At 51.5% G+C, this 115343-nt stretch carries 110 protein-coding genes and 1 tRNA gene (1 of these 111 running past the window's edge); 64 read left to right on the forward strand and 47 right to left on the reverse strand.

Annotation, left to right across the window (positions count from 1 at the left end; genetic code table 11):
• The 4 genes from B152_RS25880 to B152_RS0121055 all read left to right on the forward strand — a co-directional run.
• Positions 1-254 (forward strand): transposase (locus B152_RS25880; protein ID WP_211212264.1); only part of this gene is annotated, 254 nt, incomplete at its 5' end.
• A 196-nt stretch (positions 255-450) separates the two neighbouring features.
• Positions 451-1665, forward strand: a complete 1215-nt coding sequence (locus B152_RS0121045; protein WP_033407203.1) for an aromatic ring-hydroxylating oxygenase subunit alpha — start codon at positions 451-453, stop codon at positions 1663-1665.
• A 136-nt stretch (positions 1666-1801) separates the two neighbouring features.
• Complete coding sequence (locus tag B152_RS24625; RefSeq protein ID WP_020594438.1) at positions 1802-2485, forward strand: TetR/AcrR family transcriptional regulator; 684 nt, start codon at positions 1802-1804, stop codon at positions 2483-2485.
• A gap of 158 nt (positions 2486-2643) precedes the next feature.
• Positions 2644-2719 (forward strand) — tRNA-Thr (locus tag B152_RS0121055).
• A 92-nt stretch (positions 2720-2811) separates the two neighbouring features.
• Here the strand turns inward: B152_RS0121055 and B152_RS0121060 are convergent.
• A complete protein-coding gene (locus tag B152_RS0121060) occupies positions 2812-3012 on the reverse strand; it encodes a hypothetical protein (protein ID WP_026261769.1) in 201 nt (66 codons plus the stop codon).
• A gap of 729 nt (positions 3013-3741) precedes the next feature.
• Between B152_RS0121060 and B152_RS0121070 the strand changes: the two genes are divergently transcribed.
• From B152_RS0121070 to B152_RS0121085, 3 genes are all read left to right on the forward strand, one after another.
• Positions 3742-4950, forward strand: coding sequence for a M24 family metallopeptidase (locus tag B152_RS0121070; protein ID WP_020594441.1), 1209 nt, complete (start codon positions 3742-3744; stop codon positions 4948-4950).
• A gap of 172 nt (positions 4951-5122) precedes the next feature.
• On the forward strand, positions 5123-6022 hold the full coding sequence (locus B152_RS24630; protein ID WP_020594442.1) for a LysR substrate-binding domain-containing protein: 900 nt from the start codon (positions 5123-5125) through the stop codon (positions 6020-6022).
• Between the two features lie 213 nt (positions 6023-6235).
• Positions 6236-8203 carry an acetoacetate--CoA ligase gene (locus tag B152_RS0121085; protein WP_033407206.1) on the forward strand — a complete coding sequence of 656 codons (1968 nt, stop codon included), beginning with the start codon at positions 6236-6238 and terminating at the stop codon, positions 8201-8203.
• A gap of 27 nt (positions 8204-8230) precedes the next feature.
• Here the strand turns inward: B152_RS0121085 and B152_RS0121090 are convergent, their stop codons facing one another.
• From B152_RS0121090 to B152_RS0121105, 4 genes are all read right to left on the reverse strand, one after another.
• Positions 8231-8773: a hypothetical protein gene (locus tag B152_RS0121090; RefSeq protein ID WP_026261771.1), complete on the reverse strand. Its 543-nt coding sequence runs from the start codon at positions 8771-8773 to the stop codon at positions 8231-8233.
• 137 nt (positions 8774-8910) lie between these two features.
• The gene (locus B152_RS0121095) at positions 8911-10824 is read right to left on the reverse strand and encodes a hybrid-cluster NAD(P)-dependent oxidoreductase (RefSeq protein WP_020594446.1); all 1914 of its coding nucleotides are present in this window, start codon (positions 10822-10824) and stop codon (positions 8911-8913) included.
• 122 nt (positions 10825-10946) lie between these two features.
• A complete protein-coding gene (locus B152_RS24635; RefSeq protein WP_020594447.1) occupies positions 10947-11615 on the reverse strand; it encodes an SOS response-associated peptidase in 669 nt (222 codons plus the stop codon).
• A 48-nt stretch (positions 11616-11663) separates the two neighbouring features.
• Positions 11664-12497, reverse strand: coding sequence for a dimethylarginine dimethylaminohydrolase family protein (locus B152_RS0121105; protein WP_020594448.1), 834 nt, complete (start codon positions 12495-12497; stop codon positions 11664-11666).
• 205 nt (positions 12498-12702) lie between these two features.
• On the opposite strand from B152_RS0121105, the gene B152_RS26150 reads away from it, so the two are divergent.
• The 3 genes from B152_RS26150 (at position 12703) to B152_RS0121120 (ending at position 14007) form a co-directional block, all read left to right on the forward strand.
• Complete coding sequence (locus tag B152_RS26150) at positions 12703-12840, forward strand: hypothetical protein (protein WP_169337447.1); 138 nt, start codon at positions 12703-12705, stop codon at positions 12838-12840.
• Positions 12833-13222: a hypothetical protein gene (locus B152_RS0121110; protein WP_169337448.1), complete on the forward strand. Its 390-nt coding sequence runs from the start codon at positions 12833-12835 to the stop codon at positions 13220-13222. Before B152_RS26150 ends, B152_RS0121110 begins: the two co-directional genes overlap by 8 nt.
• A 305-nt stretch (positions 13223-13527) precedes the next feature.
• On the forward strand, positions 13528-14007 hold the full coding sequence (locus tag B152_RS0121120; RefSeq protein ID WP_020594451.1) for a hypothetical protein: 480 nt from the start codon (positions 13528-13530) through the stop codon (positions 14005-14007).
• Between the two features lie 71 nt (positions 14008-14078).
• On the opposite strand, the gene B152_RS0121125 is transcribed toward B152_RS0121120, so the two are convergent.
• Entirely contained in the window at positions 14079-14414 is a 336-nt protein-coding gene (locus B152_RS0121125; RefSeq protein WP_020594452.1) for a PilZ domain-containing protein, read from the reverse strand.
• Between the two features lie 234 nt (positions 14415-14648).
• On the opposite strand from B152_RS0121125, the gene B152_RS0121135 reads away from it, so the two are divergent.
• Positions 14649-15287: a glutathione S-transferase family protein gene (locus B152_RS0121135; protein WP_020594453.1), complete on the forward strand. Its 639-nt coding sequence runs from the start codon at positions 14649-14651 to the stop codon at positions 15285-15287.
• A gap of 315 nt (positions 15288-15602) precedes the next feature.
• Positions 15603-17030 carry an MFS transporter gene (locus B152_RS24640; RefSeq protein WP_020594454.1) on the forward strand — a complete coding sequence of 476 codons (1428 nt, stop codon included), beginning with the start codon at positions 15603-15605 and terminating at the stop codon, positions 17028-17030.
• A gap of 21 nt (positions 17031-17051) precedes the next feature.
• Here the strand turns inward: B152_RS24640 and recQ are convergent, their stop codons facing one another.
• Positions 17052-18893: a DNA helicase RecQ gene (recQ, locus tag B152_RS0121145; protein ID WP_020594455.1), complete on the reverse strand. Its 1842-nt coding sequence runs from the start codon at positions 18891-18893 to the stop codon at positions 17052-17054.
• A gap of 170 nt (positions 18894-19063) precedes the next feature.
• Here recQ and B152_RS0121150 point away from each other — a divergent pair, with 170 nt between their 5' ends.
• The gene (locus B152_RS0121150) at positions 19064-19468 is read left to right on the forward strand and encodes an Hpt domain-containing protein (protein WP_020594456.1); all 405 of its coding nucleotides are present in this window, start codon (positions 19064-19066) and stop codon (positions 19466-19468) included.
• 81 nt (positions 19469-19549) lie between these two features.
• Here the strand turns inward: B152_RS0121150 and B152_RS0121155 are convergent, their stop codons facing one another.
• The 3 genes from B152_RS0121155 to B152_RS0121165 all read right to left on the reverse strand — a co-directional run bounded on the left by B152_RS0121155 (position 19550) and on the right by B152_RS0121165 (position 23683).
• Positions 19550-20266 (reverse strand): Bax inhibitor-1/YccA family protein, encoded by a 717-nt coding sequence (locus tag B152_RS0121155; RefSeq protein WP_020594457.1) that lies wholly within the window; start codon positions 20264-20266, stop codon positions 19550-19552.
• Positions 20267-20378: 112 nt separating this feature from the next.
• Positions 20379-22913: an ABC transporter permease gene (locus B152_RS0121160; RefSeq protein ID WP_020594458.1), complete on the reverse strand. Its 2535-nt coding sequence runs from the start codon at positions 22911-22913 to the stop codon at positions 20379-20381.
• The gene (locus B152_RS0121165) at positions 22913-23683 is read right to left on the reverse strand and encodes an ABC transporter ATP-binding protein (protein ID WP_020594459.1); all 771 of its coding nucleotides are present in this window, start codon (positions 23681-23683) and stop codon (positions 22913-22915) included. Before B152_RS0121165 ends, B152_RS0121160 begins: the two co-directional genes overlap by 1 nt.
• A gap of 171 nt (positions 23684-23854) precedes the next feature.
• On the opposite strand from B152_RS0121165, the gene B152_RS0121170 reads away from it, so the two are divergent.
• The 4 genes from B152_RS0121170 (at position 23855) to thpR (ending at position 27449) form a co-directional block, all read left to right on the forward strand.
• Positions 23855-24523: an arylesterase gene (locus tag B152_RS0121170; protein ID WP_020594460.1), complete on the forward strand. Its 669-nt coding sequence runs from the start codon at positions 23855-23857 to the stop codon at positions 24521-24523.
• The gene (locus tag B152_RS0121175; RefSeq protein ID WP_020594461.1) at positions 24523-25695 is read left to right on the forward strand and encodes an FIST signal transduction protein; all 1173 of its coding nucleotides are present in this window, start codon (positions 24523-24525) and stop codon (positions 25693-25695) included. Before B152_RS0121170 ends, B152_RS0121175 begins: the two co-directional genes overlap by 1 nt.
• A 28-nt stretch (positions 25696-25723) precedes the next feature.
• Positions 25724-26764 (forward strand): NADP(H)-dependent aldo-keto reductase, encoded by a 1041-nt coding sequence (locus tag B152_RS0121180; RefSeq protein WP_020594462.1) that lies wholly within the window; start codon positions 25724-25726, stop codon positions 26762-26764.
• Between the two features lie 121 nt (positions 26765-26885).
• A complete protein-coding gene (thpR, locus tag B152_RS24645) occupies positions 26886-27449 on the forward strand; it encodes an RNA 2',3'-cyclic phosphodiesterase (protein ID WP_020594463.1) in 564 nt (187 codons plus the stop codon).
• Here the strand turns inward: thpR and B152_RS24650 are convergent.
• Both B152_RS24650 and B152_RS0121205 read right to left on the reverse strand, forming a co-directional pair.
• Complete coding sequence (locus B152_RS24650) at positions 27367-28326, reverse strand: DMT family transporter (protein ID WP_020594464.1); 960 nt, start codon at positions 28324-28326, stop codon at positions 27367-27369. The genes thpR and B152_RS24650 overlap by 83 nt on opposite strands.
• Positions 28319-28801 (reverse strand): low molecular weight protein-tyrosine-phosphatase, encoded by a 483-nt coding sequence (locus B152_RS0121205; RefSeq protein ID WP_020594465.1) that lies wholly within the window; start codon positions 28799-28801, stop codon positions 28319-28321. Before B152_RS0121205 ends, B152_RS24650 begins: the two co-directional genes overlap by 8 nt.
• A gap of 339 nt (positions 28802-29140) precedes the next feature.
• Between B152_RS0121205 and B152_RS0121215 the strand changes: the two genes are divergently transcribed.
• From B152_RS0121215 to B152_RS0121250, 8 genes are all read left to right on the forward strand, one after another.
• A complete protein-coding gene (locus tag B152_RS0121215; protein ID WP_020594467.1) occupies positions 29141-30748 on the forward strand; it encodes an ABC transporter substrate-binding protein in 1608 nt (535 codons plus the stop codon).
• 6 nt (positions 30749-30754) lie between these two features.
• Positions 30755-31822 (forward strand): ABC transporter permease, encoded by a 1068-nt coding sequence (locus B152_RS0121220; protein ID WP_020594468.1) that lies wholly within the window; start codon positions 30755-30757, stop codon positions 31820-31822.
• Entirely contained in the window at positions 31819-32763 is a 945-nt protein-coding gene (locus B152_RS0121225) for an ABC transporter permease (RefSeq protein ID WP_020594469.1), read from the forward strand. The genes B152_RS0121220 and B152_RS0121225 overlap by 4 nt, the downstream gene beginning before the upstream one ends.
• The gene (locus B152_RS0121230; protein ID WP_020594470.1) at positions 32760-33620 is read left to right on the forward strand and encodes an ABC transporter ATP-binding protein; all 861 of its coding nucleotides are present in this window, start codon (positions 32760-32762) and stop codon (positions 33618-33620) included. The genes B152_RS0121225 and B152_RS0121230 overlap by 4 nt, the downstream gene beginning before the upstream one ends.
• Complete coding sequence (locus B152_RS0121235; protein WP_020594471.1) at positions 33607-34398, forward strand: ABC transporter ATP-binding protein; 792 nt, start codon at positions 33607-33609, stop codon at positions 34396-34398. The genes B152_RS0121230 and B152_RS0121235 overlap by 14 nt, the downstream gene beginning before the upstream one ends.
• A gap of 72 nt (positions 34399-34470) precedes the next feature.
• The gene (locus B152_RS0121240; protein WP_020594472.1) at positions 34471-35523 is read left to right on the forward strand and encodes a dipeptidase; all 1053 of its coding nucleotides are present in this window, start codon (positions 34471-34473) and stop codon (positions 35521-35523) included.
• A complete protein-coding gene (locus B152_RS0121245; RefSeq protein WP_020594473.1) occupies positions 35520-35909 on the forward strand; it encodes a VOC family protein in 390 nt (129 codons plus the stop codon). Before B152_RS0121240 ends, B152_RS0121245 begins: the two co-directional genes overlap by 4 nt.
• A gap of 134 nt (positions 35910-36043) precedes the next feature.
• Positions 36044-36631 carry a uracil-DNA glycosylase family protein gene (locus B152_RS0121250; RefSeq protein WP_020594474.1) on the forward strand — a complete coding sequence of 196 codons (588 nt, stop codon included), beginning with the start codon at positions 36044-36046 and terminating at the stop codon, positions 36629-36631.
• Positions 36632-36648: 17 nt separating this feature from the next.
• Here B152_RS0121250 and B152_RS0121255 read toward each other — a convergent pair whose 3' ends face one another.
• Complete coding sequence (locus B152_RS0121255; RefSeq protein ID WP_020594475.1) at positions 36649-37080, reverse strand: metallopeptidase family protein; 432 nt, start codon at positions 37078-37080, stop codon at positions 36649-36651.
• A gap of 195 nt (positions 37081-37275) precedes the next feature.
• Between B152_RS0121255 and B152_RS0121260 the strand changes: the two genes are divergently transcribed.
• The 3 genes from B152_RS0121260 to B152_RS0121270 all read left to right on the forward strand — a co-directional run bounded on the left by B152_RS0121260 (position 37276) and on the right by B152_RS0121270 (position 38884).
• A complete protein-coding gene (locus B152_RS0121260) occupies positions 37276-37560 on the forward strand; it encodes a 4a-hydroxytetrahydrobiopterin dehydratase (protein WP_245549980.1) in 285 nt (94 codons plus the stop codon).
• A gap of 76 nt (positions 37561-37636) precedes the next feature.
• The gene (locus tag B152_RS0121265; protein WP_020594477.1) at positions 37637-38029 is read left to right on the forward strand and encodes a YkvA family protein; all 393 of its coding nucleotides are present in this window, start codon (positions 37637-37639) and stop codon (positions 38027-38029) included.
• A gap of 111 nt (positions 38030-38140) precedes the next feature.
• Positions 38141-38884 carry a substrate-binding periplasmic protein gene (locus B152_RS0121270; protein ID WP_020594478.1) on the forward strand — a complete coding sequence of 248 codons (744 nt, stop codon included), beginning with the start codon at positions 38141-38143 and terminating at the stop codon, positions 38882-38884.
• A 5-nt stretch (positions 38885-38889) separates the two neighbouring features.
• Here B152_RS0121270 and B152_RS0121275 read toward each other — a convergent pair whose 3' ends face one another.
• Positions 38890-39831: a DMT family transporter gene (locus B152_RS0121275; RefSeq protein ID WP_020594479.1), complete on the reverse strand. Its 942-nt coding sequence runs from the start codon at positions 39829-39831 to the stop codon at positions 38890-38892.
• Between the two features lie 323 nt (positions 39832-40154).
• Here B152_RS0121275 and B152_RS0121280 point away from each other — a divergent pair, with 323 nt between their 5' ends.
• Positions 40155-40466, forward strand: a complete 312-nt coding sequence (locus B152_RS0121280) for a hypothetical protein (protein WP_020594480.1) — start codon at positions 40155-40157, stop codon at positions 40464-40466.
• A gap of 184 nt (positions 40467-40650) precedes the next feature.
• On the opposite strand, the gene B152_RS0121285 is transcribed toward B152_RS0121280, so the two are convergent.
• Genes B152_RS0121285 through B152_RS0121295 form a run of 3 tightly spaced genes read right to left on the reverse strand, consistent with a single transcriptional unit; the run spans position 40651 to position 44003 of the window.
• Positions 40651-41928: a class I SAM-dependent methyltransferase gene (locus B152_RS0121285; RefSeq protein WP_020594481.1), complete on the reverse strand. Its 1278-nt coding sequence runs from the start codon at positions 41926-41928 to the stop codon at positions 40651-40653.
• Positions 41925-42932 carry an NADPH:quinone oxidoreductase family protein gene (locus tag B152_RS0121290; RefSeq protein ID WP_020594482.1) on the reverse strand — a complete coding sequence of 336 codons (1008 nt, stop codon included), beginning with the start codon at positions 42930-42932 and terminating at the stop codon, positions 41925-41927. Before B152_RS0121290 ends, B152_RS0121285 begins: the two co-directional genes overlap by 4 nt.
• An 18-nt stretch (positions 42933-42950) precedes the next feature.
• Positions 42951-44003: an asparaginase gene (locus tag B152_RS0121295; protein ID WP_020594483.1), complete on the reverse strand. Its 1053-nt coding sequence runs from the start codon at positions 44001-44003 to the stop codon at positions 42951-42953.
• A gap of 151 nt (positions 44004-44154) precedes the next feature.
• On the opposite strand from B152_RS0121295, the gene B152_RS0121300 reads away from it, so the two are divergent.
• The 3 genes from B152_RS0121300 to rlmN all read left to right on the forward strand — a co-directional run bounded on the left by B152_RS0121300 (position 44155) and on the right by rlmN (position 46747).
• Positions 44155-44703, forward strand: a complete 549-nt coding sequence (locus tag B152_RS0121300; protein ID WP_211212265.1) for an RNA methyltransferase — start codon at positions 44155-44157, stop codon at positions 44701-44703.
• A gap of 194 nt (positions 44704-44897) precedes the next feature.
• The gene (locus B152_RS0121305) at positions 44898-45422 is read left to right on the forward strand and encodes an invasion associated locus B family protein (protein WP_020594485.1); all 525 of its coding nucleotides are present in this window, start codon (positions 44898-44900) and stop codon (positions 45420-45422) included.
• 164 nt (positions 45423-45586) lie between these two features.
• Positions 45587-46747 (forward strand): dual-specificity RNA methyltransferase RlmN, encoded by a 1161-nt coding sequence (gene rlmN / locus B152_RS0121310; protein ID WP_020594486.1) that lies wholly within the window; start codon positions 45587-45589, stop codon positions 46745-46747.
• 23 nt (positions 46748-46770) lie between these two features.
• On the opposite strand, the gene B152_RS0121315 is transcribed toward rlmN, so the two are convergent.
• Positions 46771-47571 (reverse strand): class I SAM-dependent methyltransferase, encoded by an 801-nt coding sequence (locus tag B152_RS0121315; RefSeq protein ID WP_020594487.1) that lies wholly within the window; start codon positions 47569-47571, stop codon positions 46771-46773.
• Between the two features lie 121 nt (positions 47572-47692).
• A complete protein-coding gene (locus B152_RS0121320) occupies positions 47693-48589 on the reverse strand; it encodes a LysR family transcriptional regulator ArgP (protein WP_020594488.1) in 897 nt (298 codons plus the stop codon).
• A gap of 290 nt (positions 48590-48879) precedes the next feature.
• Here B152_RS0121320 and B152_RS0121325 point away from each other — a divergent pair, with 290 nt between their 5' ends.
• The 4 genes from B152_RS0121325 (at position 48880) to B152_RS0121340 (ending at position 52061) form a co-directional block, all read left to right on the forward strand.
• Entirely contained in the window at positions 48880-49527 is a 648-nt protein-coding gene (locus tag B152_RS0121325) for a glutathione S-transferase family protein (protein ID WP_020594489.1), read from the forward strand.
• Between the two features lie 164 nt (positions 49528-49691).
• Positions 49692-50438: a hypothetical protein gene (locus tag B152_RS0121330; protein ID WP_020594490.1), complete on the forward strand. Its 747-nt coding sequence runs from the start codon at positions 49692-49694 to the stop codon at positions 50436-50438.
• A gap of 168 nt (positions 50439-50606) precedes the next feature.
• Positions 50607-51311, forward strand: a complete 705-nt coding sequence (locus tag B152_RS0121335) for a hypothetical protein (RefSeq protein ID WP_020594491.1) — start codon at positions 50607-50609, stop codon at positions 51309-51311.
• A 126-nt stretch (positions 51312-51437) separates the two neighbouring features.
• The gene (locus B152_RS0121340) at positions 51438-52061 is read left to right on the forward strand and encodes a LysE/ArgO family amino acid transporter (protein ID WP_020594492.1); all 624 of its coding nucleotides are present in this window, start codon (positions 51438-51440) and stop codon (positions 52059-52061) included.
• 33 nt (positions 52062-52094) lie between these two features.
• Here B152_RS0121340 and B152_RS0121345 read toward each other — a convergent pair whose 3' ends face one another.
• Positions 52095-54245, reverse strand: a complete 2151-nt coding sequence (locus B152_RS0121345; RefSeq protein WP_020594493.1) for a methyl-accepting chemotaxis protein — start codon at positions 54243-54245, stop codon at positions 52095-52097.
• Positions 54246-54613: 368 nt separating this feature from the next.
• Here B152_RS0121345 and B152_RS0121350 point away from each other — a divergent pair, with 368 nt between their 5' ends.
• Entirely contained in the window at positions 54614-55990 is a 1377-nt protein-coding gene (locus B152_RS0121350; RefSeq protein ID WP_020594494.1) for an MFS transporter, read from the forward strand.
• Between the two features lie 41 nt (positions 55991-56031).
• Here B152_RS0121350 and B152_RS0121355 read toward each other — a convergent pair whose 3' ends face one another.
• The gene (locus B152_RS0121355) at positions 56032-56934 is read right to left on the reverse strand and encodes a LysR family transcriptional regulator (protein ID WP_020594495.1); all 903 of its coding nucleotides are present in this window, start codon (positions 56932-56934) and stop codon (positions 56032-56034) included.
• Positions 56935-57084: 150 nt separating this feature from the next.
• On the opposite strand from B152_RS0121355, the gene B152_RS0121360 reads away from it, so the two are divergent.
• Positions 57085-57699 carry a glutathione S-transferase N-terminal domain-containing protein gene (locus B152_RS0121360; protein ID WP_020594496.1) on the forward strand — a complete coding sequence of 205 codons (615 nt, stop codon included), beginning with the start codon at positions 57085-57087 and terminating at the stop codon, positions 57697-57699.
• Positions 57700-57777: 78 nt separating this feature from the next.
• Complete coding sequence (locus B152_RS0121365) at positions 57778-59904, forward strand: 2Fe-2S iron-sulfur cluster-binding protein (protein WP_020594497.1); 2127 nt, start codon at positions 57778-57780, stop codon at positions 59902-59904.
• Between the two features lie 6 nt (positions 59905-59910).
• Here the strand turns inward: B152_RS0121365 and B152_RS0121370 are convergent, their stop codons facing one another.
• On the reverse strand, positions 59911-60807 hold the full coding sequence (locus B152_RS0121370; RefSeq protein WP_020594498.1) for a LysR family transcriptional regulator: 897 nt from the start codon (positions 60805-60807) through the stop codon (positions 59911-59913).
• Positions 60808-61087: 280 nt separating this feature from the next.
• Between B152_RS0121370 and B152_RS0121375 the strand changes: the two genes are divergently transcribed.
• The 3 genes from B152_RS0121375 (at position 61088) to B152_RS24655 (ending at position 63598) form a co-directional block, all read left to right on the forward strand.
• Positions 61088-62290 carry an argininosuccinate synthase gene (locus B152_RS0121375; RefSeq protein WP_020594499.1) on the forward strand — a complete coding sequence of 401 codons (1203 nt, stop codon included), beginning with the start codon at positions 61088-61090 and terminating at the stop codon, positions 62288-62290.
• Between the two features lie 98 nt (positions 62291-62388).
• Entirely contained in the window at positions 62389-63174 is a 786-nt protein-coding gene (gene tam, locus B152_RS0121380; RefSeq protein WP_020594500.1) for a trans-aconitate 2-methyltransferase, read from the forward strand.
• A 133-nt stretch (positions 63175-63307) separates the two neighbouring features.
• Complete coding sequence (locus tag B152_RS24655; protein WP_020594501.1) at positions 63308-63598, forward strand: DUF3253 domain-containing protein; 291 nt, start codon at positions 63308-63310, stop codon at positions 63596-63598.
• A gap of 107 nt (positions 63599-63705) precedes the next feature.
• Here the strand turns inward: B152_RS24655 and folD are convergent, their stop codons facing one another.
• From folD to B152_RS24660, 4 genes are all read right to left on the reverse strand, one after another.
• Positions 63706-64605: a bifunctional methylenetetrahydrofolate dehydrogenase/methenyltetrahydrofolate cyclohydrolase FolD gene (gene folD / locus B152_RS0121390; RefSeq protein ID WP_020594502.1), complete on the reverse strand. Its 900-nt coding sequence runs from the start codon at positions 64603-64605 to the stop codon at positions 63706-63708.
• 160 nt (positions 64606-64765) lie between these two features.
• Positions 64766-65401 carry a bifunctional nicotinamidase/pyrazinamidase gene (pncA, locus tag B152_RS0121400; protein WP_020594504.1) on the reverse strand — a complete coding sequence of 212 codons (636 nt, stop codon included), beginning with the start codon at positions 65399-65401 and terminating at the stop codon, positions 64766-64768.
• A 35-nt stretch (positions 65402-65436) separates the two neighbouring features.
• The gene (locus B152_RS0121405; RefSeq protein ID WP_020594505.1) at positions 65437-65736 is read right to left on the reverse strand and encodes a YggT family protein; all 300 of its coding nucleotides are present in this window, start codon (positions 65734-65736) and stop codon (positions 65437-65439) included.
• Positions 65737-65816: 80 nt separating this feature from the next.
• A complete protein-coding gene (locus B152_RS24660) occupies positions 65817-66590 on the reverse strand; it encodes an adenosylcobinamide amidohydrolase (RefSeq protein ID WP_083921975.1) in 774 nt (257 codons plus the stop codon).
• Between the two features lie 168 nt (positions 66591-66758).
• On the opposite strand from B152_RS24660, the gene B152_RS0121415 reads away from it, so the two are divergent.
• Complete coding sequence (locus B152_RS0121415) at positions 66759-68057, forward strand: SAM-dependent methyltransferase (RefSeq protein WP_020594507.1); 1299 nt, start codon at positions 66759-66761, stop codon at positions 68055-68057.
• 330 nt (positions 68058-68387) lie between these two features.
• Positions 68388-68915 (forward strand): hypothetical protein, encoded by a 528-nt coding sequence (locus tag B152_RS0121425; protein ID WP_020594508.1) that lies wholly within the window; start codon positions 68388-68390, stop codon positions 68913-68915.
• A 707-nt stretch (positions 68916-69622) separates the two neighbouring features.
• Here the strand turns inward: B152_RS0121425 and astB are convergent.
• From astB to B152_RS0121455, 5 genes are all read right to left on the reverse strand, one after another.
• Complete coding sequence (gene astB, locus B152_RS0121435) at positions 69623-70987, reverse strand: N-succinylarginine dihydrolase (RefSeq protein WP_020594510.1); 1365 nt, start codon at positions 70985-70987, stop codon at positions 69623-69625.
• Positions 70988-70991: 4 nt separating this feature from the next.
• The gene (gene astD / locus B152_RS0121440; RefSeq protein WP_020594511.1) at positions 70992-72476 is read right to left on the reverse strand and encodes a succinylglutamate-semialdehyde dehydrogenase; all 1485 of its coding nucleotides are present in this window, start codon (positions 72474-72476) and stop codon (positions 70992-70994) included.
• Positions 72473-73516 carry an arginine N-succinyltransferase gene (locus tag B152_RS0121445; RefSeq protein ID WP_020594512.1) on the reverse strand — a complete coding sequence of 348 codons (1044 nt, stop codon included), beginning with the start codon at positions 73514-73516 and terminating at the stop codon, positions 72473-72475. Before B152_RS0121445 ends, astD begins: the two co-directional genes overlap by 4 nt.
• A gap of 93 nt (positions 73517-73609) precedes the next feature.
• Positions 73610-74845: a hydrolase gene (locus tag B152_RS0121450; RefSeq protein ID WP_020594513.1), complete on the reverse strand. Its 1236-nt coding sequence runs from the start codon at positions 74843-74845 to the stop codon at positions 73610-73612.
• Between the two features lie 13 nt (positions 74846-74858).
• Positions 74859-76049 (reverse strand): aspartate aminotransferase family protein, encoded by a 1191-nt coding sequence (locus B152_RS0121455; RefSeq protein ID WP_020594514.1) that lies wholly within the window; start codon positions 76047-76049, stop codon positions 74859-74861.
• A 398-nt stretch (positions 76050-76447) separates the two neighbouring features.
• Here B152_RS0121455 and B152_RS0121460 point away from each other — a divergent pair, with 398 nt between their 5' ends.
• Positions 76448-76936, forward strand: a complete 489-nt coding sequence (locus B152_RS0121460; protein ID WP_033407233.1) for an Lrp/AsnC family transcriptional regulator — start codon at positions 76448-76450, stop codon at positions 76934-76936.
• Between the two features lie 15 nt (positions 76937-76951).
• On the opposite strand, the gene moeB is transcribed toward B152_RS0121460, so the two are convergent.
• The 7 genes from moeB to ubiE all read right to left on the reverse strand — a co-directional run bounded on the left by moeB (position 76952) and on the right by ubiE (position 83534).
• On the reverse strand, positions 76952-77746 hold the full coding sequence (moeB, locus tag B152_RS0121465; protein WP_020594516.1) for a molybdopterin-synthase adenylyltransferase MoeB: 795 nt from the start codon (positions 77744-77746) through the stop codon (positions 76952-76954).
• Positions 77747-77782: 36 nt separating this feature from the next.
• Positions 77783-78754: a cysteine synthase A gene (gene cysK, locus B152_RS0121470; RefSeq protein ID WP_020594517.1), complete on the reverse strand. Its 972-nt coding sequence runs from the start codon at positions 78752-78754 to the stop codon at positions 77783-77785.
• A 36-nt stretch (positions 78755-78790) separates the two neighbouring features.
• On the reverse strand, positions 78791-79249 hold the full coding sequence (locus B152_RS0121475; protein WP_020594518.1) for an RrF2 family transcriptional regulator: 459 nt from the start codon (positions 79247-79249) through the stop codon (positions 78791-78793).
• A gap of 5 nt (positions 79250-79254) precedes the next feature.
• Complete coding sequence (gene dut, locus B152_RS0121480; protein WP_020594519.1) at positions 79255-79719, reverse strand: dUTP diphosphatase; 465 nt, start codon at positions 79717-79719, stop codon at positions 79255-79257.
• 33 nt (positions 79720-79752) lie between these two features.
• Complete coding sequence (coaBC, locus tag B152_RS0121485; RefSeq protein WP_020594520.1) at positions 79753-80964, reverse strand: bifunctional phosphopantothenoylcysteine decarboxylase/phosphopantothenate--cysteine ligase CoaBC; 1212 nt, start codon at positions 80962-80964, stop codon at positions 79753-79755.
• A 108-nt stretch (positions 80965-81072) separates the two neighbouring features.
• Entirely contained in the window at positions 81073-82641 is a 1569-nt protein-coding gene (ubiB, locus tag B152_RS0121490; RefSeq protein WP_020594521.1) for a 2-polyprenylphenol 6-hydroxylase, read from the reverse strand.
• Between the two features lie 53 nt (positions 82642-82694).
• Entirely contained in the window at positions 82695-83534 is an 840-nt protein-coding gene (gene ubiE, locus B152_RS0121495; RefSeq protein WP_020594522.1) for a bifunctional demethylmenaquinone methyltransferase/2-methoxy-6-polyprenyl-1,4-benzoquinol methylase UbiE, read from the reverse strand.
• Between the two features lie 118 nt (positions 83535-83652).
• Between ubiE and mutM the strand changes: the two genes are divergently transcribed.
• The 9 genes from mutM (at position 83653) to B152_RS0121540 (ending at position 95526) form a co-directional block, all read left to right on the forward strand.
• Entirely contained in the window at positions 83653-84507 is an 855-nt protein-coding gene (gene mutM / locus B152_RS0121500; protein ID WP_020594523.1) for a bifunctional DNA-formamidopyrimidine glycosylase/DNA-(apurinic or apyrimidinic site) lyase, read from the forward strand.
• On the forward strand, positions 84507-84935 hold the full coding sequence (locus tag B152_RS24670) for a hypothetical protein (protein ID WP_020594524.1): 429 nt from the start codon (positions 84507-84509) through the stop codon (positions 84933-84935). Before mutM ends, B152_RS24670 begins: the two co-directional genes overlap by 1 nt.
• Before the next feature lie 49 nt (positions 84936-84984).
• Entirely contained in the window at positions 84985-85761 is a 777-nt protein-coding gene (locus tag B152_RS0121510) for an enoyl-CoA hydratase (protein ID WP_020594525.1), read from the forward strand.
• A gap of 145 nt (positions 85762-85906) precedes the next feature.
• Positions 85907-86170 (forward strand): 30S ribosomal protein S20, encoded by a 264-nt coding sequence (rpsT, locus tag B152_RS0121515; protein WP_020594526.1) that lies wholly within the window; start codon positions 85907-85909, stop codon positions 86168-86170.
• A 507-nt stretch (positions 86171-86677) separates the two neighbouring features.
• On the forward strand, positions 86678-88108 hold the full coding sequence (gene dnaA / locus B152_RS0121520; protein WP_020594527.1) for a chromosomal replication initiator protein DnaA: 1431 nt from the start codon (positions 86678-86680) through the stop codon (positions 88106-88108).
• A gap of 299 nt (positions 88109-88407) precedes the next feature.
• Positions 88408-89526, forward strand: a complete 1119-nt coding sequence (dnaN, locus tag B152_RS0121525) for a DNA polymerase III subunit beta (RefSeq protein ID WP_020594528.1) — start codon at positions 88408-88410, stop codon at positions 89524-89526.
• A 26-nt stretch (positions 89527-89552) separates the two neighbouring features.
• Positions 89553-90758 (forward strand): DNA replication/repair protein RecF, encoded by a 1206-nt coding sequence (gene recF / locus B152_RS0121530; RefSeq protein WP_020594529.1) that lies wholly within the window; start codon positions 89553-89555, stop codon positions 90756-90758.
• A 41-nt stretch (positions 90759-90799) separates the two neighbouring features.
• Positions 90800-93253 carry a DNA topoisomerase (ATP-hydrolyzing) subunit B gene (gyrB, locus tag B152_RS0121535; RefSeq protein WP_020594530.1) on the forward strand — a complete coding sequence of 818 codons (2454 nt, stop codon included), beginning with the start codon at positions 90800-90802 and terminating at the stop codon, positions 93251-93253.
• Positions 93254-93525: 272 nt separating this feature from the next.
• On the forward strand, positions 93526-95526 hold the full coding sequence (locus B152_RS0121540; RefSeq protein ID WP_157231211.1) for a transglycosylase domain-containing protein: 2001 nt from the start codon (positions 93526-93528) through the stop codon (positions 95524-95526).
• Here B152_RS0121540 and B152_RS0121545 read toward each other — a convergent pair.
• The gene (locus tag B152_RS0121545; RefSeq protein ID WP_020594532.1) at positions 95519-96793 is read right to left on the reverse strand and encodes a multidrug effflux MFS transporter; all 1275 of its coding nucleotides are present in this window, start codon (positions 96791-96793) and stop codon (positions 95519-95521) included. The two genes, B152_RS0121540 and B152_RS0121545, sit on opposite strands and share 8 nt — an antisense overlap.
• 301 nt (positions 96794-97094) lie before the next feature.
• Here B152_RS0121545 and B152_RS0121550 point away from each other — a divergent pair, with 301 nt between their 5' ends.
• On the forward strand, positions 97095-98615 hold the full coding sequence (locus tag B152_RS0121550) for an SEL1-like repeat protein (RefSeq protein WP_020594533.1): 1521 nt from the start codon (positions 97095-97097) through the stop codon (positions 98613-98615).
• A gap of 26 nt (positions 98616-98641) precedes the next feature.
• Here the strand turns inward: B152_RS0121550 and B152_RS0121555 are convergent, their stop codons facing one another.
• Positions 98642-99364: a M48 family metallopeptidase gene (locus tag B152_RS0121555; protein WP_020594534.1), complete on the reverse strand. Its 723-nt coding sequence runs from the start codon at positions 99362-99364 to the stop codon at positions 98642-98644.
• Between the two features lie 61 nt (positions 99365-99425).
• On the reverse strand, positions 99426-100043 hold the full coding sequence (locus B152_RS0121560) for an SCO family protein (RefSeq protein ID WP_020594535.1): 618 nt from the start codon (positions 100041-100043) through the stop codon (positions 99426-99428).
• Between the two features lie 337 nt (positions 100044-100380).
• On the opposite strand from B152_RS0121560, the gene B152_RS0121565 reads away from it, so the two are divergent.
• The 3 genes from B152_RS0121565 (at position 100381) to B152_RS24680 (ending at position 102235) form a co-directional block, all read left to right on the forward strand.
• Positions 100381-101076: an EI24 domain-containing protein gene (locus tag B152_RS0121565; RefSeq protein ID WP_020594536.1), complete on the forward strand. Its 696-nt coding sequence runs from the start codon at positions 100381-100383 to the stop codon at positions 101074-101076.
• Between the two features lie 97 nt (positions 101077-101173).
• On the forward strand, positions 101174-101614 hold the full coding sequence (locus B152_RS25700; RefSeq protein WP_157231212.1) for a hypothetical protein: 441 nt from the start codon (positions 101174-101176) through the stop codon (positions 101612-101614).
• A gap of 84 nt (positions 101615-101698) precedes the next feature.
• Positions 101699-102235, forward strand: coding sequence for a DUF2244 domain-containing protein (locus tag B152_RS24680; RefSeq protein WP_083921971.1), 537 nt, complete (start codon positions 101699-101701; stop codon positions 102233-102235).
• Positions 102236-102290: 55 nt separating this feature from the next.
• Here B152_RS24680 and B152_RS0121580 read toward each other — a convergent pair whose 3' ends face one another.
• Positions 102291-103637 (reverse strand): uracil-xanthine permease family protein, encoded by a 1347-nt coding sequence (locus B152_RS0121580; RefSeq protein WP_020594539.1) that lies wholly within the window; start codon positions 103635-103637, stop codon positions 102291-102293.
• A gap of 138 nt (positions 103638-103775) precedes the next feature.
• Here B152_RS0121580 and B152_RS0121585 point away from each other — a divergent pair, with 138 nt between their 5' ends.
• Positions 103776-104810 carry a cobalamin biosynthesis protein gene (locus B152_RS0121585; RefSeq protein ID WP_157231213.1) on the forward strand — a complete coding sequence of 345 codons (1035 nt, stop codon included), beginning with the start codon at positions 103776-103778 and terminating at the stop codon, positions 104808-104810.
• Positions 104811-104885: 75 nt separating this feature from the next.
• Here B152_RS0121585 and B152_RS0121590 read toward each other — a convergent pair whose 3' ends face one another.
• Positions 104886-105590, reverse strand: a complete 705-nt coding sequence (locus B152_RS0121590; protein ID WP_020594541.1) for a lipid-binding SYLF domain-containing protein — start codon at positions 105588-105590, stop codon at positions 104886-104888.
• Between the two features lie 195 nt (positions 105591-105785).
• Here B152_RS0121590 and B152_RS0121595 point away from each other — a divergent pair, with 195 nt between their 5' ends.
• Together B152_RS0121595 and B152_RS0121600 are read left to right on the forward strand one after the other, a co-directional pair.
• Complete coding sequence (locus tag B152_RS0121595; RefSeq protein ID WP_020594542.1) at positions 105786-107387, forward strand: GMC family oxidoreductase; 1602 nt, start codon at positions 105786-105788, stop codon at positions 107385-107387.
• 227 nt (positions 107388-107614) lie between these two features.
• Positions 107615-109186 carry an inorganic phosphate transporter gene (locus B152_RS0121600; protein ID WP_020594543.1) on the forward strand — a complete coding sequence of 524 codons (1572 nt, stop codon included), beginning with the start codon at positions 107615-107617 and terminating at the stop codon, positions 109184-109186.
• 51 nt (positions 109187-109237) lie between these two features.
• Here the strand turns inward: B152_RS0121600 and B152_RS24685 are convergent, their stop codons facing one another.
• Complete coding sequence (locus tag B152_RS24685; protein WP_020594544.1) at positions 109238-109897, reverse strand: histidine phosphatase family protein; 660 nt, start codon at positions 109895-109897, stop codon at positions 109238-109240.
• Positions 109898-109938: 41 nt separating this feature from the next.
• Positions 109939-110772 (reverse strand): adenosylcobinamide-GDP ribazoletransferase, encoded by an 834-nt coding sequence (locus B152_RS0121610; protein WP_020594545.1) that lies wholly within the window; start codon positions 110770-110772, stop codon positions 109939-109941.
• A gap of 209 nt (positions 110773-110981) precedes the next feature.
• On the opposite strand from B152_RS0121610, the gene cobT reads away from it, so the two are divergent.
• The gene (gene cobT, locus B152_RS0121615) at positions 110982-112013 is read left to right on the forward strand and encodes a nicotinate-nucleotide--dimethylbenzimidazole phosphoribosyltransferase (protein ID WP_020594546.1); all 1032 of its coding nucleotides are present in this window, start codon (positions 110982-110984) and stop codon (positions 112011-112013) included.
• A gap of 86 nt (positions 112014-112099) precedes the next feature.
• Here the strand turns inward: cobT and B152_RS0121620 are convergent, their stop codons facing one another.
• Both B152_RS0121620 and B152_RS0121625 read right to left on the reverse strand, forming a co-directional pair.
• Positions 112100-112957 carry an ABC transporter permease gene (locus B152_RS0121620; protein ID WP_020594547.1) on the reverse strand — a complete coding sequence of 286 codons (858 nt, stop codon included), beginning with the start codon at positions 112955-112957 and terminating at the stop codon, positions 112100-112102.
• A gap of 1 nt (position 112958) precedes the next feature.
• Entirely contained in the window at positions 112959-113747 is a 789-nt protein-coding gene (locus B152_RS0121625; protein ID WP_020594548.1) for an ABC transporter ATP-binding protein, read from the reverse strand.
• Between the two features lie 105 nt (positions 113748-113852).
• On the opposite strand from B152_RS0121625, the gene B152_RS0121630 reads away from it, so the two are divergent.
• Both B152_RS0121630 and B152_RS0121635 read left to right on the forward strand, forming a co-directional pair.
• Positions 113853-115190: an ActS/PrrB/RegB family redox-sensitive histidine kinase gene (locus tag B152_RS0121630; protein WP_020594549.1), complete on the forward strand. Its 1338-nt coding sequence runs from the start codon at positions 113853-113855 to the stop codon at positions 115188-115190.
• Between the two features lie 114 nt (positions 115191-115304).
• On the forward strand, positions 115305-115343 hold the 5' end (the start) of the coding sequence (locus tag B152_RS0121635; RefSeq protein WP_020594550.1) for an ActR/PrrA/RegA family redox response regulator transcription factor. The gene runs 516 nt beyond the window's last position; only the first 39 of its 555 coding nucleotides appear in the window; the start codon lies at positions 115305-115307; the stop codon falls past the right edge of the window.

Here is a 115343-nt window from a genome sequence, read left to right on the forward strand (position 1 = left end):
ATAATGCGCTGGACATCTCCGACTTTCACCACCGCCGGATCAACCATTCAAAGCTCTTTGCCGACAAGCAGAATCATATCAACGGGATCGAGAACTTTTGGAACCAAGCCAAGCGCCACATGCGCAAGTACAACGGCATCAAGCCGGACAATTTCTACTGGTTCTTGAAGGAGTGTGAATGGCGCTTCAACGGAGGCAACCATGCAGACCTCCTGAAGCAGCTAAAATCATGGTATAAACACGCGAAACACTAACCATTAGCTACTTCAGCCCCTAATTTTTTTTGGTTTCCTGTTGGGGAATGGTCCTGGGGTGTTGCTGTTGCTCATGAATCATTCTTTTGCTTGAGATCTCGATTTCCAGTGAAAACGGACAGATTTAGAGGTGACAAAGAGTCTTATTTGTATTAATTTATATAAACGCTCAAATAAAATAAAAGGTATGGAAAAAATGAACGCAATACCTGCTGGGAATTTAAAGTCAGAAGAGAGTATTCCTCTGGATTGGGACCGGGGTGGTTTGCCCGGCTGGACCTATCACAATGAGGAGCTTACAGAGCTTGAAAAGGAAGTCCTGTTCCGGCGACATTGGCAGGTGGCATGTCATGTGTCTGATATTCCTGAATCTGGGGATTATGTTACCTTTGATATGGTCGGTGAACGCGCTGTGCTGATGCGGGGGAAAGATGGTCAGATCCAGGCCTTTCATAATCTTTGCCGCCATCGCGGATCGCGTGTTCTTTGTGAATCAAAAGGCAATTGCAAACGGGCGATTGTCTGCCCGTTTCATGGCTGGAGCTATGGACTCGATGGGTCTCTGCTGGGGGCAACCTCGCCGGAAACTCTGCCAAAGCTTGATTCCATAGAACATGGATTAAAGCCGATCGAGTTTGAAATCTGGATGGGCTTTGTGTTTGTACGCTTCCTGCCCGGTGATCAGCCACCGGTTGCCGAGCTTTTGGCCAGGCATGCGGAAGAAATAGCGCACTATAAATCAGAAACCATGGTGCCGATTGAATCGAATTACTGGTCTCACGATATGGAGGTGAACTGGAAGTCGGTACGGGATGTGGATAATGAGGGGTATCATGTCAAGATAGCGCATCCGGAGCTGCAGGAACTTTATGGTGGCAACTATTCAGATGAACCCCTGATAAACGGGAGCTGTCGTTCCTATGCAGAGTTCACGGATACACCAGGCAAGATCTGGAGTGTCCAGAAGTACAAGAAAATATTACCAAAAGTGCCACACTTGCCGGAGAAAAGCCAACGGGCCTGGCTCTATATCGGTATCTATCCCAACATGGTCTTGTCGTTTTATCCCTGTACGGTTTCATTCTATCAGGAGTTTCCGATTACTGCGGGGAAAACACATCAGCGTGGCGCAATCTATCGTCATCAGGACGAAAGTAGGGATATGCGCCTGGCCCGGTATCTTTCTACCCGGATTGATAATGAAACGACGGATGAAGATACCCAGTTGATTGAATGGTCCTGTGAGGCGATGAACTCCAGCGCTTTTGATGGAATTGTGCTTTCGGATCTTGAATATAACGTCCGGGGCTATCACGATTGTTTCAGGAGAGACCTTCCGGTGATGAATCTGGAGCAGCCTCCTGCGCCCAATACGGTAAAGGCAATGAATGCACAGATGCGAGAGATTTAAGGCTTTAAGTGCCTTCGGCATTAGAAAAGCCCAAGGCGAGTTGAGATCGTTGTTTATGAAATCACTCGCTTTTTCTGCTGTAATGCTATACTTGCGAGAAGAGTTACGCTCGCTGTAGGGGATTGCACCAGAAGGTATGCAACAGGCACAGGAAAAAAAACGCCCGGGTCGCCCCAGGGGACGGCAAACCGAAAATACATCTCGACGTCGACGGCAGTTGATCGAAGCTGCCATCGATTCAATTGTCGAGCATGGGATGTCGGCGACAACACTGGCTACAGTGGCGAAGTCGGCGGGGCTGTCTCAGGGGGCAGCGGTCTTTTATTTTCAGACCAAAGAAAACCTTCTGGTTGAGACCTTGCGCTATCACTATCAGGAATATCAGGATCTTTGGCAGGAAGAGCTGGAAAAGGCTCCTGACGACCCGGTGGAGAAAATTACGGCTCTTGTATTGGCTGATCTCGATCCCAAGATCTGCAATCCCCGGAATCTGACACTCTGGAATTCCTTCTGGGGGGAAGTAACGGCCCGCCCCAGGTTTGCAAAGCTGTGCGACGATTTTGATCGGGAGCGCTACAGCATTATTCTCCGGCTTTGTGAAGATGCTGCCCCTCTGATCCGCGACCATGTCTGGAGCCCGGCCTCGGTGGCGGATACTCTCGATACGATGGTGGATGGCCTCTGGGTCAGGATGCATATTACACCCGATTTTCTTGATAATAAGGCGTCGAGCCTGTTAATGGTGCGTCTTCTGATCTCTATCTTTCCGACGAGATCAGAGCAGATCATGGCAAGACAAGAGAGCAAGAGTCCAGTGTGACTGTTTCGTCGTAACGTGGGGTGCAGAAGCAAAAAATCATGTTACGAAGTGGATCGTAAACCCGGAAGATTAAGATTTTCAGCGATATCTATTGTCTCAGGATCGCTTTTGTTCCCGGTACTGGTCATTGCTAAAAAGCTGTGATAACAATTTTATATGCTCCAATAGCTCAGTTGGTAGAGCACCTCATTCGTAATGAGGGGGTCAGCAGTTCAAGTCTGCTTTGGAGCACCATTCAAATCAATGACTTAGATTGTTTTTGTATTTTTCAAGCGATGGGTCAAAAGTTCGCTTTAAACCGGATGTCTTTGGCATAGGCTAGCGTTTTAATGCTGGGGGCGGAGATCCAGAGCGACAACCTCTCTTCTGGCGTCATCTTCTTCAGTGCCCGTCATGGCTGCTAACAGCATGGCAGCAGCAGTGACGCCTTCCTTGTGGGCAGTCAGAAGAGATTCGCTTCGGGAGAGGGCTTCTGTAACGGTTTCAAAATACGCCTCTTCAACCATTTCTTTTGACGCTAAATCCAAGATAAGCCTCTCGAAGATGTCATCATATATTTTTTTCACCCTAAATATCATTATCTCATAGAGACAGAAGTAATTTCAATTCCTGCGCTTGGCATAATTGCCTTGTTGTAAAAATGTCTTTTGATTTCAATCTGTTTTCCCGGATAAAAATTCAGCATGTACCTCATAGAAATGGCACATAATTATGTTGTCGGTACTCGGTTCAGGTGATGAATTAAAGGAATTTCAAAGCGTTAATCTAGAGACTCCGGGATCTGGATCCGGATCCGATAATACCGTACGGGAGTGGCTGGCAGGATTATATTTTTTATATAATTTTCAAGAGGATATATAAAATTTTAGATAAATTTTTCTCAATATTTATTTGTTGATTTGTCTCTGTGATTCGGCTTTTCTCATCGCTGATTGATAGAGGTACCAAAGCTCATGTCTTGAGCCTTTACCCTTTCTGGATAATTGCCGAAACGCTTGGGTTTTCACTCTTCCCTTGGAGTTGGGAGCTCATCGTAGCGAGGGTTGCCTTCCCCCGAGGGCGACCCTCGCATAATTTGGCGCATCCGCAATACAACGACATATAAGTATTTTAAATATTCTTATTGATATTATTGATTATATTTATGATTAGTCTGCTGTTAGTGGTGAGACGAAAGTTTTGCTAACAGAACATATCTGCTGATATCTGCCTAGAGTGGCCCGATGCGCAAAATGTTCAGAATCAGGAGTAAAATCATGGAACGTACTTTGCGCATTCGCAATGGGGAAAAAGTCCAGGGAACCTATTCTCGTCAGGAAATGGAACGCCGTAATGCGAGGCTTCGGGCTTTTATGGCTGAAAACAATATCGATGCAGTTATCCTGACGTCTTACCATAATATCAATTATTTCAATGATTTTGTTTATTGCTCTTTCGGACGTCCCTACGGGCTGATCGTGACCCAGAACAAGCATATCTCTGTGACAGCTAATATTGACGGGGCACAGCCCTGGCGCCGCAGTTTTGACGACAACGTTATCTATACCGACTGGCAAAAGGATAACTATTTTTTTGCCATTAAACAGGAGCTTGCAGGTCTGAAACTCACCCGGGTCGGTCTGGAATTTGACCATATCAACATTGATAACAAAACCAAGATGGCTGCTGCGCTGGGGGATCCGACATTTGTGGATGTTGGCGCCCCGACCATGCGGATGCGGATGATCAAATCGGCGGAAGAGATTGCAATTATCAAACATGGAGCAGCCACGGCCGATATCGGGGGAGCGGCCTGCGTTGAGGCAATTGCCGTGGGAGTGCCCGAGCACGAAGTCGCCTTGCATTCAACCCAGGCGATGGTACGGCACATTGCCAAGACATTCCCGCAGGGGGAGCTGATGGATAGCTGGACCTGGTTCCAGTCTGGAATTAACACGGATGGTGCCCACAATCCTGTTACCAGCAGAAGGATAGAGGAGGGGGATATCCTCAGCCTGAACTGTTTTCCGATGATTGCCGGTTATTATACCGCTCTGGAGCGGACGCTTTTTGCCGAACATGTGTCCGATGCGCACTTGCGGTATTGGGAGGTGAACGTAAAGGTCCATGAAGCAGGTTTGAAACTGATTAAGCCGGGTGTTCGCTGTTGCGATATTGCGCTGGAATTGAATGAAATATTCCGCGAGCACCAGATGCTGCAATTCCGGACTTTTGGTTATGGGCATTCCTTTGGTACCTTGAGCCATTATTATGGTCGGGAAGCGGGGCTGGAATTGCGCGAGGATGTCGAAACCGTACTTGAACCGGGGATGGTGGTTTCCATGGAGCCGATGATTATGGTTGCTGAAGGCAACCCGGGTGCTGGTGGATACCGGGAACACGATATTCTGGTTGTAGGGGACGAGGGAGCAGAAAATATTACCAGATTCCCCTATGGCCCGGAGCATAACATCATCAAGAAATAGAAACATTTGTTCGCAATAGGTTGAGATATTTAAAAACCCGGTACTTTTTAAAAAGCACCGGGTTTTTAAATGGGGTGCAGCTTGGGTTCTCTTGCCTGGCGCTATACAATTGGCAAAGAGTAGAGAGGTTCTTCTCTTGGGCTACAGAGGAAATAGTTGCTATGGTTTTCGAATGATTAACTTGCCAACAGATCTGCTGCGTACCTTCACCACTTTTATGGACCTTGGCGGAATAACAAGGGCTGCTGACGTACTGGGTCGTTCACAGCCAGCAATCAGTCTGCAGTTGAAGCGGCTCGAAGAATTGATTGATGTCCCCCTCTTTGTTCGCGCGGGGAAAAGGGTGCGGCTGACAGAAGATGGTGAAGCGCTTGGAGTATATGCCCGGCAGATTCTGGCCTTGAATGATGAGGCCGTTTCCAGGTTGCGCTCTCCCCGTGTTGGCGGCGTGGTGCGGGTCGGCCTGCCCAGTGATTTTGCTGTCTCAATTTTGCCAACAATCCTGGGCGGTTTCACCCGCGCTCATGATGGCATAACGCTGGAGGTAACATGTGGTATCAGCCGGGATCTTGTGCGGGGGATGGAAAAACAGGAATATGACGTTGTTATTGCCCTTTGCGGGGATAGCCCGCTAGTCTCGCTGGCCAAGACCTGGACTGACCGCCTTGCCTGGGTCAGTAACGGGGATAGCAATTTGCAGGCTGAAGAACCCCTGCCCCTGATTGTCTACCCGCAGGGGTGTCTCTATCGTCAGCGGACAATCGAAGCGTTGAACCGAGCAGGAAGAAACTGGCGGGTTGCCTATAGCAGCCCGAGCCAGTCTGGAATCGAGGCGGCAGTCAGGGCGGGGCTGGGTGTGACGGTTCTGTCAGAGAAAACAGTGCCTTCAAGTTTACTTCCGATAGCAGTCGAAAACGGGTTTCCGGGCCTCGCAGATGTTGAGGTCGGGTTGTTTTATCGCCAGCCGGATCTGAGTGAGGCGGGGCTGCGCCTGGTTAACTATATTACAGCTTCGATGGACAGTCTTCACAGCGACACCACAGTGTCTCTGCCTGATAACTCTGGCCTCTGACTCCTTTCGCAAAAGGATTGATCCTGGTCAGAAAATGACAAGCTTTTCTGATGATCGATCTGCATATTCTTGAACTGTCAGGTTCGGGGGAAAGAAAAAGCTGTTTGAAACCCTCGCGCTTGACGCTAAGGTGTGCGCTGCAACATAACTATAAAAACCAACCGGCTGAAGAAACCACCCAGCTAAAAAAACCAATCGGGAGCAAGGGCAATCATGACATCTGTGGCAAAACCCCAATGGCAACCTAGTGATGAGCGAATCAAGAATGCAATCGTCACGGATTTTATGTCCTGGTTGAAGAACGAGGGACAAGTATCTCTTGATGACTTTGGCGCTCTGCATCGCTGGTCAGTGGAGCAAATTGCAGAATTCTGGTCTTCTGCCTGGGATTATCTGGGTGTTATCGGTGCCAAGGGCGGACATACCTTTACCCGGGATGACAAGGATATCAAGGCAAGCCGGTGGTTTGGGGATGCCAGGGTGAACTTTGCCGAGAACCTCCTGCGTTACCGCGGAGCAGAAGAAGCACTGGTCTTCTGGAGCGAGAAGGGACGTCAACGGGTTTTAAGCAGGGATCTGCTCTATGCCGAAGTGTCCCGTTTGTCTCAGGCTTTAAGGGCGCAGGGAGTCAGACCTGGGGACAGGGTAGCAGGTTTGATGCCAAATATGCCCGAGGCAATTATTGCCATGCTGGCAACCTCGGCGATCGGTGCCGTCTGGTCTTCTGCGTCGCCAGATTTTGGGGCGCAGGGAATTCTGGATCGTTTCGGCCAAATTTCACCCAAGGTGCTGATTGCGCCGGACAGTTATGATTACAACCTCAAGAATCATGATGTCCTGGCCAAGGTACGCGATGTTGTTGACCAGGTTCCCTCAATTGAAAAGGTTGTGATTGTTTCCTGGGCCGGGAAAACGCTGGACTTGACGGGAATTGAACAAGCAAGCGACTACCGCGACTTTGTCGCTCCCTACAGCCCCGGAGAAATCGAGTTCAGTCGCCAGTCTTTTGATCATCCACTTTTTATCATGTTCTCGTCTGGTACGACCGGAGCACCTAAATGTATTGTGCACCGGGCTGGCGGGGCCTTGATGAAACAGCTGGTTGAACACCGGTTCCACGGAGATCTGAAAGAAGGAGACCGGCTGTTTTATTTCACGACCTGCGGCTGGATGATGTGGAACTGGTTTGCAGCAGGGCTTGCTTGCGGTGCGACGCTGGTCTGCTATGACGGTTCTCCCTTTGCCGGAAGCCCGACCATATTGTTCGATCTGGCAGAACAGGAAAAAGTTACGCATTTTGGCACATCTCCCAAATATCTTGATACTCTCAAAAAATCAGGCGAGAGCCCTATTCTGAAATACAGCCTACCGGCGTTGCGTACGATCTATTCGACAGGATCACCGCTGCTGCCGGAAGGGTTTGATTTTGTCTATAACCACGTCAAAAAAGATGTGCAGTTGGCGTCAATCGCCGGGGGGACAGATATTCTGGGTTGCTTCATGCTGGGGAACCCTATTGGCCCTGTTTACCGGGGTGAAATCCAGACTCCGGCACTGGGCTGTGCTGTTGCTGCTTTTGATGATACGGGCAAGCCGGTAGCAAAAGATCGGGGTGAGTTGGTCTGCACCGAACCTTTCCCGTCGATGCCCTTGTATTTTTGGAATGATGACGAGGGAACCAGATATCATAAGGCCTATTTTTCCCGCTTCGAGAATATCTGGACCCATGGTGACTTTCTGGAAGTTACCACAAATGGTGGACTGGTTATTCACGGGCGTTCTGATGCGACACTCAATCCTGGCGGGGTGCGGATTGGTACTGCAGAAATCTATCGCCAGGTTGAACGGCTTGAGGAAATTCGGGAAGCGATTGTTGTCGGGCAAAATTGGGACGGGGATGTTCGTGTTGTTCTTTTTGTTATCTTGCAGGCAGAAGTGGCTGGCTTGGACGAGGTGCTGATCAAGAAGATTAAAACAGCCATTCGGACCGGCTGTACCCCCCGCCACGTTCCAGCGAAGGTGGTCGCGGTGGCAGATATCCCGAGAACCCGGTCAGGAAAGATTACCGAACTGGCGGTCAGGGATATTATTAATGGCCGTGAAGTCGGAAACAAGGAAGCTTTGGCTAATCCGGAAGCGCTTGATCTTTATCGGAATGTTCCTGCTTTGCAGGAGGAGTGACAGGCAGATATCCTAATCTGGGGTGGCCTACTGTACGATGCCGTCCTTGTAGGGGACCATTTTATTTCGGTCGAAAGCAAGTTCAGCCACAATCAGGAGCTGGGTGATTTGTTCTGTTCCTGACTGGCGTAGGGGCAGGGCAAGACGAGCGTATTTTTGCACCGAGATCCAGGGGGTGTAGAAGGTGGAATACTCCGCACCTCTTTTATCAACGGCTGCGTTGTTCAGACTGAGGATAAGCTCATAAAAAGGACCAGAGAAAGACTGGTGCATGTAAGTACCGGTGCTGTCTTTGCCAATATTGTGCACGTGCTCTGTTCCCTGTAGCCGATAGAGATATCGGCGCGGGTTTTCTTCAACCTGAAACAACACAACCTGTGGCAAAGCAAAGGAAATGGAAAAGGGTAAGTTCATTTCTTCGCGCGTAGGAACCTGTTCAGGGTTATTTGCCCTAGCGGATGACCATACGTCAAAAACCCGGCGCAACAGCACTTCCCTGATCTGGGTGGTGTCAGTAACTGTCAGGCTTTTTAGCTGGTAGTCAATTAATGCGTGCCGATTGTTTTCCAAGGTAGTGCCAACCCTTACCCATTCCCACGGTTCAGCCTCTTCTTATTGCATCATACAATAGTATGCAAAATAGCCTAATAGGTAAAATCCCTTATATCTGGGCGGGAAGACTTGGGTTAACCCATCCTGGATGATCTTCAGATATCTATAGAGAGGTCTGATTTTGGAAAACTACAACAGGGCAGAAAAAATCCGTTATCTATTTCTTCCTTGCTCAGACCCATCGCATTTGGAGCCGTGATCGTACCATTAACCAGCTGTTGTTTACAGCTGCTGCATATGCCGCCTCGACAGCTGTAGGGGGCATCAATACCCGAAGCTTCGGCGACAGTTAAAACCGACTGATTTCCTCTAATTTCGGTGGTAATGCCGCTTTTGATGAAGTGGATTTTATAGCTTTCCTCTCTTGCGTCCTCAGGGGGAGCGAGCGGTGTAATGGTGAAGCTTTCCTGTTCATACTGGTGGTCGGGAAGACCAAGTTTGCTCAAGTTCTCCTGCGTTGCTTTCATAAAGGTATCAGGCCCACAGACAAAAACACTCCGTTCCAGTAGATCGGGGCAGATTTCCATCAGTTTGTCCCGGGTGAGTCGCCCCTCAAAAATCTTGCAGTTATGAGACCTGTCCGGTTTTTCCTGACTGGTGTTGAAGGAGAGTTTCAGGCCCGGCGTTTGCCGTGCAAGGAGTACAAGCTCCTGCCAGGCGACGAGGTCACAGTTTTTGCGGGCGGAGTGGTGAAAGTGGATGTCAAAATCCAGCGCGTTGTCGGTAATGAAGCGGAGCATCGAGAGCATCGGTGTGATGCCGGATCCACCCGAGAGCAGCAGAAGTTGACGCGGTTGGTTCTCCTTCAGGTGAAATTGCCCCGACGGGCCCTGTGCCTCAAGAATTGATCCCGTTGCAAGATGGTCATGCAACCAGTTTGATACCTTGCCGCCTGCAACGCGTTTGACGGTGATTGTCAGGCTGTCCGGCCGACTTGGACTGGAGGATATGGTGTAGCAGCGACTGACCATTTTGCCATCAATCGGCACAAACAGGGTTAAAAATTGCCCGGCCTTATAGTCAAAGCGCTGTTGAGGGTCGGCGATAAACTTGAAGGTTTTGATATCGTGCGTTTCCTGGATGATCTGGACGCAGCGCAGGAGGACCGGGGCCTTTTGAAAGTCCCGTGCGGCAGATGGTTTCATATGTTGGGTCAGGCGGCTTTTATTGGGGAGCCAGTTGTCGATGTAAACAGGACGGGTTTTGGTTTTGAGCACTTCGACCGGGTCGCCAATGCGCAGGGAACCAGCGTTGAGCGGGATCATATTTTCGCCGAAGAGAACATCCCGGCTGTTCTGGCGCTGGCGGTAACTTGTCAGGGTTCGCAGGGGTTCGAGGGTTTTGTCTGCAACATGAGCATGGGGATCAACTGTGGTGAAGACACAGCGGGCGCAGGCTTTCGGCAGCTCAAATTTTACATCACCAATGCGGATGAGAGACCAGCCATCCTCTGCAAAGGCTGGACTGCCGGAAACGGTGATGTTCGGCCGGAAGTTAGCCATGGAAACCGGGGCAGGAAGCCGATTGTTCAGATGAGCAAGAGAACTGTCCCCGATCAGCAGCAAGGGATAGCCATCGGCAAAGCTGACATCGCAATCAGGATGTTGCTTGATATATCTTTCACTTCGATCACCAAAATAGAGCAGACGCAAAGGTTCGCCCAGCACCTTGCTGATCCAGCTGTCGGCCTCTTCCCCGCAGATCTGGCCAATCAGTTCTGTACCCCAGACGGAAGTATCAAGATAGCTTTCGCTAAACCTGGAGGGATCGAGAATAAGATCCTTCATATCTTCCTGGGTCAGTCTGAGCGCTGTGTCATGATAATGGCTCCGGATTGAAGTGATCTTGGGGTGGGTCCGCCCTGTTACAAAGGTGCCATCCGGTTTTGTGATCAGGTAGCGCCGGTCTCCGATCAAGCCCGAAGTCATGAGATCTGCCTGTTGAAGGCCAAGACCCGCTGTGGACTTTACGGGATAGATAATGAGACTGCTGACAATTGCTGCTGACATGGGAAAACTCGAAGAAAAAGAAGGGGCGGGAGGGGAAGAATAACTCACAGAGATTAGTAAAACAGGGTTAATTTATATATGAGAGAGAAAATTCTAATTTACAGAGGATGAAGGGGGACATCCTAGAAAAGAACAGCCTGGACAGGTTCCGGGGCAAGACAGGCGGGGCCTTGGTTGCGCACGCTGTTCACATAAGGTGAAACAGCGGTTGCCTTCAAGCTGTTGATTGGGGGTGGTTTGAGTAAGCTGTGACCACCTTTGTAGAGCCAGTTGTCGTAATCTGCCCTTTGCAGAATTACCGGCATTCTGTGGTGGAGGTGGCAGATATCATGTCCGGCTTCGGTGGTCAGGATGGCACAAGATTGTACTTCGCTGCCATCTGCTCCAAGCCAGTCGTCCCAGATTCCGGCAAAAGCGAAGGGTGCATTGTCTGGACGAGAAATGTAATAGGGCTGTTTTCTCTCTTGTCCGTTTTGCCATTCATAAAAACCATTGGCGGGGATCAGACATCGGCGACCACGAAAGGGCCCCTTGAAAGCAGGCTTTTCGTTTACTGTTTCACTGCGGGCATTGTGGATGGGTTTGTTGATATCGGGTTCTTTGACCCAGTTGGGAATCAGACCCCAGCGGTGCAGCGTGAAGTGCTTGCGGCCGTTCCTGCCCAGCACGACCACAGCAACGGGTTGTGTTGGGCAGATGTTATAACGGTCTTCCAGATTTGGCCGTTCCGGAAAGCCCATCAGCTCGCTCAGATCAGCGATGGGGGTGGTCAGGGCAAAGCGTCCGCACATGAATCAGGGATTTTCCTGTTAGATATGATTTTGCCCAGACTATCAGTTTTACCCCGGATTGAAAGCTACGGGATTGAAGCGCAAAGACATGCAGGAAGGGCCACCATCAACCAGTGCAGCCTGTTGGGTCGGAATCTCGGCGACATTGTAGCCGGCATTCCGCAAAAGCATGGCTGTCTTTGGATGACCAGCAGATAACAAAACCGTATCATTGACACAAATGGCATTGGCAGCAGGTTCTTCGCCTCTGGGAACTTCGAGCACTGTCATGCCGGCAAAACAGGGAGAACCGGACAGGCGATAGGTTGCCAGCACTGCATTGGGACCGATCAGGCCGCAGTCGGTTTTGAAATGGAGAACTCCTTCAGGGGTGTTGATGGCGCGGGCTTCATAGCCCCATCGGGCAATTTTTTGCTTGAGTGTATCAAAACCAGCCTGATTGGTTCTGGCAGAAAGCCCAACAAGTACAGCGTCTTCTGTCACCAGAATATCACCACCATCAACATAGCCTTCATCCTCGCCGATGCGTTGGATGTCTTCGTAATAGGACAGGAGAACCTTGTGCATGACCTCGGCTTCACCCGTCCTGCTGGGGGCGCCGGGGCGGAGAATAACAGCACCTTCCGGAAAACAAAGGGCAGCATCTTCAACAAAAACGGAGTCAGGGAAATCTTCCAATGCCGGATAGACATCCACTGTGACACCAGCCTGTTCGAGGGCAGCAACATAGGCGTGGTGATCCAGCACAAACTGTTCATGGCTGGGCGCACCACGGTCGTCTGCACGAAGGCCGTTGATGACACTCCGGCTTGGTTCACGAGCGATGGCGCGGGTAAAACGGTGAGATAATCCGGTGCGGGACATGTGGACCTCGAAAAGCATAGAAAATGAACTGTTGTTCAATAAGCTAAACCGAAGGGTGTTTTTAGGCAATAGAAAAGCGCGCTGTGCGCAGGAAACGGGTAATAGTCGTTTGTAATGAAAAAGGCATAAGCTGAGAGATAGGTCCGTCATAGGGAGTCGTCTGAACTGTGGGTTTGCATAACTCTGCTGCTGCTTTATACCTAGCCTGGGGCAGGGACCATTGGTGACGGATCTTTCCTTAATAAATATTCCTGTGATTTCGGCTGTATCAGAGCCTGATGGCTCTTATGAACGCCCTGTTTTGAGACTTGCAAATGATTTTTGGCCTGTTTGGACGCAAAAAAGAAATTCATATGATTGATGACGGTCTGAGACGCTGCGGCGCTTTCAGCTCGTCTATTCCTGATGCCATCAAACTGACACTCTGGCGCTTGGCAAAAAATCGGGAGCTGTTACGGGAAGACAGTGAAGCCGTCCTGATCGACCTTGCGTCCTTCCTGACATATTGTTTCATGGGAGAGGAAGATTTTACTGCAGAAAATGGTGCCGAACTCTCGCAAAAAATGCACAAGCGCCTGGAAATGACCCAGGTTTTTGACGAGGGGATTGATGCCGAGATTGTTTTGCTTGCGCTCCATTCCGGGATTGCTCACGGGTCTACAGCAGGCAGGTTTTCGGCCGAAATTCCGGAGCGAGACATGGGAAAAGAGCAATCTGACTCAGTTTCGGATGACCAGAAATGATAACGCGTGCGGTATACTTTCTGGCCTGGATTTTTTTTATTCCCTTTATTCTCCTGCTCAACTTTGTTGAGGACAAAATAACCACTCGGACTCGTAAGAGACAGGGGGCAATTGCGATGGATAAATCATCTGGATCCGACAATCAGCAGAGCCCTGATCAGGCCCGGGTAAAAAAATAGTTTTTTTTACTGCTCTTAAAGTAAGGATTGCCTAAAATGGGCTATCTGACTCAGCGACAAGGAATGTGAGCTATTAGCGAGGGTTTTACAGAAGCGGAAAGGATCCGGTTCCACAATCTGCTTCAGGTGGCGGCTTTAAGCCCCTATGAAGGAGAGCGGGACAACGCACTTGCTGCTGCGCGACGGATCGCCGCCAAACATAACATGTCATTGGAGGAAGCTGCGGCTGGGGGAGCGGAACCTGAAGAGCCCAAGCAACCGCCAAAAGAACGTAAATCTTCTTATAGCATGTCTGCGACAGAACGGGTTTTTGCCAATTCCCTGCATCTGATGGATACGCACCTGCAGGCAGAGAAGGCCCGTTACGAAGCGGCGTTGCGCGCTGCCTATGACAGAGGCTTGGCCAAGGATAACGAAGCACCCAAAAGTCTTGCCAGCCCGGTAAAGGTGCGTAGCAAAAAACCAAGAGGCATGAGCCCGCGGGTCCACGCCTCCATGCTGTTGAGAGAAACCCAGCTTTCCTTGCGTGAAATTTCGGGAATTACCGGGCTGGATATTTACCAGATTACCGCAATGAAGCTGAAGCTGCGTAAACCAGCTGCATAACTTTCCAGAAGGCGACACTTTTTGGGGGCGGGAGCCTTGCAGGTAGAGGCTGGCCATCAGTTTATTGTGTGTTATCGTGAGGACACGACCGGATCAAGATGGTTGAGTTCGACATCATTGAACAAGGCACCCTGGCGATGATCGGGTGCCAGGTGGTTCTGGGCTTCTCCATCACGGAACTGGATACCTATTCCGTCCCAGGCGTGGCGGACGACAGTGCCGCTATAGCTACCCAGACTGCTGAGTTTCAGATCGACAACCGTTCCGATGGGGGGTCTGCAGAATGTTTCAAGAAACAGGCCATTTCCAGACAGATTATGAACAGAACAAGGGTGCCAGGAGCCGTCCAGCCCCAGCGAAGCCCAATCGCCTGCTGAATATCTTTTGTACTGCCTGTTTTCGATCATTGACTAAACTTGCACCCATTACACATGTCTGTGATTCTAAAGAAAAAGTCTTACCAATTCCTTTCAAATTTTAGGCAAATATCAGGGGATGACTTTTGTGGGTTCATGCTGGAGAAAATTAAAAAATATCACAAACAACCTGCAGTTTTGTTTCATAACTTTTTGACCTTGACCTCTGGCGCTGCTTGAGTTGAGTTGTCTGTGTTTGTTGAGGCTTCAAGAAGGATTATTGTTATGTACAGGCTGCATTATTATCCGGGGAACGCCAATCTTGCTCCTCACATGCTTATGGAAGAGATGGGCGTTGAGTATGAGCTGGTTTATGTGGACCGGAATGCTGGCGCGCATAAACAAGCGGCGTATTTGGCCCTGAATCCTTCCGGCAGAATTCCGGTTCTAGAAGATGGCGGGATGATTATTGCTGAAACAGCGGCGATCTGTTTGCATCTGGCTGATCGGCACATTGAGACACAAATGGTCCCGGATATTTCAACACCGGAACGCGCCAAGTTTTACCAATGGTTGATGTTTCTGACCAATACGATCCAGACAGAGTTTCTGGTCTATTATTATCCAGACCGTTATTCAACTGATCCGGAACATGCCACAGCGATTAAGGAGGCGGCCGAAGCCCGTCTGATCAGTTATTTCCACATCATTGAAGAGCAGCTCGCTAAAAAGGGACCTTTTATGATGGGACCTGCAATCTCACTTTTGGATTTTTACCTGCTCATGCTCTGTCGCTGGGGACGTTTCTTTACCCAAAAACTTGTGGATATGCCAAATCTGGGGCGGCATATCGGCAATATGGTGTTGCGACCTTCGGTTATCCGTGCTTTCGAGCTTGAAGGCATCGATGCGCCTTTTGCCTAAGTGATGAAGCGGCAAAGTTCAGATTGTTCCAGCTGTCGCGATGATCTGCTTTCGTTAACCCGAGCTTATCGTTCTGAGGATATAGTCCTGGGGACAGGTCAGGGAAGTGTTGACGTTTTTGGTTCGTGGGAGGATTTTCTTTGCAATGTGGGTACAGCCGGAAGTCGATTGTCTCGAATAGGGATTTAATACCTTTCTGATGCCAAACATGTCGCTTGTGAAGAAGTAATGTCGCCCGGAGTGCTTTTTATCTGCATCTCCGTTTTTTCGGGAAATCTGGCTCACCAGCAGAGGCCCCGGCAGTGAAAGGTAAAGATGATGTTTTCGGCTGTATCCAAATCCTGGGCATTATTTCTTGGGTTGGCTTTCCTGATGCTGGGCAATGGTTTGCAGAGCACGGTACTCAGTGTACGGGCCTCAATGGAAGGTTTTTCGACCGAAACCACCGGTTTTGTCATGGCCTGTTATTTTATTGGCTATTTTATGGGGTCGTTCGCCGCACCAAAGGCGCTGGAGACTGTCGGGCATGTTCGCGTCTTTGCTGCTCTGGCCTCCTTGTCCTCGACTTCAGCCCTTTTACACGCTGTCTTTATTGATCCCTATGTCTGGGGAGCAATGCGTTTTATTACCGGGTTTTGTTTTGCCGGGCTCTATATTGTTGCTGAAAGCTGGCTCAATCACAGCGCGACCAATGAGACGCGCGGGAAACTTCTATCGATCTACATGGTGGTTCTCTATGGTTTTCTTGCCTTGGGACAGCTGTTGATCAACGTGTCAGATCCGGGAAGTTTTGTGCCGTTTGTCTTGATGTCTGTCCTGGTTTCGCTGGCTCTATTGCCGACAACAATGACGGCTGTTCAGGCCCCGGTATTTGAATCTCCGACACCGGTGAGCCTGAAACGTCTGTACCAGATTTCCCCGCTTGGTTTTGCCTGTGCCTTTGGTGTCGGACTTGCTCAGGCCCAGATCTTTGGGATCGGGGCAATTTACGGGGGTAAACTGCAGATGACACCGCAGGATATCTCGTTTTTCATGGCGGCGATGTCTGTCGGGGGGATTGCGTTGCAGTGGCCCATTGGCAAGCTGTCAGATCGCTTTGATCGTCGACAGGTCCTGATTGTTGTCTCGGTCCTGGCTGCGATTGTCGGCTTGTCTCTTGTGCCGTTATCCGGTCCCCAGGCCAGCAGCCTGTTTTTGATCAGTGCCTTTATCTTTGGTGCCTTGTGCATGCCGCTTTACTCGCTAGCGATTGCCCATACCAATGATCACCTGGAAACCTCCGAGATTGTAGCTGCCACCAGCGGACTGATTGTTATCGGTGGTTTTGGCGCAATGATTGGTCCTCTGGTCAGTCCTTTGCTCATGGGGCGGTTTGGCCCGGATGCCTTTGTCTATTCACTCTCTTTCACCCTGCTGCTGATAGGCTTGTTTGGGATCTATCGTATGACCCGCAGAAGCTCTGTTCCGCTTGGCGATCAGGGTGATTATGTCGGCCTGCCAATGGAGGCTTCTTCCATGGTTGTTGCCATGACCCCTGAAGGGGAAGAGTGGTATGAAGAGGTGATTGCAGAAGCAGAAGCCGAAGCAACGACGGCAGCAAATCTGGCCGAAAGTATGGGCGTTGAAGTCGAGAGCCCGGATATGCTTGATGATGGTGCCGCGCTCTGGGCCCAAGAGGATGATGGAACAGAGGATGTTGATTCGGAAAATCCGGTTGAGAAAAAAACGGATCAAAGAATTTAATGAAAACAGGGTCTGAAATTTTCAGACCCTGTTTTCATTAATAACCTCAAGAAAGAGGCTTGCATAACGCTCAAGTTTGCGTTTTCCGACCCCGGCGATCTCAGCCATATCTTCCATGTCCTGGGGGCGGGCCATAACCATTTCAAGCAGGGTCTTGTCGTTGAAAATAACATAAGGGGGGACACCCTGATCCTTTGCCAGTTCCAGGCGGCGTGCACGTAGCGACTGAAACAGTGCTTCATCAGCGGGGTTATCAATGGTGGTGGCAGGTCCGAAGGATTTTTTATAATGTTCCCTGAGGCTTGCCCGGGTTTTCTTTTGCGGATCCCGGCGCAGCTGAACTGTTTGTTCGCCCCGAAGTACCGGGCGGCAATGAGGGCCAAGCAGGAAAGATCCATGACCTTCCATGTCGACCTTGAGCAGCCCCAGGGCTACCAACTGGCGAAAGATCGATCGCCATTCCTGTTTGCTATAATCTACGCCAATACCAAAAGTGCTGAGTTTGTCGTGCCCCAGCTTCTCGATCCGCTCGGTTTTGGCCCCCAGCAGGACATCAATCACATGGGCTGAACCAAAGACCTGACCTGTCCGGTAAACTGAAGAGAGTGCCTTTTGTGCAGCTTCAGTACCGTCAAAACTCTCCACCGGATCAAGACAGGTATCACAGTTACCGCAGGGCCCGTCAGGAGTATCACCAAAATATTCCAGTAGTACCTGACGTCGGCAGCGGGTCGTTTCGCAAAACCCGAGCAAGGCTTCAAGCTTGCGATTTTCAATCCGTTTTTGTGCTTCAGGAGCATCGGACTGGGCGGCCATCTGATAGAGCCGCGCCACATCGTTCATGCTGTAGATCATCCAGGCTTCTGCGGGCAGACCATCCCGTCCGCCACGTCCGGTTTCCTGATAATAGGCTTCAAGGCTTTTGGGCAGATCCAGATGGATGACAAAGCGTACGTCCGGTTTGTCTATGCCCATGCCAAAGGCGACAGTTGCAACCATAATGACCGCATCATCCTTGAGAAAGCGGTCCTGATTACCTGCCCGGATATCCTTGTGCAGCCCGGCATGGTAAGGCAGGGCGTTGAAACCTTTGCTGCAGAGGGTCTCGGCAATTTCCTCAACCTTGTTTCGCGACATGCAATAGACAATACCGGATTGTCCGGCATGTTCGCGTTCCAGAAGGTCCGTGAGCTGTTTTTTGGGGGCTGCCTTTAGACCAACCCGGTAACGGATGTTGGGGCGGTCAAAACCGGCGACAAAGGCACGGGCGTCACTTAAGCCGAGGCGTTGGGAAATGTCCTGTCGGGTTGGCCCATCAGCTGTGGCCGTCAAGGCAATGCGAGGAACCCAGGGGAAGCGCTGTTTTAAAAGGTTGAGTTGCAGATACTCAGGCCTGAAATCGTGGCCCCACTGTGAAACACAATGGGCCTCATCAATGGCAAAGAGCGAGAGTTCACATTGCTCAAGCAGATTCAGAAAACCCTCGGTCAACAGCTTTTCCGGGGCAACGTAAACAATGTCCAGCTCCCCCGAACGCATCGTCCGTTCAGTGGCGAGAATATCCGGATAGGATTGGGAAGAGTTTAGAGCAGCGGCCTTGACCCCCAGCTGTTGCAGAGCGGTTACCTGATCCTGCATCAGGGCAATCAGAGGAGAGACGACAACAGCAACCCCTGATCGGCAAAGAGCGGGGATTTGATAACAAAGTGACTTCCCGCCACCGGTTGGCATAAGAACAAGGGCATCCCCACCGTCAATTACATGACAGATGATTTCTTCCTGATCACCACGAAAGCTGTCATAGCCAAAAACCCGGCGCAGCGTTTCCCGATGAGGTGGTAGGGGAGTGGTAAGGGCATCCATATCTAGGCTTATAGACAAGTCTGCCGTAGTCGGTCAAAAGGCTTTGTTAAGAGAAATGCGCTATTGTGTGAAAATTGAAGAGGCGTTTTTAAAAGTTTGTTTTATTGCTTTTCTGGTTTGTGATTAGCAGTTAGCGTTTACAGAAGATTAGATCGACGGGACAGAGTAAGTTGAGTCAGAAGCCTCTTACAGAAGCAGAACTCAATGCCTTGTACAGAGAAGGTGTTGAGGCCGATCTTGATAGTCTGGGAGCGATACTCTCGCGCATCAAGGAAACAGAGGGTGACAGCGCGGCCGAGGCGTTCGATGAAGCGCGCGGAACACTTCATAATGTAAAGGGGCAGGGAACAAGTTTTGGTTTCCCGCTGATGACCCAGATTGGTGAGAGTTTCCATGCCCTGGTAAAATTTCAGGCGACACAGCCAGGGGTTAATCCTGATGTGGTTCAACTTTATGAAGCGCATCTGACAGCGATGAAAACGATTATAGCGAATGATATCCGGGGGGATGGTCCGGATTTGCTGCAAAAGGTTGCGGCTTCACTTGAGGAAAAAGTGAAACATACGATCTTCTGATACAGCTGAAGACCCCTTCATTGAGAGCATAAAAAAACCCGACTGATAACAGCCGGGTTTTTCTTGTACCCACTCTCTAAATCATTCGCGGTTGCCAAGAAGGCGCAGCAGCATGAGGAAGAGGTTGATGAAATCCAGATAGAGGGTCAGCGCCCCCATAATGGATTTTTTCTGTGCGACTTCCGAGCTGTCACTTTCCAGATACATCAGCTTGATTTTCTGGGTGTCGTAGGCGGTCAGCCCAGCAAAGATCAACACGCCAGCCACAGAAATTACAAACTCAAGGCCAGAAGAAGCCATGAATATGTTAACGATGCTGGCAATAATCAGACCAAACAAGCCAACGATCAGGAAGGCCCCCATCGCGGAAAGATCTTTTTTGGTGGTGTAGCCAATCAGGCTGAGACCAGCAAAGGAAGCGGCGGTGATGAAAAAGACTCTGGCGACTGATTCGCCCGTGTAGGCGATGAAGACAGTTGAGAGTGATATTCCCATCAGAACAGCAAAAACCCAGAACAGCATCTGGGCAGTTGAGGCCTGAAGTGCATGGATACGGGCGCTGAGAAAAAATACCATGCCCAAGGGAGCCAGCATTACCACCCACTGCAGAGGTGTACCGAAGATGGCCATGAGAAGTTCGGGGCTCTGTGATACACCAAAGGCAACAAACCCGGTAATCCCGAGGGCAATGGCCATATAGTTGTAGACACCGAGCATATAGGCGCGCAGGCCTTCATCAATATCCGCTGCTGAAGCCTGGCCATAACCTACACTACGATGTGCGGGACGGTCAATCATGAGAAACCTCGTTTCAAAAACCTGTTAAACTGCCCTTAATATTGGACGTCTTGCGAAAAGAATCAATAACAAAGCAATGATTTTTTTATCAAACGTCTGACTGGGGCATAATTTACTGGTTTCGCAAAAGTGATGCGGGACGCTGGCGCAGGGCGCTCCAGGTGCCAACGTAACCACAGAGCAAGGTTGCGCCGAGGGCAAGCAGAGGTGTCAGGATCATCACTTCACCGAGCAAGGCGAACTCCAGTCGCAGGATATAGACTGTAATCGCCCAGGAGGCGATGGAGCCGATGACAACAGCAACCGACGCCGAGATGATGCCCAGTAGTCCGAATTCGAGGAAAAAAGTCAGGGTAAGTGCCCGCCTGCTCGCCCCCAGAACCTTCAGCACGACAGCATCATAGACCCGGCGCTGGTGACCTGCTGCAACAGCCCCACCAAGAACCAGGGTGCCGGCGAGAAGGGCAACGGTGGCGATGACACTCAATGCCAGAGCAACATGGCCCAGCAGTTCGGTTGCGGCCTGCAAGGCTTCTTTGACCCGGATGGAAGAGACATTGGCAAAGCGGTCCGTGACGGCAATCTCAAGTGCGTCTTCTATCTCGGGCGCAGCCTTCACGGTGGCTATATGAGTTTGGGGCGCGCGGGAGATCAGACCAGGAGAGAAGACCATTACAAAGTTGATTTCTAGGCCGCCCCAGTCAATTTTGCGCAGATTGGCGATTTCCACCTCGACCGGGCGTCCCAGAAGGTTGATGGTCAGGCTGTCCCCGAGAGAAAGGTTGAGGCCTTTGGCAACCTGTTCATCGAGGGATACAAGCGGCTTGCCATTATAGTCTTCTGGCCACCAGTCTCCGGCGACAATCTTTGTGTTTTCGGGCATTTTTGCTGACCAGGTCAGGCCCCGGTCACTGCGGAAAACCCATTTGATTTCGCTCGGTATTTCGAGCTGGTCGGGAGAGACCCCCTTAACGGCTGTAATTCGCCCCCGCATCATCGGGACACGGCGCAGTTCGCTGATACCATCCGTTGCCAGTACCAGCGTTTCGAAGTCCTCGACCTGCTCCGGCTGGATATCAATAAAATAAAATCCGGGAGCTTCTTCGGGCAGGCTCTGGGTGACTGCCCGGCTGACATTCCCCTCGAGCAGGGCAACAATGACCAGCACGGTCAACCCCAGACCCATGGAGAGGATCACACTTGAGGTGGGGGCGCCCGGGCGATGCAGATTGGCAATGGCAGTCCGCAGGGCGGGGTGGCTCGCGCGGGGCAAAACACGGGTCAGTCTGGTGACTGTCCAGCCGACAAAGTGATAGATCGTAAAGGTGGCAATGGCGCCGGTAATGAAAAATCCGGCAATTTTGGGATTGCTGGAAAAGGCGACAGCGGTCAGAGCAAGCAGGATAGAGCTAAGGGTCAAGAGGACAAGCGCCCGGGGAGTAGGACTTCCGGTGATCGGTGAAGTCAGATCCCGGAACAGACGGGCAGGTGACGTTTTCCCAGCGCGGGAAAGGGACCAAAGTGAAAAGGTCAGGGCTGTCAAAAAACCGAAAGTCGCCGCGAGAAAAAGGGGTTTGGGGTAGAGGTCTGCTGCGATTTCCCAGCCAAGAATATCTCCGGCAAAAGAAGCGGCAAAATAAGGGGCAGCAGCCCCGGCAAGCAAACCTGCCAGAGTTCCTGCAAGGGTAAGAAAAAGGATCTGTGCGAGGTAAATCTGGAAAATCAGGCTTGATGATGCGCCGAGGCATTTGAGCGTGGCGATGACAGGGACCTTGCCATCCATAAAGCTTTTTACGGCATTGGCGACCCCAACGCCGCCTACCAGCAGCGTGGCGAGGCCGATAAGGGTCAGGTACATGCCCAGAATATCAATGAATTGACTGATTCTTGGCGCCGCTTTTTCCGAACTTCTGACCCGCCAACCGGCATCGGGGAAGCTGTCATCTAGCTGGTTTTGAAAGAGTTCAAGATCTGTGGCTAATGGCAGGGCCAGACGGTAGTCATAGCGAACCATGCTGCCCGGCTGTATCAGCCCGGTGCTTTCCAGACTGTCACCGGAAACCATGACTGTCGGGCCATAGGTAAAGGCGCGGGTTGAAAGATCTGGTTCCTTGATCAGGGAGCCACGAACTGTATAACGGGTATCGCCTACGACAATGGCATCGCCGACTTTCAAATCCAGCTTTCGCAAAAGATTCGGGGCCACAACAGCACCCCACTGACCGTTTGTCTGTGCCAGGGCATTCTGTAGGGAAGCTGCTGGTTCCAGTATGATGTCCCCGTAAAGCGGATAGACGTTATCAACGGCACGAAGCTCGATAAGGGTGCGCTTGCCAGCGGTTTGGTCCTGCCGTCCCATGGCCCGCATCTCCCGTACCAGAGAGACGGTTCCCCTGTCGGAAAGCCAGTTCATCTGTTCGGGGGTGGCTTGCTGATGTACCAGATTAAGCGCGATATCGCCCCCCAGCAGGTTGCGGCCATCATTGCGCAACCCCTGTTCTATCGAGGCAGAAATAGAGCCGACAGCAGCGATGGCACTGACACCGAGAAAAAGGCAGCCGAGGAAAATTCTGAAACCTTTGATCCCCCCGCGTAACTCACGCAGGGCAAAGGTCAGGGCAAGGGAAAGGGGAAAAGAACGGGACATCAGGAGCGACCTTTTGCGGTTGCTGAAACGGCCCTCGGACTCGCTTTAGATACCGGGGAAGGATTTTCCAGCTTCTGTGCACGGGAGTTTTGCTCGCTCAAGAGGCCATCTTTCAAAACAACAGTTCGATTGCAGCGTTCGGCCAGTTTGGGATCGTGGGTGATCAGGACCAGGGTGGTGCCATGATCTTTTTGCAGGCTGAACAGCAGGTCGATAATAATATCACCGGTGGCACTGTCGAGGTTCCCGGTCGGTTCGTCGGCAAGCAGGAGCTTGGGTTCGGCGGCAAAGGCACGGGCGAGGGCAACACGCTGTTGTTCTCCACCGGAAAGTTGCCCGGGAAAGTGATCAAGACGGTGTCCCAGACCAACGGCTTCAAGCCGGGCACGGGCACGGGCGAGGGCATCGGGTTTACGGGCAAATTCGAGAGATACAGCAACATTTTCCAGGGCGGTCATGGTGGGAATCAAATGGAAGTCCTGGAATACGATACCAATGCCGTCGCGTCGAAAGCGCGCCAGGGCATCCTCATCCATGGCACCAAGATCCCTGCCGTCAATGATCACCTGTCCTGACGTTGCCGCCTCGAGCCCGGCCATCAGCATCATCATTGAGGATTTTCCTGCCCCCGAGGGACCGACAACAGAGACGGTATCCCCAGCGTTAATTTCCAGGTCTATGCCTTTGAGAATATCAACCGATCCGGCTTGCGATTTAAGGGTGAGATGAAGGTCGGAAAGAGAAACAAGCGCGGAAGAAGTATTGGGCATGGAGCAGTATCTTTCCAAAACAGTGCGATAAAACCTTTGATTGGAAGGCTATATGGGGACAGGGAAGGGGAAATTCAATTGCTTCAGACTTGTTCCGGCCTCTGACAAACCCTATTTCTCAGTGTAGAGTTTCGTTTACAGTTCTTTCATTACTGTTGGTTGATCCTATTGATGATGCAAAAATTCTTCCGAATTTTCCCCCTGTTTTTCCTTCTGCCCTCAATTTTTCTGGCATCAATTCTGCTGACGGCAGGACCTCGTCCTGCAGAGGCGGATACACCTTTGAAATTGCTCGCTTACGGTGACAGTCTTACTCATGGGTATGGGCTTGAGGCTGGGGATACCTTTCCTGAACGTCTCCAGGCGGCACTGGATGCAGCCGGGCACAGCATTGAAGTCATTAATGGTGGTAACTCAGGTGATACCTCTGCCTCTGGTCTGGCTCGACTGGACTGGGCTTTGATGGACGAACCTGACCTGGTGATTTTAGAACTCGGCGCCAATGACGGGTTGCGCGGTCTTGAACCGGCCGAAACCAAAAAAAACCTCAGGACTATCCTTACAGGATTGCAACAGTTTGGGGCCCGTGTGCTGTTAACAGGAATGCAGGCACCACGAAATCTTGGTTCTGAATATGTCGAGGAGTTTGATCGTATCTATCCGGATCTGGCCAGGGAAACAGGGGTGGAGCTCTATCCCTTTTTTCTGGAGGGCGTTGCTCTGGAGCGGGATCTCAATCAGAAAGACGGTATTCATCCAAACAGGGCTGGTGTCGACAAGATTGTTGAAGCTATTCTACCTTATATTGAAAGTATGATCGCCGCAGAGAAAGGCAGTTGATGACGGTAACGCCCCCCCGGTTCAAAGCCGGTTTTTCCGAGACAGCCCAATGGTCCAGCGCCTGTAATGAAGTGCTTCTCGGCTTGGGGGATATACCTGCAGAAGCCAATCTGGGGTTCATTTATCTTTCCGATGATCATGCAGACGATTTTGGTAGTATCCTGACCTATCTCCGGGAAAAGACCGGAATTGAACATTGGTGCGGGACAGTTGGAATCGGCGTGGCGTCAATTGCGGGTGACAAGTTCGGGCGCGTTGATTCGCGCGAAATTTATGACCAGTCTGCTCTTGTGGCTCTGATCGGGGCTTTTCCATCGGACAGCTTTCAGGTGTTTGAAGCCGGACAGATCGAGATGGACGAAGGGGTCCGTCTGGTTGTCACAGGTGAAGGAGTTGAAAAATGGCTTACAGAGAATAAGCCTTATCTGGGAGTTGTGCATGCTGACCCCCGGGATTACAGCTTGCCTCTTCAGCTTTCTTCTCTTGCTGCCGGGCTTGAGACCTATCTGGTTGGCGGCTTGACTTCCTCGCGAACCGAAATGTTACAGGTGGCGGATCATGTGGCCGAGAGTGCTGTCTCCGGGGTACTATTCAATGCGAATGCCCCTGCCATAACCGGCCTGACACAAGGCTGCAGCCCGATTGGGGAGCAGCGTGCGGTTACTGCTTCTGAGGGGCGCAAGATAATTTCAATCGATAACAGGCCAGCCCTGGAAGTCCTCAAGGAGGATATTGGCGAGCTGCTTTCCCGTGATCTGAGCCGGATCGGCGGTTATATCTTTGTTGGCTTTCCGATTGAGGGAAATGATGCCGAAGACTACTTGGTACGGAACATACTGAGCATCGACACCGGGGATGGCTCTCTTGAAATTACAGAAGAAACACAGCCAGGCCAGCCGATTTTCTTTTGTCGTCGGGATAGTGAAACGGCGCGTAAAGATCTGAATCGGCTTCTGGATGATATGCGGGCGAGATTGCCAAGCTCGCCCAAGGCAGGATTGTATTTCTCCTGTCTGGGCCGGGGGCAGGCTTTATTTGGACCGAATTCGGAAGAACTCAATGTTATCCGTCAGGAATTTGGGGACATGCCGCTTGTTGGTTTTTATGCCAATGGGGAAATTTCTCACGACCGTCTTTATGGTTATACCGGTGTGCTGACATTGTTTTATTGATTTACGGGATATCCGGGAAAGTTTGATCATGGACTACAAAAAACTGGGTCGGACAGATCTGAAAGTAAGCGCCCTGTGTCTGGGAACCATGACCTGGGGAGAGCAAAACAGCCAAGCTGAAGCCTTTGAGCAGATGGATTATGCTGTGGATCAGGGAATCAATTTCTTTGATACGGCTGAAATTTACGCTGTGCCGCCCAAAGCAGAAACCTATGGTGCCACGGAAAAAATCATTGGTAACTGGTTCGCGGAAAGAAAAAACCGGGACCAGATTGTGCTGGCCTCCAAGGTTGCCGGTCCCAGTCCCGCCCAGACCTACATCCGGGGTGAAATCGCACGTTTTAATCGCAAACATATTACTGCTGCGCTTGAAAATTCCCTGAAGCGCTTGAAAACGGACTATATCGATCTTTACCAACTGCATTGGCCAGACCGGAATGTGAATATCTTTGGCCAGCTCGGTTTTGACCATCGGAATGAGGAAGTGATCACACAGCCGGAAGAAACCCTGGGTATTCTGGACGATCTGGTCAAAGCCGGAAAAATCCGGGAGGTCGGGATTTCGAATGAAACACCCTGGGGGGCGATGGAGTTTTTGAAGCTGGCGGGGGAGGGTAAAGGCCCTCGTATGGTTTCAATCCAGAATCCCTACAGTTTTCTCAATCGCAGTTTCGAAGTGGGTATGGCGGAAATCGCCATTCGCGAGGATCTCGGGCTTTTGGCCTATGCGCCGCTTGCAGCAGGCGTTTTGACCGGAAAATATCTTGGTGGCGCCCGCCCCGAAGGTGCCAGAATTTCCCTCTTTCCGGATAATAAACGCTATATGGGGGAGCGCGCTGAAGCAGCCGTTCAGGAGTATGTTTCTCTGGCTGAAAAATATCATCTTGATCCGGCGCAGATGGCACTTGCCTACGTCCGGACCCGTCCCTTTGTTACGGCACCTATTATCGGAGCCACAAAGATGGCGCAATTAAAGACGAATATTGCATCAGCAGAGATCACACTATCAGAAGAGGTTCTTTCTGAAATAGATACACTTGGACGCAGGCATACGATTCCCTGCCCCTAGCGATGTGCGAGTTTTGCAGAGTGGAAATTATCTTGCCAGTGAGCCCCATATTTGCGGACTATGGTGAGAGGCTCTTGTTCAGGTTTGAGTCTGGGGTGGTTTGTTAACAGGAGGCATCCTTATGCGCCTATTTTCGGCGATTGCGTTACCCGAAGAAGCCCGTTTGAGTTTGATGGGCTTATGTCATGGATTGCCAGGACAGCGCTGGGTCGCCCCCGAAAACTTTCACATAACCCTGAGATTTTTTGGCGAGGTCAACGGAGCAGTTGCCCGGGATCTCGACGACGTTTTCAGCCGGATCCACTTCAGACCTTTTGAGGTACGCCTGAACGGGGTCGGGGCCTTTGGCAAGGAAGGAAAACCACGGATGCTCTGGGCTGGTGTGGAGAAAACGCCAGAGATATCAGATCTTAAACGCAAGATCGAACATGCGGCCCAATCGGTCGGGGTGAATCTGGAGCGTGAAAAATTCACGCCCCATGTCACACTTTGCCGGTTTAAGTCTGCACCCGGCCCGGCCTTTGGAAACTATCTGCAGGCAAACAGCCTCTTTTCCCATCCCCCTTTTGTTGCGGAATGTTTTGGCCTCTATTCAAGCCATCTTACGCCGTCGGGTGCCTGCTATTCTCTGGAAGCCGACTATCCAGAACCGTTTTTCTCATGGACCGAGACTCTCGATATATGAGGTAGAGACCACTGGCGACGATGACTGCAGCACCAATCAGGACGTGGGCTTCAGGGATTTCGTTCCAGAAAAACCAGCCAAATAGCAGGCCCCACAGAAGAATCGTATATTCAAAGGGGGCGATGACCGCAGCAGGGGCAATACGATAGGCCTGACTGGTTAAAAAGTGTGCCGTTGTCGCAACAATCGCCATGACCAGAATCATCAGAAGGTCACTGTTATCAGGCCGGGTCCAGGCAAAAGCATCCCATGGCAGCAACAGGGCGACAAGGGCGAGAATGACCGTGGTCAGGGTGCCCCAAAAGGTGATCCCTGCCGAGGTGCTGTGATGACGAAGCTGTCGGGTGATAATCATCAGGACGGCATAGAAAAAAGCAGCAATCAATGGCAGGAATGCTGCCGGTTGGAAAGCATCGGTGCCGGGCTGGAAAATTACCAGAACCCCGCAGAAACCGGTAAAAACCACGCCCCAGCGATGGGGGCCTACTTTTTCGCCAAGAAAAATCACGGAGAGAATGGTAATGAAGAGGGGACCAACGAAGGTAATGGCAAAGGCTTCAGCTAAAGGCATCAGGGGCAAGGCGGCATAGAAGCTTCCTGCGGTGACGATGATAAGAGCCGATCGGGCCAGCAGTAACCAGGGGCGATCACAGCGCAAGGTTTGCCAACCACCGGATTTGATCACGAGAGCGACCGTCAGGGGCAGGCTGAAAGTGTTGCGGATCAGAATGATGCTGATCAGGCTATAGGAGGCGGTTAGCCACTTGGCAATGCCATCCATAACCGACATGCAGAAAACCATGACGATGGCCAGAATAATGCCAAGAAAAATTCTGTCTCCGCTGGTATTCACCGCGCTTGTTAACTGCTTACTCATGGAACTGCTTCCCGATATGAAGGAGGAGGGCATCGACACCCTGTTCGATAACGTCCAGCATGGCTTCGTAGTCTGAGGCTCCACCGTAATAGGGATCTGCAACGTTCTTGTCCCTAATCTCGCTGTAATCAAGAAAGAGAGCGAGCTTGTGCCGGAGGTTTGCCGGGCAGATCTGTTGCAGAATTGCCAGGTGCCCCTCGTCCATTGCCAGGACGAGATCAAATGCTTCAAAATCCTGAACTGTTACTTTGCGGGCGCGGAGATCTGCATAGTCGTAACCTCGGTTTTTCGCGAGTTTCAGGCCAGTTTCTGTGGGGGGATCACCAAGATGATAATTGTGTGTCCCTGCTGAATCGGTTTTAACTTTCCGGGCCAAGCCTCTTTCCCTCAAGCGATGTCGCAGGATGCCCTCCCCGGCAGGGGAGCGGCAGATATTCCCGGTGCAGACAAAGAGCACGGAGTAGTCTTTCATCATTTGTTCTCTTCATTCTGTAGAGCAGAAAAGGCCTCTGCAGGACATGCTCTGGTATTGAACAGCAGGTTTTGTCGATTCAGGGGGGCAACCAGAAGACGTGCGGCTTGATTGCACAGTGGAACAGAAGGATAAATCTGGCAAGCGCAGAAGGTTATTTGTTTAATCCGGAGGCAATGATTTGCAATGTCCTTTTGATTGCAGGACTTTTGGCTAAAGCCTTGAAAGTTGACAAAAGGTGCTGGAAACGCAACGCTATAGAGGCGACGCTAATACAACCACTGAGAAACAGGGTGAGATTTTCCGATCAAGGCGCCGCGTTCTAAACAGGGAGTCTATAAAGTGAAAATACAAAACTGGTTGAAAGGCCTGGTGCTCGCCACGGCCATTTCCGTCCCCGCTTTGTCTGTGCCGCCGAGCTTTGCAGCAACGCCGGACGATATTCTGGTTGTTGCCAATCGAATTGACGATATTATTTCGCTCGATCCACAGGAAATGTTTGAATTTGCCGGGACGGACTATGCGAATAACGTCTATGATTCACTGGTCAGCTTTGATCCGAAAGATCTGTCCAAAGGCTATGAGCCCAGCCTCGCTGAAAGCTGGACCATCAGTGAAGATGGCAAGACTTTTACTTTCACCATCCGCGAAGGGGTAACGTTCCACTCCGGTAATGAGTTGACCGCGCATGACGCAGAGTTCTCGCTCAGGCGTGCAGTGGGGCTGAACAAGACACCATCCTTTATCCTGACCCAGTTCGGTTTTACCCCGGAAAATATGGACAGCACCATTAAAGCGACGGATGACAGGACGCTGGTGGTTGTAACCGATAAAAAATATGCACCTTCTTTTGTCCTGAACTGTTTTACCAGCGCCATTTCCTACATTGTTGATTCAAAGGAAGTAAAGTCACATGAAAAAGATGGAGACTGGGGCAATGAATGGCTACGGACCAATTCTGCCGGTTCCGGTGCTTATTCACTTGTAAGCTGGAAGCCGAATGAGTCCTATACTTTGAACGCGAATGCCGACTATTGGCGGGCCAAACCTGCGATGAAACGCGTGATCGTACGCCATATTCAGGAATCAGCGACACAGCGGCTGCTGTTGGAAAAAGGCGATGTTGATGTTGCCCGGAATCTGTCACCAGAAGACGTTGCCGGGATTGCCGAGAATTCTGATCTGGCTGTGGATGAAGATCTGCGGGGCCGGATCATGTATATTTCCTTGAACCAGAAAGATCCGATCCTCTCGAAACCACAAGTCATTGAAGCTCTGAAATATCTGGTTGATTATAAAGGCATGGAAGGTGCTTTTTTGAAAGGCCAGTGGAAAGTTCACCAGGCTTTCTTGCCCTTGACCTATATGGGCGAGCTGAAAGATCAGCCTTTCAGCTTTGATGTTGATAAAGCAAAAGGACTCCTGACCGAAGCAGGATATCCGGATGGTTTCGATGTGGAAATCATTGTGCGTGATGCGCAAGAGCGGGTCGAGATTGCGCAGTCACTGCAAAACACCTTTGCCCAGGCAGGGATCAACGTTTCCCTTAGTCAGGGAACTGGGAAGCAGATCCTTGGCAAATACCGGGCCCGGGACTTCCAGATTTATCTTGGTGCCTGGGGGCCGGATTATCCAGATCCTCATACCAATGCCGATACCTTTGCCTCTAACCCTGACAATGCGGATGAAGCGCAGCATCTTGGTAAGCTGGCCTGGCGTAATGCCTGGGCTATTCCTGAGCTGACAGCCATGACCGAAGCGGCGGTTCAGGAAACGGATAACGCCAAGCGGGCCCAGATGTATGTGGATATCCAGAAGGAGCATCAGAAAGTCTCTCCTTTTGTCGAGATGTTCCAGAAGAACGAACAGACAGGCCGTCGGGCAAATGTCAGCGGCTTTGTTACTGGTTCTGCTGTGACAGCTGTCTATTACTGGACAGTGACCAAGTAGAGCAGCATGAGCAACGCCGCTGGTACAGCGACGCAGAAGCGGCGAGGAGCTTCCTCGCCGCTTCTAAAGCGTCTTCGCAGACTGACAACAGTCCTCTTTTCAATTATTGCGACACTTGTCGGGCTCTTGTTTATCACTTTCCTGATTGGTCGGGTGATGCCGATTGATCCAGTTCTCGCGATTGTTGGGGAGCGGGCTTCAAAAGAGGTTTACGACGCGGCTTATCTCTCGCTGGGACTGGACAAACCGCTTGTTGTTCAGTTCGGTGTTTTTCTGCAGCAGGTCTTTACGGGCGACTTCGGGATCTCAAGACTCACGGCTCGCCCGGTTTCTGATGATATTATCCGGGTTTTTCCAGCCACACTCGAGCTGGCCTCCGTTGCAACTGTTTTTGGGGTGCTTTTGGGCGTGCCAATGGGAGTAATCGCGGCAGTACATCAGGGGAAATGGCAGGATCAGCTGATTCGCCTTTTTGGTCTTTTTGGCTATTCCATGCCGATTTTCTGGCTTGGTTTGATGGGGCTGCTGATTTTTTACGGTATTCTGGGCTGGGTTGGCGGACCGGGTCGGCTAGATGTTTTCTATGATGACCTTGTGCCCGTGATTACCGGTATGATTCTGGTCGATAGCCTGATCGCCGGAGAAATTGATATTTTCTGGAATGCGGTATCGCATATCATTCTGCCAGCCTCGCTGCTGGGGTATTATTCCCTGGCCTATATCAGCCGGATGACCCGCTCTTTCATGCTGGAACAGCTCACTCAAGAGTATATCATCACGGCACGGGTCAAAGGCCTGTCCGAACATGCCGTGATCTGGCGGCATGCTTTGGGTAATGTGATGATTCCCCTGATTACTGTAATTGCGCTTTCCTATGCCAATCTGCTGGAAGGATCCGTCCTGACTGAAGTGATTTTTGCCTGGCCGGGGCTGGGGCAGTATCTGACCACAGCGTTACTTTCTGCAGATATGAATGCTGTGATGGGCGGGACTGTTGTCGTGGGGCTGATCTTTATCGGCCTGAATCTTTTCTCTGATTTCCTGTACAAGATTGTGGATCCGAGGGCCCGATGACTGAAAGTACTAATAACAGCCCTTCTGTCACTGATTCCTCCAATCTGAGAGCCTGGTTGACAACCGAAACCCCTCGATCAAGGTTCCAGGCAAAGATGACCCAGCTTTATAGCGGTTGGCAGAGCCTGCGTTCCAATCCCTTGGCTTTGGTTGGTTTTCTGATTCTGGTGATCCTGATACTGGTTGCTGTTTTTGCCCCCTTCCTCGCGACCCATGGCCCGAGTGAACAAAACCTGGCCATGCGACTGGCCCCTCCGGGAAGCGACGGGTATCTGCTGGGCAGTGACGAGTTTGGCCGGGATATCTGGAGCAGGATTATCTTTGGCTCCCGCATCACGCTGATGATCGTTGTCCTGGTTGCCTGTACCGCTCCGGTATTTGGATTGCTGGTCGGGACGGTTGCCGGGTACCTCGGGGGCTGGCCGGATATGGTTTTAATGCGCATTACTGATATCTTTCTGGCTTTTCCCAGACTGGTGCTCGCGCTTGCCTTTGTTGCGGCCCTGGGTGCCGGGATTGAGAATGCCATTCTCGCCATTTCCCTGACAGCCTGGCCCCCTTATGCCCGTATCGCCCGGGCGGAGACTCTGACAATTCGTAATGCAGACTATATCAGTGCGATTCAGTTACAGGGGGCGGGCAGTCTCAGGATTATCACCGGTCATATCTGGCCGATGTGTATGTCCTCGATTATCGTCCGTGTAACACTGGACATGGCTGGAATTATCCTGACAGCTGCCGGTCTTGGTTTTCTGGGACTTGGGGCGCAACCGCCGATGCCGGAATGGGGCGCAATGATTTCTGCAGGACGGAAATTTCTGCTGGATCACTGGTGGGTGGCGACCATGCCGGGCCTGGCAATCTTTATTGTCTCTCTCGGCTTTAATCTTCTGGGTGATGGTCTGCGCGATATTCTTGATCCAAAAGGGGAGCAGTCATGAGCAAGCCTCTTCTGGAAATCGAGGATCTCTGGGTCCGTTTTCAAACAAAAAGGAAAGTGGTTGAAGCTGTCCGGGGTATTTCCTTCTCTGTCGGGCGGGAACGAATTGGTATTGTTGGTGAGTCAGGTTCCGGCAAGTCAATGACCGGCCGAGCAATTCTGCGACTGATCAGAGAACCCGGAAAGGTGAAAGCCGGAAAGATCCTGTTTGATGGTATTGATCTTCAATCCTTGAGTGAAAAGGAAATGCGCGGGATTCGTGGCCACCGTATTTCGCTGGTGATGCAGGACCCCAAATTTTCACTTAATCCGGTGATGAAAGTCGGGCAGCAGATTGCCGAGGCCTACCGTGTACACAATAAATCTTCGAAAGCAGAGGCAAAAAAGCGGGCACTGAAGATGCTTGAGGCGGTTCAGATCCGTAATCCTGAACGGGTTTACGACAGTTACCCCCATGAAGTGTCGGGCGGGATGGGTCAGCGTATCATGATTGCCATGATGCTGATTCCCGAACCGGATCTTCTGATCGCTGACGAGCCGACCTCGGCGCTGGACGTGACCGTCCAGATGCGGGTGTTGCAGATCATGGATAAACTGGTGCGCGACAGGGGCATGGGACTGATTTTCATCAGCCATGATCTCAACCTGGTTTCGTCATTCTGCGATCGGGTGATTATCATGTATGGCGGCAAAATTGTTGAGACCTGCAGGGCAGATGAACTGCAGCAGGCAAAACACCCCTATACCCGCGGCTTGCTTGCGGCTTTGCCTCATATTCACTCACCTTGTGAGCGCCTGTCGGTGCTGGAACGCGATCCCCGGTGGCAGGAGGAGCCAAGTGTTGATGCATTCATCTGAGGTCGCACAACAACTAAAAGCTGATGCGACACTTGAAATCAGCAACCTTGATGTCTTTTTTGGTCAGGGGATGGAGCGGTTGCAGGCGGTAAAGGATGTCAGTTTTTCCGTAGCAAAGGGTGGTTCATTTGGCCTGGTCGGGGAATCAGGATCGGGAAAATCCACTGTTTTGCGCACAATAAGCGGATTGGTTGGGGACTGGAAAGGTACAATCAATATCAATGGAAAATCGATGGATTACCGCCGGGACAGGGCTTTTTACAAAACGATCCAGATGGTGTTCCAGGATCCTTACGCCTCTCTGCACCCCAGACATACAATTGATCGTACCCTGAGTGAACCTCTGATTTTGCATGGGGTGGGGGATCGGGATGATCGGGTTGATCAGGCCCTGCTTGATGTTGGCCTGGGAACCGCTTTCCGTTTTCGTTACCCGCATCAGCTGTCTGGTGGCCAACGACAACGTGTAGCAATTGCCCGTGCTCTTATGCTTGAGCCCGAGATTATGCTTTTGGACGAACCGACTTCGGCGCTGGATGTGTCGGTGCAGGCAGAGATCCTGAATTTGCTGGCAGACCTTCGACAAAATAAAAATCTGACATATCTACTGGTTACACATAATCTCGCGGTTGTTGCACACATGTGTGAGGATATTGCTGTGATGAACCGGGGGGAAATTGTCGAGGTGATGAGCGTCGAGACCATGCGTAAGGCTGAACCGCAGCATCCCTATACCCGGGAATTGCTGTTGGCCAGTGAGGGGTATGTTCCGGAGTAAAACCAGCTGGTTACGACAGGATATATCGAGCATCTAATTTTTTTCGAAAAGCATGAATAACAGGATTTTCCCATGTCTCAGGCCCCGATCCCCGTCTTTGATGGACACAATGATACCTTGTTGCGTTTCGTTCTGAATGCAGGAACAGAAAAAGAGCAATCCTTCTTTCATGAAAGTGGTAAGGGACACATTGACTTGCCCCGATCAAGAAAAGGAGGTTTCTCCGGTGGCCTTTTTGCCATGTTCACGCCGTCCAAATTCAATGCTGCCGGTGTCTCTTTCAATCCGGATGATCCCGAGAACTTTAAACCTGTTGAGCAAAGCTTTGCCTTGAATTTTACCAACAGAATGTTTGCCATGGCCTGTCATCTGGAGCGGGAAAGCAAAGGCGAAGTTGTTATTGCCCGCTCTGCTCGCGAAATACGGTCTGCGCAGGCGGCGGGGCGACTCGCCATGGTCATGCATATTGAAGGCGCAGAAGCGATCGATGCGGATTTCGATGCGCTGGAAGTGCTCTATGCTGCGGGGTTACGCTCGATTGGGCCTGTGTGGAGCCGCAAAAATATCTTTGCTGATGGTGTGCCGATGGCTTTCCCCAGCTCGCCGGATACGGGAAGTGGCTTGACAGATGTTGGACGGGAATTGGTGCGCAACTGTAATGACATGGGCGTTATGATTGATCTGTCTCACATCACGGAAAAAGGCTTCTGGGATGTTGCCAAAATCTCGACCCGGCCGTTGGTTGCGTCTCACTCTAACGTCCACACGCTTTGTCCTTCGGCAAGAAACCTTACGGACAAACAGCTGGATGCTGTGCGTGAGAGCAAGGGGCTGGTCGGGGTGAACTTTCATGCGGCTTTCCTGCGTAACGACGGTGAACCTATTGCTGACACGCCGCTGGAACAAATCGTGCGTCATACGGCTTATCTGATTGATAAATTGGGAGAAGATGGAGTTGCCCTGGGCTCCGATTTTGACGGCTGTCTTGTTCCCGATGAGCTTGGTGATGTTGCCGGCCTTCCCAAGTTGTTTGATAAATTCCGCCAGGCCGGGTTTGGGGAGACTGTGATTCGTAAAATTGCATCGGAAAACTGGCTTGGTCTGCTGGAGAGAACAGGCATATGACTGAAGGTGCCAGCAGAAAGATTGACTGGCTGGGACTGGATCATGTGCAGCTGGCAATCCCGCCAGGGAGTGAAGATCTTTGCCGCAGTTATTATGGCGGGCTTCTTGGTTGGGAGGAGCTGGAGAAACCAGCGGTTTTGGCGCAGCGCGGCGGTTTATGGTTTCAGGCGACGGGTTTTCAGCTTCACCTTGGCGTGGAGCTGGAATTTGCCCCGGCCAAAAAAGCACATACCGGCTTTTTGATTGCGCCGGTGGTTGTTCTGGCCGGATTGCTTGAGACGGCTGGCTATCCCGTGAAATGGGATCGGGATTTGCCGGGTTACAAAAGGTTCTATTCTGTGGATGCAGTGGGCAACAGGCTGGAGTTCATGCAACGTCTTGCCTAACCTCACTGAAAAATCCTGTCCTATCAGGGCTTTTCCTTCACAGATCCTTGATTTGTTCTCTTGCCATTCATTCTTCAGGATATCGGTCAAAATTCTGGTGAATGAGAAAATAGACGGGACGGAAAGAAGGGATAATGACAACTCTCGACGAGCTCCTGAGAGAAATCCGTGCCTGTGAGGTCTGTCGTCCGGAGCTGCCTTTGGGACCACGTCCTGTTATCCGGGCGAGACCTTCTGCCAGAATTCTGATTATAGGGCAGGCACCGGGCACAAAAGTCCATGAAACGGGTATTCCCTGGAATGATCCTTCGGGGGAGCGTCTGAGAGAATGGATGGGACTTGGTGCTGAGACATTTTACGATGAGAATCTTATCGCCATTATGCCGATGGGATTATGTTATCCTGGGCGCCTCGACAAGGGCGGGGATGCGCCGCCGAGACCGGAATGTGCACCTCTTTGGCATGAAAAGGTGAAAACCTTTCTGCCAGAGATCCGCCTGACTTTGCTGGTTGGTCAATATGCCCAGGGGTACTATCTGGGGGCAGGACGACAGAAAACCCTGACAAAAACGGTACTGTCCTGGCGTGATTATCTACCGGACTATCTGGTGACACCCCATCCAAGCTGGCGGTCGGCAATCTGGTTGAAAAAAAATCCATGGTTTGAAGACGAGGTTATACCTTATCTTCAGGAGCAGGTGCGGTCACTGGTTGGTAAATAATCGACGGGGACAGAAAGTCAGGAGAGACTGACGGTTCGGCCTTCCATTCTTTCCATGTCATCTTCGCTGATGCCGAAGTGGTGGCCGATTTCGTGAATCAGCACATGCATGACAATCTGGCCGAGATCTTCGCCATTTTCGCACCAGTAGTCCAGGAGGGGACGACGGAAGAGAAAAACAACATCATCTTCGGCGGACATGTCGGTACGAAAGCCGCTGCCGGTTTCGCGGTCAATGCCCTGGTAAAGCCCGAGCATTTCAAAGGGGGTTTCACAATCCATTGCTTCCATCATGTATTCTGATGGAAATTCATGGACCTCAATGGTGATCTGGCGTGCAACATCACGAAGCTCATCGGGAATGTGCGCATAGGCCTCCCGTGCCAGAGCTTCGATGTCGCTGATCTCTGGGGGAGTGGTAAATCGCCCTATATTGTGAACTTGGCCCATTATCTCATTCCGTACTGCAGAGGGTCGCAATAGGCCCAGATTCGAAAGCTGTGTCAATCCCAAAGACCAGATCCAGCCTTGCAAGAATCACATATCCATCCGATAGATATTCTATGCTATTGTTTGTAAAAGAACAAATCGATCCTGTACTGCCTCTGTGGAGTAAATGTGATTATGACGAATAGAGAGTTACCTGTGAAATTGGACACCCAACAACGCCAGGAACTGCTTCCTTCCCTTGAAGGGTGGCAAGTGGTGAGCGACAGGGATGCCATCCGTAAAGAGTTCCGGTTCAAGTCTTTTAATCAGGCCTGGGGATTTATGAACCGGGTGGCCCTGGTTGCAGAAAAAATGGCCCATCACCCTGAATGGTCCAATGTTTACAACAAGGTGGATATTGTACTGACAACACATGATTGTGACGGTCTGTCTCTGCTGGATGTCGAGCTAGCCCGTAAGATGAATATCTTTGCCAGGTAGATTAGGTCGGTAGATTAGATGCTTCTCATCAACTGCTGCGACTTGTAACTCTGGGCAGGGGACACATATCTGGAACATGCGCCTTTTTCAATTCAGGAAACCTGACCCAGCCCGGGCTGACCAGAAACTGCTTTCTTCCGATGAAAAGCTGGTTAAACGGGGCTTTTTAAAAAAACTGCGACGTGTGGTTGGCAAGATTGCTTTTGCCGAAGATCTTGTTGCTGCCTATTACTGTGCTTTTGATCCGAAAACACCTCTGCGGGTTAAAGCAATTTTGATGGCTGCCCTGGCATATTTTGTTGTTCCGGCGGATCTGGTGCCTGACTTTCTGCTTGGGCTCGGTTTTACAGATGATTTATCAGTATTGATTGCTGCGATCTCTACGGTGCGCGAACATGTCCGGACTGAACATTTTCAAAAGGCACAGGCTTTGCTAGAAAAGGAAAATGATCACTCTTCCGATAACTGAAATTTGAAAGATAATGCAGCGATTTATGCAGTTTTTCCTGAATTTCTCACCGAATTATCCAGGGAAGCGCTATAGTATCTTTGATATACAGAGAAATCTGGAGAGCCGTTAATGTTCAAACGTACATTGCAAAGTCTTACATTCTGCATTGTCTTTCTGGGCTGGCTTGTCAGCACGGCTTTCTGTGCTTCGGCGCTGGAGTTTTATACTGAAGATTTCCCGCCCTATAATTATGTTGAAGATGGAAAGCTGAAAGGTATCGGCCCAAAGATCGTTCGGGAATTGATGGCCGAGGTTGGTGAAAGTCCAGACATTATAGTTCTGCCTTGGGTACGTGCCTATAAATATGCTCAGGAGCGAAGCAATAGCGCTATTTTCTCGATTGTGAGAACGCCAAATCGAGAATCAGAATTTCAGTGGGTTGGCCCACTTTATACCGTGCGGGTCGGGCTTTATGCCGCGGGTGAAAATCGACAGCTCTATTCCCACGACAATGATGCCAATCTTGCTCAGGCGATGAAAACCGGGAATATTGCTGTACAGCTGGGCGGGGCTGGGGAAGAGTTGTTAACGTCTCGCGGTTTTAAAAATCTGAATCCGGTTCTCAATGTCGAAAAATCATTGTTTCTTCTGCTGAAGGGGCGTTATGACCTCCTGGAAACCAGTGATGTGTTTATGGCCTATGCAATTGAAAAAGAAGGCCTGGCTGTAGAAGCAGCATCGGAAGCGGTCTTGATCGGCCAGTATGATATGTATCTTGCTTTTTCCAACAATACACCTGCTGCTGTGGTGCAAAAATGGCAGGATGCTCTGGATCGGCTTCGTAAAAGAACAGCGTCTCCTGATTTAAGCTAGTAACTTCAGGCTGTGCCTCTTGGGGCATGGCTGGCAGGGCGAAGTGTATCTCTGGTTGACAGTTCTGCCTTAGCTCTCCGGCGGATACGGGCCTCGCGGTGTGCAATGTAGATTGCAGAAGCGGCAATGATACCACCTCCCACCCAGGTCCAGATATCAGGAATCTCTCCGACAGCAAAAAAAGCAATCAAGGCCATAAAGGGCAGGCGGGTATAGTCAAAGGGCATTACCGAAGAGGCATCAGCAATAGCGAGCGCCTTGGTAACCAACAGGTTTGCTATGGCTCCTAAAAGTCCGACACCTGCCACGGCCAGCCAAATTTTCTGACTGGGCCATTCCCAAACAAACATCGCCGGGACCAGGGAAAAGAGTGTCATGAATATTGTGGTGTAAAAAACGGTAACACTGGGTTTTTCTGTCTGGGTCAGCGTTTTTATCAACAAAACCGATATGGCCATCAGTGCTGCAGCCAGAACAGGTAACAACATCAGGACGCTCACTTCCTGGGTACCCGGCCGGAGGATTACCAGCACGCCAACAAAACCAAAAGCCGTCGCTATCCAGCGGCGCAATTTAACGGTTTCTTTCAGAAAGATCACTGCGCCCAATGTTGCAAAGAGGGGGACTGTGAAATTCAAGGCGACAGCTTGGGCCATTGGCAGAAGACTAATGGAAAGAAACCAAACGGCCATGGCAGCAAGGCCGTTCAGTGAACGGATGAAATGTAACTTGATCCGTTTGGTCCTGAGCTCACCGATCCCTACCCGCAAGAGCCAGGGCAGCATAAAGATAAAGGCGAAAAAATTCCTGAAGAAGGTAACTTCCATTACAGGCAACTCTTCGCTCGCCATACGCACAAGCAAGTTCATTACCGAAAAGCCGAAAGAGGCAATAACGACAAAAAGTGCCCCCTGAAGAGGTGCAGAAAGTAATTTTGTGCTGAACATTGGCTAAGGAAACCGTATGGCGGGGATTAGAGTACACCCAAGAGTAGTTCAGGCGGCGGGGCTTGTCATGTCCTAAGCTGTCCTTGCGTACAGCGACTCGAGCTTGCTGTGATTCGATTATGGCGTGACCTGGTCGAAACCAGTCGGGTCCAAATGTATAAAACACGCCATCAAGTTCAGGGCGTGCGACATTGGGAGAAAAAGCTGTAACCCTTGTACTGCCTGCCATTTTTCTGCCTTAAAATCTGAAGCAGACGTGAACTTTTTTATTTGCGACAGAAATAGATCGCCAAGCCCGAATTTCAGGCTTCGCTATGTCGTAAATGCATGACGGAGATGAAAATCTGGCATTTGTGGTTCTGTATGACTGCACGTATCTGGAGATTGTACACAACAACCTGGCTGACGGGATCTACTGGACCGAGCCTGTAAGAGGAAAAACGACTATGGCACATGTGTCTTTGTTTGTTGACCGGTCTTCTCCTTTCTACATGGAAAAGGCTCTTTATCTTGTCGCCACCACAGCAGCTGAAATTTTGGCTGGTTTTAAAGCCAAGCGTCAGCAGCGCGCTGTTGCAAAAATACTGGCAAGTCTTGATGCACGCACATTGCGGGACATCATGCCTGAGCGCTAAGCGCGAAGAACAGCTTCAAGAAAAGAAGAAGGCGGCCCACGGGTCGCCTTTTTTATTGGGTTACCAATCGGATATGATTGCTAAAGCACTTTTTGTTTAATCAAAAACAGCAAAAGTGCTTTAGCTATTTGGTTTGTCGCGTTTTCTTCTTTTTTTGATCGATGCCGATCAAAAGGAAAAAGCTTTAGGGAGCTGTCCGTCTCAGGAAAAGATGATTGAGACTATTGAAAGCCTGATAGAATTCTCTGAACTGAGTCAAAAAACCATCCCACTCAAGCCGACTGTCGAGAGTTTTCAGCTCTTCAAAAATTACACTCAAATCTTTAGTGCCATCGCAGCGTTCGGCGAGAGCCGCAGCAAGTCTCGGGAGCTGCAAGGTAACTGGAACACCTTCCAGGCTTGTTTTGAGCTGAGGGGACTTTTTCAGGCTGGTGGCGAGTTGCGCAGGATTCATTTCTCGCAGTACAGGAATGAGAGATTCTGCTGAAGCCCTTGTCCCTTCCAGCTTTGCCACGGTGTTTTTTTGCCGGGTTACATAAAAAACGTGCATCTTGATATTGCTGGCGATTTTTTCAGCCATGGCAGCCCGGGTCATACCGTCAAGACTTTCTGTCGCGCGGAGTAGAACCGGATCTTTGATGTAGGTTTCAAGCTGGTAGCGAATGGGCTCGATAAATCCGGCAATAGTCAGATCGCTCGAGGCAATCAGTTCGGTCAACTGTGGCACAGTATAAGCCCGGTCACAGCTGTGAAGCAGCAGGTCAACCAACTCGGCATCACTCGCCTTGTGATCGATAAGAAAAGGATTGCGGCGAAAGTTGTTACTGGCAGGGAGCTTTTCAAGAAGGCGCCTGGTCAATTTTACTTTGTCAGAAAGTTTTTCTGTCTTGTGTGTCAGATCGCGCAGCAGGCTTTGCAGGGGATAAACCCCTTCCCGACCATATTCACCGTAAACCATTAGGCCCATACCGCCATCCTGCTTCAGAACAGAGCAGAGAGATTTCAGGCCGGTTTCAGGCTTGTCCAGATGATGAAGGACGCCGCAGCAGTCAATGTAATCAAAGGCGTCCAGTTCCAGATGCGGTAAATCGAGCAGGGAGCCGTTCAGAAACAGAATGTTCTGTAGCCCACGGGTTTTTGCACGTTGCTCGGCAATTCTGCGGGAGGCGGAAGACAGGTCCAGATAGGTCACCTGATTTTCGAAGCCCTTGCCATCCGGGCTGGCGTCAGCGAGCTGTTGGGCCAGCATAATGGCTGCATCCCCTGTACCACCCCCCGCAACCAAAGCCCGAAAAGGTTGTGAAAAATCGCGCCGCCCGGAGAAGAGATAGTGGTTCAGTTCAACCAGATTACTGGGAGAACCGGTGATCAACCGCTTTCTTTCATCGGCCGGATTGCGGGCAGGGTAGGGATAGGTTTCGTATTGATCCTGTACGGCAGGCTGGAACGAACTCTTGCTCAAGACTTTGGCTTTCCCTGTATTTTATTTTGTAGGGTGAGGACAATTTTTCCTGTGACACGTCGTTCCTGAAGCATCTGGAAACCTTCAATCGCCTGCTCCAAAGGAAAACGTGCAGAAATATGTGGTATCAGCTTGCCTTCTCTATGCCAGTCAAACAGTTGGGCAAAGGCAATAGCGACCTTATCAGGCGCATGCCGGAGAAAAGACCCCCAGTAAAACCCCAGGCAGGAAACATTCTTGACCAGCAGGTGATTGGCCGGGATCCTCTGAACTCGCCCGCCCGCGAAGCCGACAATAATGATCCGTCCGTTCCAGGCGACTGATCGCAAGCTGGCGTCAAAGGTATCGCCACCAACCGGATCGAAAATGACATCCGCCCCTTTCCCGTCTGTCAGCTGTTTGATTTTCTCTTTGATGTTCTCGTGTTTGTAATCAATTACCGCATCTGCGCCGGTGGCAAGGGCGAGGGCAAGTTTCTCTTCACCGCTTGCCGTTGCAATTACTCTTGCGCCAATCGCTTTACCGATTTCTACAGCTGCCAGTCCAACGCCCCCGGTTGCGCCGTGCACGACCAAGGTTTCACCAGCCTGAAGCCGGCCCATCAATAACAAGGCTCCATAAGCTGAACCATAGGCAATCGGGAAGGCCGCAGCCGTTTCGAAGTCCATGCTGTCCGGTAATGGGAATACATGTGTTTTATTGGCTACGACAAAATCGGCGAAGGCCCCGTGAATGGTCTGCGACAGTATCCTGTCCCCAGGTTTAAAGCCTGTAACATTTTTGCCGATAGCATCCACAACCCCAGCCGCTTCAAAGCCCGGGCTGAAAGGCAAAGATGGTTTCTCCTGATAGCGGTTTTGGATGATCAGATTATCAGAAAAATTCATCCCTGCTGCGTGAACGGCAACCCTGATTTCATCATCTCCGGGGCGGGGAAGCTGGCGGTTTTCGGACAGTACCAGACATTCAGGCCCTCCGTATTCTTGGCAAAGTAATGCGCGCATTGAAGCCTCTGTTCCCGTTCAAAAAGGAGCGTTTTGCGCAGCTCTAATCTGGCCGACCTGCAGGCCCGCCCGGTTGAAAATCGGCGGTTCGAGAACGGACTGCAAACTTTCGGCTGTAAGTGGGTCAATAACCTTTAATTTCTTGAGAATCATACCGATGAGCGTTTCTGCCGAGCGGGTAACTCCGTCATCGGCCTTAAGGGCGATACCGAGACCGAGTTCAGGTATGATTCCTGTATAGACGCCTTCAGCACCTGTTTTGATCAGGGCACGGCCTTTGGTCGCTTCAATTATTTTTGTACAAAAACGGTCTGAGCCAGCAATCATGAAAGGTTCTGCTGCGATGGCTTTGGTAATGCGTGCGCAGGCTTCCTGTCTGTTTTCGGGCTGGTCTGAAGGGTCAGCAAAGCGCGCCATGGCCAGGGCGATGTTGGCAAGAGGCACGCCGATAACCGGGATGCCGCAGCCGTCGTGGCCTCGGGGAGCATTTCCCAAGTCCAGACCACACATGCTTTCCATAGCACCGAGGATGCGTTGTTGCAGAGGATGTTCGTATTTGACATAGCCCTTGCTATCGACGCCCATCTGCTTGCAAACGGTAAGGAAGCCAGCATGCTTTCCGGAGCAGTTGTTGTGAAGCGTGCTTTCAGTACCACCGGATCTGAGGAGCTCGATCATACTTGCTGTGTGATAGGGAAGATGTGATCCGCATTCCAGATCATCAGCGCTGCAACCAATTTTTTTCAACCATGTTGCAACGGTGTCCACATGCCGGGGTTGTCCGTCATGACTGGCGCAGGCAATGGAAATTTCGGCATCGGTCAGGTTGAAGGCATCCGCAGCCCCGGTTTCGATCAGCGGCAAGGCCTGAAGGCATTTGATCGCCGAGCGCCCATAGGTGATTTTCTCATAATCGCCGCCGGAGAGCACAACCTTGCCATCGCTATCGACCACAGCGTAAGCCGCGCGATGAATACTCTCGACCATATTTCCCCGTGTCACTTCGACCATGACAGGGTTGCTCTGTTCCCCATTGGAGGTAATTTTGTTATTTTTAATTTGATCAGGCACGTGAAAACTCTTTTTGTTAAGACAGTTGGCCCTGTTTTCTCGCAGGAAAACCGATTCAACCGATGATTCTTTGGTATTGATTCTTTGGCGCTCGCATTATAGGCGGAAAGCATCAAAGATTAACAGAGCTAAGAAGGACTGGATAAAGACGATGGCAGATAGAACAATGAAGGGATTTTTCGGCATGGGTGTCGAAGGTGGCAGCAAGCCCATGAACCTGGGAAATCTGCTTCGCTCCGCCCATAGTTTTGGCGCCAGTTTCTTTTTTACCGTCGCTCCGAATTACGACAGCCGCAAAGTTAAACAGTCTGATACATCCGATGCACCCAAAACCCTGCCGCTTTATAACTATGCGACAGTTGACGAAATGGTTTTGCCCAAAGGGGTGAAGCTGGTTGGGGTCGAGTTGACGGAAGAATCAATTGAACTGCCCAGTTTTTGTCACCCGCTTCAGGCTGCCTATGTTCTTGGTCCGGAAAAAGGCAGCCTCTCGCCAGAGATGCAGGCGCGTTGTGACTTTATTGTGAAAATTCCCATGAAATTTTGCGTCAATGTTGGCGTTGCTGGTGCAATTGTGCTTTATGATCGTTTGATCTCGACCGGAAAATTTCCAGCAAGGCCTGTTAACCCAAGGGCTAAAATTGTTCCTTTGCCGGAGCATTTCCAGGGCGGGCAGTTGCTCCGTACCCGTAAAGACTAGAACAGATTTAGCGGCCATCGCCGATAGTGGCCAATGGGTCCGGTTATCTTTTATGGTTATCTTTCGGGGCTGCCACAGAATTTCCCTTTTTGTAGCCTAGCCTCGGAACAATTGGACAAAGACCGAACGATACAAAGGCCGGACAATATTGTAGCTTGGGCATAACAGGGAAAAAGATGAGAAGATTTGTGACTATGTATTCTGCTATCCGAACGACTTTTATGGCGGCTGTCGCTTTTGCAGCAGTTACCCTTTCCACTGGCGTGCAGGCGCAGGGTGTCAAGGTGATCGCCCAGCATCGTGACTGGACGTCATACAGCTATAACGAGGATGGGCAGAAGGTTTGTTATATGGCCTCTGTGCCGAAAAAGGCAGAGGGGAGCTATTCCAAACGTGGTGACATCTATCTGATTGTCTCGCACAGGGTTGGCGAAAAGCGGTGGGATGAGGTCAGTGTCCAGTTCGGCTATCCTTTCAAGGAAAAGGGTGAAGCTCAACTGTCCGTTGGCAAGGACAAGTTCCGTTTTTTTGCGGAGGGAGATTCTGCCTGGGCTTATGATATTGCGGATGATGAAAAAATTATCAATGCAATGATCAAAGGCGCGGAACTGATCGTTCAGGGAACTTCTTCTCGTGATACCAAAACCAAAGATACCTATTCTCTGAGTGGTTTTTCAGCAGCTTACCGATCCATTAACCAGGCTTGTGGTAAAAAATAACCTGAATAGTGGCTGGTCTGTTTAAGGACAAAGTTGACACAAAAGGAACAGGTAACGGACAGCCATGCAGGGATTGCAGGGCGAATCCACTTGAATCCTTGCATGAGTCGCTTTATCTAGGCCTCAAATGCAGAGCAACGTTCTGCCCTGAAGGAAGATGAGTCATGACCACAGCAACCACAGATACCGCATCGCGCGGTCACGCAAAGGCCTTTGCTCCGCCGCTATCTTTGGCTGCTGATGGGCGCAAAATTCTGGTCGGTCTTTCGCGGGAACAACTGGAAGCGGAAGTTCTGTCGCTGGGCGAGCCGAAGTTTCGGGCGAAACAGCTGTGGCAGTGGATCTATAATCATGGCGCCAGTTCATTCGAGGTGATGACCTCGCTTGGCAAACCCTTTCGGGCCAAGCTGGAAGAAGCTTATGTGGTCGGGCGGCCGGAAATTGTTGAAGATCTGATTTCGGTGGACGGAACGCGCAAGTGGTTGCTGCGTTTTGCTGATGGCAATGAAGTCGAGACCGTATTTATTCCTGAGGAAGATCGGGGAACTTTATGCGTTTCCTCTCAGGTCGGCTGCACTCTGACCTGCAAGTTCTGTCATACTGGTACCCAGCCTTTGGTGCGTAATCTTTCTCCTAATGAAATTGTTTCCCAGATCATTATGGCGCGTGATGCCATGGAGGAATGGCCGAGTTCTGCAGAGGGTCGCCGTGTCACCAACATCGTGATGATGGGCATGGGTGAACCGCTCTATAACTACGAGAACGTTGCCCAGGCCCTGAAAATTGTCATGGACGGGGAAGGTCTCTCTATTTCCCGCCGCCGTATTACGCTGTCGACCTCGGGGGTTGTCCCGGAAATCCGGCGTTGTGGTGCAGAGCTGAATGTCAATCTGGCAGTTTCTCTGCACGCGGTTACGGATGAGGTTCGCAGCAAGATCATGCCGATCAACAACAAGTACCCTCTGGCCGAACTGCTTCAGGCCTGCCGTGAGTATCCAGGCGTCAGTAATGCCCGGCGGATTACTTTTGAATATGTCATGCTCAAGGATGTGAATGATTCACTTGAGGACGCCAAAAATCTGATCCGGATCCTCAAGGGCATTCCGGCCAAGATCAACCTGATCCCCTTCAACCCTTGGCCGGGTTCATTTTTTGAGTGTTCTTCAAAAAATCAGATCCGCCGTTTTTCAGACTACCTGTTTGAACAGGGGGTTTCCGCGCCTGTACGGACAACACGCGGCGAAGATATTCTTGCCGCCTGCGGCCAGCTCAAGTCTGAATCAGAGCGCAAGCGCAAGAGCAAAAAGCCCTGCGCTGCTGAATAATTCTCCGGCTACCAGTTTTTGTTTCAGGGTTTCTGCATCACCAGTGTAAAGCCGAGCGGCGGAACTGCTTCCTGATGCTGGAGGTCCTGACAGAAGTTGGAAATATCCCGGTCAATTTCCTTGATGTGCTTTAGAGACATGCCGAGATTAATTCCTGCCATGAGAATGTTGTCCAACCTGTGCTGGAAGCTGTAACAGGGCTTCGCGTCGTAGCTCTCGTGGTTGAAATAGTCGAGGCCATCTGTGTCTTTCCACGGCTCTTTCCTGAAATAGGAATGAAGTGGCCGGGATTTCCCCTTTTCATCTGGTTCATACATCATAAGAACCGGGTGCATTTCCTCGACCACATAATATCCGCCCGGTTTGAGTAGCTCGGATACAACCCGGAAAAAATCTTTAATATCAGGCATCCAGCTCATGACACCGACGGTGGTGAGCACGATATCAAACTGCCCGGCCAGCTCTTTCGGCAGGTCGTAGACATCACTGACGATCAGCTGCATAACATCCTGAAGCCCGGCGGCTTCGACCAGCTCTTTGCCCTGGTCAATGAAAGCTGCGGCGGCATCTACACCAACGGTGCTGTGGGCGCCCATCTTCTGGACCGCCAACACATCTTTGCCATTGTTACAGCACAGCTGGATGATTTTTTTGTTTTTAACCCCGACCAGAGCCAGGCTTTCCAGCAGATAATCTGCTAGCGGGTTAAAATCGCTCTTTTTCACATCCAGGAGTAACTGTTCCTGATTGGCTGCGCGATGTTTTGGAGCAGCTTCATCCCATGATTTTCGGTTGGCATCAGTGTAGAATTTGCGGCTGTCCATAAGAGGTTCCCATTAAAGTTCCCGATTTACGAATATTGCGTTTCTTAAACGCCAGTAATCGAAATTTTTATGGCGCGTTCAAGAGTATTTTGCAGAAAATACAGCTCTTTCAGCAGAGAGTTCAAGACAGGGGAGTAAGAACTTTTCTTGCTTCTGCTGTCAGGGAACGGGTCAACTGCTGCATCAGGCTGGTCTGCAGGTTCCAGACATGCCAGTACAGCGGGACCGGGATTTCACATTCGGGATCAATGCTCGCGAGCTGTCCGTTTTGAATGAGTTCCCTGCTTTGCTGATCGGGAACCAGACCATAGGCGAAACCTTTGACCAAAGCAGAAATAAAACCGTCACAGGCAGGGATTAAATGATGGGGAAAACGGGTAACGCCAAATTTTTGTTCCAGATAGCGGTGTTGCAGCGGATCCTTGCGATTGAAAACGGCCACCGGAGTGTGAGCAATATTCTCGGGAGTTAAGCCTTCGGGAGCGTATTTCTGAATGAAGTTGGGTGAAGCCAGGGGACGATAGATCATTTGCCCAAGCGGAATACAGCGACATCCCTGCACAGCAGAAGAGCTGGCGCTGATACATCCCAGGACCTCACCTGTGCGCAAGAGATGATGTGTTTGTTCCTGATCATCCACCTTGAGATCAAGCAGGATTTTGTTGTCCTGGACAAAGTTCTGGATTGCCGGGAGAAACCAGGTGCCGATTGAATCTGCATTCAACCCGATGGTCAGGGTGTTGAATCCGGCTTCGCCAGGATTTTTAAGATCATCATCCAGCTCGCTTTCCAGCAGAGATACCTGTTTGTAGTGTTTGAGCAAGCGCTGCCCGGCAGTGGTTGCGGCAAGAGGAGAACTGCGCACAACCAGCGTTTGACCAAGGTTGTCTTCCAACTGACGCAGACGTTGCGAGACGGCTGACTGGGTGATGAAAAGCCTCTGTGCGGCTTTTTCAAAACTGCCTTCTTCGAGAATGGCTGTCAGCGTTGCCAGCAAACGATAGTCAAACATAATCATAAATATCTCTTATTTTTACCTTGAAACATTAGAGAGTTGATTTTGAGCTGTCACCCCAATTAGCCCGCTATTTTCGAGAAAGGGTCGAAAGAAAGATCTTGGCAAAGGCTATGGCGGGGAGTCCTGTCAAAGTTCAGGTATTCTTTGCCAATCCCCGGTTTTGATGAAGGGTTGGTCTGGCGAGAGTAGGGTCAACTTGTCATAGTTATCCTAAATGGCCTGACAAAGAACATGCGAGCACATGATAAAGTCAGAATGAGTTGTATTGCATCAGAGGAATTGAGAAGAGCATGGGCAAGTTGAAACTTATCATTGGCAACAAAAATTATTCATCCTGGTCCTTCCGACCCTGGATCGCGCTGAAGGTCAAGAGAATCGAGTTTATAGAAGAGCTTTCTCCATTTGATTTTACAGCAGGCAATCCGGATTTTGCCAAATTCTCCCCAAGCAAGAAGGTTCCGGTATTGCAGGATAATGACCTTACTGTCTGGGAATCCCTGGCTATTCTGGAATATTTGGCTGAATGTTTTCCCGAAGCCGGGCTTTGGCCGGAAGATCGGGCCGACCGTGCCTGGGCACGGGCCATCGCCAATGAAATGCATGGCGGGTTTATGTCCCTGAGATCCGAATGCCCGATGAATATGCGGCGGGCAGTCAGGGCGATCCCGATTTCGGAAGCAACAGGCAGGGATGTCCAGCGTATCGTTGATATCTGGCGTGAATGCCTCGAGCATTCTGGTGGTCCGTTCCTGTTTGGGGACTTTACCAATGCAGACGCTATGTTTGCCCCGGTTGTGAACCGTATCGCGGTCTACGAGCTTAGTGATGATCCTGATATTATACGCTATTCTGAGGCGATGATGAAACTGCCGGCATGGCAGGAGTGGGAAGCCGCAGGGAAGGCAGAGCCCTGGACTGTAGAAGAGGAAGAAGTTTAAGGAAGATCAGGTCTGGTGGACAAGCAGAGTTAAGATGGGCCCAGGCGTTTGACACAGCAGCAGTGAAGAAAAACAGAATATACTCGCAGTGATAGAACGTTTTTCTGGAAAAGCGGGTTGGTATCAGAAACGTTTCCTTGTTCTTTTTGAAAAGGAAGTAACCGATGCATATCTTGTTCTTCTTTAAAAGCTGTATGGTTTTGATGTTGCTGTCCATTGGGCTCTCTGGTTGTGGCCGGTTGGAGATAGCGACGGTAACCCTGACACCGACCAAAGTTGGCACACGACATGTTCTGGAAAATGGTCGATATGGTGTCTGCCACGGGTTAGACCGCCATGGCAGAGGATCAAACTTTCTGTTGAGAGATGTAGATCCTCCCGATCGGGCTGATCCTTCTTTGATGGTTGTCGGGTATGAAAACTATTTCCTGCAAGGAGCAGATCCCTTTCCCTGTCACCACTGGGGCAGTCATGCTTTTCAGGCCATGATGCTGTTTGATGTGGAAAGTACCGGGGCGACCCACATTATGAAAGCGACCCTGTCATTTGATATTATCCGGGAACTTTACAAGGATCGCCTGTTGAGCAGTCGCTGTGAAGCGCCGGTAGCGCGGATACAGGACGACTGGTACGAAGGCTATTCAAATGCACGAGGAAGGGAAGGCATGGTGCCCTTTTCCCGGACTGAACCGGGAGGGACATTCAGTTCTGCTGGAATTGGGGACACCTCGCCGGATTTGGATGTGACCCATATCATCCGCTGGATGTTGCGGGGTGCCAATCGGGGTGTGGTTCTTAATCCAAAGGATGATGAGATCTTGCGAAATGACCAGAATGTATGGTGCGTAAGTACAATAGAAAACCCCAGGTTGGTGCTGGAAATCGTCAGACCGATTGGCTTTACACCCTAGAAACGGGTTAAATTCTTTGTCACAAATAAGATGTATCGAAGTGTGCTACACTCGCGGCAGGTGAGTATTTCTATTCTGGAAAAGTAGGTTTGGTATCCGGAACGTTTCCTTTTTCACAAGAGAAGGATGTGACCGATGAGCCTGTTCTATACCTTAAGGTGCTATCTAATGACGATTATGCTGGCTGTGGGATTATCTGCCTGTAGTCGGCTTGAGATTGCAACTGTGACCCTGACACCGACGGAAGTCGGAACGCGTCACGTGTTCGATAATGGCAGGTACGGAGTCTGTTATGGGCTTAATCGTCATGGATCTGGATCGAGTTTTCTGCTGAGTGATGATCCCCCTGACACGGCTGACCCCTCCTTGATGATTGTTGGCTACGAGAACTATTTTGATCAGGGTGCTGATCCCTTCCCCTGTCATCACTGGACCAGCCACGCCTTCCAGACCATGATGCTGTTTGATATCGAAAGCACCGGGGCGACCCATATTATGAAGGCCACTCTTTCTTTCGATGTTGTTCGTGGCCTGTATCAGGATGGGCTGCTTGATACCCGTTGCCGGGCCCCGGTCGCGCGCGCCTTGAGTGACTGGCCTCCGGGATATTCTATGGCCTACAGACGGGCAGGGATGGTTGATTTCCCACGCAGCGAGCCTGCGGGTATATTCAGCTCTGCTGGCATCAGCGGCTTTTCTCCCAATGCAGATGTTACCCAGCTAGTCCGCAGGATGGTCAGGGACGGGAATCGCGGTTTTGTTCTCAATCCCAAAGATGATGAAATCTTGCACGACGACCGGAATGTCTGGTGTGTCGGCACGATTGAAAATCCGCGGCTGGTGCTGGAAATTGTCAGGCCAATTGGCTTATGACAAAGCTCTGATGATTCGCGATATAAAAATTTCTAATGAAATATTATTATTTCAAACAATACTTATAATGGACTGTTGTTTTACTCTGAAGCGAGTTTTGAAAACGCTTTTGCAGGAAAAACGGATATGTTCGCTATTGTTGCCCCTTTTATCAAGGGGATGGGAATAGGTGCAGGCTTGATCATCGCTATAGGAGCCCAAAACGCCTATGTTCTGACACAGGGGCTGCGGGGGAATAATCAGCTCCTGATTGCCGGTATTTGTGCTCTGGTTGATGCGCTGCTGATCACGCTGGGTGTGGCTGGGATGGGGCTACTGGTGACCTCTAACCCCCTGCTTCTTCAGATCACAGCCTGGGCTGGTGCGGCTTTCCTGTTTTTTTATGGTATCTCTGCTTTCCGGGCGGCGATGAACCCGGAAGTCCTGAAGGCGCGACAGTCAAGCGGACCGGACAGTATTAAAAAAGCCGTTTTGACAACGCTTGCGGTAAGTTTGCTAAATCCGCATGTCTATCTGGATACTGTGGTCTTGCTTGGCTCGGTCGGGGCGCAATATCCCGAGGATACGCGCTTCTGGTTTGGTATGGGGGCGGTTGTTGCCTCTGTTCTGTGGTTCTTTTCACTTAGCCTGGGAGCCCAGTGGCTTGCCCCGTTGTTTCAACGGCCTCAGGCCTGGCGTGTTCTCGACTGTCTTGTCGGAATTGTCATGTGGTTGATTGCCGGGTCCCTGGTGCTGAAGGCGCTCTCTTGACTGCGCAGTCTTAGCACCAGGTTTTAAATGAGCCTATTTGCGAATACTGGCCAGGAATTGTTCAACATTACCCGTCAGAAGACTGCTTTCCTGGTCTATCTTCTGTACACCCTCGAGGACCTGGGACATTGACTGGTTGGTTCTGGTCAGCGCCGAGGTGACGCCCTGCACTCTTTCGGCAATGACAGAACAGTTGCTGGCACTCTGGTTGACCGTCTGGCTGATTTCCCGTGTGGCACTTCCCTGTTCCTGTACAGCATTGGCAATACCTGCCGCGATTTCATCGATTTCCTTGATTACGGCGTCAATTTGTGCGGCGGCATCAACTGCACTGTGAATTTCGCTCTGAATGCTGCTGATCAGCGTACTGATGCCTTCTGTTGCGTTGGTTGTCTGGTTCGAGAGATTTTTGACCTCGGATGCAACAACGGCAAATCCTTTCCCGGCATCTCCAGCCCTTGCCGCTTCGATGGTCGCGTTAAGGGCAAGGAGATTGGTTTGTTCGGCAATGGTGCTGATCATACTGATCACGTTCTCGATTTGTTTCGAGCCCTCGTTCAGGCGGTTTATATTGCCGTTCATTGTCGTTGCGCGGGAAACCGCGTCTGTTGAAATGCGAGTACTTTGCGAGACCAGATTGGAAATCGCGGCGATGGACGCTGACAGTTCCTCTGTTGCGGCGGCGACTGTGGAAATATCATTGGACATGACATCACTGGCGCTGCTGATTTCCTGGGTTTCTTTCTGGGATTTCTCGGCGAGGCCGTGCATTTCCCGGGCCTGTTCACGCATGATACTGACATTGCTCGAGAGGATGCTGATTGACTGGCCGACAGAGGTATCAAAGTTATTGGCGAGCTTCTGGGCGCTAGCACGTTTTTCCTCTTCCAGTCTGGTTTGACTTAGCTCCTGCTCCTGCTTGAGCTCTTCGGCTTCCCGGGAAACATTCCGCAATGCTGCCAAAGCAAAACCCATCTTGCTAATTTCGTCGTTGCCGTTTCTGTTGATGCTGGTGGTCAGATCTCCGTTGGCAATCTCTTCCATAGAAGTAACCAGCCCCATAAGCCGTCGGAGCAGGTTCCTGGCAACATAAAGCCAGCCGATGAGGACAGAAATGACGAGTGAGATAAGCGAAATTGACAGCATCACGATTTCAGTTTGTTTCGAGGTGGCATCATTTGCTTCTGCTGTCAGCGCAATAGCTGTTTCTGATGTTCGAACCAAATCACTGATCTGCACAGACAAATCTTCAGCCAACTTACGGGTTGTCTGCATGATCTGCTCACTCTCCTCCAGAAGCTTTAGTTCTTCTTTTCGCAGCAGAAGAATGTTGTTCTGCAGGTCTCCTTTGCTGCCAAGCTGCAGAAGAGACTGGAACATTTCGCTGAGTTTGGGCACCTCCTGATTTTGCGACAGCTGGGACAGGGGGGTCGCCATGGAGCCGAGCGAGGTCAGAAAAGTTTGTTCGATGGCCTCGACGCCTGCGATGGTGTTGCTCTGTCCTCCTTCAGCAAGCAGGCCGACAAGCAGATTGGTTGAGCCTTTGAATTCCAGCAGACCTTGCTGCAGAATCATGTGCTGAAGCGGTTCTCCCTCGCCATCGATGATTCCAAGCCTTATCTTGATCAGGTGAGGGGCAATTTCTTTCTGGGCTGTTTCGCGAAACTGGGGGAGCTGTGTTTCAAGTTCCTGACGCCTGGTTGCGAGGTTTTGGCTTTCCTGGCCCAGTTCGTTGAGGCGGGTAATTTCAGGAGCAATTGCGGCAAGGCTCTCGCGGATATTCTGAATTGCATCCTGACTGACATTGAGAGTGCTCAAACTTGCCAGATATCCCTCTGCTGCAGTCATGGAATCCTGCAGCGTTTGGAAACGGCGATCTCGCTGTTCGGTACCGGTTGCAGTCCGGAGCAAGGGAGCTGTTGCGGCCAGTCGGGAAATTTCTTCGGAAAGCTTCAGGGCAGAAGTAATGGAGGGGACGCTCTCGAGAGTAAGTTCTGCCTGTGCCTGGCTCAAACGGGAAAGATTATACCAGCCGATGAGGCTGCCGATGATGGTCATTGCTGCAACAACACTGAATGCAAGGATCAGCCTTTTTCCGATCCCAAACCGGATCACGGGTTGGGTCTCCTCTTCATGTTCTTGCTTGAGGTTTTCCGCAGTCAGCATCGAAGTCGTGTCACCCATTCCTAATTGCTCCTTGTCGTGGTTTCGACCGGGGAACTCGGTATAATTATTTTTGTTAAAACCACGTCTGTTCTTTGATTTTATTGTTGGTTTGATTATTTGGTTAATTTATTTTGGCTGAAGCTTAAGTGGGTAATCGTAAATATTTTGTCAGCAAAATAATATTTCTATTAATTTGTTCGTTGAACTGTCCGGCGGGAATTCAGGTTCGGTTTTCAGAGGGCTATGGTCTTTCCGCCAAAAGTGAAACAAAGGAGACATGGCCTGTCCTTGACCCTGCACAAGGGTGAAGATAGCTTCCGTTATTGGTAAAAAACAATTGAAGATCTGAATCCGACCGAGACATCGCTCCAGGAAAGTATGCATAAATGCTCAGTGTGCTGCGTCACCGCATATACAGACATCTTTTTCTTGCTCAGCTGCTGTCCCTGATGGGAAGTGGCCTGACAACTGTTGCTCTTGGCTTGCTTGCTTATGAACTGGCGGGGGCTGATGCCGGTGCCGTTTTGGGAACTGCGCTGGCATTGAAAATGGTCGCCTATGTTGGTGTGGCACCGCTGGTAGGGGCCTTTGCGGATCGTGTGCCACGGAAAACCTTTCTTGTCAGTCTGGACCTTTGCCGTGCCGGTATGATTGTTTTTTTGCCCTTTGTCAGTGAAATCTGGCAGATCTACCTTCTGGTGTTTTTGTTTCAGTCATTCTCGGCAGCTTTCACCCCAACCTTTCAGGCCACGATTCCCGATATTCTTTCGGAAGAGGACGACTACACCAAAGCGCTGTCGCTCTCCCGGCTGGCTTATGATCTGGAAGCGCTGCTCAGTCCTCTTGTCGCGAGTATTCTGCTCACCGTGATCAGTTTTCATTGGCTGTTTTTGGGAACCGTGTTCGGATTTTTGGCTTCTGCTCTATTGGTTATCTCTGTTGTTTTGCCCAGGGCGCAGCCTACGGAGGAGGAGAGTTCCTTTTTCAGGCGGGTATCACGCGGCAGCAGGATCTATCTGGCTACCCCCCGGTTGCGTGGCTTGCTGGCCTTGAGTTTTGCGGTCTCTTCCGCAGGAGTTATGGTGATCGTTAATACGGTGGTATTTGTCCGTGATACCCTTTCGGGGAGTGAACAGGATGTGGCTTTTTTTCTGGCTGCTGCGGGCCTGGGATCAATGCTTGTTGCCCTTGCCTTGCGGACCTTGCTGGAGAGCTTCCCGCCACGGTCGGTGATGCTCTGTGGCGCTTTTGTGTTGTTCCTTGTGCTTGTCGCAGCGTTCTTTCAGCCGGGCTACAGTCAGGCTCTGCTGATCTGGGCATTGATCGGTGCCGGGGGAGCTATGGTCCAGACACCCGGGGGATTACTGCTCAAACGTTCTGCCCGAAAAGAAGATCTTCCCGGTATCTTTGCAACTCATTTTGCCCTGTCACATGCCTGCTGGCTGATGACCTATCCCTTGGCGGGCTGGCTTGGTCGCTATCTGGGACTGGAGCTGACCTTTATAATCATGGCCGGTGGTGTTTTGGCCGGTGGACTGACAGCTCTGCTGGTCTGGCCGCGAGAGGATAGTGATGTTTTGATGCACGAGCACCCGGAGGTGTCCCATCTGCATCTACATAGGCATGATGAACATCACAGTCACGAGCACCAGGGGTGGGAAGGGCCGGAGCCACACCGACATCCGCACTATCACGCTCCACATCGCCACGCACATAGCTTTGTTATTGATAGCCACCATCAAATCTGGCCTGATCGAAACTAACGTTCAGGCGCGGTGTGGTCGGCGATAAGACCACTCCTTGGTTAATGGTCCACTTGATCGGATTCACGAAAATAAAGGGCGACATGATCAACAAAAGCCTTTACCCGAGGTGCAAGATGCCGTCGATGCGGATAGATAACGTAGGCATTGCGATCATAGGCCTCGAATTCCTGTAGGACCCGCACCAATCGACCACTGGTCAGATCATCCTGCACTGTCGAAATAAGACACATGCCAATCCCGTGGTCTGCCAGCACCATTTTTCGTATCGCTTCTGCCGCATTCACCCGGGCACGGGGTTTAATAGTCTGGAGGACTTTTTGGCCCGAGACGATAAATTCCCACTGATTGGTCCTGCTGATGGTTGATCCCACAATGCAATCATGTGTTTTGAGCTGGTCGGGATGGGTTGGTATTCCCCGTGTTTTAAGATAATCGGGGCTGGCGCAGAGCAGATATTTGTACCGGGCAATCTTTCGCGTGATCAGGCTGCTGTCGTTCAGATTTCCCAAACGAATAGTAACATCAATACCTTCCTGGACAATATCCACTATGCGTTCTTCCAGGCTGAGATCTATGGTGATCCCGGGGTGTTGTTTGAGGAAATCATTGGCACAATCGACCACAATTCCTTCTCCCAAAACCCGTGGTGCCGTCACCCGGAGGTGCCCGCGAATACTTCCCGTTTCCTCACCAACCAGACTTTGCAACTCATCCATCTGTTCAAGGATAAAAAGAGCCCGGTCGTAATAGGCTTGTCCCAGCTCGGTAATGCTCACTCGTCGGGTGGTACGATTAAGCAGACGGGCATCAATCTGGTCTTCCAGCTGCTTGACATACTTGCTGGCGAGCATTGTTGAAATGCCAAGATGTCGGGCAGCGGCTGTGAACCCTCCTTGGTCTACGACGCAGGTAAAGATCCGCATGGCGTTCAGCGTATCCATTACTATATCCAATTTGTTTATAATAATATCCAAAATAGACCAATACCAATGAGGTATCGAGCAAATTAAGTTATTGGGTAGAGAAGATACCGAGAAAGTTCTGGTCTCTTCTTCTGAGCAAACCAATTTTACTTTGATAGGATAAATCCAATGATCAAACTCTATCGCCATCCGCTGTCAGGTCATGCCCATCGCGTGGAACTGTTTCTTTCTCTGCTCCAGTTGGAGTACGAATTGCTTGATGTTGATCTGTTGGCCGGGGCGCATAAAACACCTGAGTTTCTGAAACTGCATCCTTTTGGCCAAGTCCCGGTGTTGGACGATAACGGCACAGTATTATGGGATTCCAATGCCATTCTGGTTTATCTTGCCCGGACCTATGGCGCTGGGCGTTGGCTCCCAACAGACTTTCTGGAGGAAGCAGAAGTGCAGGCCTGGTTGTCTGTTGCTGCAGGACCTGTTGCTTTCGGCCCGGCAGCTGCACGTCTGGTCAAGGTCTTTGGCGCAAAGCTGGATCTTGAAGCTGCGCAAGCCAGAGCACATGCTTTGTTATCCATCATGGATGGTGTTCTTGCGAACCGTGCTTTTCTGACGGGTAAAGCGGTAACCATTGCTGACATCGCGGCCTATAGTTACATCGCACACGCCCCCGAAGGAGATGTCGTGCTTGATACCTACGGCAATGTCCAGAAATGGCTCGGTCGTATCGAAGCTCTCCCCAATTTTGTTGGCATGCAGAAAACCCCAAAGGAACAGGCGGCTTAATGGGGGAGCAAGGGGCACTGTAGAAGCAGTGTCCCTTATCAGGAGCTCGATATCGGATGTTCGGAAAGGGAGAAGGGCATGACTGAAACATTTTTTGATCCAGATACCACGCCATTTCATGTGGGAGAGATCACTGTCCAGCGCCGCGTGGGCGTGTTGGAGGCTGTTCACAGTTATGCGCCAAAAATGATGCGAGGGTTTCTTCCAGAACAACATCAGGATTTTTATGCCCAGCTCCCTCAGCTTGTTGTCGGTTCACTGGACAGCCAGGGCAGGCCCTGGGCTTCTATGGTTGTTGGGCAGCCCGGATTTGTTTCTTCACCCGATCGTAAAAGCCTGTCGATCAAGTCAAGGCCACTTTCTGGGGATCCTCTTGGGGATAACCTGGCGCTGGATGTTCCTCTGGGCTTTCTGGGGATCGAGTTTCATACCCGGCGACGCAATCGCCTGGCTGGTAAAGTAACAGCCTGTGATGCTTCCGGTGCTTTTTCGGTACGGGTTGATCAGGCTTTTGGCAATTGCCCTCAATACATTCAGGCGCGGCACAGCAGTTTTGACAACAATCTCGATGAGGGACATTTTGTTCCGGGTCAAATTAAACGTAATAATATCCTTGATGGTGAAGCCCGAAGAATTGTTTCTCAAGCGGATACTTTCTTTATTGCCTCTGCCTATTTCAACGATGGAACAGATCAGCGACAGGGTGTGGATGTCTCTCACCGGGGTGGCAAGCCGGGCTTTCTGAAAGTTGTGGACAACAAAACTCTCCTGTTTCCTGATTTTCCGGGAAACAATCATTTCAATACAATCGGTAATATTGAGGTTTATCCAAAAGTCGGACTGTTGGTCCCTGACTTCGACAAGGGGGATATGCTTTATCTGACCGGTAGCGCAGAGATAATCTGGGAGGGGCCGGAGGTCGCAGCCTTCAGGGATGCTGAAAGGCTCATACGGATTACCATCGATGAGCTTATCCTGTCAGAGCAAAGCCTGCCTTTGCGCTGGAGCTTCGACAACTATTCTCCCTATCTGGAGGCGACAGGGGATTGGAAAACAGCTGATCAAGTTCTCAAGGCGAATCATGGTCATGCGGATAACCGCGAGAGCTGGCAACGTTATCGTGTGAGCGAGATCGAACGGGAAAGTGAAACGGTTTCTTCCTTTTATCTGGAGCCGGAGGACGCTGGTCAACCGCTACCGTTCTATACTGCAGGGCAGCATCTGCCGATAAGGGTACTCCTTGAAAAAGAACGTTCAGGTGAGGGAGTGCCTGAGGGAAGAGCTACGCGCAGAAACTATACCCTTTCCAACGGATATGACGGTCGGCGGTACCGTTTGACGATCAAGCGCGAGAAAGAAGGACGGGTTTCCCGGTTCTTCCATGATCAGCTCAAACCAGGAGATGTTATTGAGGCGCAGGCACCCCGGGGCAATTTCGTCCTCAATGGTCAGAGCCAGCGCCCGCTCGTTCTGCTTTCTGTCGGTGTTGGTATCACGCCGATGATCGCAATGCTCGAAGCTTTTCTCAAAGAACAGGCCGTTACAAAGAATGATCGGCAGCTCTATTTTATTCATGGAAATGAAAAACCCGGGCAGCAACCTTTTCGGGACTACCTCACACAGCTCGACCAGCTGTTTACCCAGCTTAACCTGAGTTTTTGTTATGTTCGGCCAGGATCGGGAGATGTTCTTGACGATAAAACATCACTCCATGGCCGTATCAACAAGGTCCTGTTGCAGAAGCTTTTGCCCTTGGCGGATTATGATTTTTATCTTTGCGGACCAGCGGCATTTATGCAGCAGACTTATAAAATTCTTCTGGAGCTTGGGGTTTCTAAAGGTCGTATCCGTTATGAGAGTTTCGGTCCTTCAGTTGTTCTTGAGCAGGGGGCAGATATCAGCAGTGATGAGTCATCATTTGGGCCTGTCCCTGAAACGATGATGGTGCGTTTCGCCCGGGCTGACATTGAGGTGCAATGGAGCAAGGAGCAGGGAACATTGCTGGATCTGGCGGAAGCCGCCGGACTGGAACCTGATTTTTCCTGTCGCAGCGGAACATGCGGAAGCTGCCGTACTCGTGTGGGCTACGGATCGGTCCAACACAGACAGGGGGTTTTCCCGCCAGAAGACGGCGACGCCCTGATCTGCAGCGCGGTTCCGGCTGTGGTGGCTGAAAGCAACCCCATCCTTGTGTTGGACCTCTAGGAAGGCTTACCAGTTCTTGTGTTGGCGGTAATAGATGCTGAGGTGGTCAATAAAGCTGGATACCTTAGGTGAAAGAAGCTGGCGATGGGGATAGATGGCATAAATTTTATTGTGCCAGGCCAGCTCGGGAAGAACCTCAACCAGTCGTCCGCTGGCCAGATCATTTCCGGCAATAAAGTCCGGAATTTGAGTGATTCCCATATTTTGGGCTGCAGCCTCGCATTGGGCACGGCCGTTATTAACATCCAGTGTCCAGTCCATTGCAACTTTGCGGATGCTATTTCCTTCTGGCAGGCTCCAGCAGGGCCCGTGTCTGGACAGGGTGTAGTGTATTCCCTTGTGCCCGACCAGATCGTCTGCTGTGCGGGGGGTGCCATGTTTTTCCAGGTAAGCAGGAGAAGCGTAGAGGCCGACCGTCGTGTCTGCAATCGCGCGAACCATAAGACTTGAATCCAGTAGCTCCGAGGTTATCCGTATGGCCAGATCAAAGTTCTCCTTGAGAATGTCATCAAAACGATCACTCAGGGTGAGGCTGACACGAACTTTCGGGTGCTGCTCCTGATAACTTTTAATGGCAGGGATCAGATATTGGGGGCCAAAATCCATAGGTGCAGTAATCCGCAGGATACCCGAAGGGCTGCCCCCCAACTCACTGACCGAGGTGTCCATCTCTTCGAGATCAGCCAGAAGCTGACGGCATCTTTCGTGGTAAAGGGCTCCGGCCTCGGTCAGGCTTACCTGTCGGGTCGTCCGGTTGAACAGGCGGGTGCCGAGATCATTTTCCAGGCGGGCGATGTGTTTGCTGATCATGGCAGGGGAGAGATTGAGATCGCGGGCTGCCCCCGCAAAGCTGCCGCCGTCTGCGACAGCGCAGAAGATTTTCAAGCTGGTTAACTTGTCCATTTATACCCGCTTTGTGGTTCATTGGTCTGTCTGTTTCCTGCCCTGAAAGGACCTGGAAAGTAATATTGTGCTGTTCAGGCTTCTTTTCCAGAACTATTCCTGCAAATGCACAGGGGGTGAGCTGAAGAACAGAAATTTCTGTTTTTCTATCGAATCCATATAAACAGCTGCTGCCCCCCCTTGCTCTGGGCTGTGATTTACCTATACTCCCGGCAGATTTACCTTTAATCGGCATCCGTGTTGTAAAATACGGGCACTTTTCATAGAGGCGTAGACTCTCATGGGCGATATCAAAAAAGTCGTTCTTGCCTACTCGGGTGGGCTTGATACCTCGGTTATCCTGAAGTGGCTTCAGGAAACCTATAATTGTGAAGTTGTGACCTTTACCGCAGACCTGGGGCAGGGTGAAGAGCTGGAACCAGCCCGTAAAAAGGCCGAGATGTTCGGCGTGAAGGATATCTTTATTGAAGATGTACGCGAAGAGTTTGTCCGCGATTTTGTCTTCCCGATGTTCCGTGCCAACGCACTTTACGAAGGCGTCTACCTGCTGGGGACTTCCATTGCCCGTCCGCTGATCTCCAAACGTCTGATCGAGATTGCCCGTGAGACCGGGGCTGATGCTGTTGCCCATGGCGCAACTGGCAAAGGCAACGATCAGGTCCGGTTTGAACTGAGCTGTTACGCGCTGAACCCCGGCATTCGAGTGATTGCGCCCTGGCGTGAATGGGATCTGACATCCCGTAACCGCCTGATCGAGTTTGCCGAGAAGCACCAGATTCCGATTGCCAAAGACAAACGTGGTGATGCGCCTTTCTCTGTCGATGCCAACCTGCTCCATACCTCTTCCGAGGGCAAGGAAATGGAAGACCCATGGGTCGCACCGGGCGAACATGTCTATTCCCGCACGGTTTCCCCGATGGATGCTCCGGATGTTGCAACTGAAATCACGGTTGAATTCGAACGCGGCGATGCGATTGGCATCAACGGTGTGCGTCTGTCACCTGCCGAAGTTCTGACCAAGCTGAACGAGTTGGGTGGCGCTAATGGTATCGGTCGTCTCGATCTGGTGGAAAACCGTTTTGTCGGCATGAAGTCCCGCGGCATTTACGAAACGCCGGGCGGTACAATTCTGCTGGCGGCGCATCGCGCGATTGAATCCATTACGCTCGACCGTGGTGCCATGCACCTGAAAGACGAGCTGATGCCGCGCTATGCGGAGCTGATCTACAATGGTTTCTGGTTCAGCCCCGAGCGTGAAATGTTGCAGGCCCTGATCGACAAGTCACAGACACATGTCGAGGGAACTGTGCGTCTCAGCCTCTATAAGGGCAATGTGATCGTGACCGGACGTGAGTCACCAAAGTCACTCTACAGCCTGGCGCATGTGACCTTTGAAGAAGATAGCGTTTATGACCAGCATGATGCAGCAGGCTTTATCAAGCTGAATGCGCTGCGTCTGAAGCTTTTGAGCAAACAGCGTTAATTCATACTGTTTTTCAGCTTAAAGCCCCGCAGCTCTTGCGGGGTTTTTTGTTTTTCAGGCATGCTGTTGACATTCAGTACGAGGGGAGATGAGCGGCTATGGCTGATTGGGACGCGGAACTTTATTTGCTCTATGAGGCCATGCGGACACGTCCTGCAACAGAACTTCTGGAAAAGGCTGTGGCCCACCTTGGAAGTCGTGATCTTGAACAGATCGTCGATCTTGGCTGTGGCCCGGGAAATTCTACCGAGCTGCTAGTCCGGGAGTTTCCCGAAGCCAGTGTTATCGGGCTAGACTCCTCTCCCGCGATGCTGGAACGGGCAAGAGAGCGTTTTCCTCATGTTAAGTTTGTCCAAGATGATATTGTGAACTGGCATTCAGAAACATCTTTGGATCTGATTTTTGCCAATGCTTCCCTGCAGTGGTGCCCGGATCATGCCTACCTTTTCCCTGGGTTGATAAACAAGCTCAGACCGGGAGGATTACTGGCGGTCCAGATGCCGGACAACCTGTCAGAGCCCTCGCATCAATTGATGCGCGAAATAGCAAAGCGACCGAGATGGCAAGAACAGTTAAGTGCAGCTTCGGGAAAGCGTGCCGTTATTGGCTCTTTTGAGGCCTATTATGACTATCTCTCGCCTGCCTGTGATCTTGTTGATATCTGGCGTTGTTGTTATGGGCATGTCCTGCCGGGGCCGGAGGCAATTGTGCAGTGGCTGCAGGCCACCGGGCTGAAGCCCTATCTTGATCCTCTTTCTGTTGCCGACCGAAAGCTGTTTCTTGAAGCTTATAGCCGGGCCGTCAGCCAGGCCTATCCGCGAATGTCTGATGGTCGTGTAATGCTGCGTTTCCCGAGGCTGTTTATCATCGCACGCAAACGCTAGAGTTCACAACAGGTGAACCAGGGAAACATCCGGTTTCTGCAGGGTGGCTATGCAGAGGGGAAACCAGAATGTGATTGCTCCGGATGGATTTTCGCGTTAGTGAAAGCGCAACAGTCGATAAGAGAGATCCGCCATGAGCGAAGAAAAACAGAAAACAGACGATCCCGTTGCCGTCTTTATCCTTGGAGAGCTCTACGGTGCTGAAGCACCGATGAGCCCGGATAATCTGGCACGGGCCTTTTACAAGCCACGGGCTAAAAAAGAAGACCGTCCGGACAGCTGGCGCAAATACCTGCCAGCAGTTCGCCAGCAGGCGCTTTATCTGGCACGCAGTGGCCGGATCAATATCATCCGCAAGGGTGAGGTTGTTGATCCGAAAGCCCCGATCAAAGGGCTGTTCAAACTGGCGATTACTGAAAAGTAGGGAACTACACTGTAGTAAGCTGAAGCACCAGAGCAGATAGCGGATATGAAAAAAGCCTTGAGAAGCAAAATTCTCAAGGCTTTTTGATTTTGCGCTCTTTGAAGGAATCAGAGCAGTTTTGGCTCTGCGATGCCAGCCTGACGACAGGCTGCTGTGAGCGTATTGGCCAACAGACAGCCGATGGTCATGGGGCCGACACCGCCTGGAACCGGGGTAATGGCACCAGCAACGGACATGGCTTCAGCGGTGGCAACATCACCGACCAGCTTGTTCTTGCCGTCAAGCTCAATTCGGTTGATGCCCACGTCGATCACAGTTGCGCCCGGTTTGATCCAGTCGCCCTTGACCATTTCCGGGCGTCCGACAGCGGCGACAACGATATCAGCCTGGCGAACAACAGCAGGAAGGTCTTTGGTGCGGCTGTGCGCGATGGTGACTGTGCAGCTTTCCTGCAACAGCAACTGGGCCATAGGCTTGCCCACGATATTGGAGCGACCGACGACAACAGCCGTCTTGCCGGAAAGATCGCCAAGATGATCTTTCAGCAGCATCAGGGAACCAAGCGGTGTGCAGGGAACCATTGGTGCACTGGCACCCTTTGCGCCAGTCGCCAGGCGTCCGGAATTGATCACATGGAAGCCGTCAACGTCCTTGTTCGGATCAATGGCATTGATGATTGCATGGTCGTCAATATGGGCAGGCACGGGCAGCTGAACCAGAATACCATGTACGGCAGGGTCGTTGTTGAGCTCATGGACCTTGCCCAGAAGTTCTTCCTGGGTGGTCTCGGCTGACATCTTGTATTCAAAAGAGTTCATGCCGACTTCAACAGTCTGCTTGCCCTTGCTGCGGACATAAACCTGGCTTGCAGGGTCTTCGCCAACCAGAACCACGGCGAGGCCGGGAACCAGATTGTGGTCTTTTTTCAGGCGGGCGGTCTCTTCAGCAATACGGCCGCGCAGGCCTGCCGCGAATTCTTTACCATCAATAATCGTCGCAGTGGACATCTGCAGATCTCCTTGGTTTGATCGTCGGAGATATCCCTGATTTTTCCGGGGATACCGCAATCCGGATTTTCTATGGTTTTCCGGTTAGGGATGCAATGACTTATCGCAATCGGGATCAGGCAATCTGTTCCGAATTGCAGATCAGCTGATCGGAGATTGGCTAGAAGCTGTCCGTCGTAACCAGCTTCACATTTGAATTCCGCATATCTTCCAATGCAGTGCCAAGTGACCCTTCCAGATCAATCGCCCGGCAGGCATCTTCGATCACAAAGACTTCAAAGCCCTCTTTCCGGGCATCCATCGCTGAATAGTAGACACAGAAATCTGTCGCCAGTCCACAGAGAAAGACCCGCTTGATCTGGCGCTGGCGCAGGTATCCGCTCAAGCCTGTCGAGGTGCGCTGGTCGTTTTCAAAAAAGGCTGAATAGGAGTCAATTTCCGGGCGGAAACCTTTGCGCAGGACCAGTTCGAACTGATCAGTTTTCAGATCGGGATGGAACGCGGCACCCGCCGTACCCTGGACGCAGTGCTCGGGCCAGAGAACCTGGGGGCCATAGGGCATCTCGGTCAGGGTGAAGGGGTCTTTGCCAGGATGTTGGCTGGCGAAGGACTGGTGGCTGCGGGGGTGCCAGTCCTGCGTCGCGAGACTGTGGGGGAATTTACCGCTGAGATCATTGATCAGCGGGACAACGGCTTCGCCTGTTGGGACAGCCAGGGCACCACCGCTGCAAAAATCATTCTGCACATCAATAACCAGAAGTGCATCCGTATTAGTCAGGGCGAAAAGGTTATTCATGTCCAGCTCGTATGACGGAAGGGCAGATCACTGGGTTAACCAATCGAATAGGCCAACCGGGCAAGCATGTTCTGGATAAACATAATGATCAGGAACAGGACGATCGGCGAGAGATCAATTCCGCTGATGGCCGGAACGACCTTGCGGATAGGCCGGAGTGCCGGTTCTGTCAGACGCCAGAGAAACTCACCTACAGTATTCACAAAAGGGTTCTGGGTGTTAACGACGTTGAAGTTAACCAGCCAGCTGAGAATGATAGAGATAAGCAATGCCCATTTGAAGAGATCAAGGGCAACAATTGTTACAGTAATCAGTGGACCGAGAATAATATCCATCTTGTCGTATCTCTATTCGTTGTATGTGGGCCGAACCCGGAATAAGTCAGGGTATTCACAGGCACTATTCGGGACACAGCCTACAGGGGCGGTGATTTGGAAACAAGCGTTTGCGCGGCAGTGCCTGTTCCCGAAGGTAAAAATTTCTGTGGCGTGACCGGAATATTTTTCTGTTCAAACCAAGCCAGTGCAGCTTCACGTGTGACATCGTAAACCGCTTTGCCAAGAGCTTTGCCGCAATCCGTGTGCAAACCAGCAAAGTTTGCTGGGGGACTGATTACAGACCGGGCCTGAGACTGGAGTGGGCAGGCGATGACAATGCAATCAGTCCCGGTGCCGGTTGTCGGGTACTGTTGCTCCGGGGCGATCCAGTTGAATTCCAGCAGGGCGGCCGTTCGGGCCTGTGTGGTGATGGAACTGGCTTCAAGCAGGGCTTTTTCGCTCAAGGGAACAGAGAGATGACAGAGCAGGTTGATGGTTCCCGGTGCTGTAGGGGGCGTGGAATTATCCGCAGCTTCACCCCTGATGCTCAAGGCGTTGGACAGGCCAAGGGTCATCAGGGTTGAAACCTCAACGCTCCCTTCCTTTTGGCTTGAACAATGATAGTTGCTTACCTGTCGTGAAGTCATCAGGCCAACTGCGTTTGTCACTCCCCGCTCTTCCAGTTTTCTACTGAACAGCTCGACTGGATCAAGCCCGGGGGGCAAGTCTGCATTGCTGACCTGGAGCCAGCAGACTTCTTTCGCGCTGGCGTAGCCCCCGTTGATTAGCGCCCAGCTCAGCATCTGCTGTGGCTCGGGGAAAACGGCTTCCAGCCAGGGGCCGTCCTGTTTTATTGTGAAGGAGGTGGGCATGGGCATCCTTGTTGTTTCTGCAAAGGAGATAGGATGAGGAGGAGTTAAAGACAAGAGCTGATAGCTGCGGTTAAGCAGGCTTTAAATGCTTTAGGCGTGTTGAGCAGTTGCCGTACTACCTATGCTTGGGTAATCTTTCCTGGCGAGACCATTTTGAGGGGGATCAAGGTGACATCTGCAATAAAACATCCGCGGCTTGAACGGGTCAGGCTGGTCTTGGCTCATGTACATGAAAAGCTGGAACTCGACTTCGCCTTTCAGCTTTGGGATGGATCGGTTATTCCGGCATCAGCCGGGATGGAGCAGGGGTTGCGTCTGGCGGTGGCGGATGAAACGGTTGTTCCCCGATTGCTGCGCAAGCCGAACTTCAAGACGGTTATTGACCTCTATCTTTCCGGGGGACTGGAAATTCGCGGCGGCTCTTTGTTTGATCTGGCCGAGCGGCGACCACAGGGCAAGTCAAAAAAACTGCTGCGCCGTCTGAACAAGGGACTTCTGCTCAAATCCCTGCTGCCGTTGTTTTTTGCACCAGGTCAAAAAGAAAAAGCCAGACTTGATGGTGCAGGCAGTACAGCCGGGACAGGCAGTAAAAAAGACGACATTGCCTATCACTACGATGTTTCCAACCGTTTCTATGAACTCTTCCTTGATCCGGAAATGGTTTACACCTGTGGTTACTTCAAAGACTGGTCCAACGATCTGGCGACGGCCCAGCGCGACAAGCTGGAGATGATCTGCCGCAAGTTACGCCTGAAGCCGGGGGATCGCCTGCTCGATATCGGCTGTGGCTGGGGTGCGCTGATCTGTTACGCGGCCCAGAACTATGGCGTGACGGCACTGGGGGTTACCCTGTCGGAAGAACAGCAGGCCCTGGCACAGGCGAGAATTAAAGAACGTGGGCTGGAGGGACAGGTCTCGGTCGAGCTGAAAGACTTCCGCCATCTCGAAGGAACCTTCGACAAGATCTCGTCCATTGGCATGTTTGAGCATGTCGGGATTGAAAATCACCGGGAATACTATCTGACGGTTAATCGCCTGCTGGAACCTCGCGGGCTTTACCTGCACCACGCCATTACCCGCCGGGGCAAGACCAGCGATGCCAAGTTCAACCGCAAGCGCCCGGAATACAATTCCATGCTCAGGTATATCTTCCCCGGTGCTGAGGTTGATCATATCGGCATGACAGCGCGCAATCTCGAGGCGCATGGCTTTGAAGTCCACGACGTCGAAGCCTGGCGTGAACACTACGCCAAAACCACGGAACATTGGGCTAAAAGGCTGGAGCAAAACCGCGAAGCCGCCATCGCCGAAGCCGGAGAAGAACGCTATCGCCTCTGGCTGCTCTATCTCACCGGGGTTTCGTTGGCTTTCTCCCGCGGCACCCTGAACATCTTCCAGACCGTCGCCTCCAAACGCAGCAAAGGCCTGTCAGGCCTGCCGCCGACCCGGGAAGATTTGTATGAGTGATGAGGCTTCTGTTAATAGTTCTGTGCTGATATACAGTAAGAAGAAAGGGTGTGAATGTTTTTCTATGTGCTGGTATATGGAGCGCTTCTTGTCATAATTTTTGTTTGGTACAGATCTTTCGTTTATCGGCATAGAGCAAAGCAAATACTTCCTGATGCAAGAAAATTATTTTTTTGCCAATAGGAGCGCCATTTGGTCACGAGGATAATGAACAGATTGCCGCTCTGAGAAAAACATTTAAACGCGAGATTATAGCTATTACTCTAGCGTTTTATTTTATAATAATATCGTTTATTTGTGGTGAGTTGATCATTTATAGATATTTCATTTATGAAGGCTAAAATCGTACTTTTCTTGATGTTGGTTTTTAGCTCTGGCCCGGCACTTTCTCAAACAGAAGATCAGTGGTTAGAGGATAGGGGGAAAATAAGAACATATCTGCAGGAAGGGGATTGTTCAGGCTTTTGGAATATAGTTTGGCCGTGGGTGGAACGAGATCATCGCGATGCTCAATCTCTCCTTTGGGCAGCTATGTATGAGTTTGGGCTCGTGCCTCCAGGGGATACTCCCCGTGAATCTCACATGTTTACTCTAGCACTGCATGCTATGAGCCTCGAGGACAAGTTATCAGATGCGGACATTGATAGTGTTTTTTCTTCGGTTCCTGTCGAAAAAGTGTCTAATTTAATTGCATTGAAGAATTGTGTGAAAAAGGGGCACCTCATAAAGGCTTGTTTTGACAAAGCTGAAGAATCTGGCCTTGTTCCAAATTTCACAAGCTATGTGAAAGATATTAATGTTGCGATTGAAAGCGGGAAAACTGTTGTTTGCCCGTACCCAATTAATCTGAACAATTAAAAGTAGAGATATTTGGGCTGTCCCAGAATAATAAGGCGAGATTTTACAGATTACATTTATCGAGGAATCTCGGCAACTTTTAGCTGTTTTGGTATCGAAGTGTTTGAGTACACGGTCCTGTTTCGATTGGCATAAACGACTCTTCTTCATATTCTCCCAAATTGCATTATCCCTGACGTTGAAAGATTTGTGTGGCTGATGAGTTTTAGTGACGGAGTCAAGCATACATTTTAAAGATATGATAATGGAAACAATCACCTGCTATCGTCCTGCCGGACCAAAAGAGATCGATCTTGTTGCTACCTCTAACTAGAGAAAATGGCCCCCCGGCTTTCAGATCAATCGATATTCTATCCGGTTATAAATGAAGACTGAGCGATCGAGCTTACCTGCTGGAATGTTAATGCTTATGGAGTGGGCTATGTCACAAGGTTAAAGATAAACAAAGAGTATTTATCTCGGCACCACATCGGGTGCGTAGGTGGTAAAAACCATAGGGAATGGTGGATTTCTACTAAAGAAATGGACGAGTTCAATGATAATATCTTCGGTAGAATCGAAGTCATTCAGAAGTTTATGAAGCCAGGTGAATAACATTTCCTTTATGGCATGGCTCTGCATGCCTGGTTTGTTTGATAAAAAAAGAACCCGAGAAGCAGGGCTTCCCGGGGCAGAGAGTTTTCTATTGATGAAGAGATCGACCGATCTCACCCGCGTTGGAAGTCGTAGAGCTTGCCGAGGTTGAGGATGCGGGTCAGTTCTTCCAAGGCGGTGCGGACCTCGTAAAGCAGGGCCGGGTCGCGCAGGTCTTCGGCGGTGAGTTCGTCGCGATAGTGACGCTCGATCCAGGCTTTCAGATCGGCGTAGAGATGATCGTCAAGCAGGACTCTGGCGCCGAGTGACGCGAGATCACCATCATTGAGCACCACACGCAAGCGCAGGCAAGCAGGGCCGCCGCCGTTTTTCATGGATTGACGCAGGTTGAAAAAACGTACGTCACTGATGGCGCTGCCACTGCTGACCAGCTGGTCGAGATAGGCTTTGACCCGCGGGTTTTCCTCGCACTCAATCGGGGCAATCAAGGTGGCGCTGTTGCTGCCTCCCCGACCACTTGCATTGGCGCCGCAGGAAATCAGCTGGCTGTTAAAAAGGTAACTCTGCACGGCGTCTTCGACCGGAACCTGGGCGTCCGGTACCTCGACAAAGATCATATCAGCGCCGGGGAGTTTGCGGTCCAGTTCTGCTTTGACTTCAGTGCTGTTGAGGAAGGCCTTTTCGTGGTGGAACAGGATGCGGCCATTGCCAACGGAGATCACGTCGTTGTGGAACACACCCTGATCGATCACATCCGGGTTCTGCTGGGCAAAGACCACACGATCATCAGCCAGTCCATGCAGCCGGGCGACGGCCTGACAGGCTTCGAGTGTCTGACGGGCGGGAAAGCGTTTCGGGGCCGGAGCGCCTTTGCGCAGCGCCTCGACACCATAGACAAAAAACTCGACCCCGGGGTCGCCGTAGTCACTGCAAAAACGGGTGTGGTTGGCGGCACCTTCATCGCCAAAGTGGCTGCTGCTGTGCAGGGCAGGGTGGTGGGCAAAGCGGCTTTCGTCGGCAAAGATGGTCTGCAAGGCCCGTCCGGTTGCCGGATGTTCGATTGAACGGTGGAACATGGACACCAGATTGGCCGGGGTAAAATGCGTGCGTCCGTCTGCGGTATCCGGATGCGGCGAGACGGTGGCGGCATTGGCAACCCACATGCAGGAGGCCGAAGAGGCTCCGGCGAGCAGGGCAGGATTGGTTTTGGCTGTCTTGCCCAACACTTCCTTGTCGCTGCCTGTAAATCCCAGCTTGCGCAGGGTTGGCATATGTGGACGCTCCTGTGGCGGCAGCACGCCTTGCTTCATGCCAAGATCGGACAGGGCTTTCATTTTTTCCAGCCCCTGCAGAGCGGCACCCTTGGGACTGGAATTTTCCTTGGCTGATTTGTCAGAGGCAATGTTGCCGTAAGACAAACCGGCAAAGTTATGGGTTGGGCCAACCAGACCGTCGAAGTTTACCTCGTAATACTTCATGCCCTTATCCTCTGTTCAGATTGATGCCCGGTGGCAGCTGTGCAGGTACATCGAGGCTCTCGGCTTCGAGAGAAGCAACCGGATAGGCGGCATAGTCAGCCGCATAGAAGGCGCTGGGGCGATGATTGCCACTGGCGCCAATACCGCCAAAGGGGGCGGCCCCGCTGGCGCCCGTCAGCGGACGGTTCCAGTTGACAATCCCGGCCCGGCTTTCGGCCCAGAACTGCTGCCACAGGTCCTTGCTGTCGGTCAGGATTCCAGCGGAAAGACCAAAGCGGGTGTTGTTGGCAACCCTGATCGCTTCGTCAAAGTCGGCAACCCGGATGATCTGCAATAGCGGACCAAAATATTCTTCGTCTGGCAAGTCAGCAACGGCGGTGACGTCAAGCAGGGCTGGTGTCAGGAAAGGTTTGCCGTCGAACAGACGTTTGCCCCGGCGCAAAACCTTGCCGCCGAGCTTTTCCAGCTTTTCCTGCGCGGCGAGGATGCCATCAGCCGCAGCGTTGGAGACCAGCGACCCCATAAAGGGCGGATTTTTAGCATCATCCATGCCAACTTTGATGCCATCGATTTGCTGAAGCAGGGTGTCGATAAAGGCGTCGCCTTCAGCGCCTGTCGGCACAATCAAACGGCGGGAACAGGTACAGCGCTGACCGGATGTAACATAGGCAGACTGGATGGTGTGAAAAGCGGCAGCCTGATGATCAGCGGCGTCGATCACGATCAACGGGTTGTTGCCGCCCATCTCGAGCGCGAGGATTTTCCCGGGCTGTCCGGCGTATTGACGATGCAGCAGTTCACCCGTCGCGGAACTGCCGGTAAAGAACAGACCGTCGATGCCATCGTGACCCGCCAGCGCAATGCCGGTTTCCTTGGTGCCTTGTACCAGATTGAGCACACCAGCAGGCAGGCCTGCATCAGCCCAGGCCTGAACCATGACTTCAGCGACCATGGGGGTCAGGTCACTTGGTTTAAAGACAATAGTATTCCCGGCAATCAGCGAGGGCACGATATGACCGTTCGGCAGGTGACCGGGGAAATTATAGGGGCCAAAGACTGCAATCACGCCGTGCGGTTTGTGGCGCAGGCTGGCTTTGAGGCCGTCGCCCATGGGGTTTTCACTGTGACCTGTGCGCTTTTCAAAAGCATCAAGGGACAGATTTACCTTGCCGATCATGGAGGCGGCTTCGGTTTTGGTTTCCCACAATGGCTTCCCGGTTTCGCGGGCGATGGCAACAGCGACCTCTTCCTGGCGTTCTTTCAGCAGGTCGCGGTAGCGGGTGATGACCTCGATCCGGCTGGGGAGGGGAGCCAGGGCCCAGTCGCGCAGGGCCAAACGTGCAGCGGAGACAGCCTCATCAACGTCGGTCGCGGTGGCAGAGGCAGCCTGCCAGATGGTTTCATTGGTGGCAGGGTTGATTGAAACGAGCGCTTCGCCCTTGCCGTCTTTCCAGATGCCGTTGATGAAAAGTTTCTGTTTTTGGCTCATGCCCTGTTCTCCCGGAATTTAACGCAACGGATTTTATCGCCCTTGTTCAGCCGCAGGGCCTCGACGGTTTCCTGTGTCAGATGGATCTGACCTTCTTCGTCGAGCCTTGCGGGCTGCAGGCACATGCGATAGGCGGCAATATTACCATTGCTCAAGATATAGAGGTTTGATTGGTCGTCTGCGGGTGCAAGTTCTTCGACGCCAGCAAAAGAAGCGATGCGGCTCGCCTGCAGGGTTTTGATGTTCTGCACCGGAACCTCAACCGAAGGACCGCCATCAAAAACATCGACATAGCCCTTGAAGCTAAAACCTTCTTTTTCCAGCAGGCGCAGGGCCGGGCTGGATGAATCATGCGGCTTGCCGATGACGTTCTGGGCTTCTTCCGGCAGCAGGTCGATATAGATCGGATATTTTGGCATCAGGTCGGAAATGATTTGAGTACCCTTGACCGAGGAAATCTTGTCCGCGTTTTCAAAGGCGATACCAAAGAACTTTCCGCCGAGATGATTCCAGAAAGGAGAACGGCCTTCCTTGTCTTGCCATCCACGCATCTCGGCGATCACCGTATCGCCAAAACGATCCGGGAAATCAGCCAGGGTGAGATAGCGGCAGCGGGAAAGAAACTGTCCGACGCCAGGCTGCCGATAGTCGGCTGAAAGATAGAGAGAGCCGATTTCGGTTGAGCCGGTGTAATCGTTGACCAGATAGAGAATGCGCATTTTCCGGGTGGTATCAAGTTCGCCGGAGGCAGAGACAATGGTCGACACCTTGTAGGAATAGAAAGGGTATTTCAGGCCCACTCCGGCATAGATTGCGGTGGTCCCGACGACCTTGCGGGTTTTGGTGTCTTCCAGCACCATAAAATAGATTTCCCCCGTGGGGCCATTGGCAGGGGACTTGAAGCTGGCTTCTGATCGGGTCAGTTTTTCCAGCCAGGCGCCTTCGTTGGCAGGCATGGAGGTCATGCCGGTTCCAACAGCGTGGGACAGACCCATAAGATCGCCCATGTCGCTTTGTCGTGCAGGTCGGATAAGTAGCATCGGGTCAGTTTCCAGTTTGAAAAGGGTGATCCGGCAAGCAGTCTTGCAGAGGTGCCGGGTCAGATAAAATTGTATCAGGTCCTTGTTACGATGTTACCTGACAGTTGTTGCCCGTTCAGGCCAGCTGGCTTCGCCCGAGGCCAGTTTCATCAATAACAGGGCTGTTAATTTGGCGCGTTCGCTCAGACTGTCGACCAGAAGAAATTCTTCTGTGCTGTGGATGGCACCGCCCCGAACGCCGAGCGTGTCGATATTCGCAAGGCCCGCCGCCGCCAGATTGTTGCCATCACAGCATCCGCCCGTGGCTTTGGCCTCAATCGGCGGCAGCCCAAGATCAGCACCACAACTGCGCAGCAGGGCAAAAAGCTGTTCATGGGCCTTGTCCATAACCTTGGGCTGACGGCCAAAGCCGCCATGCAGCTCGAGGCTTATGCCGTCTTCAGCATTAATTCTGGCAATGATCAGCTCAAGCTGCTGTTCAGCCCAGCTTTGCCCCTCAGGAGTGGGTACCCGGATGTTGAAGCGACAGAGAGCGAAGTCAGGCACAACATTGTTGGGGCCGCCGCCAGTCAGTTTCGCCAGATTGATGGTCACGCCTTCATGTTGCCCGTTCAGGTCATCGAGCAGGGCCATGGCGCGAGCCAGAGCGGCAATGGCGTTGCGGCCAAGGTGGTGTTCGCGCCCGGCGTGGGCAGCTTTGCCCCGGGCAATCAGGGTAAAGTTACCACTGCCCTTGCGGGCACCAGCAAGGGTGCCGTCAGCCAGAGCAGGCTCGAAGATCATGCCGACATCGGCGGCGCGTGCAGCTTCATCCAGATAGGGAGCAGAGGCAAAAGAACCGATTTCCTCATCGGGATTGATAACGATCTGCCAGCCGATATTTTCAGCGTGAGGGCTACGCTCCAGTGCCTGAAGCGCGGTTAACATGACAACAAGGCCGCCCTTCATATCGGCAACACCTGGTCCATTGACCGTATTGTCATCAAGATGACGACAGGTCTGGAAAACATGGTCAAGCGGGTAAACCGTATCGCTGTGTCCCACCAGCAGAACGCGGCGATTGGCGTTAGGGCGTTTGGTCAGGCGCAAAAGGGGACCGCTCTGTTTTTCAAGTATCTGTCCGTTGTCCAGTACCTCACTGCGCGGAGGCAACGCGATACGCTCTTCTGTTGCTCCCAAAGAAGCAGCCAGTGCTGAAAGCTGGTCGACGACCTGTTCAATTCCGGCAACATTGGCGCTGCCGGAATTGAGATTGCTGAGCGAGAGAACGTCAGCAAGCATCTTGTCCTGCTGTGTGCCGATCCACTCAAGAGCTGTTTTATAGGTCATCGACCAGACTTCCTTATGCCGTCAGTGCTGTACAGGCGCGATCGAAGATTTCGATGGCGGCATCCAGTTCTGCATCAGAAACATTGAGGGGCGGCAGGAAGCGGATCTGGTTATCGCCAGACTTGGCACAGAGCAGACCCTGTTTGCGCAACTCAAGCAGCATATCACCATTTGGCACCACACATTTGATCCCGATCATCAGACCAAGGCCATGGACGGAAACCAGCGCTTTCGGGTGCTTGGCAATCAGGGTTTCGAGCTGGGCGCGAACCTTGTTTGCTTTATCCGTAACGGACTGGAGGAAACCTTTTTCAAGCATCAGATCAAGCACAGCATTGCCAACGGCACCAGCCAGCGGGTTGCCGCCAAAGGTGCTGCCATGGGTGCCGAAAATCATTGGGTCAGCGGCCTTGTCATTGGCAAGGCAGGCACCGACAGGGAAGCCACCACCCATGCCTTTGGCAAGGGACATGACATCAGGTTCAACACCGGACCATTCGTATCCGAACATTTTCCCGGTACGGCCCATGCCACACTGGACTTCATCCACCATCATCAGGATATCGTGTTTGTCACAAAGAGCGCGAATCCCGCGGACAAATTCAACCGTTGCAGGACGGATACCGCCTTCGCCCTGTACAGGCTCAAAAATAATCCCGGCGGTTTTGTCGGTGATGGCAGCCTCGAGAGCTTTCAGGTCACCGAAAGGAACATGATCGTAGCCTTCGTCTTCCATGACAAAGCCAGCTGTGTGCCCGGGATTGCCCGCAGCCGAAATTGTGCCAATGGTCCGTCCGTGAAAGGCATTCTGGAAACCGATGATACGTTTGCGCTCGGGACGGCCTTTTGCTTCCTGATATTTGCGGAGGATCTTGAGGCCACATTCGTTGGCTTCGGCGCCTGAGTTGCTGAAGAAAACCTTGGTGGCAAAGCTGTTATCCACAAGACGTTGCGCCAGCTTTTCAGTTTCCGTAATGCGGAACATGTTGGAGCAGTGCCAGAACTTGTCGGCCTGATCTTTCAGGGCCTTGACCAGATGCGGGTGGGCATGACCAAAGGAACAGACAGCAATTCCGCTGTAGAAATCGAGATATTTTTTCCCGTCATTGGCATAAAGCCAGGAGCCTTCACCTTTTTCAAAAGCGAGGTCAGGCGGGCTGTAAGTTGCCATCATGGCTTCGCGACCGGGAAGAACGTCTGTCATGTTTTGCTCCTTGCCGGAAACCCAGTTTCGTTGAGAAGTGTTCACTGGGAAGTGGTTCCGGTTGTTCAAATGGTTGTTATCTGCGTGCTGCCAAAGCGAGACCCGTNAAGGCAAACCCGGGACCGACGAACAGCATTAAAAGGATTCTACAGCAGAAGGACCCGCAGGTGTTATCATTCTCATTGTCCTCAACCGCAGATACTGCGGTTAAAAATTAGGATACGAAATTTTATGCGGCTTTGTGAAAGTTGTTTCCTGAAAAGTAGAAAATTGTAATATTGTTAGGGTGTTCCGCTCTAGAGTGTTCATAACAAGGGTTTTTGGGGCGAAACGCAGGTAAGGTTGATTTTGCAAACATTACCTGGGATGTCGGGATTTCTTTTCTCTGTGGAGATAAAATGACGAAGAATCTGCAGCTGGATAAAATGGACCAGAAGATTCTGTCCATTCTCCAGAAGGAAGCGCGGATTACCAATCAGGAGCTGTCGGAACGGGTCAATCTCTCTCCCAGTTCTTGCCTGAACCGAGTCAGAAAGCTAGAGGAACGAGGCCTTATTGGCCCCTTTTTCGGTATGGTTGATTTGGAAAGGGTTTGCCGATCGGTGATGGTGATTGCGACAGTCACTCTCAAGGATCACAGCCGGGAACAGTTTAAGGCATTCCAGGATTATGTTCAGGACATTCCCGAGGTGGTGGAATGTTATATGGTCAGCGGATCTTTTGACTTTTGCCTGCGGATTGTTGCGCCAGACATGGCCCGCTATAACGAGATCAATGATTACCTGCTTGATGCGACCGAAACACAGGGCGTGATGAACATCAGCTCCCACGTCGTGCTGAATACCTCAAAACATTTCTCGGGCTATCCGATCGATCGTCTGTTGTAAGCAGACCCTAGAGTTTTAGTTCGCGGGCGCTTTATTCCCGCAAAGGCTACAGGCGGGGTCTCGCCGGGTTCTCATCCGGTGAAAGCTTGTGCCAAGGGCATCGTAAAGCAACAGGTTGTTGCTCAGGCTCTCGCCGATTCCCAGCAGTTCTTTGATCACCTCAATAGCTTGCAGGCTACCCATGGTGCCAGCCAGGGCACCGAGGACACCGACATCGGCACAGCTGCCTTTTTCGGCAATCTGTTCGTTACCGAAGAGGCAACGGTAGCAGGGTTTGTCTCCTTTTTCGAAAGCGCGAAAACTTGTCAGTTGTCCTTCGAAACGCATGATGGCGGCCGAAACCAGGGGTTTCTTCTGGCGGTAACAGGCATCGTTGACCAGATAACGGGTATTGAAGTTGTCACATCCGTCAGCAACAAGGTCGTAAGCTTCGACGATCTGATCCACATTGGCGGAGTTCAGGCGCAAGGCGTGGGGCTGAAAGGTAATATCCGGGTTCAGTGCTTTGAGCCGTATGAGGGCTGAATCGACCTTGGGCTGATCAATCGCAGCAACATCGTGCAGGATCTGACGCTGGAGATTGGAAAGATCGACGCTGTCGTCATCAACAAAGCCGAGGGTGCCAATTCCTGCAGCTGCAAGATACAGCAACAGGGGGGAGCCCAGTCCTCCTGCACCGATAACCAGCACCTTGGCGTTCAGCAGCTTTAGCTGACCTTCTTCTGCGATTTCCGGCAAGACCAGGTGACGGGCATAGCGTTCAATCTGCTTATCAGAAAGCTCATCATCAGTTGTTGTTGTCTTGGTCACGATCTTTAGGGGCCTGTAATTGAGCTTGCGTGGAGCTTAGTTATTTTCGAACAGATCGGTGCTGAGATAGCGTTCAGCAAACGAAGGCAAAATCGCAACGATCTGTTTTCCTGCCATTTCTGGACGGGCGCCAATTTCCAAAGCTGCGGCAAGGGCTGCGCCAGAGGATATTCCGACAGGAAGACCTTCAAGGGCTGCTGCTTCCCGACCCATCCGGAAGGCGGTGTCATTGCCAATTCGGACGACTTCATCGATCAGGCGGGTTTCGAGAATGGTGGGAATAAAGCCAGCCCCGATACCCTGGATTTTGTGCGGTCCCGGTTGTCCCCCTGAAAGCACAGGGCTGTCCTCCGGTTCCACCGCGATCATTTTGATGTCCGGGTTTAGCTCTTTCAGAACCGAGCCTACTCCGGTCAAAGTCCCGCCAGTTCCAATACCGCACACCACCATATCGACCTTGCCATCGGTATCGCGCCAGATTTCCTCTGCGGTTGTCACGCGGTGAATAGCGGGATTAGCCGGGTTGAGAAACTGTTGAGGCATGACGGCTTTGGGGAGTTCCTTTACCAGTGCTTCAGCCCGGGCAACGGCTCCGCCAATACCGAGAGATCCTTCCGTCAGAACCAGTTCAGCCCCGAGGTGGCGCAGCATCTTGCGCCGTTCGGATGACATGGTTTCTGGCATGGTCAGGATCAGTTTATAACCTTTGGCAGCACAAACAAAAGCCAGAGCAATACCTGTGTTGCCGCTGGTCGGCTCTATTATGACTGTTTCCGGATCAATCTCTCCAGCTTCCTCCAGCGCTTCGATCATGGCAAAACCGATCCGGTCCTTGATTGATGCGAGAGGATTGAAAAACTCGCATTTACCGAGAATTTCTGCTTTTGAATCATGGTTATCGGCGAGTTTCTTCAAACGCACCAATGGTGTCGCACCGATGGTATCAAGAATCGAATCGTAGATTTTACCCCGGAAAGAGGCAGCGCTTTTATTGCTCTCGGTCTTCATGGTTGCTCACTAAATCAACCCAGGAGACCTGCCCGATCAAATACTGAAATCGGGCATGGCAGCAGTTGCCTCACTGGGGATGTTTTGTTTACGGGCGTCGTCACAGAGCTGCTCAATTGTAATATTGTCGAAACGCTCCATTATTTCCCGTTGCATGTCAACCCAGATGGGTCTGACCACCCCAACCCCGATTTCGGATCCATCGTTTTCGTTGGCCGGGTCATTTGCCCCTTCGAGATCCCTGACAACGCGGATGATATCCCCCACAGAAATGCGTCTGCGTTCCCGGGCGAGACGATAGCCACCCTTGGGTCCGCGCTGTCCGGCAAGAATGCCATTATGCACCAGTTGCTGCAGAACCTGTTCAAGATATCTGCGGGGAATCCCTTCCCGTTTGGATATTTCAGTAGAGCGCACGGGCTGTGACCCCGCGTGGTAAGCGATATCCACTACTGCTTCTATGGCGAAGAGCAGCTTTTTTGAAAGCCGAAGCATGTTTTTTAGTCTCCCTGGACCATTGCACCCGTCGAGCCAAAACCACCATCCCCGCGTATTGTTTGATCCAGCGAGGTTACCGGCTGCCATCCTGCCTGAAGACAGGGAGCGATCACCATCTGGGCTATTTTACTGCCTCTTTGTATGGTGAAGGGTTCGTGCCCGAGATTAATCATGATGACGCCGATTTCTCCGCGGTAATCAGCGTCAATTGTCCCCGGCGTATTTACCAGGGTAATGCCGTGCTTCAGGGCCAGTCCAGACCGGGGTCTGATCTGGGCCTCGTAACCGGCGGGCAAAGCGATGGAAAGCGCCGTAGGGATCAAAGTGCGATCCCCGGGTGCCAGCTCCATCGGTTCTTCAATCGCCGCAAGAAGATCCATCCCTGCAGATTGTGGTGTCGCATAGCCGGGGAGCGGCAAGCCCTTTCCGTGAGGGAGTTGAACTACAGCTATGCTCAAGGTGGTCATTCGGATCTTTCAGCGGCCCTGATAAATTTATTATCAGGTATTGAGTTTCAGTTTTTCGATAATTCGCCGGGCCAGTTTTTCTGCCACAGCGTTTTTGGTCATGGTTTCCCAGCTTTCACTTCCGGTCTGGTCAACCAGTAAAACGGTGTTGTTGTCTCCGCCAAAAGTGCCGGTTTCCGGCGAAACATCATTGGCGACTATCCAGTCACAGCCCTTGCGGGCAAGTTTGGATTTTGCATTTTCTTCAACAGCTTCGGTTTCTGCAGCAAATCCGATAACCAGCCCCGGACGGCTCGGGCCCACTCTGGAGATACTGGCCAGAATATCGGGGTTGAGGGCGAAGTTAAGTTTGGGGAGATTAGCGCCGGGTGTCTTTTTAAGCTTTGCACCGGCGATCTTGTCGACCCGCCAGTCGGCGACGGCTGCGGCGCAGACAGCGATGTCGGCAGGAAGGCTTTTTTCACAGGCCGCAAGCATCTCGAGTGCACTTTGGACGGCTATTCTGGTTACCCCGGCAGGACAAGAGAGATGGGTCGGGCCAGATACCAGCGTGACATCGGCCCCCAGCTTTTGCAGAGCAGCGGCAATAGCATAACCCTGTTTCCCCGAGGAATGGTTGGCAATATAGCGAACCGGGTCAATCGCCTCATGTGTAGGGCCCGCGGTTACCAAGGCCCGAATACCCTCCAGAGGTGCTGTCGATGGTGTAAAGTAATCGGTAATTGCCGCCAGGATCTCTGCCGGTTCGGCCATGCGGCCAGGACCAAACTCCCCACAAGCCATGTCCCCGTCATTGGGGCCAATCATCCTGATCCCGCGCTGTTCCAATTTTACAACATTTTCCTGTGTTGCAGGATGGTTCCACATGCGCACGTTCATGGAAGGCGCGACAAGGGTGTCCTTGTCAGTGGCAAGCAGGATCGTCGAGGCAAGATCATCAGCTCTTCCCTGGGCCATTTTCGCCAGAAAATCAGCTGTGGCAGGGGCAACGACGACCAGATCAGCCTGGCGAGAAAGCTGGATATGGCCGATTTCGGTTTCATCGGTCAGAGAGAAGAGCTCGCCATAGGTTTTCTCGCCCGTGAGGGCCGAGACGGAAAGAGGCGTGACAAATTCTGCCCCCGATTTTGTCAGAACAGCACGAACAAAAACTCCGGCCTCTCGCAAACGGCGAATAAGCTCCAGAGATTTGTATGCAGCTATTCCACCGGTAATGACCAGCAGAACTCGTTTACCTGATATCATAATGGACTGATTGATTTCACGGTTTATTTCACGGTGAGATTTCGTAAATACTGAATTCGATTTTTTGGATAAAACGAGTCAATGTCAACAAAAGATTGTTAATAAAGGTTAACCATAAAACAATATAAAGTTCACGGTAAATCCAATCGAGAAGGCCAAACTGGCGATGGCAAGAATAAAAGCCCAGCGGGCTGTGCCGCTGCTTTCCTTGTGAAAGTCCTGAATTGTCTCGCTGTGGAGCCGTAATCCGCTTTGCGAAAACTTCTCGCTTGCTGCTTCCAGATTGTTGATAAGTCGGGGCAATTTCTCCAGACTTCCTGAAAGCGTTGTTATCCCCTCGCGAACACGAGCCTCAGGGCCGCGGTTTTTGAGAATCCAGTCTTCGACCAGCGGCTGGGCCAAAGACCAGAGGTTCAGATTTTCATCCAGGCTGCGGCTGACACCTTCTGCCATCACCATATTTTTCTGCAATAACAGCAGGTGTGGCTGAATCGTCATGTCAAAAGATTCTGCAAGATGGAGCATCTGGCCCAGCATTTTGGCAAAGGAAAAATGACTTAAGTCTTTTCCCATGATCGGTTGGCAGACCGAGCGCAGGGCCTGGGCAAATGTTTCAATAGACTGGTTCGCCGGAATGAGGCCAGCTGTGACATGAGCCTCAGCAAGTTTGACATAATTCTCGCGCAGCAGGGCAACCAGCATGTCGGCAAGGAAAAACCGGGTGTTCTTATCAAGCCTGCCCATAATGCCGAAGTCGACTGCAACGAGGCGGCCATCTTCTCCGACAAACATATTGCCGGGGTGCTGATCACCATGGAAGAAACCGTCACGGAAAACCTGGTTGAAGAAGATGGCGGCGGCACGTGTCAGAACTTCTTCCAAGTCGTGTCCTGCTGCCAACAAAGCTGATCGATCATTAAGAGGAATGCCTTCAATCCTGCTCATGGTCAGGACGCGGCGGCTGGTACGGTCCCAGTCAATTGTCGGTGTGTCATAGGAAAAGTCGTCAGCGAAATTTTCTGCCAGTTCGCATGCTCCGGCAGCTTCCATGCGCAAGTCCATTTCGAGCCGGACAGTATCATGAAAAGTTTGCACGACCTCGGTCAGACGAAAGCGACGAAGTGAAGGGCGATTTTTTTCCAGCAGAGAAGCGAGGCTATAGAAAAGTTTCAGATCTTTGCGGAAGCTCTCCTCAACGCCGGGGCGCAATACCTTGACAGCGACAGCTTCACCCTCTGCCGTTTCGGCAAAGTGGACCTGTGCTATTGAGGCAGCAGAGATCGCGTCGAGATCAAATGACAGGAACAGCTGATCGAGATCCTTGCCAAGTTCTTTTTCGATAATGCTTTTGGCAAGAGAGCCGTCAAAGGGCGAGAGCTGATCCTGTAGCTGGGCAAGATCGGTCGCCAGCTGTTCTCCAAGGAGATCTGCTCGGGTTGAAAGAAACTGGCCGAGTTTGATGAAACTAGGTCCCAGTTCGGTCAGGGCGCGGGCAAGTTTTTCTCCGGGACGTCCCGGGGTATTGCGCCTGGACAGTTTCCGTCCCCACCAGACGGCAACAGCTGCGAGCTGACCGGGGACAAGCCGTTCCTCCTCAAAAGCAGCCAGAGCATCATGGCGAGCCAGCGTCCGTGCAATCCGCATCAAACGGAGAAGGGTTGCGATCTTTTCAAACATGACTGCTCTTTAAAATACCAAATGAGGGGTGGAAAAGAAACTTGAGGTCGGTTCTAGATACGCCATCCACAATGTATTGCAGCGACACCACCGGTATAGTTGCGATAGCTGCATTGCTCAAAACCAGCAGCAGTCATCATGCGGATCAGGTCATCCTGTGGCGGGAAGCGACGAATGGATTCTGCCAGATATTGGTATGACTCGCGGTCATTGGCGATCAGCTGCCCCATAGTCGGCAAAATCTTAAAGGAGTACTGATCATAGATTTCGCTCAGCACGGGCAGAACAACCTGGCTGAACTCAAGGCAGAAGAAACGTCCTCCTGGTTTGAGGACCCGACGGGCTTCTGACAAGGCTTTGTCGATATGTGTGACGTTGCGTAGACCAAAGGCAATTGTATAGGAGTTCATGCTGCGGTCCGGAAAGGGAAGGCTTTCAGCATTGCCGCAAGTCCAGCTGATACCCTGAACAATACCTTGATCGATTGCACGATCCCTTCCTACCAACATCATATCGGGAGTCAGGTCGCACACGGTGACTGGCCCAGCCAGCTCGCGGCCAACCTGATCAATGACTCTCAGGGCGATATCACCCGTCCCACCAGCTACATCCAGATGTGCTTCGCCTGCTCGGGGGTTCAGCCAGTCGATAAGAGATGTTTTCCAGAGACGGTGAATGCCGCCACTCATCAGATCATTCATCAGATCATAGTTGCGAGCAACACTTTCAAAAACGCCCCTGACCCGATTGCGCTTTTCGTTTATCGGAACTTCACTGTACCCAAAGTGGGTTGTGTCAGAGGTGAAATTTTCCGGAGTATTTTCCATGGTATTGTCCTGGGTATCGTCCCGGATATTGTCTTGTGAGTGGTAGGTGTTTTGTTTGTCTGCCATTTGAATGTCCAGCCGCTTTCGGCGCAATTTTCTTGCAGTGACCCGTGCAAAGCTCTTTTGCCTATCTGGTTGAATGATATAGTACCGCAGCTAGTCGAACGCAAAGGAAAACAGGGTTATGCCAGAGCTCCCCGAAGTAGAAACCGTGATGCGGGGTTTGCGCCCGAGTCTGGAGGGCCGTCTCTTCAGGAAGGTGATTCAGCGCCGGGACAAGTTACGTTTTCCCTTGCCTGAAAATTTTGCCCAAAGAATAACCGGTCGTCGTGTTGTAAAGCTGGCACGGCGCGCAAAATATGTGCTGATTTATCTTGATGACGGGATGGTGTTCTTCTTCCATCTCGGTATGTCCGGGCGGATGACGATCCTGCCGAGGGTCACCAGCGGGGAGCAGCGACCCGATCTGGACCCGCATGATCATGTGATTTTTGAAACTGATGAGGGGGAAGAGATCCGTTATTGTGACCCCCGTCGTTTTGGGATGATGGATCTTGTGGCGGAAGCGGATCTGTTTCAACACAAGGCGTTTCGGGATATTGGTCCCGAGCCTTTGGGAAACGGTTTTAATGGGCCGATATTTTCTGACAGACTCAAAAACAAGAAGAATTCGATCAAGGCGGCCTTGTTGGATCAGCGGGTTGTTGCAGGAATTGGTAATATTTATGCCTGCGAGGCGCTGTATCTTTCTCGCATATCGCCAGAGCGTTCGGCCGGATCCGTTCAGGGAGCTGAAGCAGATCTTTTGGCTACGACAATAAAGAGTGTACTAACCCGTGCGATTGAAGCAGGGGGCTCGAGCTTGCGTGATTATGTTCAGGCAACGGGAGAGCTGGGGTATTTTCAGCATTCCTGGGCGGTGTATGGCCGAGAAGGGGAGCCCTGTCGGCAGTGTGGAGAAGAGACTGAGGCTTCAGTGATCACCCGAGTGCAACAAAGCGGGCGGTCTACTTTCTTCTGTCCTGGGTGCCAACACTGATGTACAAGTTGATCATGTTTCGCCTGATCCCTTTACGCATTCTTGCCCCTGTCCTTCTGATGGCCGCCGTGCTTTCGTCAGGGATTTTTCGCGCTGAGAAGATTTTTGCTGCGACGGCTGAAGAATTCACAGCGGGCTTCTTTACGGGGAGTGATGGTGTTCCCGTCATGCCTGGAATGGACGAAATGCCTGAAATGGGTATGGTTTTCGATAAACCAGAAGGGCGTATCGTCGAGGGTTTTGCATCTGGTCTGGTGAATGAAAAAGAAATCCGGGAGTTCTACGGGCGAACTTTACCCCAGTTGGGCTGGACGGTCTTTGATGATGGTCTGTTCCAGCGCGAAGGGGAAATTCTCAGTATCGAGATTATAAAAGGTGTGGAAAATGGCAGATCTATTCTGCGAATTATTCTCGCGCCCTCGCAGTAAACATTCGGCACTCTGCACCAGATACTGAATTTAAGGAGCATCCCAGACTATGGCTTATAAATATATTCTTGCGGAAAAGCGTGAGCGGGTCGGCCTGATTACACTCAATCGCCCCGAGGCTCTGAATGCTCTCTGCGCAGGACTGATTGACGAGCTTGGCCAGGCTGTTGCCTTGTTTGAAGCCGACGATGATATCGGATGCCTTGTGGTGACGGGCTCAGAGCGTGCTTTTGCAGCGGGTGCCGATATCAAGGAAATGGTCGGCAAGGATTTTCAGCAGGTTTATCGCGAAGATTTTATCACCGATGACTGGGAAGTTCTGGCCAAGACAAGAAAGCCTGTCATTGCTGCTGTCGCGGGATATGCACTTGGCGGAGGCTGTGAGGTGGCCATGATGTGCGACTTCATTATTGCTGCTGAAAATGCCAAATTTGGGCAACCTGAAATTACCATCGGGACAATTCCAGGAGCAGGTGGAACGCAACGTCTTACTCGCGTCGTTGGTAAGTCGAAGGCAATGGATATGTGCCTGACCGGACGGATGATGGATGCGGATGAGGCTGAACGCTGTGGCCTGGTCAGCCGGGTTGTGCCGCTGGACAAGTTGATGGAAGAAACCATGGCAGCAGCGGCAAAGATTGCTGGACATTCCTTGCCAGTGACCATGATAGCCAAAGAATCCGTCGATCGGTCTTACGAAACGACGTTGAGTGAGGGACTCCGCTTTGAACGCCGGGTCTTCCATTCTACTTTTGCGCTGGATGATCGGCGCGAAGGCATGACTGCCTTTGCTGAAAAGAGAAAAGCGGACTGGAAACACCGCTGATTTTGTTGGAGATTCGTCTAATGCCAGGATTAATGCGGTTCGGGAGTCGCATTTCCGCCTGATCATACTTGACGAACTCTCCGGGCACCGTTATAACGCCGCAACTTTCGAGATTCATTATTTATAGAAGAATAGGCGCCTATCGATGGCTAATCATCTTTCTGCAAAAACCCGGATCCGTCGTAACGCCAAGCGTTACGAGCTGAACTCGTCTCGTATGGGTCGCATCCGCACCTTCGTTAAACAGGTTGAAGCAGCGATCAGCGGTGGCGATAAAGCTGCGGCACAGGAAGCATTGAAAGCAGCACAGCCTGAAATGCATCGTGGTGTTCGTTCTGGTATCCTTCATCAGAACACAGTAGCTCGCAAGCTGTCTCGTATGAACAGCCGCATCAAAGCTCTGGCTTAAGTTTTTCCATCTTCGGATGGAGGATAAGAAGAGTCGCGCTCTTTCGGGCGCGACTTTTTTTGTGTCGATTCGCCAGAGTATTTTGAGAATCCGGGCGGACAAATTGTCCTCAGGGTGGGCTCTCTGTGTTGCCTCCGAGTCCCTACACAAGATTTAGTAGGTTGGGATTTCCTCTTGGCAGAGGATGGTATGGATCGGGAAAAAATATGATGTTCTTGGTCTGATCATATTGCATGCATCGTCAGAGGCTAGTACATTAAACAGCCTTGGGAAGGGCTTTCGTCAGTTGAGCGAAAGTTTCGGCGTTGCTTGTCCTCGCAATTCTAAGTTGTTCCGTCCTGAATATTTGGCGGTTTAAAGTGAAAGCTAAAAACAATATAAGTTTTTAGTTAATAATTACTTTTGGCTGATTGTAAAAGAGCCCATGCAAGCGGGCCATAACTTTGTAGCGGGTTGTTTGGGAAAAAGGCGACCTGATTATGATACTGTATGTGGTTGGGGAGACTTATGGCTCAAAGTGAGGTGATTTCATCAATTCAGTTGCAGTGGGACCGTGTTCTTGGTCGTCTGCGTGCTGAAGTCGGTGAGGCCGCTTATCGTAGCTGGCTGAAGCCTTTGACGCTCTTGAGCAGTGATGATTCCTGTGTTCGTATGGCTGTTCCGACCCGCTTTATGCGCGATTGGGTAGCTGGGAACTATCAGGATCGTATTCAGGCGCTCTGGCAGGACGAAGTTGGGGTTTCCTCCGCTGTTGAGATCGTCGTTTTGCCTCTCGCCCGACCCGTACCCAAACCGGCGCTGGTTGAAGTTGGGGTTGAAGCTGAAGTTCCTCTGTCAGGTAAACCGGAATCGCCGCGAGAAGAAGCAGAGCTTCCTGCTATTGCCGAGGCGCCTCGCGTTGCCGAGTTCCAGAGCCTTTCCGGTTCGCTAGACCCTCGTTTTACCTTTGATAACTTTGTTGTCGGAAAGCCAAACGAACTGGCCTATGCGGCTGCGCGACGTGTGGCCGAGGCGGAAAATGTTCCGTTTAACCCCTTGTTTCTTTATGGTGGTGTTGGTCTTGGTAAAACCCATCTCATGCATGCCATTGCCCATCAGATTCGCAATGTCTATCCGCAAAAAAAGGTTATCTATCTTTCCGCAGAGAAGTTCATGTACCAGTTTGTCCGGGCGCTCCGGACAAAAGACACGATGTCTTTCAAGGAACAGTTCCGCTCCGTTGATGTCCTGATGATTGATGATGTTCAGTTTATCGGGGGGCGTGAGGCTACACAGGAAGAGTTTTTCCACACCTTTAATGCCCTGGTTGACCAAAACCGTCAGGTTGTGATTTCGGCAGACAAGAGCCCTTCTGATCTGGCTGGTGTTGAGGACAGGATGAAGTCGCGGCTGGGCTGGGGGCTGGTTGCGGATATCCACCCGACGACCTATGAACTGCGTCTCGGAATTCTTGAATCAAAGGCCGAGCAGCTTGACGTGATTATTCCGCAGAAGGTGATTGAGTTTTTGGCCCACAAGATCACCTCAAATATCCGGGAACTCGAAGGGGCCTTGAATCGCATTGTGGCGCACGCAACCCTGGTTGGGCGTGCGGTATCTCTGGAAACGACGCAAGAAGTCTTGCATGACCTTTTGCGCGCCAATGATCGCCGTGTGACCATTGAGGAAATCCAGAAAAAAGTGGCCGAACACTTCAACGTGCGTATTTCCGACATGCACTCGTCTCGTCGTGCTCGAGCTGTTGCGCGTCCCCGGCAAATCGCCATGTACCTGTCCAAGCACCTCACTTCCAGATCACTCCCTGAAATAGGGAGGAAATTTGGTGGTCGCGATCATACAACAGTTATGCATGCGGTTAAAAAAGTCGAGGAACTGAAGTCGGGGGATGTGGAGTTTTCAGAAGACATCGAACTTCTGCGGCGGATGCTGGAGAACTGATTTTCTTCCCGGATTTCTTCCCACTTGAACATGCAGTGCTTTGAGGCAGGGGGCTGAGGTCGAGCTATCTTTTTGAGCCGATTCCCTTATTTCCGATTGCGTGGCTTCTTTGTGGATAAAGTATTATAATTGTTTTCCTTCTGCGTATGAACCCGCTATACTTTTCGCCCGTGCCGGGGTGATGGCCTATGGTCTGGTCACAACTGGTTACACGGGGCATTCACGACCTCTTTTTCCGGGTTGCCGGAGGAAGGGTGTTATAAGGTTTTGATGAGAGATACGGACTGAGTCATAGCATCATGAAGTTGACAATTGAACGCTCTGCATTGTTGAAATCCCTGGCGCATGTTCAAAGTGTAGTGGAACGCAGAAATACCATTCCGATCCTTTCCAATGTACTGATGGAAGCCAAAGACGGAAAACTCTCCCTCACCGCGACAGACATGGATCTGACCATTGTGGATCAGGTCGGGGCGACCATTGTGGAAGCCGGGGCGACAACAGCCCCCGCCCATACTTTTTATGATATTGTCCGCAAACTTCCGGACGGTTCAGAGGTTGAAGTTTCTGCCAACTCGGAAACCGCCCAGATGACCCTTAAAGCCGGGCGATCCACCTTTACTTTACAGACCTTGCCACGAGAAGATTTCCCGTCTTCCGGAATGGCCAGCTTGCCACAGGTTTTTGGTGTTCAGGTCAGCGAGCTGAAAAATCTGATCGACCGGACCCGTTTTGCGATCTCGACCGAGGAAACTCGTTATTATCTGAACGGGATCTATATCCACGCTACCGAGGCTGATGGTACTGCCGTATTGCGGGCTGTTGCAACGGATGGTCATCGTCTGGCACGCTTTGAGATGCCGCTGCCTGAGGGAGCTGAAAGCGTTCCTGGTGTTATCGTGCCCCGGAAGACGGTTAATGAACTCCGCAAGCTGATTGACGAGACCAACAATCCAATCGAAGTTTCGCTGTCTGATACGAAAATCATGTTCCGGTTTGATTCAACCGTCTTGAGCTCAAAATTGATCGACGGGACATTCCCGGACTATCAGCGGGTAATTCCAAGCGGAAACGACAAGAGTCTGGTTCTTGACTGCAAAACCTTCTCTTCAGCAGTAGATCGTGTTTCGACCATTTCGACAGAAAAAAGTCGGGCGGTCAAAATCAGTATTGATGGTTCGACCATGACACTTTCAGCCAACTCTGCCGAGAACGGCAGTGCGGTTGAAGTCCTCGAAATCAGCTATGAAGGAACAGCGCTCGATATTGGATTTAACTCGCGGTATTTGCTGGATATTGCCCAGCAGATCGAGGGGGATTCTGCTGAATTCCTGATGGCGGATGCAGCTTCTCCAACGATTGTTCGTGATTCTGCTGATAATTCAGCTCTGTATGTGCTGATGCCAATGCGTGTTTGATCTGGTCGGATCTGGACTCTCTTCACATGCTGGCTGTTGCCCAGAATGGATCCCCCTTTGTGACTGACGAAGCCGGATCAGAACGCCTTTGGTTGCGACGGGTGGTCCTCACCCAGTTTCGCAGTTATGAGCGTGCAGAGATTACCGTTGACGAACGTCCAGTTGTTTTGACCGGGGTAAATGGTGCAGGGAAAACCAATCTGTTGGAGGCAATTTCCCTGATGACCCCGGGACGGGGATTACGCGGGGGGGCTCTTTCTGAAATTTCCCGCATTGTTCCGGAAGGAACATTGTTTGCCTGGGCTGTGGCTGCCGAAGTTTGTGCAGAAGAGGAAATAAGAGAAGTTGGTACCGGTCGAGATCCTCTGGCAATGGGGGCAGGTGGACGAGAGCGGCGTCTGATCAAGGTTGATGGTGAAGTCTGCAAGAGTCAGCAGGCTCTGGCAGAAGTTCTTTCTGCCGTCTGGCTGACACCACAAATGGACAGTCTCTTGCGCGATAGCGCAGGGGGGCGTCGGCGGTTTCTGGACAGGCTTGTGCTGGGCTTTGATCCTGAACATGCGGCGAATACGAATGCCTATGAACACGCCTTGCGAGAGCGGGCGCGCTTGCTGAAAGGTGGCAGTCGTGATCTGACCTGGATTTCGACGCTTGAGGACCGGATGGCCCGTTATGGGATTGCGGTTTCTGTGGCGCGGCGGGAAATAACAGAAAAGCTGCAGCATGCCTGTGCTGAAACACAGGGAGATTTTCCTGTCGCCGGTCTCGTGTTGCAAGGAGCTGTGGAAGAGTGGCTGGAGGATAAGCCGGCTTTGATAGCAGAAGAAGAGTTACGTCGCTGTCTCTATGAAAGCAGGTCGCAGGATACACTAACCGGGGGGGCTTCCTGGGGGCCTCACAAAAGTGATCTGTTGGTACACCATACTGAAAAAGGGATGCCGGCGGGCCTTTGTTCAACCGGTGAACAAAAAGCGTTGTTGCTATCGATTGTTCTCGCACATGCCCGTCTGGTGATGCTTGAGCGTGGTGCAGCACCACTCCTGTTGCTGGATGAGGTTGTGGCGCATCTGGATGAAAAAAGACGTAACAGTCTTTTTGATGAAATATTGAATTTGCGTTGTCAGGCCTGGATGACAGGTACCGATGCCGATGTGTTCGCGGCAATGGGAGACAAGGCTCAGCATCTGTCAGTCAAAGACAGGGCTGTGTTTTCAACTGCCATCAGGAATTGACCTGATGCGACTGTTAAAGAACTTGGAAGAAAGTGGTAGAAATGACCGATAATGGCGATATGCAAAACCAGGAAAACGCTGGGACCAACGCTGAATACGGCGCGGATTCCATCAAGGTACTGCGTGGCCTGGAAGCTGTCCGTAAACGTCCTGGTATGTATATCGGGGATACAGATGACGGCACGGGTCTGCACCACATGGTTTACGAAGTCGTTGACAATGCGATTGATGAGGCTCTGGCCGGTCACTGTGATACCGTCGGAGTGATCCTCAACGGGGATGGTTCTGTTACCGTTCATGATAACGGTCGGGGTATTCCGGTTGATATTCACCATGAAGAAGGCGTTTCTGCCGCTGAAGTGATTATGACCCAGCTGCATGCCGGGGGGAAATTCGATCAGAACTCCTACAAGGTTTCCGGCGGTTTGCATGGTGTTGGAGTGTCGGTCGTCAATGCGCTGTCAGTAAAGCTGGAATTGCGGATTTTCCGTAATGACAAAGAGCACTACATGTCCTTTACCCATGGTGAAGCGGATGGGCCACTCGAGATTGTTGGTCCGGCAAATGGTCGCAAAGGGACGCACGTAACCTTCCAGCCTTCCACTGATACCTTTACCATGATCGAGTTCGATTTCAACACACTCGAACATCGTTTGCGCGAGTTGGCATTCCTGAACTCAGGGGTGCGCCTGACTTTGAGTGACCATCGTCATGCTGAGCCGAAGGAAACTATTCTGTTTTACGAAGGTGGCCTCAGGGAATTTGTAAAATATCTCGACCGAACCAAAACGTCTCTGTTTGAAGATGTCGTCTATATGGTTTCGGAAAAAGACGGGATCACTGTTGAAGTCGCGATGCAGTGGACAGACAGCTATCACGAAAATACCCTTTGTTTTACAAACAATATCCCCCAGCGGGATGGGGGAACACATATGGCTGGATTCCGGGCCGCGTTGACCCGGCAGATCAACACCTATGCGACAGCTTCTGGTTTGATGAAAAAGGAAAAAGTCAGCTTGACCGGCGATGATACCCGGGAAGGTTTGACCTGTGTGTTGTCGGTAAAGGTCCCTGATCCAAAATTCTCCAGCCAGACCAAAGACAAACTGGTGTCTTCTGAAGTTCGTCCGGTCGTCGAGAATATCGTCAATGACCGGCTTGGACAGTTCTTTGAAGAACATCCGACGGAAGCAAAACGGATTGTCGGAAAGGTTGTCGAGGCTGCTGCGGCGCGTGAAGCGGCCAGAAAAGCCCGCGACCTTACAAGACGTAAAGGTGCGCTGGATATTTCATCCCTGCCGGGCAAGCTGGCTGACTGTCAGGAGCGGGATCCTGCGCGTTCAGAACTGTTTCTGGTCGAGGGTGATTCTGCGGGGGGGTCTGCCAAACAGGGACGCGACCGGGCGACACAGGCCATTTTGCCTCTACGTGGTAAAATCCTGAACGTCGAGCGTGCCCGTTTTGACAAGATGCTGTCTTCCACCGAAATCGGAACGCTGATTACAGCTTTGGGTACCAGCATTGGACGTGATGAATTCAATATCGAAAAGCTTCGATATCACAAGATCATTATCATGACTGATGCGGACGTTGACGGAAGCCATATCAGAACTCTGCTTTTGACTTTCTTCTATCGGCAGATGCCGGAGCTGATCGAGAGAGGCTACCTTTACATCGCTCAGCCGCCACTCTATCGGGCAAAACGAGGTGATTCCATTCGGTACCTCAAGGATGACCGGAAGATGGAGGAATACCTGATCGAGAACGGTGTTAAGGAAGCGACACTGATTACAAAAGACGGGGCGCAGGTTGCCGGAACGGATCTGGCTGATGTGGTGACACATGCTGTTGTCGCCCGGAATCTGATGGAGCCCTTGATCCGCAAAGTTGGCAGCGTAGAGATGATCGAACAGGCAACCATCATGGGAGCCCTGAACGAAACGTTGTTGCGAGATGAAAATCGAGCCCAGGTGGTCGCAGAACAGATTGCTGAACGAATGAATGCCAATTTGCCCGAACTTCAGCGGGGCTGGCAGGCCGAAACCAATACAGTTGACGGGATCATGACAATGGTCCGTACCTTGCGCGGCCTGACCGAGCGCCGGATTATTGATCTGGGCTTGGTGCGTACGGGTGAAGCACGCCGTTTGAATGGTATGGCCGAAGAAATGCAGGAATTTTACTCTTCCAGCTCAACGTACCGTGTAAAAGACAAGGACACGATGATTTCCGGCCCGAACGCTCTGGCAAATCTGGTCTTCGAGCTTGGCCGCAAAGGGATCAATGTATCCCGTTATAAGGGACTGGGGGAAATGAACCCGGATCAACTTTGGGAAACCACCCTTGATGCCAACGCCCGTACCCTTTTGCAGGTTAAGGTCGGACACAGTGATGAGGCATCGGATATCTTCTCGACCCTTATGGGGGATGTGGTGGAACCACGCCGTGAATTTATCCAGACCAATGCGCTGGATGTATCTAACCTGGACGTTTGATTTTTCAGGGATTGAAATAATGAAAGGCCGGGTTCAAAGCCCGGCCTTTTGTTGTTTGCATCTGGATTTGAACGTTTTATCTCTTCTGAGGCCTGTACGAGGCAGATGGTCACGATCTTGACATCTTTCTGCCTATAGCCTGTAGAAATTGAATAGTTTATCAAGTGATCATGGCAACAGACAAAAAAACACCGAAGAAAAGAACTTCTCCCAAAAGCGGACAAACCCTGAAGGCTGATCCTTCAGGACGGACAACCACCTCTCGGAGGCGGGTGAAGAAAACGGGTTCAGCAACTCGGAAATCTTCCCCCCGCCGCTCATCAGGTCGCAAAGGGATCTTTAAAACCCTGCTGACCTGGGCATCGGTTGCTGCCATATGGGGCTTTATTTTCCTTGCTGGTGTTGTTGCCTGGTATGCTTGGGACTTGCCTGATGTTGGTGACATGGACCAGATATCACGGCGTCCTTCCGTGACGTTGATGTCAGAAGACGGTATTCGTCTGGCAAGTTATGGTGATCTCTATGGCGAGACACTGGAAGCATCTGAGATGTCCCGTTTCCTGCCCCAAGCGATTATTGCGATTGAGGATCGACGTTTTTATGATCATTTTGGGATAGATCTTCTGGGTATTGCCCGGGCCAGTCTGGTCAATCTGAAGGCTGGGCGGATGGCGCATGGGGGCTCAACCATCACCCAGCAGCTGGCCAAGAACCTGTTTCTCAGTTCCGAACGCAGTCTGAAGCGAAAAGTTCAGGAAGCTTTACTGGCCATCTGGCTTGAGCAAAAATTTACCAAAGACCAGATTCTAACGCTTTATATGAACCGGGTTTATTTTGGAGCAGGGACTTATGGTGTTGATGCGGCGGCCAAGATCTATTTTGGTCAGTCGGCTCGCAACCTGGGCCTTTATGAATCCGCACTTATTGCCGGTTTGCTCAAAGCTCCTTCACGGTATAACCCCACAAGCAGTGCGTCCAAGGCAGAACGCCGGACAGAACTGGTGCTGGATGCAATGGTTGATGCCCGGTTCATTTCTCCCGAGGAGGCGGCAAAAGCCAAGAAGAATCGGCCAACCCTTGGTGGTAATTCAAGCGATCAGGAGAGATTCTTCGCAGACTGGATTCTATCTCAGGTTGATGACTATACCGGGGGATATAACGGCGACTTGATTGTTCACACGAGCCTGAACACCCGTCATCAACGTCTGGCAGAAAAACATATGGAGCAGGTTCTTGCTGCAGCAAGTGACAAGAGCAAGGTTGGTCAGGGGGCGTTGATTATCATGTCTCCGCAAGGGGCCGTAAGTGCGATGATCGGGGGGAGAGACTATCGGGCCAGCCAGTTTAACCGGGCAACACAAGCACTGAGGCAGCCGGGCTCGGCTTTTAAATCCTTTGTTTTTCTGGCCGGGCTTGAAAATGGACTTTATCCGGACAGTCGCTTTGTGGATCGGCCAATCGCTGTCGGCAAGTGGAAACCCGGGAACTATAATGACAAGTATTATGGCGATGTGACGCTGCGCGAAGCCTTTGCCCGTTCGATGAACTCGGTAGCGGTTCAGGTTTCGCAACAGGTTGGGCCAAGCAATGTCATCGAGGTGGCAAAACGTCTGGGGATCAGTTCTTCGCTTGATAACGCTCCTGCTGTGGCTCTTGGAGTATCAGAAGTTACCTTGCTGGAGCTGACAGGAAGCTATGCGGTTTTTGCCAATGGTGGCCAAGTGGTTCAGCCGCATGGAATTCTCGAGATTCAGAATGCCCAGGGGCAGAAGTTGTATCAGCGCAGTGGAAGTGGTCTGGGGCAGGCGGTGCAGTCCCGGCATGTTGCGATGATGAATGATATGATGAGTGCAACAGTGGCTTGGGGGACAGGTAAATCGGCACAGACCGGACGGCCTGCTGCAGGGAAAACAGGGACAACCCAAAGCAACAGGGATGCTCTCTTTATCGGGTATACACCCACGACAGTTGCCGGTGTCTGGTTCGGGAATGATGACGGCAGTGCGATGAAAGGAGTGACCGGTGGCACACTTCCAGCCACCGTCTGGGGCGATTTGATGAAGGAAATTGAGCAGGGTCAACCGATAGCCCAGTTGCCGCAGGAGGCACCTTCAAACGTTGTGGAAGAGAAAATCGAGGAGGTTGGTGGGTTTCTGCAGAATCTGTTCGGTCGTCTGAAGTCAGGCCAGAGTGGTGCCGATAGTGCGGAAAAACCAACGAGCCATGCTCCGGAGGCAGGAAAAAAACAGCGTGGGACAGCTCAATTCAAATAGCGGGCGTTGTGGGGCTGTCAAGGGTCTCAAGTTTATGGGGATGTATCAGAAATACATAGGACGCAAATGCCATGCCTGTAACGCCTGCCAGAGATGCAGTCATGCTCAGAGCCGTGCCGTCGTTATAAGAACTGATCAGAACGCCCACACCCGAAGCAAAAATCATCTGGATAAACCCCATTAGTGCGGAAGCCGATCCGGCAATCCGGGGGAAAGGTGCGAGGGCGGCAGCCATATTGTTGGGAAAGGTCAAACCAGCCCCAATTGTGAAGACGGCAAAGGGCCCAACAACATTAAGAAGATTGAGCTCTCCAAACAGGGAGAGCCCGACAGCGATCAGGCCTCCGGCAAAACTGACACTCGAACCGATCATGATCATTCGATGCAGTCCCAGTCGAAGCGTGAATTGGGCAGAAAGAAAAGTTCCCGCCATATACCCCACAACAATGACGGCAAAGTATAACCCGAAGACATCGGGAGACAGGCCAAGCTGATCAATAAGCACAAAAGGCGAACCGGAAATAAAACAAAAAATACCAGAAAAGCTTCCTGTGGAGATCAGAACATAGCCCATATAACGTGTGTTGCGGAGCAAGCCGAAATAGTTTCGGATCAAGCGAGGGAGTTGCATGGCTTCCATGTTCAGGTCCCGATTGGTTTCCGGCAGCCGGAGCAGTAACCACAGCAGGGCAAGGGTGCTGAACCCGGACAGAACCAGAAAATTGGCTCTCCAGCCGAAAAGAATTTCGACTTGTCCACCGATAACCGGGCCGACAGCCGGAGCCAGAGCCATGGCCATTCCCATCCAGGACATAATACGGGCTGCTTCGTCTCTCCGATAGACATCGCGAACGATTGTACGGCTTAGAACAGGACCCGCGCAGGCTCCCAGAGCCTGAACAAAACGCAAAATAATCAGTTCTTCAATTGTGTTGGAGAAACTACAGGTCAAAGAAGCGAGCAGATACAGAACAAGAGCACCAATAAAGACAGGTCGGCGACCAAACCTGTCGGAAAGTGGGCCGTAAATCAGCTGGCTCGTTGCAAATCCGAGCAGGAAAACAGATAGGGTCAGCTGGATCTCTGCCTGATCTGCTTTAAGTTCAGCGGCGATGCTGGGCAGCGAGGGCAGGTATAGATCCGTCGAAATTGGCCCCAATGCCATAAGGAAAATCAGAAGGGCAATGAAGAGACGGCTTTCCGTTTCCTTGACTGAAGGCATGACCCGGATACTTTCTGGAAGGATCTTCAAGAATATTTTGTTCATGGTGTTATAGTCTGTAGCAGAAAAAGATGCATTAATTTCTTGATCGCCAGAATATCTGCTGGGACAAAACGCGAGAGCTGCGGGAATTTTATTTTTCTGGTCTGCTCAAGATATACTGCCCGGATATATTGTCGGGATCTCACAGGGTATTTTCTTTGCGATCTTGCTGGTTGATGAATGCAGGCTCTCTGTTTGTACAAGAGAACCTGCAGCACATTTTCGACAAATTCCAATGTCTATACTGGTGCAGAACTTTGCCGGGGTCTTAATAAAGCCCAGGTTTTTAGCGTAAGGCATTAAAATGAAGACATTCCGTCAGCTCTGTGCAACGGCTGTGATGGTTCTGGGAATTCTGATTGTCAGCTTTCCGGCAAGCTCCCAGAGCTTCGAGGAGGCGATGGGAAATTTTGAAAACGGAGATTATGCTGCGGCATATCAAGGTTTTTCAGAGTCTGCTGCTACCGGGCATCGCGACGCTCAATTCATGCTGGGTTATGTCTACTCCAAAGGCTTTGGGGCTCCCCAGGACTACGTCGAAGCGCATAAATGGTTCAATCTGGCGGCGGCCCAGGGGGATCGTGAAGCAGGCCGGGCGAGAGACAAACTTGTTGCAGCAATGACAGCAGAGCAGGTCTCGCAGGCGCAAAAACGGGCACAGGAATGGACGCCGATTACCCCGGATGAAGTCAAAAAGAATTCTAGGCAAGTGGATAGTGTTGCACCTATAGGTGAGGAACCGGCTCTTGTCTGGTCTGTTCCGCCTGGTGAGAACACACCATTGGATCGTGAAGAAAAACGAACACTTCAGAGCCTGTTGAAGGCTTTAGGTTATGACCCGGGTCCTCTTGATGGTTTGCCTGGAGACAGGACACGACAGGCTATTCGCAGTTATCAGGCAGATTTTGGACTGGAAATTGATGGTTTGGTACAGCGGACTCTTCTGGAAGATCTGCGAAGTCGAAACCAGGGGAAAACGTCTTCTGAGACAGGGAAGGCTCTTCCCTCCAAAACAGCATATGAATCTGTAGACAAAGAGAAAGTTCTCGTAGATCAGCTTCGGAAGCTCGTAAGCGACGGGAGTGATACCGCGCTGCCGAATGAGCTTTACCAACAGAGAATCTCTGCATTACTTCAAGAATATGATCGCCCCTGGTCACTTCGGGTTTTCTTTGACAATTTTATCGATGGCGATTTTGTCCAGAGTCCTGAATGGAGTGTTGAATCCGGGGAATTTGAGGTCCGCAGCAGAGATTACCTTTTTACCTCTGTTCCCGTGCCGCGCAGTGCTTCTTCCGAGGCATCATCTTCAGGAGAAGAAAGCAGCACTCAAAAAGCAGTTGGGATCTTTTCGGGGATCTTCTCGAAAGCCCTGCAATCTGAAGAAAGTGCGGGGCAATTCACAGGTTACGCGGAAATTTATAATGCATCTCCGATTCCAGGCAGTTTTTCTGTCAGGATTAACCTGAACGGTCTTTTGGATGGAGGACGCCTGATCACGGCTGTCTATCAGGGTGGGGCCCGTATTAATGGTTATAAACTGGCCTATCAGACAGGGGCAACAAGTCGGATAGAGTTGCTCGCCACCACTTCCAGCGGTCAGGAAACAATCGGCTCTATCGCTTTGGCAGAAAGTCTGACCGGGATCGGACACAATCTTGAATTCAACCGGAACAGAGAAGGGGTTATGGACGTGATTCTGGATGATCAAAAGCTGTTTTCTGTGACGGATACAAGACTGGCAGGCGATTTTGATGGCCTGGTTCTTGGTAACCATGCTGGTGATTTTCGCATCATGGAAATCGAGGTTTACGGAGAACCCTGACCGGAAGGATGATCAGGGGGAAGATATTATCCATAGGTCAGCAATCGGGAGCCATGTTGTTTGAGCCAGCGCTGGGAAGTTTTTCGGCTGCTGGTGAGCTGATCCACAAGCCTCCAGAAGTCCGGGCTGTGATTCATATGCACAAGATGGGCAACCTCATGGGCAACTACGTAATCCAGAACGGCTTCCGGTGTGAATATCAGGCGCCAGGAAAAATTCAGATTTCCACTTGATGAGCAACTGCCCCAGCGGCTGGTTGTGTCCTTGATACGGATGCCGGCTATTTTTTTCTCAATCTTTGCCGATTTTTCCCGGGCACGAAGGGTGATTTCGTACCTGACTTCTCCTTTAAGGAAGTCGCTGACCCTGCGCGGGAGGTGCTCCTCGTGGGATTTGATAAAAAGCTGTTCAGCTTCAAGCCAGGCAGCTCCCTTGTTTTTATTAGCTGCAGTGCCAGGCTCTATCCTGATAATCCTGTGATCTTTTCCCAGGATAGGGATTGTCATGCCGTGGTGATAGGGGGGGATTTCCGGATTCTGTTCAAGCCTGCGGGCAATCCAGTCATGCTGGCGTGAAACAAAGTCGAGAATCTCCCGGAGGGGGTAGCCCGGGGGAGAAACGACCTTTACAGCGTTCTCCCCGGTGATCAGTCGCAGGGATAACTTGCGGGATGCCGGATGGGACTGAATCCGGACCTCGACCTCTTTTCCATTGATTCTGGTGCTGTGTGCGGAGCTTTGTTTCGCCATGGCTCAAGAGTATCGATCAGCAGGTTTCCAGACAAGAGAACCTGCGCGATTGTACCCTCTGTTACTGTTTCAGTATCTTCAGCAGCGATGCCCCCATGATTTCACCACTGGTGCCGTGGCTATAATGCTTCACATAAGCGCCGTCGGGGCCCATCAGGTAGGTGATGGAGGAGTGATCCATCAGATATTCGCTTGATTCTTCGGCTTCAGTTTTTTGGTAAAAGACTTTATAGCTTTTGGCGGCAGCGGAGACCTGTTCCAGGCTACCTGTCAAACCAACCATGGTTGGGTAAAAGTGGCCCACATAGTCCTTGAGTGCAGAGACGGTATCCCTCTCCGGGTCCACGGTGATAAAAACGGGGACGACCAACTTGGCAAGTTCCGGATCTCCAGCTTCGACAATATCCATGGCATCGGACAAGAGGGTCAAAGATGTTGGGCAGACATCCGGACAGAAGGTATAGCCGAAATAAATCAGCATATATTTACCTTCGAATTCTTTTTCTGTAACAGCTTTGCCGTTGTGATCAACCAGCGAAAAAGGGCCGCCAATCAAGGCACGGGCATTATTTGAAGAAGAAGGCTTGTTCAGGTAGTTCATGCCGAAAAAGACCACGGCAGCAACAATCAGGGCGAGGGCAATAACAAATACAGAGCGTGATAGAAAACTGGTTGGCATGAGCATATCCCGCGGGTGGTTGAACTTGGTGATCTTATCTTTTGTTCTAACGGGTAGGCCGCCGAAAAACAATGGTCTGTCTCGATCACAATTGTGACAGAACTTGCGACAAAAGCGCCCTATCTGACTACAGATTACAAGGCAATGATGGGGTGTTTGATTTGAGATATCGGCAAGGCCGGATAATCCACTGGTGGCCAGTTGCTGCATCGCGTCTTGAAAAAGTCGCGTTTCCCCCTTATTAAAAAGAAAGCATCCGGGGGGAAGCCGAACAGGCTAATGTTCTGTTCGGGCTGATCTCGCCAAATTTGAATTCTCAATAAGGGAAGCAGCCTTCATGTTCAGTGATCTCTCGAAAGCATTTGGTCAGACAGGTGATCCCGCATTCCGGCGTGTATTTTTTATCTCTGCAACAGCTTCACTGGTTGTGTTTGCCCTTCTTTGGATCGGCGCAGGATACGCGGTGGGCTTGCTCGACGACCAGATTGTACAGTGGTCAGAATCAGGTGGATGGTTTACCTCCATTCTGGTCTGGGGAGCGGAACTGATTTCCTGGTTTGGTGTCGTGGTTTTGAGTTTCCTGCTCTTTCCTTCAGTTATGCTGGTTATTATTCCCTTTTTCCTTGAGGATATTGCCCGGGCTGTCGAAAGCAAACACTATCCACAGCTTGACGCTGGACGGGAACCGCCTCTGAGCGAGACAATCTGGGGGAGCCTGTCTTTTCTGGGTGTCACTCTGCTGGTTAATATTCTTGCCTTGCCGCTTTATCTTCTACCGGGTGTGAATCTGATTTTGTTTTATATAATCAACGGCTACCTGTTAGGGCGAGAATATTTTGAAATGGTTGCCTTGCGCCGCTTTGCTCTGGCAGAAGCCAAAGCCTTCCGTCAAAAATATCGCGGACGGGTTGTCCTGGCTGGTTTTGTTCTGGCTTTTCTTCTGACCGTGCCGATTTTGAACATTGTTATGCCAATCTGGGCGACGGCTTTTATGCTTCATCGCTTTGAAAGCTTTCGACAGCTAGAGGCTTGAGATTTTTAACCTTCTTATGACTTATCCTTTTAAAATCCTGATTGTTTTCCTTGTTCTGGCAAGCTTAGCAGCTTGTGGAAAATCAAGACCGAACAGAGTGCTCAAGATAACGGAGCTTCCTCCGGCAACTTCTGTCGCCAGAAAGTCAGATTCTGTTGCAGAGGAAATGGGGCATGCTGGTGACAGGTCAAACAAGCCAGAGGAAGAGAATACGGTTGCGCGCGATGTCAGTGCAGAGGGTGAGGAGCTGGCGTCCTTGCCTCCGGAAAAAACAAAACCGGAGCTGGAAGTAGATGATAATCCGGAAAAGTTGATCGGGCTTGATGCTGCTGGTCTAGAGGAACTCTTGGGGACGCCAAAACTTATCCGACAGGAAAGTCCAGCGGAGATCTGGCAATACAATGCCTCTGACTGTGTTCTTGATCTGGTGTTTTATGATGCCGTGACCAGCTATGTAGAAGCACGTAATACAGCAGTTCAGCCTATGGACAAACGCAGCTGTTTCCGAAGCCTGTTGCTGGCGCGCCCAAAGCCCTGACCATAATAATTAACTCCCGGGTGGTGAAGTCGGTTCCTGTTTCGGATATAATCTGATCGACAGGGTAAACTGGGCAGAGCCAAGATGCTTTCCAGAGATTGGAATAACGCGGGTCCTGAAGATCCCGGACCAGCAGCAGGAGAGAACGGGCTAGAAACTGTTCTTTTCCATGCTTTTCTAAGGCCAAACCGGAGTCTGAGTTCGAGAGGATTCCGTTATCTGATGGGCTTTGTGATTGCTGCAGTCGTGTGTTGTGGTACCGGCTTTATGCTGGCAGGAGCCTGGCCTGTTCTTGGTTTCCTGGGTCTGGATGTTGCCCTTGTCTATTTTGCATTTCGTTTGAGCTATCGCTCTGGCAGCGGGTATGAAACTGTACTGGTTACTGCTGATGATCTGATCGTCACCAAGGTCAGCCACTGGGGGAAACGCAGTTGCGCTACGTTTCAGCCCTATTGGCTGAAAATCTCGCTTGACCGTTCTGAAAACCCGGAAGGTCGGCTGATCCTCTTTTCCCATGGACAGAGAGTTGTGCTGGGAGAGTTTCTGGCGCCGGTAGAAAGGGAAGAACTGGCTTTGGCCTTGCAGAGAATTCTGATGCCTTTGCAACGCCCGGCCACGTGATCTCTACTCTGAAGCCACTTAAGGCCGGATCTGGATCCGGCCTTAAGACAGAGTGCTATCCGAGTGACTTGACACTGTCTCCAGCCGTCTCTTTGCCGGGAAGGGTCAGGTGCATGGTAATTCCAGCCAATGTTGCAAAGGCCATGGAAGACAGGGTTGCCCACTGACCAATAGGAAGCTCGGCGCCACCAATACCCAGCACCAGAATGACCGAAGTGATCAGCAGATTACGTTTCTCATTGAGGTCCACCTTGCCTTCGATGAGTGTGCGCAATCCGGAAGAGGCGATCACGCCAAACAGGGCGATGGCAATGCCCCCCATTACCGGGACCGGTATGGAGCTGACCAGCGCGGAAATCTTGCCAATGAAACCGAGTGACAGGGCGAGGACCGCAGCACCAGCGATGACATAGACGGAGTAAATCCGGGTAATGGCCAGAACACCGATATTTTCACCATAGGTCGTATTTGGCGGGCCACCAAGAAGTGAGGCGAAGAGAGTGGCAAGGCCGTCTCCGGCAAGGGACCGGTCCAGCCCTGGTTTACGCAGAAAATTCCGGCCGACAACGCGGGAAAGAACCATCTGGTCACCGATGTGTTCGGCAATGGTCACCAGCGCGACCGGAACCAGAAGCGGCAGGACAAACCAGGGCAGCCCTTCGGCAAAAACAGTCGGAAAGAAGGTAAAATCCGGAATGGCGATCCAGTCGCTTGAGGCAACCGTTGCAAAATCGACCATGCCAAGAGCAAAAGCGAGAACATATCCGCAGATAATCCCCAGAAGAATGGGAATAATACTGATGATCCCCCTGAAAACGAGGGAAAAAAGAAGCGTCATAACCAGCGTGAAGAGAGCAACCGTGAGGTTGAGCGCACTGTAGTCACCGCCAGCTCCTTTGGTTGCCATTCCAATGGCAATGGGGGCGAGGCCGAGACCGATAACCATGATAACCGGGCCAACCACCACAGGCGGCAGGATTTTCATCAACCAGTTGACACCAAAGAAACGGATCAGAATGGCAACCACCAGATAGACCAGACCCGCACAGAAGGCTCCGAACATGGCTCCCGGTAATCCGGCGGCGACGGCGGCAGAGATCAGCGGGGCAATGAAGGCAAAAGAGGAGCCGAGATAGGCCGGAATCCTGAACCCGGTGATACAAAGGTAAAGCAGCGTACCGCCCCCGGAGGTAATCAGGGCAATAGCTGTGCTCAGGCCAGTCGCATCAGGATCATTGGCAAGAATGCCGCTGGTAACGAGGTAGGGGACGAGCACGGTTGCCCCGAACATGGCGCAGAGATGCTGCAGGCTTAACAGACCCCAAAGCTTGAAGGGAGGTTTATCTTCTACATCAAGAACGGCCCCGTTATTTACGGCATTAGTGGTATTTGAATTCGTCATATGTTCCCCGGTTATTGGCCAGATTTTAGTTCTGGATTTTACTTCTGGATTTTAATCCGAAGTTTTAATCCGGGGATCACTTGCCCTGTCCGGATGCTTTTTGCAAGTCCGGGCTTCCCCTTGCATCAGAAACAGACGATGATCGGTCAAGAGAACTTTGCTCTGATAAATGAGGACGTTATCAAGGTGCCAGGTGTATTCGGGTCAGCAGAACCCCTGTTTCTTTTGCTTTTTGCCTTTGGGCTGGAAGCTCTCTATGGCGGAATTTTGCGTCTGGAAGGCTGGCTGCCGCGTCCCCGCAAGATGATGGGGCTTGTCGTTGTCCGGCTTGATCGCGCGCTGAACCGCTCCCGTAACAGCACGGGTCAGAAAAAACAGCCCGGTCAGGGAACTGCGACCCAGTTGGTCAACGGGGCAACCAGCCTTTTTCTTCTTGCCGGACTGGCCTGTGCTGCAGGATATGGTCTGTCTTTCATCAGCCGGAATGCGCCCTTTCTCTGGCTGATCGAGGTGGGGTTGATTGCGCTCTGTCTGGACAACCGCTCACATCAGGTTCGATTGAACCGGGTTCGCAAGGCTCTGGCCCTTAACAGCCTGATCACGGTGCGTGGCGAACTCTATCCTCTTGTGTCCAGCTGGTTCCGGATTACTGATCTTGAACGGCTCCAGGGCAGCGGGCTGGCCGCAACCGCTGTTGGCGGTATGGCGCGTGGCTTTGTCGAGGGATTTGTTGCTCCGGCCTTCTGGTACGGGTTACTTGGTTTACCCGGTCTGTTTGTCCAGCAAGCAGTTTATCAGGGTGCCCGTTTCTATCGACAGCGCCAGCTTCAGGCACCGCTGGAACGGAATTTTGGTCGGTCTTTTACCGGAATGGATCATGTTTTGATGGCTTTGCCGGATGCTTTGACGGCGCTACTGTTCATTCTGGCAGCTCTTTTTGTTCCGGGGGCAGCCATTGGCCAGGCCATCCGGCGTTGCTGGAGCAGCCAGAGGCTTGCTGATGCGGCTTTGGGGGGAGCGCTCAATTTCCAGCCGGACCAGCCAGGGCAGGAAAAGGCCGAGAAGGGGCATCGCCGGAAAGATCTGGAGCGGGCCAGCCTGATCGTTATTATCTCGGGAATATTGGCGGTTGGTCTTATTGCGGCTGTCGTACTGCTGCGCTATGCCCTGTAACATTCAATCCCGGATATCTGACCTGGACCAGCTCTCTTGAAAAGCGGGAGAGGGCTGGCCCAGATTAAGCGGTTTCTACTGTGGCAGCGCTGCCCGCAGTTTATCTGCGTGTGTATTTGAATAGACCCGTTCCATAGTGATGCCCCGTGGGGCAGCTCCGGCACCGTAGTAGCTGCTGTTATAGCTTTCGCGGGTAAAGAGCTTGGCCCCTTCGAAAGCACCACCGCCAAACAGGCCAACCGAGCTGGAGAAAGCATAGACGTCAACGTCAAGATTGGCCGTGGTTGAAGCCTCCACTCCGGCACCGAAAGGCCCGACAGCAAGGCTGAGGTCACCGCCAAACTTGACTTCGCTATCGAGGATGGCTTCTACAGCACCGGGATTCATAAGAGTAAAGACTACTTCTGAAACTTCCCCGCCGATCTGCAAACCGATACTGCCTGCTGCCAGGGTATAGAAAGCCGGATAGCTCCAGGTGCCATCTGCACCCTTTACAAGCAGAACACCCGATCCTCCTTCACCGCCAACAAAAAAACCGGCTTTGACCAGCTGGGGAATTATAAGAATGCCATGAGCCTTGCCAGCAAACTCCTTGAGCTTGGCATAATCAGGGTTGTTCAGCAGTTTTTCGAGGCTGTAGCGGGAAGCGGCTACCAGCTGTTCAGCGTCGCTTGCCGCTTTTGCTGTATTAAAGGAAAGCAGGGTGGCAAAGGCTGTGGTGATGATCGCAAGTCTCAAGAAACTGGCTGGGAGGAAAGCCCGTGTGAGGCTCATGGTCATTGTGTTCTCCTGGATTTACTTCCGGCTCGAAAGCCAAGCTTGAATGTAAGGTATGGTGAAATCTGCACAGCAGTATCGCAGGAAAAGCGAGGAAAAGGCAGAGACATTTTAGGGGCCATAACCTAGTTTGAATATTATCTATTAAAAATGACCGTCCTGCTTGAGTGAATGACAGGGGGATCAGGGGGGGCAGTTATGCGGGATCTGGGAAAGTTTGACTATATAATTGTCGGTGCGGGCTCTGCAGGTTGCGTGCTCGCGAACCGGCTTTCTGCAAATCCGGATAATTCGGTACTGCTTCTTGAAGCTGGGGGCAGTGACAACTATCACTGGATACATATCCCCATAGGCTACCTCTATACCATCAACAACCCGAGAACGGACTGGTGCCTTTCGACGGTGGCGGAAAAAGGTCTGAACGGGCGTAAACTTGGTTACCCGAGGGGCAAGGTTATCGGAGGCTGTTCCTCAATCAACGGCATGATCTATATGCGGGGGCAGGCTCGGGATTATGATCAATGGCGCCAGATGGGCAATCAGGGCTGGGGCTGGGATGATGTTCTGCCCTATTTCAAAAAAGGCGAGAACCATCACCGGGGCGAAGGTGAATTCCACGGTAGCAAGGGCGAGCTGCGGGTCGAAGAACAAAGGCTGTCGTGGGAAATTCTTGACGGTTTTCTGGATGCTGCGGTGGAAACAGGTATACCGCGGAGCCAGGATTTCAACCGGGGAAATAATGAAGGGGTTGGCTATTTTGAGGTAACCCAGAAAAAGGGATTTCGCTTCAGTGCGGCACGGGCGTATCTGCACCCCGTAATGGGACGCAAGAATCTCACTGTGCTTACGGGGGCAGAAGTGCAAAAAATCGAACTGGAAGGAAAGAAAGCCAGGGCTTTGTCCCTCACCGTCAAAGGTGAAAATGCCCGGGTTTCCGCGGGCAGGGAAATCATCTTGTCGGCCGGAGCCGTGGCCAGCCCTGTTCTGCTCCAGACCTCGGGTATTGGGCCTGGAGAGTTGCTAAAGCAAAACGGGGTGGAGGTTCTGCATGATCTTCCGGGGGTCGGACAAAACCTGCAGGATCATCTTCAGATCAGGACAGTATTCCGGGTTTCAGGGGTTAAGACACTGAACGAGATGTCGCATAGCTTGTTTTCAAAAATTGGTATGGGAATTGATTACGCCCTGTTCCGTCGTGGTCCCCTGTCAATGGCACCAAGCCAGCTGGGTTGTTTTGCCAAGAGCGACCCGGCCCTGGAAACCGCGGATCTGGAATACCATGTTCAGCCCCTTTCTACAGACAAACTTGGCGATCCGCTTCATGACTTCCAGGGTTTTACCGCTTCAGTATGTAATCTGCGCCCTGAATCCCGGGGATATATCCATCTGGATGGTCCGGATGGTCGGCTGAAGCCAATTATTGCTCCCAATTATCTTTCCACAGATAAAGATCGTCTGGTTGCGGCTGAAGCAATCAGGTTGACCCGCCGGATTTGCAATGCCTCCTCCTTTGCCAGGTACAGTCCGGTTGAACACCTGCCCGGAGCAGGCATTACTTCAGATGAGGATTTGGCAAAAGCGGCAGGAGATATCGGAACGACAATCTTTCACCCGGTTGGGACCTGTAAGATGGGGTCAGATCCCCAGGCTGTTGTGGATGAACAGCTGCGGGTGATCGGGATTGAAGGACTGCGTGTTGCCGATGCCTCGATCATGCCGACAATTACGTCTGGGAACACAAATGCCCCGACCATGATGATTGCCGAGAAAGCAGCTGATCTGATCCTTTCGGCAGATTAAACGATCGTGACAGGGAAAGATTCTCTGCCCGTTTGATAGAGGTCAGGTGGTCTTGTGGAATGACTTCTCTTTAATTTCAGAACGCTAAAGGGCCTGTCACTGAACTGTAATATATAAGTCATGAAACAGTCATTTGTCATTTAAATGCAATGAAACTATCACATTTCAACATTGCTTCCTCGGCCCCACGCTGCAGCGGGGTTTTGTATCTGTGAAAGTTGAAAAAGATGCCGACTTCAGATCAGCCTGATAACTCCTCCTCCGGGGCCTCTAAAAAAGCCCATCTTTCAAAACCCTCCCTCGACAAGGACCTGAGCAAGATTGTCTCGATGGAAGAGGCAACCCGCTCGCTTTCCCAGCACCTCATGGCCCCAGGTCTTGCTGTCTTGTTCCTGGCGGTCGCTGGTGGATTTGCCAGTGTTCTGATCGGTGCCCAGCCCAACGCCGTCTTTGTTGTTGTCGCTGCGATTCTGGGGGGCTATATGGCCCTGAATATCGGGGCCAACGATGTCGCTAATAATGTCGGGCCGGCGGTTGGTTCCAAAGCACTTACCATGACGGGCGCCTTGATTATTGCGGCGGTCTTTGAAAGTGCGGGTGCCCTGATCGCCGGGGGCGATGTTGTTTCAACGATTTCCAAGGGAATTATTGATCCGTCACTTGTGTCTGATAGCCAGACCTTTGTCTGGGCGATGATGTCTGCGCTGCTCGCTTCTGCGCTCTGGGTCAATCTTGCGACCTGTATCGGGGCACCGGTTTCGACCACACATGCGGTTGTTGGTGGGGTAATGGGAGCCGGGATAGCGGCGGTTGGTTTTGGTGCGGTCAACTGGGGAACCATGAGCGCGATTGCTGCGAGCTGGGTGATTTCTCCCTTGCTTGGTGGTGTGATTGCCGCTCTCTTTCTGGCCTTTATCAAGAACAATATCATCTATCGTGATGACAAGATTGCTGCCGCCCGTCGCTGGGTTCCTGTATTGCTTGCGATCATGGCCAGTGCCTTTTCCTGTTACCTGCTGATGAAGGGGCTGAAGCAAATATGGAAGCCGGGGATTGCCTACATCACTCTGATCAGTGTTGCTGTGTTTGTTCTCGCTTATGTAATTCTCAAGCCGATGATCAGGAAACAGTCTGAGGGTATGGAAAACCGCAACCAGTCGCTGCGGGAACTGTTCCATCTCCCCCTGATTTTCTCGGCTGCCCTGTTGTCGTTTGCGCATGGAGCAAATGATGTCGCGAATGCGGTTGGACCTCTTGCCGCGATCCTGCATGCGGCGCAGTCAGGTGATATTGCGGCTAAGGTACAGCTGCCGATTTGGGTCATGATTATCGGTGCTTTCGGGATCAGCCTCGGGCTGTTTCTCTATGGACCCAAATTGATCCGGATGGTGGGGGAGAAAATCACCAAGATGAACCCGATGCGGGCTTATTGCGTGGCTTTGTCAGCGGCTATAACCGTAATCGTGGCTTCGGCACTTGGTCTGCCCGTTAGCTCTACGCATATCGCTGTCGGAGCTGTTTTCGGGGTTGGGTTTTTCCGCGAATACTATACGAGCAAAAGCAACCGTCGTCGACAGTATGTAAAAAAGCACAGCCGGGCTGTTCTCGATGGTATGAGCGAAGATACTGATGATGAGGATGACGGGAAAGATACGGTTTATGATCAGGAAGATGTTGCGCGGCGCAAACTGGTCCGGCGGTCCCACTTTACGACGATCATCGCAGCCTGGGTGATTACGGTGCCTGCAGCGGCATTGCTTTCAGCAGGGATTTTCATTGTGATAACATTGATCTGGTAACTCGTTTTATCCCTGTATTGTGGAAAAGGCTCCTGATAGGGCCTTTTTCTTTTAGGGCTCCTGATTGATGACGAAGGCAAGAGGAGCTGCATTCAGATAGCCAACGCCCCATGAACTCTGATCGGTAAAGGGATCATTTTCAGGGGTGTAATAATCAAGCCGGGTCAAGGACAGGTTGTCGATGGCGAGACCGAGGGCTTTTTCCGGGCTGAGATCAAGAGCTTTCGCAACGGCTGCCCGAATGGTGCCTCCGTGGGCTATCACAACAATGTCCTGGCCCTGATGATCGTGATTCAGACGGTCGATAGCTTTGTCAGCCCGCTGCATCAGGTCAACAAAACTTTCGCCGCCGGGAGGAGCTTCTGAGGCCGGAGCCAGCCAGAAACGATGCCAGATTTTGTTCCGTTTCTCCTCGAGTTCCTTGTGGGTCATTCCTTGCCAGTCACCAAAAGATTGTTCCTGGAATTCGGGTATTTCGTTAAAGGACGGTTCGGGAAGAAACGTTTTTTGCCGACACAAAGCTTCTGCCGTCTGTCGGGTTCGCAGCAGAGGCGTCGTAACCCAGATTGCTTGCTCTGGAAGACGGTTGGCCAGGGCAGAAAAGGCTCTGAAATCGCTGCAATCGCAGTTCAGATCGGCATTGCCATAGATCGTACCGTTGTTTTCGGTCACCGGAGCATGCCGGATCCACCACCATCTGGTTCTGGACATTCTTAGTTACTCTATCTGGTAATATGGCCGCGGGGTTGATCCTAGGTGATATACCCCAGGGCAGCAATATAGACCGCGATTTCACAAAACTGGGCTGTTGAACCCAGCACATCGCCACTATACCCTCCAATTTGCCGGAAACTTAACCAGGAAAAGAGCGCGGTTGCGAGAAGCGACAGGCAAATAGCGAGTACAGCTATGGTAAAGGGTAAAAGGCTGAAGCACAGAATCAGGCAGATGAGGAAAGCTGCGTAACTGCTGCGAAGTTTGGGCTTGTCGGCCTGTGCAGCTAAGCCGCTTTCGCGGGCGAGAGGAAGATGGCTCATCATCAGGGGAAGATATCCCCGTGCAATGATATGGGCTGCGATCAGAACACTTGCTGCAGCATTGCTGGTGATCGCCCCTTCCTGATCCATTGAGCCAAAATCGATCAGGCCAGCGATCAGGGCTGTACGCAACAAGAGAGATAGACAGAGGGCGAGAACACCGTAACTCCCAACCCGGCTGTCTTTCATGATCTCGAGTTTACGACTGCGGTCATGGCTGCCGCCAAAACCGTCAGCGACGTCGGCAAGGCCGTCTTCGTGAAGCGCGCCCGTCACCATAATGGTGACGGTTATGGCCAGAAGAGCACTGACAAGTGCAGGAAGGTGTAACAGATCCGAAAGCGTTAAGATCAGAGCACCTGTAAGACCGACAATAAGCCCGACAAGTGGAAAGGCCCAGGAAGCTGCGGCAAGGGACCGTTCAACCGGACGTCCCTGTGCATCCAATGGATAAGACACAGGAATGCGGGTGAGAAAGGCAAACGCTATTCTGATGTCCTGAGTCAGTAACTGGAAAGGGATGGAGGAGATCAGTTGCCGGATATTCATGGTAGCCTTCGTGGAGTGAACTGGAGGAGATGCGACAAATAGCGGAGCAAAGTGTCAAGACAAAGTCCAGGGGCTATGTTATGGCTTTGCGGCAAGATTACAAAATCAGACGCAACAGTTGCCGTGCAGATTTGCTGCTGTAAAGCGTTTTGCGTGTTTATGGACAGAGGTTTTTGCCAAGAGGTAAAAATCAGGGAGAGATACTGACAATGGTTGATGTGGCTTCGATTTCCACACTGAATGAAGTTCATGTTCTGCTCAAGGAACTGCCTGGCCCGGACAGGGCGGCTGCGGCAAAGGCGGAAGAGAGACAGAGTCAGCTGACGAAACCTCTGGGAGCACTTGGACGCCTGGAAGAACTGGCAATTTGGCTTGCTTCCTGGCAGGGCAAGGCAAAACCTCAGATCGAACGACCTTTCACCGCTGTCTTTGCGGGAAATCACGGTATTGCTGCCAAGGGCGTTTCGGCCTATCCGACGGAAGTAACGAAACAGATGGTTGCAAATTTCATTCACGGCGGGGCTGCCGTGAATCAACTTTGCGGTCTGGCGGATTCTGATCTGCGGGTTTACGAGCTGTCGCTGGATGAACCAACAGCCGATTTTAGCGAAGCTCCTGCCATGCCGGAAGATGACTTTATCCGGGCTATGGCCTACGGCATGATGGCCGTCGAAGAGGGTATTGATGTCCTGGCCCTCGGGGAGATGGGAATTGGGAATACCACCTCGGCAGCGGCAATCTGTACAGCGCTTTACGGGGGAGATGCCGGAGATTGGGTTGGTCGTGGAACCGGTGTTGATGATGCCACGCTCAAGCTGAAAAGGGATCTGGTTAATCAGGCAATGGAGCTGCATAAAGCAGATTTTGCCAAAGATCCCCTGCAAATTCTGCGCTGTGTTGGTGGTCTGGAACTGGCAGCCATTGCCGGTGCTGTGGTCGCGGCCCGTCTTGCACGGACGCCTGTTCTTCTGGATGGCTATACCTGTACTGCCGCGGCAGCAGTTCTTCACGCGATTGATCCCCGGCTGCTGGACCATTGTGTTGTGGCCCATCAGTCAGTCGAACCTGGTCATGTGGCCCTGATGGAAAAGATCGGGAAGCAGCCGCTGGTGAATTTTAACATGCGTCTGGGTGAAGGTTCCGGTGCTGTGCTTGCGATATTGCTGCTGAAGGCGGCTTGTGCGTGCCATAACGGCATGGCGACCTTTGCCGAAGCCGGTGTCAGCGGCCCGGCAGACTAGGTGGCGACTTTACCTTGCTGATCGATTAAAAAGCCTTCCGCTGAAAAAAGTTGGAAGGCTTTTTTCTTGCCTGAAATATAGGGGAATTATTCCCCGATCTGTAATAACAGCCCTCTTTTCCTCGCGACATGATAGGACCAGATAAAGAGCCCCATGGCGATGGCAAGATAGATCGCGTTCAGTCCGAGAGAGTGCAGATAAAGTTCTAGATTGAATCCTTGATCAAACAGAATGGCACGCATGCCTTCAAAAACGGGGGCAGTTGGCAGACACCAGGCGATAGACTGTAACCAGCCGGGCAGGATATCAACGGGGTAGTAAATTGCCGAAACAGGCGCAATCAGAAAAATTGTCAGCCAGGCCATGGATTCTGCGCCGAGGCCAACCCGGAGTATCAGGGCACAAACCATCAGCCCGATTGACCAGCCCATAATCATGAGGTTGGAAAAAAACAGGACAAGCGGCAGGCCGAGTTCGTAAATTGACACCTCGTAAAAAAGGATGGCGATAAAGGTGGCCGGAAGAATGCCGATTAATGTTCTGATGGCGCTCATGATCATCAGACTGCCAAGAAATTCTACCGGGCGCAGAGGACTGACAGCCAGATTCCCGATGTTGCGGGACCAGAGTTCTTCGAGAAAGGAAAGACTGAACCCGAGCTGGGCGCGAAAGAGTACGTCCCAAAGCAACACTGCGGAAACCAGTACTCCGGCCGCCTGGGCAACATAGGAACTGTTGGTGAGCAGGAACTGGGTGAAAAATCCCCAGATGACGATCTGAATAGAGGGCCAGTACATCAGCTCGAAAATTCGGGGCCAGGAAGCGCGCATCAGATAGAGGTGGCGCAAGAGAACGGCCTGCACCCGCATCAGGGAGGAGTCTTTTCTGATTAAGCGAATTTCTGTGTCTGAAGGCAGACTGTCCACTTGGGGGGAGCCGGGCATTTCAAATATCTCCCACTTCGAGATTTTCCCTTGGTTCTGTTGGCTCAGTCGGATCTGGCCTGTTCCGATCCCGGGCAATATCCAGAAATACCTCTTCGAGATTGGTGCGACTATAGCGCTGTAGCAGCTCTGAAGGGGTGCCCTGGTCGACAATCTTGCTTGATTTCATCATCAGGACATTGTCACAGAGGCGTTCAACTTCGGACATATTATGGGATGCGAGCAGGATCGCTGCATTGGTCCGGCTCTGATAAGCCTTGAGATAACTTCTCACCCAGTCGGCGGTATCAGGGTCAAGGGATGCGGTGGGTTCGTCCAGCAACAGGATTTCAGGTTCGTTGATCAAGGCCTTGGCAACGGATACTCTTGTTTTTTGTCCAGCAGAAAGGCTGCCAGTCTGTCGTTTCAACAGGTCTTTCAGTTCCAGCTCTTCGCTGAGCAAGGCGATTCTCTCTCGGGCGTTGACGATTCCGTAAAGTTTGCAGAAAAATATCAGATTTTGCCGGACAGTCAGGCGTCGGGGCAGATCGACATAGGGCGAAGAAAAATTGATCCGGTGCATGATGGGAAAACGATCCCGAATGATGTCCTGTCCCAGCAATCTTATTGTTCCTGATGTCGGGAGAAGAACACCAAGCAGAATCGAGATTGTCGTGGTCTTCCCGGCACCATTACCTCCGAGCAGGGCGACAGTTTCGCCGGGTTTCACTGAAAAAGAAATGTTGCGAACAGCGAGAATCTCATCAAAGGATTTGCAGAGGTTCTCAACCTCAATTGAAAGTTGTGTCATTGTTTCTGTATAGCATGTCCAATATTTATTTCCTGTCCTGTTTTGCTTTCTTCTGAAGTTTGTTACTGAAATAGCTGAAGAGCAAAAACAATCCCGGGCCACGTCATGAAAACCTTATTTAAGCGAGAACTCGAGTTGGGGTTACAGCCTGACCAGGGCCGGGTACGTTTACGCACGCTGGTTTTGATCCGATGGCTTGCGCTTTGCGGGCAGACAACAGCCCTGCTTACTGTCCATTTTGGGATTGGGCTGGAACTGGAACTGGTTCCGGCTTTGCTCGTGGTGTTAACCTCTGGGGCGTTGAATGTTGCCCAGATTGCGACCCGCCCGGCTTCGTCCTGGCTGCGCAATAAAGAAGCAACCATGGCCCTGGCATTCGATCTGATGCAGGTCTCGGTGCTCTTGTCCCTGACAGGTGGATTGACCAATCCCTTCTCAATCCTGATTCTTGGACCTGTAACGGTATCTGCGTCGATTCTTTCCCGGCGCAGTACCTTGTGTTTGAGCGCCCTGGCCATCCTGATGGTATCGATTGATGCTTTCTGGTATATGCCTCTGCCCTGGCCGGAAGGGAGCTTTTTCCTGCATCCTCTGTATCTTTACGGGCTTTGGGCGGCACTGGTTTTTACCGCGATCTTCCTAGCGGTTTATGTGTCATCGCTGACTGAAGAAGCCCGATCCATGGGGCTGGCGCTGGTTGCATCCCAAATGGCTCTGGCGCGGGAGCAGAAGCTTTCTGCCTTGGGTGGACTGGCTGCAGCAGCAGCCCATGAGTTGGGGAGCCCGCTTGGTACCATGCTGGTTGTTGCCAAAGAGATGAAAGAGGAATTGCCACCGGATGATATCTATCTGGCAGATGTGGAGTTGCTGATCAGTGAAATTTTGCGCTGTCGGGAGATTTTGCAAAATCTGGCCACCTGGCCAGAAGAAGACGGGGGAGACCCCTATAATATTATTCCGATAGAAAGTTTGATTGAAGCTGCCATCATTCCCCACGAGAAGGCAGAGGTGACGACTGTGATTTCGGCAGGACCTGTGGACGAAAGCGATAGTTCGCAACCGATGGTGCGACGAAGTCCCGAGATCCTGCACAGTCTGGGTTTGTTTGTTCAAAATGCAATCCAGTTTTCACGGGGAAAGGTCGAGATATCCCTGCTATGGGACGAGCGGATGATCTCTCTTGCTATCCGGGATAACGGGCCGGGATTTGATGCGCAGATATTGCGTCAGCTTGGTGATCCCCTGCTGGGACACAAGGATAGAACGATCAAGGATCACGATCCCCGCAAGGAAGAGGACGGAGAACATATGGGGCTTGGGGTCTTTATCGCAACGACGCTTCTAACGCACACGGGCGGCAAGATAACCTATGGCAATCATCCAGAAGGTGGCGCGCTGGTGAGTGTTGTCTGGCCTCGCCAGAGGCTTGAGGTTACTATCTGATATGCTTTGTGTTTTTTGCAGAACTGTCCGGCCTAATGGCTCTTTGACCCGCTGTGCCGGGATGCTTAAGATAGAACAATAACGATAAACAAGAACTCTAGGGGTTAACAGGTAATGTCGGAATCGCAAGAAGCTGCAGGTAAAAAGCTGCTG

The sequence above is a fragment of the Kiloniella laminariae DSM 19542 genome (assembly GCF_000374005.1).
Taxonomy (GTDB): Bacteria; Pseudomonadota; Alphaproteobacteria; order Kiloniellales; family Kiloniellaceae; genus Kiloniella; species Kiloniella laminariae.

Bases quoted from the DNA above. Each gene is read 5' to 3' on its own strand.
- B152_RS0121045 (WP_033407203.1), top strand. From the start codon at position 451: ATGAACGCAATACCTGCTGGGAATTTAAAGTCAGAAGAGAGTATTCCT.
- B152_RS24625 (WP_020594438.1), top strand. From the start codon at position 1,802: ATGCAACAGGCACAGGAAAAAAAACGCCCGGGTCGCCCCAGGGGACGG.
- B152_RS0121070 (WP_020594441.1), top strand. From the start codon at position 3,742: ATGGAACGTACTTTGCGCATTCGCAATGGGGAAAAAGTCCAGGGAACC.
- B152_RS24630 (WP_020594442.1), top strand. From the start codon at position 5,123: ATGATTAACTTGCCAACAGATCTGCTGCGTACCTTCACCACTTTTATG.
- B152_RS0121085 (WP_033407206.1), top strand. From the start codon at position 6,236: ATGACATCTGTGGCAAAACCCCAATGGCAACCTAGTGATGAGCGAATC.
- B152_RS0121095 (WP_020594446.1), bottom strand. From the start codon at position 10,824: ATGTCAGCAGCAATTGTCAGCAGTCTCATTATCTATCCCGTAAAGTCC.
- B152_RS24635 (WP_020594447.1), bottom strand. From the start codon at position 11,615: ATGTGCGGACGCTTTGCCCTGACCACCCCCATCGCTGATCTGAGCGAG.
- B152_RS0121105 (WP_020594448.1), bottom strand. From the start codon at position 12,497: ATGCTTTTCGAGGTCCACATGTCCCGCACCGGATTATCTCACCGTTTT.
- B152_RS0121110 (WP_169337448.1), top strand. From the start codon at position 12,833: ATGATTGATGACGGTCTGAGACGCTGCGGCGCTTTCAGCTCGTCTATT.
- B152_RS0121125 (WP_020594452.1), bottom strand. From the start codon at position 14,414: ATGATCGAAAACAGGCAGTACAAAAGATATTCAGCAGGCGATTGGGCT.
- B152_RS0121135 (WP_020594453.1), top strand. From the start codon at position 14,649: ATGTACAGGCTGCATTATTATCCGGGGAACGCCAATCTTGCTCCTCAC.
- B152_RS24640 (WP_020594454.1), top strand. From the start codon at position 15,603: ATGATGTTTTCGGCTGTATCCAAATCCTGGGCATTATTTCTTGGGTTG.
- recQ (WP_020594455.1), bottom strand. From the start codon at position 18,893: ATGGATGCCCTTACCACTCCCCTACCACCTCATCGGGAAACGCTGCGC.
- B152_RS0121155 (WP_020594457.1), bottom strand. From the start codon at position 20,266: ATGATTGACCGTCCCGCACATCGTAGTGTAGGTTATGGCCAGGCTTCA.
- B152_RS0121160 (WP_020594458.1), bottom strand. From the start codon at position 22,913: ATGTCCCGTTCTTTTCCCCTTTCCCTTGCCCTGACCTTTGCCCTGCGT.
- B152_RS0121165 (WP_020594459.1), bottom strand. From the start codon at position 23,683: ATGCCCAATACTTCTTCCGCGCTTGTTTCTCTTTCCGACCTTCATCTC.
- B152_RS0121170 (WP_020594460.1), top strand. From the start codon at position 23,855: ATGATGCAAAAATTCTTCCGAATTTTCCCCCTGTTTTTCCTTCTGCCC.
- B152_RS0121175 (WP_020594461.1), top strand. From the start codon at position 24,523: ATGACGGTAACGCCCCCCCGGTTCAAAGCCGGTTTTTCCGAGACAGCC.
- B152_RS0121180 (WP_020594462.1), top strand. From the start codon at position 25,724: ATGGACTACAAAAAACTGGGTCGGACAGATCTGAAAGTAAGCGCCCTG.
- thpR (WP_020594463.1), top strand. From the start codon at position 26,886: ATGCGCCTATTTTCGGCGATTGCGTTACCCGAAGAAGCCCGTTTGAGT.
- B152_RS24650 (WP_020594464.1), bottom strand. From the start codon at position 28,326: ATGAGTAAGCAGTTAACAAGCGCGGTGAATACCAGCGGAGACAGAATT.
- B152_RS0121205 (WP_020594465.1), bottom strand. From the start codon at position 28,801: ATGATGAAAGACTACTCCGTGCTCTTTGTCTGCACCGGGAATATCTGC.
- B152_RS0121220 (WP_020594468.1), top strand. From the start codon at position 30,755: ATGAGCAACGCCGCTGGTACAGCGACGCAGAAGCGGCGAGGAGCTTCC.
- B152_RS0121225 (WP_020594469.1), top strand. From the start codon at position 31,819: ATGACTGAAAGTACTAATAACAGCCCTTCTGTCACTGATTCCTCCAAT.
- B152_RS0121230 (WP_020594470.1), top strand. From the start codon at position 32,760: ATGAGCAAGCCTCTTCTGGAAATCGAGGATCTCTGGGTCCGTTTTCAA.
- B152_RS0121235 (WP_020594471.1), top strand. From the start codon at position 33,607: ATGCATTCATCTGAGGTCGCACAACAACTAAAAGCTGATGCGACACTT.
- B152_RS0121240 (WP_020594472.1), top strand. From the start codon at position 34,471: ATGTCTCAGGCCCCGATCCCCGTCTTTGATGGACACAATGATACCTTG.
- B152_RS0121245 (WP_020594473.1), top strand. From the start codon at position 35,520: ATGACTGAAGGTGCCAGCAGAAAGATTGACTGGCTGGGACTGGATCAT.
- B152_RS0121250 (WP_020594474.1), top strand. From the start codon at position 36,044: ATGACAACTCTCGACGAGCTCCTGAGAGAAATCCGTGCCTGTGAGGTC.
- B152_RS0121255 (WP_020594475.1), bottom strand. From the start codon at position 37,080: ATGGGCCAAGTTCACAATATAGGGCGATTTACCACTCCCCCAGAGATC.
- B152_RS0121265 (WP_020594477.1), top strand. From the start codon at position 37,637: ATGCGCCTTTTTCAATTCAGGAAACCTGACCCAGCCCGGGCTGACCAG.
- B152_RS0121270 (WP_020594478.1), top strand. From the start codon at position 38,141: ATGTTCAAACGTACATTGCAAAGTCTTACATTCTGCATTGTCTTTCTG.
- B152_RS0121275 (WP_020594479.1), bottom strand. From the start codon at position 39,831: ATGTTCAGCACAAAATTACTTTCTGCACCTCTTCAGGGGGCACTTTTT.
- B152_RS0121280 (WP_020594480.1), top strand. From the start codon at position 40,155: ATGCATGACGGAGATGAAAATCTGGCATTTGTGGTTCTGTATGACTGC.
- B152_RS0121290 (WP_020594482.1), bottom strand. From the start codon at position 42,932: ATGCGCGCATTACTTTGCCAAGAATACGGAGGGCCTGAATGTCTGGTA.
- B152_RS0121300 (WP_211212265.1), top strand. From the start codon at position 44,155: ATGGCAGATAGAACAATGAAGGGATTTTTCGGCATGGGTGTCGAAGGT.
- B152_RS0121305 (WP_020594485.1), top strand. From the start codon at position 44,898: ATGTATTCTGCTATCCGAACGACTTTTATGGCGGCTGTCGCTTTTGCA.
- rlmN (WP_020594486.1), top strand. From the start codon at position 45,587: ATGACCACAGCAACCACAGATACCGCATCGCGCGGTCACGCAAAGGCC.
- B152_RS0121315 (WP_020594487.1), bottom strand. From the start codon at position 47,571: ATGGACAGCCGCAAATTCTACACTGATGCCAACCGAAAATCATGGGAT.
- B152_RS0121320 (WP_020594488.1), bottom strand. From the start codon at position 48,589: ATGATTATGTTTGACTATCGTTTGCTGGCAACGCTGACAGCCATTCTC.
- B152_RS0121325 (WP_020594489.1), top strand. From the start codon at position 48,880: ATGGGCAAGTTGAAACTTATCATTGGCAACAAAAATTATTCATCCTGG.
- B152_RS0121330 (WP_020594490.1), top strand. From the start codon at position 49,692: ATGCATATCTTGTTCTTCTTTAAAAGCTGTATGGTTTTGATGTTGCTG.
- B152_RS0121335 (WP_020594491.1), top strand. From the start codon at position 50,607: ATGACGATTATGCTGGCTGTGGGATTATCTGCCTGTAGTCGGCTTGAG.
- B152_RS0121340 (WP_020594492.1), top strand. From the start codon at position 51,438: ATGTTCGCTATTGTTGCCCCTTTTATCAAGGGGATGGGAATAGGTGCA.
- B152_RS0121345 (WP_020594493.1), bottom strand. From the start codon at position 54,245: ATGGGTGACACGACTTCGATGCTGACTGCGGAAAACCTCAAGCAAGAA.
- B152_RS0121350 (WP_020594494.1), top strand. From the start codon at position 54,614: ATGCTCAGTGTGCTGCGTCACCGCATATACAGACATCTTTTTCTTGCT.
- B152_RS0121355 (WP_020594495.1), bottom strand. From the start codon at position 56,934: ATGGATACGCTGAACGCCATGCGGATCTTTACCTGCGTCGTAGACCAA.
- B152_RS0121360 (WP_020594496.1), top strand. From the start codon at position 57,085: ATGATCAAACTCTATCGCCATCCGCTGTCAGGTCATGCCCATCGCGTG.
- B152_RS0121365 (WP_020594497.1), top strand. From the start codon at position 57,778: ATGACTGAAACATTTTTTGATCCAGATACCACGCCATTTCATGTGGGA.
- B152_RS0121370 (WP_020594498.1), bottom strand. From the start codon at position 60,807: ATGGACAAGTTAACCAGCTTGAAAATCTTCTGCGCTGTCGCAGACGGC.
- B152_RS0121375 (WP_020594499.1), top strand. From the start codon at position 61,088: ATGGGCGATATCAAAAAAGTCGTTCTTGCCTACTCGGGTGGGCTTGAT.
- tam (WP_020594500.1), top strand. From the start codon at position 62,389: ATGGCTGATTGGGACGCGGAACTTTATTTGCTCTATGAGGCCATGCGG.
- B152_RS24655 (WP_020594501.1), top strand. From the start codon at position 63,308: ATGAGCGAAGAAAAACAGAAAACAGACGATCCCGTTGCCGTCTTTATC.
- folD (WP_020594502.1), bottom strand. From the start codon at position 64,605: ATGTCCACTGCGACGATTATTGATGGTAAAGAATTCGCGGCAGGCCTG.
- pncA (WP_020594504.1), bottom strand. From the start codon at position 65,401: ATGAATAACCTTTTCGCCCTGACTAATACGGATGCACTTCTGGTTATT.
- B152_RS0121405 (WP_020594505.1), bottom strand. From the start codon at position 65,736: ATGGATATTATTCTCGGTCCACTGATTACTGTAACAATTGTTGCCCTT.
- B152_RS24660 (WP_083921975.1), bottom strand. From the start codon at position 66,590: ATGCCCACCTCCTTCACAATAAAACAGGACGGCCCCTGGCTGGAAGCC.
- B152_RS0121425 (WP_020594508.1), top strand. From the start codon at position 68,388: ATGAAGGCTAAAATCGTACTTTTCTTGATGTTGGTTTTTAGCTCTGGC.
- astB (WP_020594510.1), bottom strand. From the start codon at position 70,987: ATGAAGTATTACGAGGTAAACTTCGACGGTCTGGTTGGCCCAACCCAT.
- astD (WP_020594511.1), bottom strand. From the start codon at position 72,476: ATGAGCCAAAAACAGAAACTTTTCATCAACGGCATCTGGAAAGACGGC.
- B152_RS0121445 (WP_020594512.1), bottom strand. From the start codon at position 73,516: ATGCTACTTATCCGACCTGCACGACAAAGCGACATGGGCGATCTTATG.
- B152_RS0121450 (WP_020594513.1), bottom strand. From the start codon at position 74,845: ATGACCTATAAAACAGCTCTTGAGTGGATCGGCACACAGCAGGACAAG.
- B152_RS0121455 (WP_020594514.1), bottom strand. From the start codon at position 76,049: ATGACAGACGTTCTTCCCGGTCGCGAAGCCATGATGGCAACTTACAGC.
- B152_RS0121460 (WP_033407233.1), top strand. From the start codon at position 76,448: ATGACGAAGAATCTGCAGCTGGATAAAATGGACCAGAAGATTCTGTCC.
- cysK (WP_020594517.1), bottom strand. From the start codon at position 78,754: ATGAAGACCGAGAGCAATAAAAGCGCTGCCTCTTTCCGGGGTAAAATC.
- B152_RS0121475 (WP_020594518.1), bottom strand. From the start codon at position 79,249: ATGCTTCGGCTTTCAAAAAAGCTGCTCTTCGCCATAGAAGCAGTAGTG.
- dut (WP_020594519.1), bottom strand. From the start codon at position 79,719: ATGACCACCTTGAGCATAGCTGTAGTTCAACTCCCTCACGGAAAGGGC.
- coaBC (WP_020594520.1), bottom strand. From the start codon at position 80,964: ATGATATCAGGTAAACGAGTTCTGCTGGTCATTACCGGTGGAATAGCT.
- ubiB (WP_020594521.1), bottom strand. From the start codon at position 82,641: ATGTTTGAAAAGATCGCAACCCTTCTCCGTTTGATGCGGATTGCACGG.
- ubiE (WP_020594522.1), bottom strand. From the start codon at position 83,534: ATGGCAGACAAACAAAACACCTACCACTCACAAGACAATATCCGGGAC.
- mutM (WP_020594523.1), top strand. From the start codon at position 83,653: ATGCCAGAGCTCCCCGAAGTAGAAACCGTGATGCGGGGTTTGCGCCCG.
- B152_RS24670 (WP_020594524.1), top strand. From the start codon at position 84,507: ATGTACAAGTTGATCATGTTTCGCCTGATCCCTTTACGCATTCTTGCC.
- B152_RS0121510 (WP_020594525.1), top strand. From the start codon at position 84,985: ATGGCTTATAAATATATTCTTGCGGAAAAGCGTGAGCGGGTCGGCCTG.
- rpsT (WP_020594526.1), top strand. From the start codon at position 85,907: ATGGCTAATCATCTTTCTGCAAAAACCCGGATCCGTCGTAACGCCAAG.
- dnaA (WP_020594527.1), top strand. From the start codon at position 86,678: ATGGCTCAAAGTGAGGTGATTTCATCAATTCAGTTGCAGTGGGACCGT.
- dnaN (WP_020594528.1), top strand. From the start codon at position 88,408: ATGAAGTTGACAATTGAACGCTCTGCATTGTTGAAATCCCTGGCGCAT.
- recF (WP_020594529.1), top strand. From the start codon at position 89,553: ATGCTGGCTGTTGCCCAGAATGGATCCCCCTTTGTGACTGACGAAGCC.
- gyrB (WP_020594530.1), top strand. From the start codon at position 90,800: ATGACCGATAATGGCGATATGCAAAACCAGGAAAACGCTGGGACCAAC.
- B152_RS0121545 (WP_020594532.1), bottom strand. From the start codon at position 96,793: ATGAACAAAATATTCTTGAAGATCCTTCCAGAAAGTATCCGGGTCATG.
- B152_RS0121550 (WP_020594533.1), top strand. From the start codon at position 97,095: ATGAAGACATTCCGTCAGCTCTGTGCAACGGCTGTGATGGTTCTGGGA.
- B152_RS0121555 (WP_020594534.1), bottom strand. From the start codon at position 99,364: ATGGCGAAACAAAGCTCCGCACACAGCACCAGAATCAATGGAAAAGAG.
- B152_RS0121560 (WP_020594535.1), bottom strand. From the start codon at position 100,043: ATGCCAACCAGTTTTCTATCACGCTCTGTATTTGTTATTGCCCTCGCC.
- B152_RS0121565 (WP_020594536.1), top strand. From the start codon at position 100,381: ATGTTCAGTGATCTCTCGAAAGCATTTGGTCAGACAGGTGATCCCGCA.
- B152_RS24680 (WP_083921971.1), top strand. From the start codon at position 101,699: ATGCTTTCCAGAGATTGGAATAACGCGGGTCCTGAAGATCCCGGACCA.
- B152_RS0121580 (WP_020594539.1), bottom strand. From the start codon at position 103,637: ATGACGAATTCAAATACCACTAATGCCGTAAATAACGGGGCCGTTCTT.
- B152_RS0121585 (WP_157231213.1), top strand. From the start codon at position 103,776: ATGATCGGTCAAGAGAACTTTGCTCTGATAAATGAGGACGTTATCAAG.
- B152_RS0121590 (WP_020594541.1), bottom strand. From the start codon at position 105,590: ATGACCATGAGCCTCACACGGGCTTTCCTCCCAGCCAGTTTCTTGAGA.
- B152_RS0121595 (WP_020594542.1), top strand. From the start codon at position 105,786: ATGCGGGATCTGGGAAAGTTTGACTATATAATTGTCGGTGCGGGCTCT.
- B152_RS0121600 (WP_020594543.1), top strand. From the start codon at position 107,615: ATGCCGACTTCAGATCAGCCTGATAACTCCTCCTCCGGGGCCTCTAAA.
- B152_RS24685 (WP_020594544.1), bottom strand. From the start codon at position 109,897: ATGTCCAGAACCAGATGGTGGTGGATCCGGCATGCTCCGGTGACCGAA.
- B152_RS0121610 (WP_020594545.1), bottom strand. From the start codon at position 110,772: ATGAATATCCGGCAACTGATCTCCTCCATCCCTTTCCAGTTACTGACT.
- cobT (WP_020594546.1), top strand. From the start codon at position 110,982: ATGGTTGATGTGGCTTCGATTTCCACACTGAATGAAGTTCATGTTCTG.
- B152_RS0121620 (WP_020594547.1), bottom strand. From the start codon at position 112,957: ATGCCCGGCTCCCCCCAAGTGGACAGTCTGCCTTCAGACACAGAAATT.
- B152_RS0121625 (WP_020594548.1), bottom strand. From the start codon at position 113,747: ATGACACAACTTTCAATTGAGGTTGAGAACCTCTGCAAATCCTTTGAT.
- B152_RS0121630 (WP_020594549.1), top strand. From the start codon at position 113,853: ATGAAAACCTTATTTAAGCGAGAACTCGAGTTGGGGTTACAGCCTGAC.